This window comes from Legionella worsleiensis, from assembly GCF_001467535.1.
Taxonomy (GTDB): Bacteria; Pseudomonadota; Gammaproteobacteria; order Legionellales; family Legionellaceae; genus Legionella; species Legionella worsleiensis.
In genome coordinates, this window is sequence record NZ_LNZC01000022.1 from 137754 (window position 1) to 228159 (window position 90406).

The window sequence follows — 90406 nt, forward strand, 5'->3', positions numbered from 1 at the left end:
GGAGATGTCTAGGGTATGATCTATTTTTAATCAGAATGCCAGATCAGTATTTCTGGAATCTGTTGCATTTAGTTTTTCTCTTGATATGATGCTAGAGAGTTAACTATAGGGATGTTATTTTATGAAAAAATTGATCAATTTAGCTGTTTTGTCTTTATCTACTTCATTGGCCTTTGCCAGTCAGGTAAATCTAAAGGGTGAAGTGGAAGTCAATATTTCCCCAAAAAATCTTATCGGCCCCGCTAAAACTCTGAAATTTAAACTACCAAAATACGAATTATCTGCAAACGCTAAATCCTATTTGCATGATCAATTATCCCAATACCCTCAAAATTCGGTTGCTAATGCTTCTTTTGCTTCCGAATTACCAAGAAAAGTCGCTCTGGGCATGCAATTAACTCCGGTATTGAACCAGGGATATCATGGCAGCTGTGTGACTTTTGCGGTAACTGCTGCGTTAAATGCTGCACTGGGTGCAGGGGATTACGTCAGTCAGTTATGCAGTCTTGAATTAGGCAGTTATCTGGCTATTCATGATAAAGCTCAGGCAAGTGGATGGAATGGTTCTTTTGGAGCCTGGGTTCTGCAACAAATTACGGACTACGGCATCATAAGTAAAAATTATCAAAAATTAAACGGCTGTGCCGGAGTTAAGGAATATCCATTAACTGATGAAATTAATGAGGGTAATCCAATGTCCGAGACCGAATTTTTGGCCCACAGCATTCCCGTTTCTAAACTGATAAGTTGGGAGGCGCTGTTGCAAGATGAGGGATCATTTTCTGTAAAAACAAACATGAACGATATTGTCTACCAGATTAAAAACGAGCTGGCTAAAGGCAACCGCTTGACTGTAGGCATGTTGCTGGATGTATACGTAGGAGATGCGGGTGCCGTTGGAAGCAATAAGGTTGAAAACGACACCTGGATGCTGACACCTGAAATTATCACGGATGCAATGAATGGCAATATTTATGCCGGACATGAACTTGTTGTTACTGGTTATGATGATGATGTGGAAGTTGCTGATGAGCAAGGCCACGTCAATAAAGGCGTATTTACTCTGCGTAATTCCTGGTCAGCTTTAGCTGGTGATCAAGGTGATTATTATGTGAGTTATGATTACCTTAAGTTCCTGGCTATGGAAGTTATGGCCGTACGTTTAAAAGGTAAAAACGCCTGATATAGTTCCTTTTTTGCATGAACTCTCTCAAGCCCCATTCTCTGAAGCTCAATTAGCTCTGGTGGGGCTTGGTTCTTTTAGTAAATCAATCCAGTTTAAACAGTCAATTAAAATTCCAATGAAGTTTCTGTCCATCCATCTAAGAAAACTGGTGTGAGTCACAAAATAACCCCCCCAGGGCAAACGCATCTAAATTATGAACATAAATCGCCACTCTTTTGCCTACGTCCTGTGCTTTATGCGCAGGATCCATGCGATCTTAGTGCAGGCAAAGATCTGGATTCTGCGCATAAAGCGCAGAACGTAGGCGTCTTGGTCTTAGATAATACGTTTAGATGCGTTTACCCTGATAACCCCCCACCACCATTTTTGTAGCCGTCTGATAGGAAAGGAATCAGGGTAGATAATAATAAGGATTCGGTAATTTAAATCCTTTTTCAGTAAAACCGCCACGGATGTCGCTGTATTGATCCCCTATAGAGGCAATTATCGTGTATCCTTTTTGGGTTATTGATTCCCGTACTTTGGATTTGAAGGGGATGATGGACGGATATGAATATTCCTGGGGGCGCAAATACAGTCCCGCCCAGTTTTTATAGCCTGCTTTAGTCAGGTTAATTTGCGTGGCATTGCGCTCTGATTCGACTCTACCGGTTACAAAAAATACCTTAATTCCATGCTTTAGAGCGGTGTTGTATAAACTCAGCATCGGTTTTATAACGGGGGCATTTGCTGCCATAATTTCCTGATGTATTTCATCCTTGGTGCCAACAAAATCACGTACCACCATTTTATCGTAATTGGATAAGCTGGTTTCGTCTATATCGAGAACCAACGCCAGTTTTTGAGTTGATTGAGTGTTTTTGTGTTTTGCCGCTTGTTCGATAATATACTGTTGCGCTTGTTTTATTTTACGCTCCAGATCTTTGTAATAAAGGCCGGAGTCATGATAGGCAATGACTTCTTTTTTAACCAGGCTGAGATTTGGTGGTTCTGAAAAAAGAGGCGTTGAGCACAACAGGGTCAAACAAAGGGTCAATACAATTCGGGGTAGCGCATTAAACTGTTGTTTCATTATTTATCCATAAGATTTCAGAATCGTGCATTATATAAGGATAAGTATGTTTGTCAATTGTGCACGTTGTCTTGGAATTGCATTAAAAACACGATAGACTTTTTTGCCTCCTGGTCAAATAACAAAGCATTGTTAACCTTAATTTTTCCTTAATATTTTCATGTCATAATGTTCAAAATTAATTCAGGAGATAAAATTAATGATGCCCGTTTATTCGTTATATCAAACCAAAAAAGAATTTTCTTTAGAGCGCATTGAAACTGAGGAATTCTACCATTTCTTTGGTGATGAAAAAGCTGGCCCTCGCTGGTTTGTCAGAGCTGATCAAAATCGCCATATAGTTCACGATGAATCACTGATCACCTACCGCATGGTGTATTTAGCTCTTGATCGTAACCCCGAAAATTTGGCTCGAGCTTTGGAGGCGATAAAAACAAATTTTCAATTTCAAACCTATTTGGCTGAAAATGGTTTGGGGTTACAAGTTCATAAAACAGAAGAAAAAGCGTTTGAGGTAACAAACGGTACTTACAAGGGGCTTCCATGGAATCAGGTTGGTCAGGAAATCAAAATTATTGTGCCGATTTTCAAACAAATCAAGCCCTTAGAACTAAAAGAATGCATGTTAACGTTGTTGAAAATCCTCGTTGATGCTGGTGTAAAAACAGCGCTCCCCCCGGCTACCATAACCTACAAGCCTCAACAAGATGGTCATTTGGATGCACCCAGAAATACGGTGTATGAAATTGAGATGGGGTTAATGGAAGCCAAACAATTGGCTTATTTCAAAGAATCCGGTAGTCACAGAGAAATACGTCATCGGCAGGATGCGTTCTTTCTGGTCTCTGCGAATCAGTTTCTTTCAGAAAAAGAAATTACCCTGCCTTTTAGTTATATGGTTTCTTACATGCAACTAAGACACGAAATGGGAATTTCAAGTGAGGGTATTCCTACTCATGTTATAGAATTGGCGAATCAAAGTGATGATATTTTCAATCTTGGTAAAGAAATCCAGTTCAGTCGAGCAGATTTAAGAAAAGCAAAAATTTCTGACTCCCTGTTTTTGTCAACTGCGCAAATAAATGCGGCTTTGGCGGCATCAAATATAGACTTTGATGACCTCATAAACATGCTCAAAACTGAAATAACCACCACATTGACCGAAGCAGCATCTAGTATCGCAGTAAACTCATCTTTAACGGAAGCTGAGAATCCTGCGCATGATTTGGAACCCATGATCACCGAGTTCTTCACAAAAGGCAGCCTAATCAGTTACGTTGGTAGCAAAGTACCTGTTTCATTATTTGCCCCTTTGCAAGTAACCCATAGGGTAGGATGTTTGAAAGCTGATGTGGCTCAAAATCTGGCAGCTCTGGCGAAATTTGGCAAATCATTTAAAATTTTGCCAGCCGATTATCACAATGAATTGGTGTTTGAAGCAGAATTACGCACACGCTTTGAGCCTTTATTGGCACTAGTCGGGGAGCTGTATAAAATTAATCCTGATAAAGCGGTTGCCTGGTTTAATACGCTAAGCCACATAAAAAATAGATTTCTCAATATCCAGGCACTAAAAATTAGCCAGTTCCAACTTCCAGCACCACAAGAACAAAACAGCTCCATGGCAACAATCACAGCAGATCATGAGGCAGTATCTGTTGCTTCTCCAGCTGAGGCATCTGTGCCAACCGCAGAAAAAAAGCCAGTTTTTCCTGCGAGTTATAAAGGGATTTGGAATGCTGAAGGAAGGCGATCGGATTTGGCTCAGGCAAAAAATCTTCTCCGTGATTATGTCAAAGGAGGTTTTTGGGGGCGATTGTTTACCTGCCATTTAGGAAGGCATCATACTCGTGCCGTTGAACAGGTGTTGCAGCGAAATGATTTACTTAATGTCCAGCAATTAGTTAATGCCGTAATTGCTGAGTTGAAAAAAACGGAAGGTGTAACGTTGAATCCCGAAGGTTCACTGGCACGCAGACTTGATTTTATCGCTCAAGAGGCTAAGGTGATCATTCCACCACTGCAGGCCGCTCCTCAACCTGAGGAAAGCAGCCAAACAGCTCCCCAGGCAAGCATGTAATCATCTCTTGTTGCACGCTTTAGAACTTTTTGACCCAGCACCCCATGCTGGGTTTTTTTATTTATGCTATCGTACGTGTTGAAATTACCTCAGTTGTGAAATGGTCATCACCCTAATCCTCAGTTATAATGCCTTATTAGTTTATTATTTTTCCAATCGCCATGCAGTTGAAGCAACTCAAATTAGCGGGATTTAAATCTTTTGTAGACCCCACTGTGGTTCATTTTCCAAGTCAGCTTGTTGCCGTCGTTGGCCCTAACGGATGTGGCAAATCAAACATTATTGATGCAGTGCGATGGGTTATGGGGGAGAGTTCTGCAAAAAATTTGCGCGGCGACTCCATGACCGATGTCATTTTTAACGGCTCGTCGCAACGCAAATCAGTGGGGCAGGCATCAGTAGAGCTGGTGTTTGATAACAGTTTGGGGCGTTTATCTGGCCCATTTGCCAGCTATGGTGAAATAGCAGTCAAACGGATAGTGACCCGAGATGGTGAATCGTCTTATTTCCTTAATGGCAGTCGATGCCGCAAGAAGGACATCACGGATATTTTTTTGGGAACAGGTGCTGGTGTCAAAGGGTATTCTATTATTGGCCAAGGGACTATTTCTCGATTAATTGAGGCAAAACCAGAAGAGTTAAGAGCTTTTCTTGAAGAAGCAGCAGGGGTATCCAAATACAAAGAAAGACGGCGTGAAACTTTGCAGCGCATAGAACACACCCGTGACAATTTAACTCGGGTTGCCGATATCCGAGAAGAGCTGGACAAACAATTACAACGCCTGGAGCGTCAGGCTAAATCTGCTGAGCGGTATACCGTGCTCAAAGAAGAAGAACGGTTATGCAAAGCGGAAATATTAGCTCTCAGATGGCAAGAGTTTACGCAACAACAGCAGATTAAACAGCGTGAACTGCAGCAGCTAGCGGTTCGCTATGAGGAACAGCAGAGTTTATTAACCGCATCCGGCAAAGAGCGCACGGTATTAAACGAGCAGTTACAGGATGCAACCGAACAATCACAATACATTCAGGAAACATTTTATCAAACCGGTACCGAAATAGCCCGCCTCGAAGAGACCATTCAACAAAAAGAGCGTGATAAAAAACGCCTTGAACACGACAGGCAGCAAATGCAGCAGGATTGGCAAAGCGCTGCAAGCCAATTAAAACGAGACAAGGAAGAATTAGTCAATGCACAGCAACGAGCCCAGAATCTGGCGGGTGATTTAGATGCCCTAAAACGGGATTTTACAGCCAGGGAGTGCGCTCAGGAAGAGGCTCAACAGCAGCAGAAAGAATGGGAACAGCGTTGGCAAGAAGTACAAATTAATACCAATACTGTGCGAAGTGAGTTGAATGTTACCCAAATTAACAGGCAACATCTGGAACAAAGGCGTCAGCAAACGCAGCTCAGACTGGAAAAGCTCGAATCAGAAAAAAATGCCATATCTCTGGAGCAATTAGAGCAAACCAAGCGTGATTTGGAACACCAGCGCACGCAATTATCTGAAACGCAATTATTTGATGAAGAACAGTTACGGTTGGGCAATGAACACATTAACCAACACCGTTTGCAGTTACAGGAAACGGAACAACAGCTGCATCAGTTACAAGATGATTTTCATCGTTTAAATAGTGAACATGCCGCATTAATTGCCATCCAAAAGGCGGCGAGACAGGCCAATAAAACAAGCAAAGAAGGCATTAAAACCTGGGGTGAAAAATCCAGATTAATGGATGTGCTTCAGGTTGCGCCTCAATGGCAATCTGTTTGTGAAATGGTGCTGGGAGACGATTTACATGCTTATGTTTTGGATGATTTTGATGAACTGTGGCCACAGTGGTCTGAGTGCGTTCGCTTGGGGGAAAGTGTTGTTACTTTGAATGATGTGTCTTGCAACAAAAGCAGCCACCCAAGATTGTCTGATCAAATCAGCGGAAGTATTCCCGCCACCTTCAAAAATGTGCATCATATTTACACTGCCGAGCATTTGGATGAGGCACGCAGCTGGTTACCTGAGCTGTCAGATCATGAGTCTGTTGTGACTGTTGATGGCTTTTGGCTTGGAAAAGGCTGGGTAAAACTGGTCAATCGTGGTGCGCACGATGAGATGGGGTTGCTTGCTCGTCAGCAAAGAATTACTGAATTGAACCTAATTGTGGCTGAGTTACAGCAACAGATAGAATCGGTACGCTCACTTCGTGATCAACATCATGCTCAACTGCAACAAAGTATCAAACGTCTTGAAGCGTATCAGCTGAATCTTAATGCCAGTAATGATGCGTTGAGAGCAAACAGTTCTGCATTAGCTGGAAATGAACACGCAATGCAACATGCCCAACGGATTATGGGCACTATTGCCGCTGAAAGTGAAGATTTAGCATTTTTGATTGAAGAATTGGCTACAGAACAATTAAAACTGGATGAGCGATTGCACGACTTAGAGCAACAGTATCAGGAAGCCGAACAACAGCAGTTTAATGCAGCAGCCGAAAAACAAGCCTTCGCTGATGCAGTCACCGCCCAGAATAAACTGGTTGCTGAATTACGCAGCATGGTGCATCAAACCGAGCTGGAATACGATAGAGAAACGATAAAAATTCAGCAAGTGACCGATAGGATCAGCAGAGAACAGGAGCGCTTGAATGTGTTGGAGGAGCGGTTGGAGCATTTGGCCATGCTCTGTATGCAATCTGCTGAACCTGATGCTGAGTTGCAAGAACACTTGGCGGAATTACTGCTGAAACATGGCGAGGTCGAGTCGCAATTGAGTCTGAGTAGGGAACGGTTGGCACAATTTCGTATCGAACTGGAAAAACTGGATAAAGCAACGATTGCTTATGATTTGGAAATGAAGCGAATACAGGATGTTATAGGGCAAACACGGATGGAAGAACATGCCTTATCAGTTCGAGCCAGTTCGGTTCAGGAATCGCTCGATGAACTGGATCTCAAGGCAGATATCCTTTTAGAACTTATTCCTCCCGGAACCACCCAAACGATGCGTGAGGAAGAGCTTATTGCCATTACCGAGCGAATTAAAAGACTGGGAGCTATTAATTTGGCTGCCATTGAGGAATATGCTGCAGAACAGCAGCGAAAAATTTATCTCGATGAACAGCATGAGGATTTAAGCCAGGCATTAGCAACCCTGGAAACCGCAATAGAAAAAATGGATAAAGAAACTCGTTTACGTCTTGAAAATACTTTTGATGAAGTGAATACTTCTTTTAAAGCGCTTTTTCCTCGATTATTTGGTGGAGGAAGAGCTCAGCTTGAATTAACTTGTGATAATCTGTTGGAAGCGGGTATTGTGGTTATGGCTCAGCCACCCGGAAAACGCAACAGTACGATTCATTTATTATCCGGTGGCGAGAAAGCAATGACGGCTGTTGCATTGGTTTTTGCGATTTTTCAGCTTAATCCTTCGCCATTTTGTATGTTGGATGAAGTGGATGCACCCTTAGATGACGTAAACGTAGGGCGATTTTGCGATTTAGTGAGAGAGATGTCACAATTCGTACAATTCTTGTTTATTACTCATAATAAGGTAACAATGGAGTTGGCAGATCATTTAATTGGGGTAACTATGCGTGAGCCTGGAGTGTCACGTTTGGTTGCGGTAGACGTGAAACACGCTTTGACTATGGAGTAAATTATGCAGGCAAATTGGAGTTTAATTCTTAATGTCCTGTTGTTAATCGGCGTTATAGCGGCGATTGGGCGCTTAATGAAAATAAGAAAGCAGAGCTTAAATCCTGAGCACCAAAAACCGTCATTGGGTTCTGTGCCTAATAGTCCTTATGACGAACAGCCATACAACGATGACATCATCGCAGTGCGAAAAATCACTACAGCGGATTCGCTTGATTGCGTAGTAGAGGAAGAACCCATGCCGCAATTAATCAACGATGCAGTATCTCGACCTGCAACGCCTCAGCTCATAGTCCAGGATGAAAACAGTGTAGAATTTGCTGTAAAAGAAACGAACACACAGGCGCCGGCAACCATAATGATGTTTTTACTGGCTAAAGAAAACAGGCAATTTGCCGGGTATGAATTGTTACAAACAGTTCTTGCTGCTGGATTACGTTTTGGTGAAGGGCAGCTATTTCATCGTCACCAATGCATTAACGGTCAAGGACCAGTCATGTGCAGTCTCGCTGCGGCTACCTCAACGGGTGTTTTTGATTTACAAAATATAGGCGCATTCAGTGTACGGGGTTTGTGTTTATTCATGCAAACGTCTAAAAACCCAAGCATAGATGCCGAGCGTTTTGCAATTATGTTGGAAACGGCGCACCAATTGAGTGAAGGAATGGACGCACATTTGCTTGATGATCAACGCAAGCAATTGACTGATGACCGCATTGCCCGTTATCACCGATTATTGAATATAGAACACCTTGAACACGAATGTGCAACAGCCTGAGTTGTATTCAGCCTGTTGCACTCCTAAAGGAGTGTATTTTCTTCGGATTTTTGCCTGATTCAGCATGAATTCATGCTGAAAATTTTATTTTGGCCTTTCTCATGACGATTCATCTTGAACTGTGAGCGTGAGTGTTAGTACACTAGACTTTTAGCCTGGTATTGAGACCATGAATCTGAATCGTATTGCATCACTGCTTTCTCAAACCTGTTCGATAAATTCGGAAGTGACTGGTGTATGTATTGATAGCCGTATTATCAAGCCTGGAGATTTGTTTGTCGCAATACAAGGTGAGCATTTTGATGGTCACGATTTCATCAGAGAGGCGGAGGGAAAGGGCGCTGTTGCTGCGGTAGTTAGCCATCCTGTTTCTAAAGTGAATATTCCTCAGCTGGTTGTAAAGGATCCGGTACTTGCTCTGGCTCAAATTGCAAAAGCGCACAGACAAACTATTAATTGTCCAGTGATTGCCCTAACCGGTTCAAACGGCAAAACTACGGTAAAAGAGATGATTGCATCTATTTTACCTCCTCCCTCTCATGCGACTAAAGGAAATTTAAATAATCATCTGGGTGCTCCTTTAAGTGTATTGCAATTAAGCCATCAACATCGCTACGCAGTTTTTGAACTGGGGGCAAACCATCCCGGAGAAATTGCCCATACCGTTGCAATAGTTCATCCCGATGTAACCTTGATCAATAATATCGGTCCTGCTCATGTAGAGGGCTTTGGTTCTATTGATGGTGTGGCTCGTGCCAAAGGTGAGATTCATCAAGGATTATCTGCTCATGGAACGGTTGTCATCAATGATGATGATGCTTATTCCCATTTTTGGGATGAGTTGATTGCCGATAAAAAAGTGTTGCGATTTTCAGCGGATCATCCTGCTGATGTCTATGCGCAGGATGTGCGTCTTGATACTCAGGGCCGAGGACATTTCTCCTTGGTTTTACCTAACGCCAGAATTGATATCGAATTACAGGTACCTGGCTTGCACAATGTCAGAAATGCACTTGCTGCGGCAACGTGTTGTTATGCGGTGGGTATTGACGTTCACGACATTCAAAACGGTTTAAACCGCTTTTCGGGGGTTAATGGACGAATGACCGTATTATCAGGAATAAATCAATCCACCATAATAGACGATACCTATAATGCTAATTTACGTTCTGTATTAACTGCCCTGGATGTACTGGCAGCACGCCCTGGAAAGCGGCTGTTTGTATTTGGTGACATGGGAGAGTTAGGTGAATGGGCGGAAGAGCATCATAGAGAAGTTGGTTTGGCCGCAAACCGCTTGGGGATTGATGGTCTGTTTACCTGTGGTACTTACAGTAAGTATGCCTCGCAGGCATTTGGCAACAACGGGCAGCATTTTGCAAATCAGGAAGATTTGATTCTAAATTTACTCAAAGAGGTTTCTGATAATACAACTGTGTTGGTAAAGGGGTCTCGCTCCAGCGCTATGGAAAAAATTGTCCATAAACTGCTTAATTGATTCGATTTGAATGTGATATGCTTGATCGCTTTTTTGCTTCACCAAAGATTTTTGTTTAAACGCAGTGCAATAAAACAGCCCTAATTATTAACATGAGGAAACATTATGCTCTATTGGCTAACGCAGCTATTCCAGGGACAGTATCATGCGTTAAGAGTTTTTCAATACCTGACGTTCAGATGCATTTTGGCTTCTTTGACTGGATTAATTGTTGGTTTGTTGTGTGGTCCTTTGATGATTAACTGGCTGCGTGGGCTACAGATTGGTCAGATGGTGCGTAATGATGGCCCGCAAACGCATTTATCCAAGGCAGGCACTCCGACGATGGGAGGGGTATTAATCTTATTGGCTGTGACGGTCAGTTGTTTGCTTTGGTGTGATTTAAAACAATCCAGTTTGTGGCTGGTTCTTTTGGTGACTCTGGGCAATGGGGTGGTCGGTTGGGTTGATGATTATCGCAAACTGGTATTAAAAAACAGCAAAGGGTTGCCTGGTCGTTGGAAATATTTTTGGCAATCGGTTATTGCGGTGATTGCCGTTCTTTATTTATACCTGAATGCCAGCTTGCCGGTAAATACACAATTGATTGTTCCTTTTTTTAAAACAGTGACTTTTGATTTGGGTATTTTATTTCCCGTTCTCGCTTATTTTGTTATTGTGGGTAGTAGTAATGCAGTAAACTTAACCGATGGGCTGGACGGTTTGGCTATCATGCCCATAGTTATGGTTGCTGGGGCCTTAGGTGTCTTTGCCTATGTGTCCAGTAATTCAGTGTATTCTAATTATCTGGGTATGCCCTTTGTACCGAACACTGGAGAGTTAACTATTTTTTGCTCTTCTATTGTTGGCGCAGGTTTGGGTTTTCTCTGGTATAACAGTTATCCTGCACAGGTTTTTATGGGCGATGTAGGATCTTTAGCCCTTGGTGCGGCATTAGGAATAGTTGCTATAGTCGTCAGGCAAGAACTTGTGTTATTAATCATGGGTGGATTGTTTGTCATTGAGACAATTTCGGTTATATTACAAGTAGGCTATTTTAAAATAACTCATGGCAAACGGCTGTTTCGAATGGCTCCTTTGCACCATCATTTCGAATTAAAAGGTTGGTCTGAGCCTAAAGTTATTGTCAGGTTTTGGATCATTACTGTTGTATTTGTGTTATGCGGTTTGGCTACATTAAAACTTCGATAGGCAAGGTGCATTCATGAATCATTCTTCGTATTTAGTAGCAGGGCTAGGCAAAACCGGGTTATCTATAGCCCGCTACCTGCACAGAAAAAATAAATCGTTTATTTTGTTTGATACTCGGGCAGAAGCGCCAGGACTTGCGGAGTTTAGGGCCGAGTTTCCTGAGGTTCCTGTCTATTTGCAATCAGTACCCGAGCCACAGTTAAGTCAAATAACCGATATTATCACCAGTCCAGGGGTTTCTCTTGATACACCTATCATAAAAAAGGCGATTGCTGCAGGCGTTGCTGTCTATGGTGATATTGAATGTTTGGCCAGAGAGATTCATGCACCGGTTGTAGCGATTACCGGAACGAATGGTAAATCTACGGTGACTACTTTGGTGGGGGATATGGCAAAAGCCGCAGGTTTTAGTGTTGCCGTTGCCGGGAATATAGGCACGCCCGTTCTGGATATGCTGGTTGATGATCATCAGTACGACTTATGGGTTTTGGAGTTATCCAGTTTTCAGCTGGATTTGACTTATTCTTTAGCTCCAGTTGCCGCAACCATTCTGAATGTCACTCCGGATCATCTGGACAGGCACCATACTATGGAAGCCTACATACAAGCCAAACAAAGAATATATCATCAGACAAAAGCCGCCGTGGTCAATCGTGATGATGCGGTAACGCTTCCTAATGCAACCACGACTTGTGGGATGCATGTTGTGTCTTTTGGTAGTGATGTCCCGGCAGCGGGTAATTGGGGAATTATCGCCAGGAATGGTGGTCATTATCTGGCAAAAGGCGATGAATGCCTTTTGTCAGTAGATTCCCTGCTCATCAAGGGCGTTCACAACTGGCTCAATGCACTTGCTGCATGTGCTCTTGCGGAAGCTGCTGGAGTACCGCAACATCATATTTTGCATGTATTAAAAACATTTCCGGGATTGCCGCATCGTTGTCAGTGGGTGCGTTCTTTAGACGGTGTCGAATGGATAAACGATTCAAAGGGAACAAATGTAGGTGCAACACTCTCAGCCATTAATGGAATAGGAGGAGCCATGCAAGGAAAAATTGTTCTTATTGCCGGAGGGCAGGGTAAAGGCGCTGATTTTAGCGATTTGACCAAGCCAGTTAGCGATTACGTTCGTTCTTTGGTTCTTATCGGCGAAGATGCAGACAAAATGGAGGCTGCTCTGGCTCACGTGGTTCCTGTAATTCGTGCATCCTCCCTCGATGATGCGGTCATTGAGGCGAAAAAATGTGCAAAACCGGGGGATGTCGTTTTGTTATCGCCGGCGTGCGCCAGTCTTGATATGTTTCGTGATTTTAACCACAGAGGCGATGTGTTTGCTTCCTCTGTTAATGGATTATAGGCGCCATGCGACCCAGACATTTAAATCAAAGAGGTAAGCCCGTAAGCAAGCCCATATCCCTTTATGATAAATGGCTGATAGGTGCCGTTTTTGGTTTATTGATTATTGGGTTAATGATGGTCGCCTCCAGTTCGGTGATGATATCCACCAAATATTTTCATCAACCCTTCCATTTTTTAATCCGTCAGGCGTGTTATTTGTTTTTTGGCTTGCTCTTGGCTTTGATTGTGGTGCGTACCGACAGCAGCTTTTGGGAAAAAATAAGCGTTCCCATGCTGATAGTCTGTTTGATCATGTTGGTTGTTGTTTTGGTTCCTGGAATAGGCCGCTCGGTGAATGGCAGTCGGCGTTGGCTTGCTTTTGGTCCTATAGGTATTCAAGTCTCGGAAATGGCCAAATTAACGATGATTTTTTATTTGGCAGGCTATCTGGTAAGGCAGCAAGAAGCCGTGAGCAGCAGTATTTTAGGATTTATCAGACCCATGGTAATTTTGGGCATTGTTTCGTTTTTATTATTACTTGAACCTGATTTTGGTGCGACTGTCGTTATTTCCGGCACAGTCATGGCCATGTTGTTTCTTGCGGGTGTCAAACTAAGATATTACATTGGCTTAATGTGCGTGGTCATTAGTGCACTTGCTGTTTTGGCTATTTCTTCACCGTATCGAGTTGCTCGCCTAACTGCATTTCTCGATCCCTGGGCCGATCAGTACAACAGTGGTTATCAACTGACTCAGTCATTAATTGCTTTTGGACGTGGTGGCTGGTTTGGTTCTGGCCTGGGAGAGAGCATTCAAAAATTAATGTATTTACCCGAAGCGCATACTGACTTTTTATTTGCTGTTCTTGCAGAAGAGTTGGGTTTGTTTGGAATTTTAGTAGTCATGCTTTTGTATAGTATACTTGTATTTAGAGGACTTAGTATTGCATATACAGCCCATGTGCAAGAGCGTCTTTTTGCTTCTTTTACGGCTTATGGGCTGACTATTTGGTTGGCCTTACAGGCTTCGATCAATATGGGCGTTAATGTGGGGTTGTTACCTACAAAAGGGTTAACTCTGCCATTGTTAAGTTATGGTGGTGCCAGTATGGTTATTAATTGTGTGGTCGTTGCGTTGTTATTACGCATAGACCATGAGAATCGTTGGCAGTCTCTTGGGTTGAGATCGCAAACGGCATAAGGGGGAATTGTGAATAATTCAGGACCATTTTTATCTGCAAGGATGGGGCGTGTAGAACAAATTCATTTTGTTGGTATTGGTGGTGTGGGTATGTGTGGTATTGCAGAAGTATTGCATAACCAAGGTTATCGCATCACAGGTTCTGATATCGGTGAAAGCAGTACGGTACAGCGATTAAAAGCTATGGGAATAAATGTTTTTATTGGTCATAGAGTTGAAAATGTTCAAGGAGCAGATGTTGTAGTGCGCTCTTCGGCGGTTGATATGAATAACCCCGAGATTATCGCTGCACAACAATTAATGATTCCTGTGATTCCAAGAGCGGCAATGCTGGCCGAGTTAATGCGCTTTCGACATGGGATTGCTATTGCAGGCACTCACGGTAAAACCACAACGACCAGTCTGGTCAGTAGCCTTCTTGCAGAAGGCGGTCTTGATCCCAGCTTTGTAATTGGTGGTAAATTAAACAGCAGTGGTAGTAATGCCCAGTTGGGTAAATCTGCTTATTTTGTTGTAGAGGCTGATGAAAGCGACGCTTCGTTCCTATTCTTAAAGCCTATGATGGCCGTAGTGACCAACATAGATGCCGATCATATGGACACTTATCAGGACGATTTTGATAAATTAAGAACGACTTTCGTTGAATTTTTACATCACCTGCCTTTTTATGGTCTTGCGGTGGTGTGCATAGAAGACGATGAGATTCAAAAAATTATTCCTGCGATTCAAAGGCCTACTTTGACCTATGGATTTAAAGAAGAGGCTCATTATCGGGCGGTCGATTGGACGCAAAATGAAATGCTAAGCCAATTCACGGTAATTAGGCCTGCGCCTTATCCGACATTAACGATTGAGTTCCAATACCCAGGGCGTCATAATGTGCTTAATGCTCTTGCCGCTATTGCTATCGCAACAGAGCTTGGGGTGGATGATGATTCTATTGTTCGTGGATTAAAAAAATTCCAAGGCGTCGGTCGACGGTTTCAAATGTTGGGCGAGCGCCAATTTGAGCACGGTTCTGCGCTAGTCGTTGATGATTACGGGCATCACCCGCAAGAAATTTTATCGACTATAGATGCATTCAGACGTGTCTGGCCTGACAGGCGTCTGGTACATGTATTTCAACCACACCGTTACAGCAGAACTCAATCCTTATACAAGCAATTCATCGATGTGTTAAGCCTCTCTGATGAGTTGTTTTTATTTGACATTTACGCCGCAGGAGAACAGGCAATTCCCGGGATTTCCAGTGCGGGATTGGCGCAAGGCATCAGAGACAAAGACCGACGAGTTACTTTGGTTAATGAGCAATCTCTGAAAGAAAAACTTGATGAATCAGTCAAGGATGGCGATGTGATTCTGATGCAGGGGGCTGGAAATATTGGCCAAATGGCTGTTAACCTGATGAAAATACGATAAGGATTAACATGAGCATAGTGGAACAGGATTGTGGTCTTGCAGTAGGGTGTCAGGGTACATTGCTGTTTAACGAGCCATTAGCTGATTACACAACCTGGCGAGTAGGTGGCCCTGCGGCCAGACTTTTTAAGCCAGCGCATTTGGCTGATCTCGCACTTTTTCTGCGCCAGCTTTCCAAGGATGAGCCCTTGTTATGGTTGGGATTAGGCTCTAACTCGTTAATTCGGGATAAAGGATTTGCCGGTACTGTTGTGGTCACCCAGGGATGCTTGAAAGAAATCGCCTTGTTAAGTGAGGGCATAGTGCGCGTTGAAGCGGGTGTGTCTTGTGCCAGTATGGCACGGTTTACTGCACGCAATAATCTTGCCGGTGGTGAATTTTGGGCTGGAATACCCGGAACTATGGGTGGTGCTCTGCGTATGAATGCTGGCTGCCATGGCGGTGAAACATGGCAATCAGTTGTAGAAGTTCAAACGATGAATCGTCATGGCGAAATTAGAGTAAGAACTCCTCAGGAATTTGAGGTGGCTTACCGGCATGTAACTGGATTAAATGACGAGTGGTTTATCTCGGCTACTTTTAAGTTTGCTTTGGGAAATAAAGAAACTTCTTTACAAAAAATTAAAGATTTGTTGGCGCATCGTGCCAATACTCAACCCACTAACGAATACAATTGTGGTTCTGTGTTCCGAAACCCTCCTGGCAATTATGCCGCAAAGCTTATTGAATCATGTGGTTTGAAGGGTTTTCAATTAGGCGGAGCCGTAGTTTCCCCCAAACATGCCAATTTTATCATCAATCATGAAGGAAAGGCTTCAGCAGCAGATATTGAAGCATTGATTCATTTGGTGCAAACTAAAGTTAAAGAGCAAACAACCGTAGAGTTGATGCACGAAGTACATATTATTGGAGACTGTTAATGTCCAGACTTATCAACCTTGTTTTGCTTTATGGTGGAAAATCAGGAGAGCATGAAGTTTCTTTAGCTTCAGCGTCTTCTGTTCTCAGACATTTAAGTCCTGAAAAATACCGCATTATTCCCATAGCAATGGACAAAGAAGGTCAGTTTCATTTGCATGAATACTCAGATTTAATTGAGTATAAAGAGAAGCTTCCTGTCGCTACAGAACGTTCAAAACCCTTAGCAAGTTTACTGAATAACGGCACTATGGCTGTGCCAGCTGATGTTGTTTTTCCTGTTGTTCACGGCCCTTTATATGAAGATGGCTGTTTGCAGGGTCTGCTTGAGTTAGCAGGTGTTGCTTACGTTGGTTGTGATGTTTTGTCTTCCGCTATTGGTATGGATAAGGACATGGCCAGAAGGTTTGCATGCATTAATGGCCTTCAATCTGCGTCATATAAACTTTTGTCATGGCATACTACTGCGACTGAAAGACAGAAATTTTGTAGCGATGTTTCTGCTGAATTTGGATGGCCATTGTTTGTAAAACCCTGTTCATTGGGATCCAGTGTCGGAATTCATAAAGTAAACACTATGGCGGAGTTGATTGCCGCTGTTGATGATGCGTTACGTTTTGATGAGGAAATTCTGGTTGAGCAGTTCATTCAGGGAAGAGAAATTGAATTAGCGGTATTAGAAAATACTAATCCTTCTGCCAAACCCAGAGTCAGTGTGGCAGGTGAAATTCGGGTCAATCACTCTGATGGTTTTTATTCTTATAACGCAAAATATCTTGAAAGCACCAAGACTGATTTAATTATTCCTGCCTTATTAAATAGCCGTTTGACTGAGCGATTAACTCAGGCAGCTGCTGATGTCTTTATGCGATTGAAATGTAAGGGTTTGGCACGAGTTGATTTTTTTGTGAATGATAAAACCGACGAACTTTATTTCAACGAAATTAATACGCTGCCTGGGTTTACTTCAATTAGTATGTACCCAAAACTCTGGGAAGCGAGCGGTTTGGCTTACCCTGATTTACTTGATGAACTGATTCAAATTGCGCTGACTCATCAAAATTGCAGACACCATTTAGTGACCAATTACCTGTGAAAGAGAACATCAAAAAAAAAGATGTTGATTCCGATGGGTCAGGATATACTCTCCTGTTGGGTCTGTTAATTGTGATTGCTATTATATTAGCCGGTCGCTTGGGTTATTTTTACCTTAGCGATGCGGATCGTTTTCCCATTAACACGGTTAAAGTTGCAGCAAGTTATGAACATGTAAGTCATAAAGAATTGGAAGAGGTGTTGACCAATCATTTGAGCACCAGTTTTTTTGCTCTACCAGTCAGGCAATTACAAAATGAATTAAATGCAATAAACTGGATTGAGAGTGCCTATGTAGAAAGAGTTTGGCCAGATACGATAAAAATCAAATTGGTTGAAAAAAATCCCGTTGCGGTTTGGGGAAATGCGTTAATGACCGCAGATGGCAAGATATTTAACGAAGGAAGCATTCCTGCTGATTTGCACATTCCAAAACTAAAAGGCCCAACAGGCCAACAATTAGATGTCTTACAAGTTTATGAAAAATTGAGTAAGATATTATCATCGTATGGTTTAAATGCTGCTGAATTGAGTTTAAGAGACAATCAGGCCTGGGTTTTACACTTGGGTAATGGCATAAAAATATACTTGGGAAAGAAAGAGTTAGAGGCGCGATTGCTGCGTTTTTGTAAAGCATATCCTGCAGTGTTTGCTGAAAAAGCAGATCAGTTGGCAAGCGTGGATTTACGTTATCCGCGCGGTATGGCAGTGCAGTGGAAACAACAAACGGGACGATAATGGCTAAAAAAATAGAAAAAAATATTATCACTGGATTGGATATTGGCACTTCAAAAATCATTGCTTTGATTGGTGAAGTCTCATCCGATGGAGCGATTGAAATTATTGGAATTGGCCGCCATCCTTCTCGCGGTTTAAAACGTGGTGTCGTCGTTGATATAGAAGCCACTGTAAATTCCATACAGCGTGCAGTGCAGGAAGCTGAGCTAATGGCAGGCTGCGAAGTCAGAACCGTTTATGCAGGCATCGCAGGAAGTCATATTCGCAGTTTGAATTCGCATGGAATTGTCGCCATCAAGGATCAGGAAGTCTCTCAGGCTGATGTGGAACGAGTCATAGATGCAGCCAAGGCCGTGGCCATTCCCGCAGATCAAAAAATTCTTCATATATTACCCCAGGAATTCATCATTGATCACCAGGGGAGTATTCGTGAACCCATTGGTATGGCAGGAGTCAGGCTCGAATCTCGGGTACATATAGTAACTGGGTCGGTAAGTGCTGCTCAGAATATAGTCAAGTGCGTTCGTCGATGTGGGTTGGAAGTTAATGACATTATTTTGGAACAATTGGCGTCCAGTCATGCGGTTTTAACCGATGATGAAAAGGATTTAGGGGTATGTTTAATCGATATCGGTGGTGGAACTACTGATATTGCTGTCTTTTGCGAAGGTGCGATACAGCATACTTCGGTCATTCCTATTGCCGGTGATCAGGTGACTAATGATATAGCCATGGCATTAAGAACACCAACCAAGGCTGCTGAGGCAATTAAGCTGACCCACGCTTGCGCCGTTTCAGAGCTGGCTAATCCTAATCAAATGCTGGAAGTTGCCAGCGTAAACGAACGTCCAGGTAGAAAAATTTCTGCAAAAGCATTGGCTGATGTGGTTTCTGCTCGCTATGAAGAGTTATTTTCACTGGTTCGCAATGAGTTAAAACGCAGTGGTTTTGAGGATAGAATGGCTGCAGGGATTGTTTTGACTGGTGGTGCTTCTAACGTCAGAGGTGCTATTGAACTTGCCGAACTTTGTTTTGAAATGCCTGTCCGTAAAGGGTGCGCACATCATGTATCAGGATTGGCAGAAGCTACAGAAAACCCATCATTTGCTACAGGTGTTGGTCTCTTGCTGCATGGTTTTCAACAACAATACGAAGGCGCATACAATGTGCCGGCATTGAGTGATAATACCAAAGGAATTTGGTCACGAATGAAAGAATGGTTTCAAGGTAATTTTTGAAAAATTACCCCAGGATTACAATAACAAATTTGCAGTGTAGCCATGAACAATGGTACATATTTAGGGGTTGCATCGTGATGCAACGTATCAGAACTGTTTTAAGTGATAAGCAGAACAAGCAGCACATTAGGGGAGCGGGTTTATGTTTGAATTAATGGAAAGCGGCCATCATGACAATAATGCGGTAATCAAGGTCGTTGGTGTTGGTGGCGGTGGTGGTAACGCTGTGGAGCACATGGTTGCTGAAAATATAGATGGTGTTGAGTTTATTTGTGCCAATACCGATGCTCAGGCATTAAAAGGCTCTAAAGCCAAAATTCATATTCAATTGGGCGATCAGTTGACCAAAGGGCTGGGCGCTGGAGCCAATCCGCAAATCGGTCGTGAAGCTGCTGAAGAAGACAGAGATCACATCCGTGAAATTTTAAGCGGTGCGGATATGGTTTTTATCACTGCAGGCATGGGTGGAGGTACAGGAACTGGTGCTGCTCCAGTATTTGCCGAGATAGCCAAAGAATTGGGTATTCTGACCGTTGCCGTAGTGACCAAGCCTTTTTCTTTTGAAGGCAAACAGCGGGCGCTGTCTGCTGAAGAGGGAATACGTCGTTTGGCAGAACATGTTGATTCATTAATCACCATTCCCAATAACAAACTGTTAAGTGTGTTAGGTAAAAACATTAGCTTGCTCAACGCTTTTAAAGCCGCAAATAACGTATTGCTTGGCGCAGTAAAAGGAATCTCGGATTTAATTACTCGTCCAGGTTTGATTAACGTGGACTTTGCTGATGTGCGAACGGTAATGTCTGAGATGGGTATGGCTATGATGGGCACAGGAAGTGCGGTAGGTGAACAGCGAGCCAGACAGGCCGCAGAAGCCGCAATTGCATCGCCTCTATTGGAAGATGTTAATTTTTCAGGGGCACGTGGAATCCTGGTTAATATAACTGCTGGCCTGGACATGTCCATAGGCGAATTCGAAGAAGTTGGTGATGTTGTTAAAGAATTTATTTCGGATGACGCCACTGTAGTCGTGGGTACTGTAATTGATCCTGAAATGACTGAAGAAATGAGAGTTACAGTAATTGTTACAGGTTTAGGTGATATGCGTCAGCGTCATCAACAGCCGCAACAACAAGGGCAGCGAGCGCGACTGATGGAGTCTACCCGAAGTGATGGTTCTCTTGACTACCATCAATTGGACAGACCAGCAGTGATTCGTAAACAAGCTCAGACAGCAAACGTATCTACAACTGCGGTGAAACAAAAAACTGTTGTTAATGATCACGTTCCAGATGTTGATTATTTGGATATACCCGCTTTTCTTCGTCGTCAGGAAGAGGAAGCCTAGAGAGTAAAGGATTCAACGTGTTGTAAACCGTAATTATTGGATTAAATAAGCACAGTCAGCAGTTGTTTGTGTTTAAAACGTAACTGATAATTAAAAACACGTTTGCAAACATGCAGCTGATCTAAAATTTGCAGCATTTTTGTAGAATGGCAATGAAACCAGGATTTGTCAGGGTAAACGCATCTAAATTATGAACATAAATCTCCACCCTTTTGCCTACGTCCTGCGCTTTATGCGCAGGATCCATGCGATCTTAGTGCAGGTAAAGATCTGGATTCTGCGCATAAAGCGCAGAACGTAGGCATCTTGGTCTTAGATAATACGTTTAGATGCGTTTGCCCTGCAGGATTTGTCCCTTGAGGGATAAGAGTTCTGGTTTTTTGCTATTTGGTTTGCAATAGTTCTATGGTTCTCTGGACAATATGTCCAGAAAAATTAGACTAAATAATAAATTGTTGATAAAATGAAAAAGTTTTTGCGCGCAAAATAAATAAAGACGAAAGGTGAGCACTGAATGATAAAACAAAGAACTCCTAAAAAGGTAATCCAGGCTACTGGCGTTGGATTGCATTCCGGTGAGAAAGTGCTTTTAACCTTAAGACCTGCTCCTGTAAACACAGGTATTGTCTTTAGACGAGTGGATCTGTCGCCTGTTGTTGAAATTCCAGCATCTTACGAACATGTTGGTGATACCATGCTGTGTACTACACTACATCACGAAGATGTGAAAATTGCAACGGTAGAACATCTTTTATCAGCATTAGCCGGTTTGGGTATTGATAATGCCTACATCGATGTGAATGCTCCTGAATTGCCCATAATGGATGGCAGCGCAGCCCCATTTGTTTTTTTGATTCAATCTGCTGGCATCAAAGAACAGAATGCCGCTAAAAAATTTATTCGTATACTCAAGCCTATTCGTGTTGAAGATAACGGCAAATACGTTCAGTTTCTTCCGCATAAAGGATATAAAGTGTCCTTTACTATAGATTTCGATCACCCTGTCTTTAATGACAAACCGCAAACGGTCAGCTTCGATTTTTCAGGAACCTCTTATGTGAAAGAGGTATGCCGTGCTAGAACTTTCGGTTTTCTTTCTGATTATGAAAAATTACGCGAATGTGATTTAGCTAAAGGCGGTAGTCTGGACAATGCTATAGTTGTTGATAATTACCGAGTTCTGAATGAGGATGGATTACGTTTTGAATCAGAGTTTGTAACGCATAAAGTTCTTGATGCCATTGGTGATTTATATTTACTGGGTTCCAGTTTAATTGGCGCATTTGAAGGATATAAATCAGGTCACGAACTGAATAATCGATTATTACGTGAACTGATGGTCAGGCAGGATGCTTGGGAATATACCTCTTTCGATGAAGAAGACTATTTGCCATTAATGCAATCCGATTTTTATCCTGTCGAAGCTTAATACCTATTACAGTTTATCGCTGGTTTATTAAGCAGTCTTAAGGGTGCTGATAGGCGTAACTGGTGTTTAGCTTATCGTATATTTTGCCTGCTAGACGAATTCATTGCTATTAGATGAATCATCTCGTTTCATATCGACTTTAAATGATCCGTGCAAGCCTGAAAAAGATCAGATGGATTAGTTGTATTCTACTAATTATTAAAATGCTCTGAATGTAAATGCAAAGGGGATATGCAATGAAATTTAAAATGGGAATAATTACATTTTCACTGTTGTGCTGTTCTGCTGGATGTATGGCAGACTCGGATATTGATGCCAAACAACGTGAAGCATTGCGTTTGCATTGGCTCGATTCTACGGTATCCCCAGGTGAGGATTATTATTCTTATGCGAATGGAGCTTGGCAAAAAAATAATCCTATACCCGCAGAATATGCCTCCTGGGACAGCTTTAATATTCTCAATGTAAAAATTCAAGATATTATTCATCAGATGCTAATCAAGGCCTCACAAAATACAGATGCAAAACAAGGCAGTATAGAGCAAAAAGTGGGTGATTTTTATTACAGTGGCATGGATGAAAAAACCATTAATCAATTAGGTGTTGCTCCAATTCAACCCGAGTTTGATCGTATTAATGCGATAAAATCATTGGACGATTTGCAAAAAGAGCTGGTTCATTTACATCTCATTGGTGTTGATGCTTTATTTGGTTTTGGCAGTATGCAGGATTATAAAAACAGTACGTTGATGATAGGAGCTGCCTATCAGGGCGGATTAGGGTTACCTGAACGAGATTATTATTTAAGCGATAATCCCAAATTTAAAAAAATCAGAGAAGCCTACCTTAATCATTTGGAAAAAATGTTTCAATTACTTGGAGACAGCCCGAAAACAGCTGCTCAAGAAGCAAAAAGTGTGATGGAGGTAGAAACGCAACTGGCCAAAATTTCCATGCCTATAATTGAGCGCCGCAATCCTAATGCGATCTACCATATTAAGACCTTGACTGAATTACAACAAATAACCCCGGATTTTTCCTGGGAAAATTATCTTAAGGCCATTGGGCAGGATCAATTGACTCAAATTAATCTGGCTATGCCCGATTACTTTAAAGGATTGAATCATTTATTAAAATCAATCAGTGTGGATGAGTGGAAAATATATCTGCGTTGGCATTTGATAGACGCTTTTGCTTCTTACTTATCCACGCCTTTTGTTGATCAGAATTTCAAGATGCTTAGTGCTTTGACTGGAATTGAAAAATTGTTGCCTCGCTGGAAAAGAGTGGTGAGTACGGAGAATGGCGCTCTTGGTTTCGCAATTGGTAAAATGTATGTAGAACAGCATTTTCCTCCCAAGGCTAAAGCGCAGGTGGAAGAGATTTTGATGAATATTCGCAGTGTTCTGCGTCACGATTTGAGTTCTTTAGCCTGGATGTCACCAGAAACTCGGAAAGAAGCTTTAACCAAACTGGATTTAATGCAGCAACGCATTGGTTACCCAATCCAATGGAGAGATTACTCCAAGCTTAAAGTGGATAGAGGTCCTTACGTTCTAAACGTCATCAGAGCGAATCAATTTTTGGTTAACAGGGATTTGGAAAAAATTGGTAAGCCTATAGACCAAACGGAATGGGAGATGACTCCGCAAACAATAAATGCTTATTATGATGTGTCTATGAATAGCATCAATATGCCAGCAGGAATATTACAAGCTCCTTTTTTTGATCCTGACGCTCCCGCTGCCGTAAATTATGGGGCTATTGGATTTGTCATGGGGCATGAAATTACCCATGGCTTTGATGATCAAGGAGCACAGTTTGATGGTTATGGAAACTTAAATAACTGGTGGAAGCCTGAAGATTTGAGTCAATTTAAAAAAGCAACCCAATGTATTGCAGATCAATTTTCCAACTACGTTGTTGATGGAAATTTGCATGTACAGGGTAAATTAGTTGTTGGAGAAGCAGCTGCAGATTTAGGTGGCCTCACTTTAGCTTATAAGGCATTTTTACAATCCAGAGACTATAAAAATGCCAAAACGATTGATGGAATCACCCCTGAACAGCAATTTTTCCTCGGTGCAGCCCATGTATGGGCCAAAAATATTCGACCACAGCAATTACAAAATCAGATCACAACCGATCCGCACCCACCGGCTCAATATCGAGTCAATGGAAGTTTTGCCAATATGCCCGAATTCCAGAGCGCTTATAAATTGACTAACAGCAGCCCTATGGTCAATAAAAACAGATGTGTCATCTGGTAAATGAGTATTTAATTTTTTCTATATACTCCTTTTGATGACAATCGGCACCATGACATGGATTTTAATAGGGGCATACTTAATTGTATGCAGATGATGAAGACAATTCAGCAAAATATAAAACTGCTTGTTATATCATAGCAGAAATATTTAAACAGTTACCCTGTATCTGGATGGAATTATTGGGTGAGGCATTTGAATAATGATGCTGTATATGAAATAGAAGGTTATGTTAAAATGAAGAGATTCGGTTTGGTTTAAAAGAAATTTTATGTTATCTATTGTTGATTGTAAGTTTAGCTATGATGAGTTAAATTGGGCTGTTACCATTGCTTGGGACCAACATACTAATAGGAAAATGATATTAATTGAGGGTGAAACAGCATTCCAATCATTATTAATAACATTAGAATATGAATATAACTCTTCAAATAAAGAGTCAAGTATCGTGTTTTCAGAGTCTCGCTTGAAAAAAGAAGATGAATCAGGGAGAAAGATGATTTTCTTTGATCAGCAAATTAGTACACTTAAGCCAGCGTGTAAAACCCTTATTGTTGCTAAAGATGACCTAATAAAGATTATTGAACAATATAATCAAGGAACAGAAGTAACAATAGGGCACATAGGTTCATCAACTCATACAGAAAAAATTGAAACAGTTTATATACGCACGAAATTTGATGGCGATGCTGAAACTTGGGTCAGTACCGTATTTTCGGCAATCAATAGTCCATTTCCTTCTAACTACTTGGCCTTTAGGCAGCAAGAAGGTGTTACCATGCATTCGGGAACTCTTGCTTTGGAGTTAGAACATCCTGGTTGTCTAATATTATAATTTTTTTGTAGTACTAGTGAATCAAGAAAGCGGAGGGCTCTCTCAGACATTTTCTTTTGTAACTGGCGGAAAAAGAGCAAAACAGTTGCACGTGCGTTCATATTGAAATGCCTCCGTGTAGGACAAAAAAATTTGTCATGCCCGCATAGGCGGGCAACCATCGATCAAAATAATTCGCTACCCAAATCAAGGCACTGGGTGATTATTTTGATGGATTAAATCTAATTTTCATTGTTGGTTCCACTTTATGAAATCAGCAGTGGTTGCCCGCCTATGCGGGCATGACAGATTTTTTGTTACGGATGGGGATAAGATACACAAACAATCTAAAAAAGCACTTTAGCCGTGTTATTGTTGCGGGAACTGCTTATTTCTGCCCCCTGCAATAACAGATTGATAATTCTTAATAAAAACACCAGAAACAGTCAGGTATTTAAAATTTGAATAATCAGTATTGAAAAATAATCTTGCTGCTTAATAAAAGAGCAAGATCATTATTATATAATCGTCTCTTTAATTATGTTTTGGGTTATATCCTGGTGCAATTTCCCTTAAATGCAGGGCGATAAATCATTGAGATGACCTTTTAAACTCTTTGGGGAGAGGCAATGAAATATTATATTGGTACGGTACATCAAAATTCCGGGGATCGTGAGTACAACAGAAAAAACTTCCAGAATGCATTAACTCATTATGTGAAGGGATTAACTAAATTAGAGTCCATTATGGACAATCAACCGGATGCTATTTTTTCAACAGCATTTTATGACAGTTATGTTTATGCCCTAGCCGATGTTGTGTATATCCAAAGTCGAATAATGAATAAGTATATCGCAGACAGTCAAAATATGACTACTGATCAGTTGCTACAAAGTCTTTCTGATTTTAGTTCATCTTTAACCACGATTAGCAGCAGAATTGCATTAATGAACGAATTCTGGGAAAAGATATGTGATGAGAGTAGGCTCAAAACTAAACCCCAAAGGATCAACTTCACCAATGAATCAATAGCTGAAAGCCTGGAGTTGCTGAGCGATTTATGGTCTGCAACAGCTGAAGAGTTGAACAGCATTCCTTCCGATTATGAGCGATTAATCAATAATTCGCTTACTGCAATGAAGTTAGCAATTGAAACTAAGTCCAGAATACCAAAGGGAGCTGAAATCAATATGCATCTGGGTTATTTAAATCTTCTTGAGCAGCTTTGCTCTGTGACAACGGATGGGACTCACCGTAACGATCTGTTAAACAACATGGAGAAGCATTTGGAATCGTATCAACTTTTGACAGTGCTTCCAAAAAATTCTTTATCGCAACTTGAACTAATCAGTTATGCTCTTTTTGTCGATACTGAATTGCATCAAAGGTCAAATCCTCAGTTGATTAAACAAGGTTATGAGATTATAGCTTCCATTACCAAGCGAACACCTGATAATGAGGGGGCTATTTCAGCTTTTATAAAACTCGCTGATCGTGCAACTCATCTGCCGCAAGAAGGAAGAGCATCTTCTTCCTCTTCGCTTTCATTATCGGATAGCCTGAATCCTGGACACCTGATATATGATGGAATTAAATTTTCATCACCGGCTTCATTTGAACTTGTTCTGGCCAATGGAGAATACCATCCCTTAAAGTATGTTGTTCGCATGTTTGTCGAAAATTCAGAGCGTGTAAACCAGTTAGTGGATAAACTATATACCGTTGGTATTGCTGAGTTCTGTCAATTATGTCCAGATTCGCCGATTTCTCTTCTGGTTAAGATAAAAACACCATCGGAAGTTAAAGATAGTCTTAACGATATAATTAAGCGATCTGATAAGAAGGAGCAATTAGAACTATTGATTCCCGCTTTAGTTTATATTGCCAATGATCATATTAAACAGGCAATAAATCCAGAAAATTCTGTAAGACAATTGTATGAATCTGGACTACCCTGGCAGCATAGAGCCATTTTCTCAAGTTTTAAAATCCAAACTGCGACTCGAACAACCGCTGTGACCAGGAATGCAAAAAGAACCAGTATGAGTTCTGGATTCGATAGTTCCTTGTTTTCTTCATCTGTTGTTTTAAATGAAGCAGGAGACTACCCTGAGGAAACGCCAAAAAAAATGCGAACAATGAGCACTGCGACAATTGCGGATTCTGAATCCAGGGCAGATGATGATGCGCTGGAACAGTGGAACTTAATTAAAGATAGTGATGCTCCAGACCTTAGTGAGCAGTATCCCTCTAGTCCTGGCTTTTCTCCAGCACGGGATGATTATGACGTTTCCCGTCCAAGTGCGCCTACAGATTCAGAACAATGCTTTGCGGATGAAGTTCCTGCTTTGGCTCTGACTTTGGAATGGGTGTTAGATTCAGACTCAGATACCGATTCAGATCACTCTATTTTAGCTGCAGATAATAGTAAACCAGCTGCAGTGTTAACCGGTGCTCATGGTGGTGCATCAAATTACTCATTTTTTTCACCTGCTTCTCAACACAAGCCTGGCCAACAAAGTCATGCGCATCAATCGCACCCTAAAGTTTTGGCGTTTATTCATGCGATGCATCATATCAACAGCAAAGAGCTTGAGCAGAGACTTGAAAAAAAATTGTTTGCCAATCTTTTAACAATTATGGGTGAGTTTCTTGAAGTAGATCCCGGTTCTCCTCTACAAAAATATGCGGCAACTTTACTCACTGTAGAGTCATTATATAAAAGGGCATTAGTGATTGATCCAAATCATAATATGGCAAGAGATAAGCTTAAAAAACTTCAGTTCGAAAATAAAATAATACTGGCAAATCTTCATTACAATGTTTTGGTGTCTGATGATATAAAAGCTCAGTCGGATAAAGAACATTTTTGCGAAGAGGTTGATAATGCCCTAACTGAATTAGAGGCTTTATATTTAACCGAGCCTAAGGAGTGTGGGGATCTAGTCTGTAAATTATTCAGCTTTATCACTGCAAAAATTCTTAAATATAATTTAATGACTGATGATGTTTATCACGAGTTTATGACAGATTTTTATGGATTTCGTGAGCCATCAGCTTCTGAAGGATGTTCTAGCAGTAGCCAATCGTTGTCATTTTAAAAAACGTACCAGGTAGAGGCGTTTCTCACTGTATGCATAAAATAGTGATTCACATTTTATGCATATTCACTCTATAGGTTCAATCAACATACCGGCTCAATTCCTGGTTATTTTTCCTGTTCTTAAGTCATGAACATAATACAAAACGGATTGGATTAGAGAAGAATTGAAGGCACAGCGTATAAAAAACCTTGATTTCGCTTACGCTGCATCAAGGCTACCAGCTGTATGAACAACTCAATCCTGCGCTGATCCCACAGTTCGGGTAGCCTTGATGCAGCGCAAGCGTAATCAAGGACTTACTCGCCAAATCCACCTATAGGATCAATCAACATACCGGCTCAATTCCTGGTTATTTTTCCTGTTCTTAAGTCATGAACATAATACAAAGCGGGTTGGATTAGAGAAGAATGGAAGGTGCAGCATATAAAAACCTTGATTTCGCTAGGGCTGCATCAAGGCTACCAGTTGATTCCTCAGATTAAGTGGCAAGGGCTTTTTCACCGCCGCTTATTACCGGGATGTGCGTTTGAACTGATATCAGGATTACGGGCAGATTCCTTTAATGCATCATTAATAATGCCTGCCAATTCCCAGCTTCTCACGCGAGTTGTTCCTGGGTGAATAGTGTAATTAAAAGCTTCTTCTTTTCGTTTTTTCTCGTAATCTTGAAACACGTCAGCCAGTGAGTTGTTGGGGTTACCAAGGTCTTTCAGAAGTCTCTGGGCGAGTTTGAGATTGGCTTGTCGGTTAATCGTTTGAGCATCTTTAAAAAACACAAACTGGCTTCTGCCGAAATCTTGTTTTCCATTCGTATCTCGATATCCGTTTACTCGGTCAATATACTTTTGTAACCGTTTTTCTAATTCTATTCTCATACTGTCTGGTTGAGCCTGAGGATTAACCACGGGTTTATTCGTAATGAGCTGCTGTTTTAATATTTGTCGTGTCGCTTCCTGGAATACCTCAGAGACATTCACATTATCTTTAGCACTTGTTTCTATATGAGATGTTATTGGGTGGTCTTCGTTATTAAGGTTCCAACTCTCTGCGAATTCACTGCCCATTTTTAAAGTTATTTCTCTTTTTATATAAAGATCGGTCTTTGTAGCAACCAGTATAATCGGGGTATTTTTGCGGGTCTGTTGCTTTATAATTTCAAGCCAAGTTTTCAGGCTTTCTAAAGAATCTTTATTGGTACTGTCATATACAAGCACGACAGCATTAATTCGAGAATTCCCCTTATGAACGTAAGTGCTTTGATTTTGTTCTTGGCTACAGTTTTTCGGAATATCCAGTCGTATCTTTACAACCAGCTCCTCGAGAGTTATATCTTGAAAATCTGTCTTTAAGGCGCCTGTATAGTGTTTGATATATTTATCATCAGTAAATCTATGAATCAGACTACGTTTTCCTGCTCCGGGATAGCCTACAACAGAAATGCGGAATAAACGATCATAATAGGGAAACATTGTGTTATGAAGTTCGCGAGCATATAGAGGTATTGCTGGGTTTAGGATTTCGGTAAGTTTTTCTTTTGGCATGTTATGCTCTCACTCAAAGTGTATCTGTTCATCATATATGCAGAAAAGCTTATTATATCCCATTAACGCCAAAAATTTATAAAAAAATTAACTTATTGCATCGTTATTTCTCAACTTGTTTTGAGATGATGAGTTACTCTATCTCTTGGTGACTAATTTCTGAGTATAAAATTTGCTATAGTTAATTTATGGATCAAAAAAAGGAATAATTATGTGTCGACTCGTTGCCTATTTAGGGCGTCCAACGTTATTAAAAAATGTATTGGTCACACCTAAAAATTCTATAATCATGCAGAGTTTGCATGCGCGTGAAACGGACTTACGTACTAATGGCGATGGTTTTGGTGTTGGGTGGTATGCGCCTGAAATCAGTTCGGATCCTGCTTTGTTTACTTCGGTTTTTCCTGCCTGGAATGATAGAAATTTGTTAAGCTTGACCTCCAAAATTCAGTCGCCTTGCTTTTTTGCTCACGTTCGTTCGGCTAGCGCTGGGGGCGTGACCAATTTTAATTGCCATCCTTTCGTTCACGGCGACTGGATGCTGATGCATAATGGTGAGATTCACGATTTTGTTCAAGTAAAACGCCATATACGCCATTTATTGGATGATGATATTTACCACTGGATTAAGGGTGAAACAGATTCAGAGCATTTGTTTGGACTGTTTTTACAACTTGCCAAAGGACGGGATTTAAGCCAGTTTATGGTGGTAGCTGATGTGCTGCAACAAACGATATTTAAAATAGAAGAGGTCATCGCTGAATACGGTAAACCAGGTACTTCTTATTATAATGTTTGTCTAACAGATGGAAAAAGAATCATTGCAACACGATATACCAGCAATAATAAGAAGAAACCTCTTACCCTGCATTATCTGGCAGGGTATATGTTAGCCACTAATGGTCTTTGGGTAAAAGAAGAGGGAAAACCGGCTTATGTTGTTGTCTCTTCAGAAAAACTCAATGATATAGCTGAAGGATGGGAAAACGTTCCTGAGCAACATATGCTGTTAATTGATGAAAATAGAAACATTCAATTGCGTCCTTTTAAGGCAGTAGGATAAACTAGCGCCCGTTGATTCTGTTTCGTTTTGGTTTATCCATTTGCAAGAAAGCGAGTACTCATTTCATGATTCATATTGCTCTTTATCAGCCTGAAATTCCTCCCAATACAGGTAATATTATTCGATTGTGTGCCAATAGCGGTGCCCAGCTTCATTTGATTCATCCTTTGGGCTTTGATTTGGATGATAAAAAAATGCGCCGTGCAGGTTTGGATTATCATGAATGGGCTACCGTTCAGCATTATGCGGATTGGAATGATTTTCAAAACCAGCATTCAGGGCGAAGGATCTTCTGTTGCACAACAAAAACTGATCAGGTGTACACCGAGATAGAGTATCAACCGGAAGATATATTGTTGTTTGGGCCGGAAACACGTGGTTTGCCTGCAGAAATCAGAGCACAATACAGTAGCATCAAAATTCCCATGGTTGAGAACAGCCGTAGCCTGAATTTATCCAATGCGGTAGCTATTATTTTATTTGAAGCATGGAGGCAGCTGGGATTTGCCTAGTTAAAACTCCTGGTCGCCATGGGCAAGATGAAGCAAGGCTTTGCGTAAGGGTTGATAGGTGCATTGTTCGCTTTCACTGATGATGGACGCTTTGGCTTTTTCGGTAAGTGCGTGAGAGGGATTGTCTTGCTTGGTATATTGGGTAACCGGTTCAACTAATTGAATTTTTATGGATGAGAGTTGGTACATTCCCGCCTCTTTTCGTAACCTGTCACGCAGATCGGGTAGGGCATAGCGCAATTGCGAGGCCCAGGCTGGATTTGCAGTGGTCAGTACCAGACATCCCTTTGAAAAGCTGCCAACCTGACAGGCTGAAGCTAAATTTTCAGGAAGAATTTGTGCTACTTTTCTGGACAGCTCTTCAAGCTGCAGTGACCGCTGGCAAATGTCTGCAAGTTGTTTATTCAGGCATCTACTGATAGAACGCATTTTTTTCTTCTTTAGTTGATGGAGGGTATTACTGTATTCTCATTATGATTGATAGTAACATAAAGAAGAGAACTATCGCTAAATAAACTGTTTTATGTTTAGAATAACAGAGGGATATTTATTGTGTCGTTTATTTTAAAAGCATTTACGAAGGTGAGTCATGGCTGAGACAAATACAGACAGTAGTGTGATTTACTTTACCCGCTTGCACTGGGTTATATTTTTTGGTCCTATTTTGGGTTTGGGAATTGCTATTGCGCTTTATGTTTATATAGTTCAATTGCGTCAGGTTAGTCTCATCTTGATAGTGTTTGCCTTGCTTTGGATTTTGATGACCTGGGTTACTTATTATTTTTCGTCAATAACCATCAAAAGAAAACAGGTTATTTTACGTACTGGAATCATTATTAGACAGACTGTAGATATTCCTTTAAGTAAAATTGAAACCATAGACATTCGTCAATCCATTCTGGGAAGCATATTAAGATACGGTTCTCTGGTCATTACCGGAACTGGCGGTACTCGCCATTTAATTAATTTTTTACATCATCCATTGACTTGCCGACGATATATTGAGCAATTGATGAATGAGCCTCAATAATTTATCGTTCACTACAGTTCAGGAAAAAATAGACCTGAACTGTTGATGATTTTTTAGAGGCGTGAAGAGGGTTATTCTTCTTTGTGCGAATAACCACATCCTTCATGCGGGCACAGAATTTGCCGGCCAAACTTCTTGCTTTCTTTAACCGTTAGAATAGGCCATGCACATTGGGGGCACGGTTTATCCATGGGTTCATTCCACAACGCATAATCACATTTGGGGTAGTCTCCACAGGAGTAGAAAATTTTACCCTTCCTCGATTTACGTTGCAGAATTTTAGCATGAGTACATTTAGGACAAACAACGCCCGTATCTGCCGGTTTTTCCAGAGGTTCCATATGTCGGCATTGCGGGTAATTGCTGCAGCCAATAAAACGACCGTATTTGCCGGTTTTAATATGCAAGGCGTTAGAGCAAAGAGGACAGTTTCGTCCCTCGACAACTTCAGGTTCTGTTTTTTCGTTATCCTGGCCTCCCATATCCTGGGTATAGTCGCACTCAGGGTAGCCTGTGCACCCAATAAAACGACCCCGTTTACCCAGTCTTATTGACAGTGGCTTTTGGCATTTAGGACATTGTTCTTCTAACAGTTCGGTGGTAACGTCTTTACGTTGAACCTGTTCATCGGTATTGTGAATTTGGTGTACAAAAGGCTGCCAAAATTCTTCCAATACAGGTATCCAATCTTTTTCACCTCGTGCTACTGCATCAAGAGTGTCTTCCAGTCCTGCTGTAAATTTATAATCAACGTAACGTGTGAAATAACTGGTTAAAAAACGATTAACTATGCGACCAACATCCGTAGGAAGAAAGCGTTTTTTATCAACGACCACATATTCACGCTGTTGCAAGGTATGAATAATTGCAGCGTAGGTAGAGGGTCTTCCTATATCATACTCTTCCAGTGCTTTGACAAGAGTCGCTTCGGAATAGCGTGGCGGTGGTTCGGTAAAATGCTGATTGGCTTCAAGTTGATTGATCTTGATCTGTTCTCCTACGGTAAAGGCTGGTAACAGGCTTCCCTCCTGATCATCCTCTTTTGAATCATCCCGGCCTTCTTCATATACGGTCAGAAAACCCGGAAAAGTAACCGTCGATCCATTGGCTCGAAACAGATTGCCAGCACCACAGCTAAAATCTACCGCAACCGTATCCATCACAGCATCTTCCATCTGGCTGGCTATGGTTCGTTTCCATATCAGGCTGTAGAGTTTGAGCTGATCAGCGGTTAATGCATCCTGAACCATTTCAGGAGAGCGTTTGACCGATGTGGGTCTGATTGCTTCATGCGCCTCCTGGGCGTTTTTAGATTTGGTTTTGTATACTCGAGGTGTTTTGGGGCAATTGGCTTCGCCATAGCGTTGGGTGATATATTCTCGTATTTCATCCACTGCTTCAGCGGCCAAGTTCACCGAGTCGGTACGCATATAAGTAATAAGACCTACAGTGCCTGTTCCAATGTCTATACCTTCATACAACTGTTGCGCCACCATCATTGATTTTCGGGCGGTAAATCCTAATTTTCTTGCAGCTTCCTGTTGCAAGGTTGAGGTAATGAATGGGGGAGAAGGTTTACGTTTGCGTTGCTTCTTTTCTATCTGGGTAACCGATAAATATCCCTTAGCCTGTTCGATTAGCTCGTCTTTTATGCGGTGCGCCTGTTCTGCATTGGTGACCGTAAATTGCTGTACCTTTTCATTTTTATATTGAGTCAGCCTGGCTTCAAAACCAGTATTAGCGTGTTGGCATTGCGCAAGAATTTTCCAATATTCCTGGGCTACGAACCGCTCAATTTCTTCTTCTCGCTCTACTATGAGACGAAGAGCAGGGCTTTGAACTCGTCCGGCAGAAAGCCCTCTGCGGATTTTTTTCCAAAGCAAGGGTGATAAATTAAAACCAACCAAATAATCCAGAGCACGTCTCGCCTGTTGGGCGTTGACTAAATCCATAGAAATAGTACGAGGATTATTTATGGCATCCTGAATGGCTGATTTGGTAATTTCATTAAAGAAAATGCGGTGCACCGGTTTGTCTTTAATCAGGTTTCGCTCTTTCATTAATTCGAATATATGCCAGGATATGGCTTCACCTTCTCTATCAGGGTCAGTCGCCAGCATTAAAGAATCGGATTTTTTCAGTGCCTTGGCTATGGTTTCAATATGTCTTGCGTTTTTTTCTATAGGTGCGTAAGTCATATTGAAGTGATTGTCTGGATTTACTGAGCCCTTACGAGCGGGTAAATCACGAACGTGACCGTAAGATGCCAGGACATCGTAATCATTACCTAAATATTTTTGTATGGTTTTGGCTTTAGCAGGTGATTCAACGATCACCAAGTGTTTACTCATATGAAATAAACCTTTCCTTAAATTGGGTACAGTGTATTCACCAAGTGCAGAATATTGATGACTTGGTCCTAGAGATGACTAGTTTAAAACAAGTTCATCTTCTTTTTGGTATAGCACAAGATCAAGAAATGTGAGTTGTTCTTCATTCATGTGTTCTTCCAGAATGTTTCTGATAGTCCATTTTGTTTCTTGTAACGTGACGATACGAGATTCGGAACACTGTAATTGGTTCATTACTGTTTCGAATAAATGCGCATCCAGTATACCCCATAGTTTCAAACGCATTAGAAACTGATAACTGGCTTTGGTCAATTTCATTTGCTCATCGTAGGTTACAATTCGTGTTGAGTGTTCCTGAGCGTTTTTGATGAGTAAAGTATGATCTTCTTCATGAAGCAGCTCATCGCCAGCGGTGAGTTCGTCTATACCTTGCTCATCTGATTTATGGCTTTTTTGGATTTGAGTCAGGCTTTTTTCAAATAAATTCAATAACATTTCAAATAAGTTATCTTTCATATTAACACCTTATATAACCACCAGGTACGGCTTGTACCGCACCTTGTAATTCCAGTTCTGCCAGTTCGCTGGTTACTTGTTCGAGAGTATACCCGCTACGAATAATGATTTGATCGATACTCGTCATTTCAAAGCCAATGAACTTTACTAGGTTTTCATTCCCGCTGGCAAGGGAAAAAAATGATTTATCATCAGTTCTTTGGACTGGTTCTATTCTCAGCTCCTCAAGGACATCGGATACAGACGTCACGAGCTTGGCTCCTTGTTGCAGCAGATAATGACATCCTCTGGCGAGCGGATTATGGATGGAGCCTGGAATAGCCAATACATCTCTATTTTGTTCCAGCGCCATTTTTGCTGTGATCAACGATCCACTCTTGATTGCTGCCTCAATAACCAAAATGCATAATGATAGACCGCTTATTATACGATTTCTGCGTGGAAAATGTCCAGCGATTGGTGGACTATTTAATGGAAACTCACTAAGTAGCAGTCCATTTTGGCTAATTTGCTCTGCCAGTTTGCTGTGTCTTCTTGGATAGATGCAATCAATGCCTGTGCCTAATACAGCAATTGTTTTGCCATGCGCTTCAAGACATCCGGCATGTGCCTGGCCATCGATTCCCAATGCCAGTCCGCTGATTATGGTTATTCCATGTTCAGCAAGTGCTTTAGCAAAATTTCTGGCATTTTCACTACCGGTTACAGACGGGTTGCGGCTGCCTACAACAGCTAATTGAGGATGATCAAACGAAGACAGTTGGCCTTTTGCATATAAAACAATCGGAGGATCGCTAATTTCTTTTAATAGCTGAGGATAATCGGGCGAGTCCCAGGTTAAAAGATGATGATTGGATGCAGCGTTGAGCCAGTTAAAATCGTTTTGCACCTCATTTTGATCAAACTCAGTAATGGTTTGTGCCAATATTGCGGGTAAGCCTGCCTTTTCGAGTTCGGATTTTGATAGACGAAACAGTTCTTGCAAATCAGGCCACCGTTTCAGTAGTTTCTTTACTGTACGTGGGCCAACTCTGTTCATCCGGTTTAATGCAAGTAAAAAAGGTAAATTATTCATGGGTTCGTTACAGTATCCATTAAGTAAACAGCTCGGGTAGACCGAACAATTAAAGCAAAACTGGTTTTGGTAAAGGGACGAAAAACCAAGGCTTCGCCTATACGCTCAGGGGGTAAATTAACAGGGATTAGTGGGTTTTGGGGATCACGAATTATTCGCTTTTTACCGTAAATTCCTAATACATCCCCAGCTTCTATCCCCGAGTTTGCTCCCAGGTTTATGACAATCACGCTGCCTACCGCAACTTGACTGTTACCTGTGGGCATATCGCCGGGTATTTCGATGATGTAGCCTGAAACCTTGCGTACAGGAGATTTAGGCTCAAAATATAAATCAAATTCAGGACTGTTGTTGATTAATACTCTATCCAGCTTTTTGATGCCTACTTTGATGCTGGTCAGTAGTAATGTTGCAGGATCGCCACCAGCGACCAGTTCCCCATAGCCAACCAGATTGGCCTTAAATCCCAAAAATTCATTGGTAATTGGGTCAATATAGTTTTTTCCACCCCTGAAAATTGAGTAGGCAATAGTGCCTCCCTGTGGCATCTCAGTGGAAGGATGTAAGCCTTTGACATAGACTTGATTGCCCTGACCTCCTAACATGTGCTCGCCCATGAGGGCAACAACATAAGGAGCTCGGGTAAGCACGTCATCATCAAGGACAAGCGATTCATCCAAAAAAGGTTTTATATCGACTAATGGAACCGGTGGTATGGCCTCATCAGCAGGGCGGGGGCGCACTCTGGGAGAAAGTTTGATAGTGCCGTTGGATAATACCCTGATGTAGGGTTGATTTTGCTGGTAGTCCAATATTAATACGGCACCAGGATATAATCGATTGGGATTTTTAATGGCGGGATTTGCACGCCATAATTGCTTCCATTCCCAGGGTTTTTTTAGATATTTGCTTGCAATACTCCACAAACTGTCCCCGTGTTGCACAACATACTGATGGGGCGGATCTTCTTGAAGGCTAAGCGCATGAATCGCAGGAGGCAATAAAAAATAAATTAAAATGAGCAGGTATCTCATGAAACAATCCTTTGTCAGGCCTTGGCGTTTTTGAATTCTCTGCACACCCGTGCAAAAAGTCAGAATCGATTTTATGGTGTATCACGATCTGACTGCATTATCGAATGGGGGACTTGGCAAGGAAAATGCGATCAGTCCATAAGACCCAAGCCACAATGCAATTTAGAAACAGGGTATCTTGCAGCATAAACGTATATGAAGGATAATATCACGACTTTGATGTGGAGAACCAGATAAGCAATGGCTATTAGAAAGATTCTTTATTTACCTGACGAGCGTTTGCGAAAAGTGGCGCAACCTGTTGTTCATTTTGATGAGGGTTTACAAACCCTGATTGATGACATGTTCGATACCATGTATCACGCAAGGGGAGTAGGTCTTGCTGCTCCGCAAATAGGGGTAAGCTTGCGTTTATCGGTGATTGATATTATCGGAGACAAGAGTCAACAGTTAGTAATCATTAACCCCGAAATTGTTTCAGCTCAAGGTGAAAAAGAATTTGAAGAAGGGTGTTTGTCTGTTCCAGGAGCTTATGACACCGTAATACGCGCTGAAAAAGTTACTGTAAAAGCGTTGGATAGATTCGGTAATCCCTTCGAAATAAGCGGCGAAGGTTTGCTTGGTGAATGTTTGCAACATGAAATTGATCATTTAAACGGTAAATTATTTGTTGATTTGTTGTCGCCTTTAAAAAGAATGATGGCTCGCCGAAAACTGGAAAAATTCAAACGCCAACAAGCACGTCAATCATGAGTGGATTAAGCGTTGTTTTTGCTGGAACTCCTGAGTTTGGAATTCCATGCCTGGAGGCTTTGCATCAGTCGCAGCATCATATTAAAGCGGTATACACCCAGCCTGACAGACCCGCAGGGCGTGGTCGAAAATTACAGGCTTCTGCAGTAAAGTCCTGGGCTTTAGCACAGCAGATCCCTGTTTATCAACCACTTAATTTCAAAAACCCTGAGGCAATTGCTGAACTGGCTGCGTTAAAACCGGATGTGATGGTCGTTATTGCTTATGGGCTTATTCTACCCAAGGCTGTTCTTGATATTCCTCGCCTGGGCTGCATCAATGTCCATGCTTCTTTGTTGCCGCGTTGGAGAGGGGCATCCCCTATTCAGCATGCAGTTTTATACGGTGATGAGTATTCAGGTGTCACCATTATGCAAATGGATGCAGGAATGGATACCGGAGATATGTTGGCTAAAGCCCAATGCCCAATTACTCCGTCTGATACTGCCAGTAGTCTGCATGATAAGCTTTCGGCATTGTCGGCTCAACCGTTGCTGTCTACATTGGCTGCGTTGGCGGAATGCAGAACAAAGCCTGAAAAACAAAATAATGATTTGGCAACCTATGCGGGTAAAATCAACAAAGAAGATGCACGCATTAACTGGCATGATTCAGCCTGGCAAATTGATTGCCGGATTCGAGCGTTTAATCCCTGGCCTATAGCTTATACTGTTGCTGGAGATGAAATACTGCGCCTTCATAAGGCACAGCCATCCCAAACCCCTGGTGCTCATCCTCCTGGAACTGTCGTCCATATTGACAAGAAAGGGATGTTAGTTGCTACAGGCAAAAATTCCCTTTTAGTTGAGGTCATTCAATTTCCCGGAGGAAAAGCCATTTCTATAGCGGATTGGTTGAATTCTGGAAAAACACAATTGCATGCGGGTTTAGTTCTTGAATGAAAAATAACGAACGGTTGCAGGCGTTAAAGATCTTAACCGCCTTGATGGAGGAACGTTCCTCTTTATCACAATTAATGCCTGTATCAGCAGAAATCTCACCAATGACTAAAGAATTGTGCTTTGGATTTTGTCGTCATTATTTTCGCCTTGAAGCGATAGCTGATTTTCTGGTGGATAAAAGACCTAAATCCCCTGAAGTATGGGTTGCATTATTAATGGGGCTTTATCAACTGCACTATATGAATAAACCCGATTATGCCGTAGTCAAGGAAACCGTTGCTTTGCTTGATAAAGTAAAAAAAATCTGGGCTAAGGGGTTGGTCAATGCTGTTTTGCGTCATTTTTGTCGTAAGCAAAATGAAATTTTAGCCCAACTTGAATCAGACCCGGGTTTTATGTACGGTCAGCCCTCCTGGCTGTTGCACCGCCTGAAAGAAGACTGGCCGGATGAATGGCAATTTATTGCTCAATCTAATGACGCCCATCCTCCTATGACCTTAAGAGTCAATGTCGGACTTATTTCGGTTGACGAATATTTAATTAAACTGGCAAAGGCTGGTATAGAAGCCCATGCTCATCCTGTTGCTGCTCAAGGTATTACCTTGGTTTCTCCCTGTGATGTGCGAGAATTACCTGGTTTTGCTGATGGGTTGGTGTCGGTTCAGGACGGTGCTGCACAGTTGGCGGTATCCTTGTTGGATTTACAACCTAATCAGCGAGTTTTGGATGCTTGCTGTGCCCCAGGCGGTAAAACATGCCATATTTTAGAAACAGAGCCAAAACTCAGTCAATGTGTTGCTCTTGATGTTGATGCAAAACGCCTTAAGAGAGTGCAGGACAATTTGAATCGCTTAAAGCTCAATGCCACAGTGCTTCAGGGTGATGCGTCTACACCGCAGCTTTGGTGGGATGGACCGCTTTTTGATCGCATTCTTTTGGATGCACCTTGCTCCGCAACAGGAGTTATTCGCCGACATTCTGATATTAAGTTATTACGAACTGAAGACGAAGTACGTGCTATTTCGCAAATTCAGCAATCGGTACTGAATGCGCTTTGGCCTTTGCTTGCTTCTGGTGGAAGAATGGTTTACGCCACGTGCTCTGTTCTCGCTGCGGAAAACGAACACAATATTGCTGCATTTGTGGCAAGTCATCCTGATTGTCAGGTGGAACACATCAATGTGTCCTGGGGGCGAAACACCGGCCATGGTCGGCAGATTTTACCCGGAGAGCAGGGAATGGATGGTTTTTTTTACAGCGTATTCATTAAATCCTGATGAGAACGTTGCGGTACATAGGAGCCTTAATCAGTCTCTTATCTTGAAATTTAAGGATAATAAATGATAATCAATTGGCCACTTATTAGTGTTTTATTTTGTGTCTGCATTCCAGGTGTTTGCATTGCAATGTCTCGCCTGATTGGTTTTTTATTGCCGCAAAACAGTGATGTGATAAAGAAACGATTCAGTCGTGTGGCAATAGTACAAACCTTGATTATGGTTTTTGTAATGAGCTTTGCTGGAGCAGTGCTCTCTGGGCAAACGGGTTTGAATGCGCCCTTGCTGGAAGGCCTTTTAACGGGTAAAGCGTCATTGGATGCATTGCAATCCATTCTATTTCCTGTAGTGTTATTTACTGTTATTGGTACGGTTATATTTTTAGTGTTTTACTACGGTATTGTTGGCTCTATTCTTGATGAACACAGCATTCAGGCCATGGCGAGATTACGTGCAGCTTTAGGACTTGATGGATGCGTGCTTTATGGTGGGGTAGTTGAAGAAGTTATTGTCCGCTGGGGGTTAATGAATGTAGTTGCCTATTTTGGCTTGATGTTTACTCAGCACAATACAAATACTGTTATTGTTATTTCCATGATTCTGAGTGGTTTTCTTTTTGCGGTGGGACAAATTCCTGCTTATGTTGCCGCAGGGTGTATCGCAAGCAGACGTTTTCTGTATTCTTTAATGATGCTAAGTCTTTGGCAGTCATTGGTGTTTGGCCTACTGTTTTGGCAATACGGTCTAATTGCTGCAGTTCTGAGCCACATGTTGTTCCACCTTGCCTGGGGCTATTACGACAAGTATTCCGCTTGATATTTTGCCGGTGCAGCACTATAAGTGTAAAAAAACAGTAAAGTACTTCTTGCTTAATGCAGCCTTAATTTTGAGCATATAATCTGAGACTAACTTTTTAAATTAAAGGTTAAGTTATGGTTGCTTTATCAAATGTGAGCAGTGAATTTTCACTCCTTGTAAAGGAATTACATAAAAAACCTGATAATCCGGCTCTAAAGCAGGAATTAGTCAGTCGCATGGCTGAAATGAAGGCTTTGGCGAGGAAAAATCCTCTTGATTTGTATCGATTGGCGCAGGTGTATGCTCCCACATCGCCACAATATAAAAATATGATGAGGCAGTCTGCCGCCAGTGGATGTACTAATGCCATGCTGTCGCTTACTGAGTTGTTGCTGAAATCAGGTTCATCCAATGATCTGAAAACAGCGGCTTATTATATGAGAATGATTGAGGCGTCCAAGGATACTCATATCATCAAACAAAGCAGGGCGTTTCTTTCTTTATATCCCGAGCTTGCGCAGGAATTACGCACTACAGTTAAAGCAGAACAGTACCACTCTAAAATCAGATTTTTTTCTGCGGCTCCAGAACACGCCCATCAGCAGCAGGACGAATTACACAACGATTTTGCTTTATAATACTAAAAGTAACTCCTCACGTACTTAATTGAACTTACCGAGTTTTCTCCTCTCCACCGCACCTAGCGTGAGGTAGAGGGGGATTAAATCGTGTTGCGAAGCGACCTCATTACCGGAAAAAAATCACGTTTTAATCCAGTAGTTTTTATCCAGTATGGAGGCAAAATCCTTGCCCTGGTATTCTTTTTGATGGGTTTATGAAACAATGGCGTTTTTAATTTTCTTGAATTTTTAGCTGCCATGCATACTGAATTTATTTATATTCCCATAGAACAATTGCATGCGGGTCAATACCAACCCAGACGAGATTTTAATCCAGAATCTTTACATGAATTAGCTCAGTCTATAGCCTCACAAGGTTTAATCGAGCCATTGGTAGTCAGGGCTATTGCCAGGCAGCGATATGAGATAATTGCTGGCGAAAGGCGATGGCGTGCTGCCAAAATAGCAGGATTGGTGGAAGTTCCCTGTTTATTGGGCGAGTACACGGATAAACAGGCCTGTGCGCTCACGCTCATTGAAAATATTCAGCGTCAGGATTTAAATTTAATCGAAGAGGCAACAGGATACCGTCGCTTGATGGATGAGTTTCATTATCATCAGGATGAGATAGCGGTTTTGGTTGGTAAGTCTCGTAGTCATATTGCCAATATTTTACGTTTGCTGACTTTGGCTGAATCGGTTAAGGATTTGATTAGACAAAGTAAGCTTTCTTTAGGACATGCTCGAGTTCTTGTGGGGTTGAGCCGTAATCAGCAAGAACTTTTTGCCCAGCAGACCATGGAAGAACAATGGTCGGTCAGGCAGTTGGAGCAGGCGGTAAAGGAATACAAAAATAATGATTTGGAACCCCCAAAAAATGCCAAAAAAGACCGGGATATAGAGCGTTTACAGTCTATTTTAGCAGAGCAGGTGGGCGCACCTGTGCAAATAGTAAACGATATTGGCGAAGGCGGTTGGTTAAAGGTTAAATTTTTTGATAATGACACGCTTGCGGGGCTTTTGGAGCGTCTGGGCTTAAGATATGATTAACTATACGCATTGTTTTCTACTCTTAATTTTTAAGGAACACAAGTAATGAAAAGGACGTTAATTGGCGTTTGTTTGTGGGCCTTATGGTCTGTATCTTCCGGGACCAGTTTGCAGGCAGGGGTTGACCAGCTAATCAAGCGTTTTAATCCCGACATTAATATTGGCATAGACGTTTTGGATTTAACTTCTGGAGCGACATTATACAAGCGTAATGCAAGCCGTTTGTTTATTCCTGCCAGCAACATGAAACTCTTTTCCGAAGCCGCTACTTTGATGGCGTTGGGCCCCGACTACAGGTTTAAAAATCAGCTGAGTATCGGCGCCGGACAATTGAGTAATGGGGTTCTTAATGGGACTCTTTACCTGCATCTAAGCGGTGATCCTTCGTTTAATCGAGATAATTTAAATTCTCTTTTGGCCACGCTTAAAGAGTGGAATATTCATTCCATTCAGGGTGATGTTGTTATTGACAGTAGTCTTGCGTCTGTTACCGCATATCCACCCGGTTGGTTAAAATCGGATCTTTCCTACAGTTATGGTGCGCCAGTTGCTCCTTTGATGATTGATTCCAATCGCCTCACTATTACTGTTAATCCTGGAGCGCAGGTTGGTTCTCCTGCAATTATTGAAGTGCATGACGGGGGCGGTGCCATAGAATTGGATAGTCAGGTAACAACCAAAGCCAGCGAAAAGGAGTGTGGTGTTGGCTTTACATTAGATAAGAACAATCACTTGACGGTGCGTGGATGTGTTGGTCTGGGTCAATGGGCTTTACAGCAGCGTCTGGCCATTATAAACCCACTAATGTATGCCCAGGGAATGATAAAAAGTCAGTTGGCCAAAGCGGATATTGAACTAAGAGGTCAGGTTCGCTTGGGTAAAGCTCCCGCTGGAACTCTACTCGTTGCAACTCATTATTCTGAGCCTATAAAGTATCTGATGGCCGATACGCTCAAGCCTTCAGATAATCTTTACGCCGATAGTCTGTATCTACATACTGCTGCTAAAATTAGTGGAAAACCGCTGAACTGGGATGATGCCCAGCCAGTTATTAAAAACTTTTTACAGCAACAGACTGGAATAGATTTGACCAATGCCATCTTTACAGATGGCTCTGGTTTGTCTCGATATAATCTGGTGACGCCTGAGCAAACAATTGCTTTGTTGAAATTTTTATATCAGCGTTTTCCTTTGTCCTATGAATACATCGCTGCTTTGCCTATTTCAGGCAGAGACGGTACCTTGAAAAAGCGCTTTAAAGAACCTGGCCAGCAGGGATTTATTCGCGCCAAAACAGGCACCATGACTGGAATGAACAGTTTGTCTGGGTATTTATACACGGTCAATGGCCACGTTTTAGCTTTTGCTATGTACATTAATAAGTTGCCTGGAAAATCTTCGGGACCAGGACGACCGATTCTTGATGCTTTGACGACCTATTTTTTACAACAAAGTCCAGGAACTAACCGATTGGCCAGCGTTTTTGCGCCCCATCAACGAGTAAATTTTCAGATTAACCCTCCGCAAGTGGTCGTTGAGCACAGCCATCAAGCCAGTTGGCGTCGTCTTGAATCTGCAGTTAGACTGGTGCTTAAAGGTCAGGCCGTTAATGTGGTTTACAGAGGACATGAATTAATTGTTAGCGATAATCAAGCGGATGCCAACAAGGTTTGGTCTGCATTACAGGCCTTGACAAAGAAATATTCATTTTCAGTGGCACTGAAATCGGATTCTTGCAACTTGCCATCCAATGGTAAACCGACAATGCTTTGCATCCAAAGTTCCTCTAGTAACGGAGAGCAACAGGGAAGAACATGGATTCTTCGTGAAGCGGTCTAAGCGGCATAACCCTGCGCTAAAGTTGAGGACTATCTTTAGATTTGATGAATTAGACGATTTAGATGTTACTGAGATCATGCCTTGGAATTAATGACATACTTACCCAAGGATGACCTTTTTTAGGAGAAAGTGAATTGCGTTTGCTAATGAAACTGTTTTTTTTAAGCGTTTGCGTGATGAATTGTGTCATTGCATCCCCCAGTTTTTTAACGGTATCTGATATTCATTATGGGAGTCATCTTCAATTAAAGGATGGTGAGGATACGGGTAATGAATTTTTGAACATTACTCTGAACCGTTTCAAAGAGTTAAGCCAAAATGTCGATTTTATTTTGTATTTGGGCGATCTGCCTGTTCATGCTTTATTGGTTACCGCCAAAAAAGAGGCCTATGAAAAAACGTTATTCGCCGGTTTATTGCAAGCGGATACGTCCAAAAAACCCATGTTTTATATTACAGGCAATAATGATTCTTTGGGTGGAAATTATCAACCCTTTGAACAGGGGGGGAAATCTCCTTTGAATTTTGCTACTAATTGGACGGGCGCATGTGTGTATTGTGAAGGATTGCTAATTGATGACCGTTATATGGCAACGCAGGGGTACTACTCCAGTTATGTTATTCCTGATAATAAAGACATTATACTTTTGGCTTTGAACAGTGTTCAGTTTACCCAAACTCCTTTTTATGCCGCTCAATACCCCAATCAACAACACGATGCTAAAAACCAGCTTCTTTGGCTTGAGCAGCAGTTAAAAACCCATAAATCCAGGCAGCTGCTTCTTGCCATGCATGTACCTCCAGGAACATCCTACAAAGGAACAGCATTTTGGCATAAGGCCTATCTCGATCAGTTTATCCAGCTGTTGGATAAATATCATCATCGTTTTGGCCAAATTACCTTACTGACTTCTCATACGCATATGGATGAGTTCAGAGCAATTCGCTTGAGTGACGGTAGCACTATTTATAATTATTCAACACCCAGTATAAGTCGAATTCACCACAATAATCCGGGCATGAAAGTCTTCTATTTAAATCAACAGGACAAGATTCGAGATTTTATTACTTACTACACTACCAAGTTACATCAGTGGGGTAAGGAGCAATATCATGCATTAGGTACTGCGGACGCAGTGTTTCCTAAGTGTACCAATACAGATTTGGCGCAATGCCTGAATGCAATGAGTAAAGAACAGGTTTGCGACAGCATGGGGACTGGTTTGTTTTATGGAGTCAAAAGTCCACGTATTAAAAATCAGTCATGCCTTAAGACTTATTGGATCAATTGATTGATTTGTGCTGTTGTTTGAGCATGCCAGGAACTACTAAAAAATGACTCGGGATGCCACATGTCCGAGTCATTTTTTTGATGATTTATGCAGTAGCAGTATCTAAATTATCAATTTCACTGGGCAGGGTGCGTATTCTTTGTGCTTCAATGACTAAAACTTTGAAGTAATCGTAGGACATATAGAAATCGCCTTTGTCGCCATACTGATCTCCCCAGGAATTACGCAGAGTAAATAGCCCCTTATGCGGGTTACCCTTGTCGTCCAGAGCAACGGCATTATCATCATATCCTGTAATGACCATTTCATGACCGCCAAAATTAGGGTTTAAATAGATGTCTCGGGCAATTTCAGGAGTTAAAACCCAGGTATCAAATTGAGCATGATGTGTGCCCACAGCCCCCATTGTTCCTTGATCAAAATCCAGAAGAAGAACAGCAAAAGTTACTCTATCTCCCTCGTTTAAAGCCGTTTTGATTTGATTTATTGTTTTATTCGTATCCGTTCGTTCAAGTATCGCTTGAAAGAGATCAAGAATTGGTGAAAAAAAGACAGGTTTTTCGTAGAGATCTTCGCTGAGTTTATGGAACTCTTCCAGCGGCATTGCCTGCTCTGCTGTTGGTTGTTCTCTGCTTGGGTACTCTGTCAATCCACCACATCCTGAAGTTCTTTGTTTGTCCTTGCTGACTATGCCAAACTGCACCATTTGGTTGAGTACTGTTTCACCAATAGAGCCATCCCAACCGCTGGGTGAATAGCCATGTTTTTCAAGATATAGCCCCAATTGTAATTGACACAGTTGACTTACATAGTCTCCCTTGTTCAATGCTGCATCTACTGCTGCCGTGGTTGCAAAGGTAACGCAGGTACCATAACTTCCCTGATTTAAAACGGGTACATCATTCATGCCTAACTCAATTTTTGGTGGTAGATAAGATGGAGAATTTAGGGGATTTAATTTGTTAATTGCAGCAATACTGCGTTTATTGAAGGTCTGCACGGCATTGGGCGACAGTTGCATTTTTAGCAGTTTAATGTCGTGTTGTGTTGCGCTTGAATTAAGTGCTTTATATGCAGGGGCTTTTAATGTTTGGGTTATGGTGCCGACCACTTCAAGGCCTTGAGCATACAGATTGGTACTTAGTGACATAGCTAAAAAAAACAACTTGGCGGTGCGCATTGATAAAATCTCCGAGGTGGTACACATTCAATTAGCGGAAGAGCATCATACTCTATGGATTAAAAATAATCAATATAGACTTATAATAATCATTAAGTTAGCTCTCATGGGTATAATAAACTGATTTGTAGACTGGTATAAGCGAGATAACCGCATAGTGCTTCGTCAGTCAAAGACAGAAAGTTCTTCTTGTTTTAGGCAAAGCGATGGCGAAGTAATGATTCTTTTTTTGCCTGGAAAAGGTTTACTTAATATTTGTGGAGTATAGTTAAACTATAAACTCTACATAGGTTAGGCGAGGTTTAAGGGTATGGAGCATTCACAAATGTATCGGGATATGGTAAAGCCATATTCCTGCATCTATCCACGAATTAATGAGTCCGTAACGGAACAGCGCCTCGATATTGAGGCAGTGATTGCTCTGATCAAAAACACGCCCAAAGAAGCGTTGCAAAACAGGTACCGTGATTTATGCGATTTACTGCGTGAAACCAACGATGCACAATGGGGTATAGTGTCCGGGCTTCTTGAGGAGAAAGGTGAGCCTCATTGGGTACGAGATGCAACAGCAGCCCTGCCTCTTGAGCAACGCATACCCCCTAATGCGCCGATTATTGAAGCGAATAATACCTTGCTTCGCTGCCTTTCCCGTTTGCGTCCGGTAGATTATGCAATAAACCAAAAATTCGGTGCGCAAGAGCCGGGAAACACATGTCGTGAGTGTCTGAAAAATCGTTTTACAGAGCTCACTCGTGCTGCCTTGGAAACCGCTCAGAGTGATAAAACACCTGCTGAAAAGCTTAACGAATTACTTCAATTAGAAACCAATTTCAATACCTGCTTGATTGCCGAGCTTCATCAAGCCAATTTAACCCAAGGATGCGAAACCGCAGCACAAGCAGAAGAACTTTTGTTTCATTACCGTAACTTATCCAGTCTTCTTGAAAATCCGGCGAGAATCATGGTGACCCTGACTTATGATGCACAGGCTCAGGTTTTTCAGCGAGAAACGCAATACCCCGTTACCGAAAAAACCTCAAAACAACATGAGTTAATAAAAGAACTATCCCAAATTCAACCTTATCCTTTGGATGAAGAAAAAAATGCGCATAACGTCAAAAATATTGCTGCCCAGCAAGCCGATTCTTTTTTTGCAGGACTAATGAATGAGGACACAACCGCACTTTCTGCACAAGCACGTAAGACTCATCCAATAGGCGCAAAAAATGCGTTTTTAGTTAAAAATGAGTTGTTTAATATTACTGCAGAAGACCTAAAGCAATTTAACCCGGTCAGTGGTGCTGCAGAAAAAGACCATACGCTTTGGTTGGTGCGAATGGGGGTACCAGTTTATGTAGGAAAAGGTGAGAGCGCCAGTGCTGTTGCAGCATATACTGTAGAAAATTTGGAACAGATACGAAAGGCTGCGCTACAGCGAATGGGGATTGATCACCCCAGATTACACGTGACCTGTTTGAATACCTACAGTCCTTTAGAGCATCAGACAATCATGATAGATCACTTATACAAAGCAACACGTCAAAAAGGCAAAGGCGATGATATAACGTATGCTCCCACTAACCCTGACGGCACATTCCGGGCTTTGGATATAGCACCAGGTTTACAATTTGACCCAGAAGACGCACCTGTAAGTACTTTCCCTCTCCAAAAGGCAAACAGATTGGAGCAGGTGGCTAAAATAGTACTCGCCGCCGCAAATCAAGACAATACTTTAAGCATTGTCCAATGTGCCAGCGGACAGGACAGAACAGGAACCGCAGTAGAAAAAGCAACGCAAAGCTGGATGCAAAAACAATACAGCAAAATGGGGAAAGATTCAGCGAATATAGAAACCATGCGTGCGCAAGGCGGAAATGCTGCTGAAATAACGACTCATCATATTCACGGTTCTCCGGGAATGAAAACAGATTCCATGGCGTATAATTTTTTTGGCAGAGGCACAGCTTTTTCCAGGATGGCTTCTCAGCAGTTTTATCGTTCCAGTGCAAAGACCAATAAACAAAACAGGGTTGGGGCTGTTGGTTTTCTCAAACATCCTTCTCCTGAAGCCTGGAGGCAGTATTATGAAAATGTAAGGGCTTATGAGCAAAGCCTTGCCGATTTGGCACAAAGCATTTCTGGTGACACCAAAAAACAACAGCTTTATGACAGTGGAATGCAGCTTTTAGCTCATGTAAAAAAAATTGCGGCAAAACAGCCTGATGCGCACGCATTGGTTGATCTGAACGCAACACTACCGCATTGTACCCTAGTGGTAACAAATCATGATCGATTGAGTAATCCTGAATTCCAGGACAGTATCAGGCGGCTGGCCAGTGTATCCCAGCATGTATCCGGCTCCTCATCTCCTTTATGGAAGGCTTTTGGGGTGGGCTTGCTGACTTTTACCTGTCTGGCATTAGTTGTCGCAGGCGTTGTGGCGGCCATTCCTTCAGGTGGAACCAGTCTTTTATTGACGGTAGTCGGTGCGGTTGCAGTAACCGGAGCCACTGGACTTGGGGCATACGCAACAGGTAGCGAAAAAGGTTTGGCAAAAGCCGTAACGGAATTTAAATCCTCATTACACCATATCAGGCAAGATGAGGAGACAAATCAACACCTTTCTGCATCCGAAGAACAGCCAACAACTCATTAGAGTTTAATAAAAATCAATAGTTGTTGTCGTGACATCAATTGGGCCTGGTTGATTGTAATCAAACATGACTGTTTCAACCACTGGTGCAACAGTAACTTGTCTGTACGCAATCACTTCGGTTGATGTACATACGCAGCCGGAAGATAATATGGCAATTGTTACTAAAAATATCCATTTCATAGTGCGACCCCTTGATTTTGTTATAATCAAATTGTAGCTTAAATAGTCAATCAAGGCCAGTTTTGTCTCTTTCTCGAACTGAGCCCGGTGTTTTTCCATCGACGTAATATAAAAAAGCCAATATTTGAGCGACGGCAACGTACAGCGAGCGAGGGATTTCTTGATTTAGTTTAAGCTTGGATAACAAAGTGGTCAGCTCTTCATTCTGTTGTAAGGGTATGCCATGTTCTTTTGCTGTGGCAATAATTTTTTGCGCAATATAGCCCTCTCCTTTGGCAACTACTCTGGGTGCAGAGGTGCCATCATATCTTAGCGCTACAGCTCTGGTTTTGGTTTTTTTCATATGCGTAAGTCCAGTAGTCGTAAATTTGCTACGTCAATTTGATTGTCCTCTAAGCCTGTTTTTAAATTCCAGTTACGCAGCTGCAGGCCTAAATCTTCAATAATCTGCCGCATATCAGGCTGATATTCTTCAAGCGTTTCCAGCGCTTCGGCATGTTCTGTATTAATTTTTATATCGATTTGCTGTGCCTGTAGCGTAATTGTACTTTGCAAGGCGCCAAGATGGGGCAAATTCAACGCAAACGAGAAAGACCATTGTGATTGTTGCATGGGCTTGGCTTTTTGTTCTTTGATCATAATCGGTATTACATCAACATCCTGATCATTTTTTATAGGCAGATCGAGCATTAACAAGTATCCTTCTTGAGGATCTTGGGATACATGATTGATTTGATGTGCCGTGATTCGAGCCAGAACCTGGTGAATTTGATCGCGTAATACATGTTGCAAAGCCTCCATGGAGAGATTTTGCAGGTTAGGTATTCCATCTTTTGATAAGGGTTGCGGAATGGCGCCTGGTAAAGGTAGAGGATCCCGCCCTAATTGTTTGATTTCAGTATCGGCAACCCGGTAGGAATTAACCCGTCTGTCCACAGGAAGTGTGTTCAACAGTTGTAATAATTGTCCTTTAAAATCAACTTGAGGATTGTATTGGGTAACTCCCTTACCCCAGTTAAGTAGGGTTGACTCGAGAAATATACCGCTATTATTTACTGCCTGGGTAAATTGTTGGGGCAATTGATTCAGGTTGGTGATGCTGTTAAACAAGGATTTGATGTGTTGGCTGACCGTAGAAGGGATTTGGTCTGATTTCATTAGTTGCGTGAGTGTAAGCAGCATAGCACTGGGGGGCGCTTGTTTGGGCAGGGCAGTTCGTAATGCATTTTGCAGCACCGAAACGACCGGATTTTTTTGCTGTACTTCAAGCACTGCTTCTTGAGAAGTTGCGGCAACGACCTTAACTTCTAACAGTTCTCCGGGGGTAAAATGATGTGAACTTTTGGCATTAAGATTTTGACCGTTAATGTTAATCAATACTTGGTCATTGGTTAATGCGGTGAGAACCACTGTTTTAAGCACCTGTCCTACATAAAGATCAGTCGCTGGTTTTGCTACTTTTATCTCCTGGATAGGAGTCAACCTGACATTTACAGGTTTATTCATTTCGACAGCCATGGGCATCCTTTCGGTTCAATTTGAATCAGTATATACTCTTCCACAGTGTTGTCGGCAGATTTAAGAATTGCTTTAAAATTTATCATAAACAGATACCAGCATTAGAATCAGGATACTCATAGCTCTTAAGGATCAGAATGATGTCTTGAACTAATCTGGTCATTATGCAATCAGAACAGGATGTGATGATGTTAGATAGAGCCAGTGTAGTTGATGAGCAGTTTATCAGGCGTGTGGCGGTAGGTGATTTTCCCAAACCACAAAGTACCATGACTCCAGAAATGGCGGAGTTGGATAAAAAAACAGCCATAGAGCTGTTTGATTCACAGATTAAATCCCGTTTACTTGACTTAATTGCCAGGCAGTTAAAAGAAAAGGGATTATCTTTTTATACCATAGGCAGTAGCGGCCATGAGGGCAACGCTGTAATGGGACAGGTTTTTAAATGCACTGATATGGCTTTTTTGCATTATCGCAGTGGCGCATTTTATTTACAAAGGGCAAAACAACTTCAGGGTACGGATGGAGTCAAGGATGTACTCTTGTCTTTAGTTGCTGCCGCCTCAGATCCTGTTTCTGGCGGTAGACACAAAGTATTTGGCAGTGTTTCATTGAATATACCGCCGCAAACCTCCACTATAGCCTCTCATTTACCTAAAGCATTAGGGGCAGCCTTATCCATAACTCGGGCCAAAGAATTAGGCATAAATGCTAATCTGGCCGCTGATTCAGTCATCGTTTGTTCTTTTGGTGATGCGTCGACCAATCATGCGTCCACGCAAACAACATTAAATGCATGCTCCTGGTTGGCGACACAAAATTATCCATTACCTATAGTCTTTATATGTGAAGATAATGGGATTGGTATTTCCGTGCCTACCCCTTCTGATTGGATAGCAACCTCCATCCGTTCTCGCCCTGGTTTGCATTATATCGCCTGTGACGGATTAAATATTGCCGATACCTATGCCAAAGCTCAGGAAGCTGAGTATTTGGCTCGAACCCGCAAACAACCCGTATTTTTGCATATGCGCTGCGTGCGTTTGTTGGGACATGCGGGCTCTGATATTGAATCTCAATACAACAGTCACAGTGAAATAGAACGTAGAGAGGCGCAAGATCCCTTATTGCATACGGCAGGTATACTCCATAAAGAGGGTTGGATGTCCCTGCAATCCATGGTTAATCTCTATGAGGATAACAAAGCTTTAATCGAGGCTAAAGCGGTTGAAGTGATTAGAGAGCCGCGCATGAGTAGTGCTGAAGAAGTGATGGCATCCATCATCCCCAGAACAGGGCATAACACAGAGTACAAGCTTCCCGACGAAGCGACTCGAGCCAAAGTATTTTTGGGAGCTTATAACCAGTTATCGTTAAAACGCAACATGTGCCAACACATTAATTTTGCATTAACCGATTTGATGCTGCAGTATCCTAATATGTTGATTTTTGGTGAGGACGTAGGTAAAAAGGGCGGGGTTTATCGAGTGACGGCTGATTTGCAGGCTCGCTTCGGCCAGCGGAGAGTTTTTGACACCATACTTGATGAAACGACTATTTTAGGAACAGCAATTGGTTTGGCCCATAATGGGTTTATTCCAGTACCTGAAATTCAATTTTTAGCTTATCTACATAATGCCGAAGATCAATTGCGTGGTGAAGCCTCCACTCTTTCTTTTTTTTCCAGTGGTCAATACACGAATCCTATGGTAGTCAGGATTGCTTCATTGGCTTATCAGAAAGGATTTGGCGGGCATTTTCATAATGATAATTCCATTGCCGTATTACGTGATTTACCTGGAGTCATTGTTGCCTGTCCCTCTAATGGCCCCGATGCCGCACGAATGTTGCGTTCTTGCATGCGTTTAGCGCACCAGGAAGGGCGGGTGGTTGTTTTTTTAGAGCCTATTGCTTTGTATATGACCAAAGACTTGCATACTCCGGGCGATAATGGTTGGCTTTTCGATTATCCTGCACCTTATGAGCACATTAATCCGGGTAGTGTTGGGGTTTTTGGTGCCGGTGAAACCGTTATTTTAACCTATGCCAATGGCTACTATCTGTCACGGCAGGCAGAAAAAGTGTTACGTGAGCATCATGGAATTCAAGTAAAAGTGGTTGATTTGCGCTGGCTTAGTCCTTTGCCCAAACACGCCATATTAGAAGAAGTCGCTCAGGCAAAACGCATTTTAATTGTCGACGAAGGTAGACAAAGCGGCTCAATTAGTGAAGGATTGGTAACATTATTAGTAGAGGAAGCAGCAGCAGGAATGAAAATAAAACGCCTCACTGGAAAAGATTGTTTTATTCCATTGGGAACCGCCTGGCAGTATCTATTACCCAGTCAGGAAAGTATAGTCGATGCGGTCATCGCATTACAGTCAGATAAAAGGGAGAAGGAAAGTGGACGATTTGTTATTTCTTGATGAACAATTGCATGATGATGAGCGCATGATAAGGGACAGTGTTGCCCGTTTTGTCAGCAATGATGTGATTCCATTAATGGCTGAGTCTTTTGAAAAGGCTCATTTTCCTCGTGAGCTCATGAAAAAATCTGCAGAGCTTGGTTTATTGGGTTTGACTTTGCCGGCACAATACGGGGGTGCAGAGGCATCTTATGTTGCCTACGGTCTGGTTTGTCAGGAGTTGGAGCGAGGGGATAGCGGTTTACGCAGCTTTGTCTCTGTGCAAAGTTCTTTATGTATGTATCCTATTTTTAAATACGGTAATGAAGAACAAAGAATGCGCTATTTGCCCTCTATGGCCGCAGGAAAAATCATAGGTTGCTTTGGTTTAACCGAACCTGATTCCGGTTCAGATCCTGCCAGTATGCGTACTAATGCTAAAAAAGTAGATGGCGGCTGGATTTTAAATGGAGCAAAAATGTGGATCACCAATGCTCCTATTGCAGATATTGCCATAGTCTGGGCAAAAACTGATTCAGGCATTAGAGGATTTATTGTCGATACTCACGCCAAGGGCATGAGTTGTCCCGAAATTAAAATGAAAATGTCTTTACGTGCTTCCATAACCGGTGAGTTAGTTTTTGATAACGTTTTTGTTCCCGATGAAAACCTTCTCCCTGGCACGGAAAAAGGATTAGGAGCGGCTCTGAGTTGCTTAAGTCAGGCTCGATATGGAATTGCCTGGGGAGCAATGGGCGCTGCTATGGCGTGTTTTGACATGGCGCAAGACTACGTGATGGAGCGCAAGCAATTTGATAAGCCATTGGCCTCTTATCAATTAATCCAAAAAGATTTGGCAGATATGTACACCGAAATAATCAAGGCGCAATGTCTTAATTTACAAATAGGCCGTTTGAAAGACCAGCACAAAGAAACACCCACTATGATTTCACTGGCAAAAGGGAACGCATGTCGCGAGGCATTGAAAATTGCACGAAAATGTAGGAATCTAATGGGTGGAAATGGAATTAGTCTTGAGTATCATGTGATCAGACATATGCTTAATCTGGAATCAGTCTTCACATATGAGGGTACTGATAATGTTCATACCTTGGTCTTGGGAAGGCATATAACGGGTATTAATGCTTTTGGTTAAATGGCTGCTGTTGTTCCAGTGGCAGTTCCAGGCGCCATAAGCTGATTGCTTGATATTGTTCGATTCTGGTTCTTCCGTCCATGGAGGGAAGAACTTTCAGAGTGTTTTTTTTATAAACTCTGGTGTTAAGTGTAGGATTTCTGAGACTTGATACAGGATTATCTTCTGGATTTACCATTAGTTGTTTAGGGAAATGCGGTGTTATCAACGGTTTTATTCAGAACATTACAGGAGTTTATATGATTAAGAAATTAAAAGGAGTTATCGTTCTAGGTTTGTCTGTTTTGGCCTTTAATGCACAGGCAAATCATTCCTTGGAAGGTAAAGATGCATTGACGCAAAAATGCCGGGATTTGGCCCAAACGGTTGCGTCTTTGGTATCCAGCCAGCAAAAAAGAGCATGCGCTGAAAAGCTGATGACTGCTTCGACTCAAATTGATATCGCAGGGGATTGGATTGCAGATGATTTTTATACAGCTGCAAAAAAAGAGCTTGATAATGCGGTCTTTAGTTTGCAATATGCCGAGTTGAATAATTGCAACAGATACATCCAAATATCGCACTCCAAATTTGAGGCACAAAGAATAAAAAATTCCCTATAACAAAAAGTGAGTAACTTCCCATCTACTCAACTGACTTTAATCCGTTTTCTTCCCTTCGCTTAGCGTTGTGGAGAGGAGGAGTGCATAGGAAGTTACACTGTTATTAATTTAATAGTTGGTTATAAGGAGGATGTTGGAGTAAAAGTATGTGAATGATGCTGATGGATTTGAATTTAATCCCCTTATTTATTAACACGGTATTTTACTTGTACCAGATTGTTACCAAAAGTTTTCGTTTCAAGCAATTGCAAATTAATGTCCTCTTTAATCGAACCAAATAAAGAACGGCCTGAACCTAGCAGCACGGGGATATAAGTTATGGTTATTTCATCAACCAGTTTTTGCGCCAAAAATCCTTGTATGGTTACACCCCCATCAATATAAACATGTTTCACCCCTTGATTACTGAGTTGTTCTATCAATTCCTGGGGATTTTTTCTGGTAACGGAGACATGAGAACTTAAATCGTCAGGAATATGAACCGCCTGACTGCTCATTACTATGACAGGCAGTATGCCATAAGGCCATTCTGCAAAGGTCCTGATTTTTTCATAAGAAGAACGCCCCATAATCAAAGTATCAACGGTAGCAATAAACTGCTTATAACCACAATCCTCTCCTTCTGGGACCAATTCATGCGATTTCATCAACCAATCAATAGCCCCATCATCCCTGGCAATATAACCATCAAGACTTGTAGCAATAAAAACAGAACATTTAGGATGTTGCATAGAAAAGCCTCGGAATATTTCATAATCTTTGCAGTGTAATCCAGAGAAGGACAGAACAATACTTTTTTTTTACAACACCAGATTTTAGGAACATAAGACCAACGAATTCCAGCGAATCATCACCTCGAATGCCAAAACAATAAACAAAATCCTCTTGTTATTTTAACCCAACTTAGATATGATTGCCTGCAAATCGGGGCGTAGCGCAGCCTGGTAGCGTACTAGCATGGGGTGCTAGTGGTCGAAGGTTCAAATCCTTCCGTCCCGACCATAGTCCAGTAAAGTTTTTGATAAAATCCATTTTTCTGGAATCCTGATTCAATCCAAATAACGATTCAAAATTGTTTTAGCACCCACTTATTTCAGTAGTTCTTTCGTTAACAGCCATAGGATTTATTAAATTTGATGATATTTGGCAGACCTTTTATAAGCCATCTGATTTAATTCAAGGCAGAAACTATATGGACAGATTAATTGCTTTAAAAAATAGAAGATGATGGTTCTTGTACTGAAAAAGCTCAAAAAGCAAGAAGAGAAAGCTATGGGATTAAAGACGCACTGTATGGCATTATTAGTGCTCATAAACAAGATAAAGCTTATCTGTCATTAGACCTAGCCTATAATATGTTTGCATTTAACTCAATACGATATTGTTATCGCACTGAGCCTGAAAAAAGGCATTAGAGTTGGTTACAGAATCTTACTTTAAATCATATAGTTAAAAATTAAATATAAATCTTACCTTAACTTGAAATTTAATCTTGGTATCAATTTGAAAAATTGCATCCCTTTCATATTCAAAACATAATATCTTCTTGTGAGATTGGATGAACTAATATTTAATGAATTTAATTGGTTAATCCGACATTCCGCACCTAATTTCCAGAATAAATATTCCTGTATCTCTGCCTAATGTGCTGCGAACGAACCTCAATGCAAACTTTGACTGATGAAAAACAACTCTGGATGGAACAATTTATAAACTAAATTTGACCTGACAGACACTTCTTAAAAACCGGCAACTGTCAGACCAAATTTGAACTACTAAAACTAAAAAAAATCCTGATGGGGATATCATACCTGATTGGTAACCATGTTATTTCAGGTCAGCGGTTTACTGCTGGCCTTTATCTCTATCAGTCTCTTATGTCGTATTTATCATATATCAAAAAATTTTAGAGTTTTGATTTAAGTGTTGGTGAATGTCCTTCACTATGAGGTAGATTTTTATTTTCACTAGCAAAGAAAAGTTCATAGAATACTCGTTCCATCCTGTAATTCATTGTTTGCTTTTTTTTTAAATAGATACTCGCTTGAATCAATAATCCGGATAAAGTTTCATTCGTCATTTTCGGTAGGACTTCAGCTAACTCTTTAGAGTCTAATTTTACTGATCCGCAAGCACTTACTTTAACACTAAAATGAAATGGAGGAATGGAAATTTCTGGAACTTCTGCATAGCTTTCATTTTGTCGACGTTGAATTTCAAGATACATCATTTCTTTAAATTCAATCAGATCTTCTATAGCTAATGAATCAAAAGTTACATCCATATATGTTTTTCCATCAATAATATGGGTTAACTCATGCCATAAAACTACCGCATCCACACCAGTTAAGGTTACTTCTTTGACACGCAATGCATCTAAGGGATCCTTGTACGTTACACTCATTTCGATAGGGCTTATTACGGTACAACGATTAGGGCAAGGAACACTCAAGCATGCATGATTAAATTTTTGGGTTTCTTTACTTACCGCTGTAATGATTGGATTAACCATAACCATGGCTTGTGGAAATTTTGTGCCAGGATAACGCTGCGCTACCCCTGAAGTATGTTCTGGGATGTCGTGAAACACACCTACGATTGTAAAACGGTAAGGATTTTGAATTGCGGCGCATTGATTCGCTGCAATTCCTGCACCACCAGTCTGAATTAGTACTGATTTTGCGTGTTCTATTTGTTTGGTTAATTCTTCCTGTTGTTCTAAGGTGGCATGATCAGGAAAATAAATTCCAGGCTTTTGCAAAATTGGATCACCTGTAACTCGAATAAGAGGAGTTGTTTGGGAAACAAAGCAGCATATTTTATCTAGTGTTTTGTATTGTGCGTGGAAATGTAATTCTTGTTTATATTCTTCTGTTGTAACTAACAGTTTATATTCTAAAAATATCCCTTGGGTATTTGTATAAGTACTGCATATTTGTAGCTCATCCCAACTTTGTACTTGTGATGCAAGTTGTTCTAAGCGTAATAAATCGTCTTCTTTAAATAAGGAAGTTTTAAGAATAAATGTTTTTGCTTGTCTGACAGTCTCGAAATCAGAACTTTGTAATAACCAAGCTGCTGTTAAACGTGCTTTTAACGTTTCTAATGGGTGAATTGGATAATACGAGGTATCGAGTACTTTGTTTTTAAATTCAGAAAAAATAGTTAAAGGTAAAAGCTTCATTATAATCCTAAAGTGATTCAGTGACAAAAAATTCTTCTAATTGGGTTGTTTTATTAGAGGATAAAAATTGAAGTCCAATAAAACCCAGAATACAACATCTGTTGATGAGGGTACAATTTCAGCAGTGTCAAGTATCGATGCAATTATAACATTAAGAATAACAACAGAAATATGAGAAATCCATTTTGTATGTTCCTCTAAACAGTAACTAAGAGCTATGGTCGAAGACATAATGTCATAGCTTAATTTCTATAATTTCATTTGGCCATTCATTATCACCAAAAAGAGGTCCAAAACAAGCTGGTTTCTGAACATTACGGCTCCAAAATATATTACCCATATCAAAATGCCACCACTCATATTGGTAAATAGTAAAGCCAACTTTTTTCATTGCAGTTCGTAATATCGTTCTGGATTTTTTGATATTTATCTCTTCAGGCAATAGATTTTCTTTAATATCATAGTAGTTGCTATGCGCTTTAGTTGAGCAATCATCAAATGCAGTTCCCATTTCTAATTCATTACCATTAGTAATGTCGTATAAAGTGAGGTCAATTGCACCTCCACTAAGATGCGGAGGGCAATATTCATCTCCAATTTTGGAAGGAGCAGACATATACTTTTGGGTTTGGGTATAATTTTCTTCATTAGTAAGATCCGGGTATTTACTTCGGATTTCCTCCCTCATCCAATTAAAAAGTTTCTCCTGAACTTCTCTTGGTCTATATACGTCCCAAACAACAAATCCGTATTGTTCTGGTAAGAATTCTAATGCTTGAATAAGTTTGGTTAGAATGGCATTTCTTCCAAAAATCTGAGAAAAAGGACTAAAGCCTAATTTAAAATACATAGGGTCAATTTTAATACGAGGGTGTTTATTATTTTGAAATTCCACCGCTTCGAAATCATTGTCGGAAAATTCTGTTATGATCATTGCAATGAACATCTTTAATATATTACAAATAATAGACAGATAATATAATAAAATAGTGCATTAATATAAGTGCGTTAGCGTGATCAATTAATCCTCTTGGCCTTCTTTTCAGTCTTCTTCATGTACAGTACTATAGAATATTAAAGGGGTGGGAATTAGTATTTCCTGTATTTTGGAAGTGCCAGGTCTAAGAGAAAGCTTAAGATCAGGGTTTGCTTTTTGCTTCCTGGCAATACCCCCAGCGAAGGGCAAGGCCTGCCCAACTAAGTGTGCTACTCAATCACCTCTACACCCATGGGGTATTATTTTACCTCATCTATATTGCATAAGGACATAAAGAATGAATGCACGTCGTTTAAGAAATTCACTGATTACGATGACTGGCGGATTGGTGTTAATGAATACGGCCTGGGCGGGGGCATCTGTATGGACTTTTGCACCCGTATCAGAATACCCGCCTTCGGTGAGTGTGAGTTCTTCAGGGATAGCAACCGTCAAATACACGGTCACCAATCAATCGCATAAATCCCATACACTAACGATTAGGCCTATTCAGGGTATTACATCTTCAGGGTGCACGTCATCCTTAGGATATCATCAATCGTGTACCTTGACCCTGACCGTGGCTGGCAGTGGTTTAAAGGGCGATGTGTTTGGAGGCCCTATACTTTGCGACCAGAACAATTCCAGTCAATGCTATCAACCAAGTCAGGCGAATAGTCTGGCCATTCGCCTGACGCAAACACCTCCCGTGCAACAGTATACGATTATCTCTTCTGCGGGCAGCAATGGATCGGTTAGCCCCAGCGGTTCTCAAACGGTGAACTCCGGAACCTCACTAATCTTTACTGCAACACCCGATACTAATTTTGGAGTGAGTCAGTGGCTGGTTGACGGTACTCCGGCTCAACAGGGTGGCACCACCTATCAACTGACCAATATCACCGCCAATCACACGGTTAATGTGACCTTCGGTACAGTGACACTGACACCAAGCGTGTCCACGCTAGGGCTTTCGGTGAATTGCCCTGCCGCATCAATGTCTCCTGATTGTGCACAAAAAAATAACGCATTAACCGGAAATCCACGCCAAATTACGATAACCAACACCGGTTCTGGTGATGCCACTAATGTATTAGTTAGCTCTTCTGGGTTGCCCTCTGATGCCTCCGTGTCGCCCTCCAGTTGCGCTACTATTGCTGCTAATGGCGGACAATGTGTGATTACTGTCACCCCTGGTGCCATAGCAAGTGCTAATGCAAGCAGTGCTCTGTGCACTACAGGAGTGCGGCCCGAAGGAAGTATCAGTGTGACTGCAGATGGCGGATTGTCTGCGTCAGTAAATGTCTATGTCCTGAGTTATGGTTGCATTTATCAAGGTGGCTTCATTTATTCCATAGATGATACAACTACAAATACAGGCAGTATCGGTGGAAAGACGGCAGCAGTCGGGGATACTTATCCAGGACCAACATCGGTTACTTTAGGAACTCCTAATTGGGGTGGATCTGGAACAAATATTGGTTCTGCTTTATACGAAACCAACCCTCAAGGTGCGAATAATGGCAGTGCCAATAGTGCAGCCATCGTCAGCGCATTAACTACAAATTTCAGCAGCCCGCCTTACAACGGCGCATCCCCCGTACCTTTAGTTAATTACGCTGCAGGATTATGCAGTTTGTTGTCTGTTAATGCAGCAGGGACTGCATCCTGCACCGCCCCTGATACCTGTTACACCAATTGGTATTTGCCAGCCATTTGTGAGTGGGGTCCATATGGCGCTATCTGTACTTCCGGGAGTACCAATATTCAACAGCAACTCTTTGAAAATCTATTGATTCCAGGCGCTACTCTTGGGCTGGTAAATGGGGGCTTCTACTGGAGTTCTACCGGGAACTCGTTCAATCCACTGAACACTGCGTGGTACCAGCGCATAGGTGGCGGTGGTGGCAGCTTTCGCAGCACCAGCAATAAGGGCGTTCGGATTGGTGCTCGGTGTTCTCGGGCTTTAACCCTTTAACCATTTATCCCTTTTTCTTTTGACCTTGCTTTGCAAAACGTGCAAAGCGGGTCATTGATATAAAAGAGAAATAAAACACATCTTTTAGGGTTGTTCTCAACTATGAGCACTGGATACGCTGCTGCGGTTTTTGGTCTTTTTTAGATCAAAATAAAAATCGAAGATCGCAACGATAAGGATTTCTTAATAAATATCTATACCGACGAAAAATTTTTTTCTAAAGCGAGATTGCCTGTAGATGTCTTACGAAATACAAAAATTCCTATAGCCAGAAAAGTATCTCTTAATGACGATTGCTACTGTTGTATTCCAGGGCTTGCCACTCTGTTTGGCCGGGGTAGGTAATCCTTTAACTTGGCAATAATGCAGTTCCATATTTTTGTCTTTAAGTTCACCTGGCATCAGTGTATCGTATTTCATTCATATTGTGCCGGTTTAGCCCTTGTGTTATAAAATCTATCACATGAAGTGCTGTATTTTGACAGGGAGAAAATCAGTGTATGAATCTGGATTTTATAAGAGCAACACTTTGCAAAAGCCGCCATTAGAGCTTATTTACGAATATCCTGATGAGAATAAAAACATCCATATATTCCAAAGTGGAGCTCATTGTATCAGGGGTTTGATCGTAGACAGACAGAGTGAATATAATGTTAGCTTGACGGCATCTTGTTTAATGAAAGGCAGCGTATATATTTTTTCGTTCACCAATTATGATGGCGTTGAGAAAGCGATAATATACCATGCAACCTCTACTGGACCGAGATATGCTGAGTGGATTGCATCGCAAATCGCTGGTGAAACCGATTTATCGAAAGTATCTATCATCATTGCAACACCTGCAGATGACAAAAATTGTATTGATAGCGGTGAAGATTTGATGGATATTACCACAAATTACTCAGAATATTTACTGCGCATGGGTTTTGAGGGTAAAATTAAAGTTCTTTTTGGCAATGATGCTTATTCAATCAACAGCCAGGGAAAACATGGCCTTCCTCATCATTTTGATGATTTAGCTTTTATTAAAACTACAAAGCCCGATGTGTCTTTTCCTGTTCATGACCAGGAACAACGTGATAACAACTCCAAGAGCAGTTGCCTACTCCTTTGAGGATTCTATTATTGGCTTTATTTCATAACTTTTTATATTCTCTCTCTTTTATATGGAGAGAGGGTTAAAAATACCTATACGTGGGGCAACACCTGGTTATTCTGCAAAATCGAATACGTTGCTGAGGTCAGTGGTGTGTTAACCGGCATTATTTATGCCAGCGAGCTTGCCGGCACCAACCCATTTGACTATCTGGTGACAATAAGTGCATAAGACAATATGATCCAATTTGTTTGTTGAGAACAAATAACCCAGAGGTCTTATGCACATCCAAGAATTATTACACGGAATACTCTCTAAAGCACTTTCTCATATTCATATTAAACGCATAAAAGCGTTAGTTAACGCAGTCCAGTCTCTTCTTCATGGAAAAAAACTGTCATTAACCCGGTTAGACCGAACAATGCGTGGTTCAGCAAAAGAGCGTCATCGTATTCGAAAAATGGATAGACTTTTAAGGCTCTGGTGTATTGCTCATATCATAACTGCATCTGGTTCTGGATGCTTTAATAATGTATTTGGTCTTTGATTTTATAGCGGTGTAGGTATGTTTTAGTTCTTTGTATATTTGCATAAAAGAACCGATTATTATTATTTAATAAATTCAGCTATTCTTACCTATCTTAAGTTTCAGAATCAGCGGTAATCATTAATGAGCAAGATGAATAAAACCAAAGTTTATGAAGTATACGATGAAATCATCAATTGGTTTGATGATGCTCGCAATAAAAGTCTCATGGAGTCTGAATATCTTCATTTAATTGTGAATACAATTCCTCCTAAAGGCAATATTTTAGATTTAGGTTGTGGAACTGGGGAGCCGATTGCACAGTTCTTTATTGAAAAGGGATTTAAAGTTACTGGCATAGACGGTAGTCAAAAAATGATTGAGCGGTGTAAAAAGCGTTTTCCAAGTGAACGTTGGATACGTTCTGATATGCGTAATATCAATTTACATCAACAATTCGATGCCATATTAGCGTGGCATAGTTTTTTTCATCTTGACCATGACAGCCAACGTAACATGTTCAAAATATTTTCCTCACACATCAAGCCCGGTGGCGTACTTGCTTTTACTTCTGGAGACGAGGAAGGCGAAGTCTGGAGTGATAATGGGGGGCATCAACTTTATCATGCATCGTTGGCAACAAAGGAATATAACCGTCTTCTCGAAAGCTTTTCTTTTAAAGTATTAATTCATAAAGTACGTGACCCTGAATGTGGTGAGGCTACAATTTGGGTAGCGCAAAAGATGTAAATTTTTTTGTATGCTTTACAAAGACATGGTTTCTGTAAACTTAGTTTACAATGTTCGATTTACAATTTATCAAGATTTGTTCTATTTTTGTTCACCCGATGTGGATAGCCAATAGATGCTTGTTGTAATGAATTCGCTGCGCTCATTAGTTCCTGGATTTCACGTTGTTTCATCCAGGCTACATTTAAATTGTCTTGAGATAGGGATTACCGGCTCACAGCAAAACCAATTCTAGTTAAAATAACGTAATCCAATAGCATCCCTAACTTCTTCCAGTGTATTTTCGGCTATTTTTTTTGCTCTGGCTGTTCCAGAAATTAAAATATCCATGACCTCATCACGTGTAAACGTGTTTCTTTTATCTCTTATTGGTTCGAGCATTGTCTGTAACGAGTTATTTAATAGGTTTTTAATTGTGGAATCCCCAAGCCCTCCATTTCTATATTGTGCCTTTAGTGAAGCGACTTCCTCTGGGTCCGGGTGGAACGCATCAAGATAATTAAATACAACATTGCCTTCAACTTTACCCGGGTCACTTATTTTTAAATGAGTTGGGTCAGTGAACATTAAAAATACTTTACGTTTTATTTCTTCGGGTGTGTCAGAAAGAAAAATCGCATTACCCAAAGATTTGCTTGCTTTAGATTGACCATCAATGCCAATAAGACGAGGTGTTTTACTTAAAACAGGTTTTGCCTCTTTTAAGCAATTGGTATTATAAATTCTGTTAAAACGTCGTACGATTTCATTGGTCTGTTCAATCATAGGAACCTGATCTTCGCCTACAGGAACAGCCTCTGCTTTGAATGCGGTAATATCTGCTGCCTGGCTCACTGGATAACAGAAAAAACCAGCAGGTATGGACGAATCATATCCTTTTTGGTGTATTTCGGTTTTTACCGTTGGGTTTCTTTCAAGTCGTCCTAAAGTAACCAGGTTCAAATAATAAACTGTAAGCTCCGCAAGCTCAGGAATATGCGATTGGATGAATATGGTGCTTTTTTGAGGTTCAATACCAATGGATAAGTAATCTAAAGCCACCTCATAAAGATTGTCTATTATTTTGGTCGGATTTTCAAAATTATCAGTTAGGGCTTGAATATCAGCAATCATAATATACTGTTCGTATTCATCTTGAAGTCTGATTCTATTTGCTAAAGAACCGACATAATGGCCCAGGTGCAATTTACCCGTGGGTCTGTCGCCAGTTAATATTATTTTTTTCATTTAAAACTCTGGTGCAACTCTGAATAATTGGAGGCTATAATAGCAAACGAGAAGTTTTTTTATAAGCTTGCTGCTAATTATTTCAGAATCTTTTGCGAGCAGAATGAGTGTTGATTTTCGGTTAATTTGAATAAATACCTGCTTGTATGAATTTGCTTCGCTCATGGATTCCTGGATTTCACTTTGTTTCATCCAGGCTACGATTACTAATGCAGGAATTTAGTCTTTCACGTACCATAGCATCATGTGTACTGGCGGGAATACTATGAAAACTGTTTGTGTTTATCTGGGTGCTCAATTGGGGAATGAGCCTGAATATCGTGAGGCGGCAATTTTATTGGGTAAAAAAATAGCCGCTTGTGGTTTTACTTTGGTTTATGGGGGTTCAAGTTTCGGGATGATGGGGCTTCTTGCCAATACGGTAAAAGAATACGGTGGACGAGTCGTAGGAATAATCACGAAGCATCTTATCGAACAAGAAAAGCCCTTGGACATATTAGACGAATTACATGTTGTAGAATCCATGCAGCAACGTAAGGCTATGATGCAAAAAATTTCTGATATGTTTGTTGTGATGCCTGGGGGTCTTGGAACTTTGGAAGAAGCAATTGAAACATGGAATGCTATAAAAATTGGAGAGTTTATAAAACCTATAGGCTTTTTGAACAGTAAAGGATATTTTGATGGATTATTTTCATTTATAAACTCATGTGGTCGTGCTGGTTTTCTATCCAGTAGGGTCATTCACATCCCCGTCTCACATTCGAGCATCGAATTGCTCTGGAATGAAATGTTAAATCTCCACACAGCAGCTCACTCGGTTTTTGTAAGCGAGGTGGATTAAAAAATTATTAAGCATGGAGTCTGGCATGTGCGGTGTAGTGAACATCTTATTGTCATGTTTGCTCCCAACTCATAGAATTCTAAGAGTCATGAGGACGATCTTTATTCTGCTTTAGTTTATATTTTGATGGCACAAAACATTTAGAAGCAGTTGTTCCTATCAGAGCATAATGATCAGCGAAATGGTATCATTTAATTTAATTTAGGGATGGTTGAATTTTTAACTGCATGATCCTCTTCAGCTCTTGTAACAAACTCTCTAAAAAGTTGATTGCCGTTTTCTTGAAATCGGTTTCGTAAAAATCCCGGTCTTTCGGTATGTCCATCATCAGATTCGCAGTCGGTTGTCACTTTTCTGCGTCCTTTGATTTTTAATTTGGTGTTTTCTAACTCTTCTTTGGCTTTCGCCCGTTCCGACTCGGAACTTTGAGGGGATTTTTGTAGCTTTTCAATGTCTTTATCTATTGCTGCTTTTTGCTTACGCCGCTCTTCTTTAAGTGCTTTATGTATGGATGAAAAATGAGGAATCACACCATCATCAATACGGTTTTTTCTGTTGTTTTTTTCACTTCGGACCACTACGTAGTCTCTATATGCTTGGGGAATACTTTTAAAAGCTTTGCCCGCATTTATTTCCCAATTAACCAAAGCAACGCCAAATTTAATGAATGGCTAAGCAAGCCATCCCAGAATGATTCCTTTTTGACTGTCTTTATGGCCTGGTGCGTCACCGTATTCATCACGTTCTAATCGAATAATACCCACTACAAAGTCAGTGATGCTTGAGAAAGAGCGGTCATTAAACAGGTTAACAGGTTGGCCAGTTTGATGGAAATGATGTGCTACTAAACTCGCAATTCCTGCTCCAAGAGAGAGACCCTTTAAGGTGATATTTTGGGGCGAGACTCCTTTGTCTAATAATCGTTGAACCTGGGCTATACCATCCGTAACCAGATCATCTTTGGATGTGGCGTAGACTTTACTTTGACCAACACCGCGAAAGTTAAAACCCACAACGTTAGCGTTCAGTGTTTTAGCATCTTGCTTCATGTCATAAAGGATGTCTTCATAACGCATTGAATTACCAACAAAATTAATGATGTATTTTTGATAATGAGGTTCAGTGTTATTTTGTGATGGGTGCTGAAATTCCAGAGTATCTAAATGAGCTCCATCGTGGGTGATTATTTTATATTTAACGGGGCAACTCGTGTCATCGTTCCATAAGGAATAATTAGACTCGTCATCAGTGAACATATACTGAGCCGGAAGAACAAACCTGCCTACAAACGCACCAAGTAATTTATTGGCACCAGTTTTTAAGAGATCCCATAATAAAACAGGAGGGAATACTATTCTAAGAGCAATAAATTTAAATTGTTGCCAAGCACTGAACTTCGGCTTTGGAGCCTGGTAAGATTCAATTTCCATTGTTTGCCTTTTTAATTTAGTATTTGATTATATTATGACCATAAAGAGCACGCTAATCCAATAATTTATCAATTTATTAGTTAATACCTTGTTTTTTAAGGTAAACCATTCAATACGGTTACTAAGAGAATGTTATTATTTCGTTATCAACATCTCTTCGACAAATAAGACCTTGTTTGATTACTCCTGTAGCGCCATGTACCTTGCTGAGTGCCCAAGCAGGTGCCAAATGTTGGTTTTCACGAAAATATCTTAAAGTTAACATGATTTATTTTCCTAAATTTAAAAAATAAGAATGAAGTATTGATGTTATTTTACAAAGTATAAATTGCCTTTTTACTCAGTTCTTGCGTATTTTTATTGATTAATCCTTGCTCTTCCCAGATTTTTTTCAATCATCCGTGCAAAGTGAATGAGAAACAACCGGACACACTACGGTTGACAGTAGTAAAGTCAGGCTGTAATGGCGTTAAAAGATGAAATTGCAGAATTAAAAATTAAGACGTAATGACATCATCAATGACAAAAAGTATGGAAGCTATTTCTTGTGTTCTCCTGATGAGTTCCAGGCGTGTCTGACAATTTAGTTTAGCTTTGATGGTACCAACGTGATCTTCTACAGTTCTTGGCGACAACCTGAGCTGCTGGGCTATATATTTTGCGGAAAAACCATGAGCCAGATAATTTAAAGTTTCTAATTCACGGGAGGTTAGTGATAAAACTGCAGAGAAACCAAGGTGTTCGAGCAGTTTTTTTTTGTTTTTTACAGCAACTTTATAAGTATCGTGGAGCTCGGTATCCAGAAAAGAAGATACATCTACTTGATACTCATGAGCCAAGCGAATCAATTTTTGATTGTGCTCATAAAAATAGTGAATGAATTGGTTTAATAAAGGAAGATCGTTTAATTGACGCTCTTCAGCTCTTGGATCGTTAAAATCTGTTCCCCAACCAAATGCTTCTATTCCCTCAGGAATTTTTTTCATAATATTCAGGGTAAAATTGATACCGTACTCATGCCAGGCCGTATGTAAGGTTTTTTTTAACAGAGGATCATCTGTATTTTTTAATAAGTTAATACCCGGTTTAACCAGGTCTGGATGTTTTAAAAAAGGGCTTTTACCAATGGTTGCAATATTCGCACAAAAATACTCATGCCAAGAGTCATGAGAACTTAATCCCGAATAATGACCAGACGATGTCACTCTAACATAGTAGAAATTATTAACCCCAAAACAGGAATACAATGGAGCAACAGAGCGAAGCATCAAGCCATGTTCTGGAACTGATGTTACTTTACGATATAAGTCGGATAATGCAGTCATCAAATATTTATGGGGCTTCAAATTTATCGTTTAAAAATAGCGGAGATACAGTCCTGTACAGTCTTCATAGTGTAAAGTAAATTTATTGGGTGCGCAACAAATGGCCAGTTGATTGGACTATGCGTTCATGATGCAGGATATCAAGCCGAGCAACACAGGTTTTGCTGAGCGTATTTCTGCAATTAATCGGGCAATACTTAAAGTAAATTAGCACGTTACAGCATACTTATCGTTTTTAGTGGGTCAATTGCAACTAATGACTCCACTTTTATTACTTCTGATTTCCATGCTTCCATTCCTTTTTTGAGATAACTCACCCAGTGATCCAAAGGCTCAAAAGAGGAGAAATAGGGTTGATAAAGGATGGGCGGGTTGAATCCATTTTCGGTCAACAGTTTGGATAAAAGAACCAGATCGGTTCTGCCTTGCCCGTCATAAAAGGGGTGTAACCATTCCAGGTTTTGGAATAATTCGGCAATCGCCCTAAGAGCCTGTTCGTTATGGGTGGCATGTCTTAAATGAATGTCTTTAGGGAGTGATTGAATGACTGTATTATATTGAGCAATAATTTTATCCAGGGTTTCTTCAATTTCAACAGGATTTGTCATTGTGTAATTCACTCTAATGAATGGCGTGTCTACAGATGCATGCAGTCTAAGGGTTGCAAAGGGTTTGGACAGTTGCAGTTTCTTCTGTAAATTGACCAGTTCCACATTAACCCGCTCCATGGAATGGAATGCGTTTTCGTAGATGGCATAGCCCTTATGCACAATTGCATTGGTATCGACTTTTTTAGAAGCATAAAAACCATTTTCGCTCAATTTTTTGCATACCCCGTCTCTGATGCTGGGGGATATTCGCTCCAAATCCTTTTTTAAACCGGTTTCAGCGCTAATCGCATGATCAGAAAATAGTGTAAAGAGCAGATTATGGAGGAATGTAAAACTGTATTTTTTTATTTTCGCTTGATCTTTACTTTCTGCATGATGGGCTTGTTTGACAAGATTGAAGGAACAGTCGCAGTTTGTCGCTCTAAAGTCATTTATAGCGTCTTTTTCAACGTTTATAACTTTGCTGTCCACATGCGCAAAATGCTCACAGGCCAGAGTGTGTATTTGGACGTACATTTCTTTGGTTAGCGGTTTTCCCAGTTCCATTGAGGCAAATTCTGCTGCTTTTTTTACACTGGCGTAATAACCGGGTTCGGCACAGGCATGGTTTTTTCTGTTTTTATGCAGGCCACGATCAAACACATCTGGGCCCAATGAGTGATACTTGCCGTCATAAATTTGTTTCCACCAGTCTGTGCCTAATTTCCAAAACATGCGGTACATATCTGATTTGGTGAAGCTCATGTTGGATCCTTGTGTAAAAATACATCATTATTAAAGTACGATTATGGTACCAGATTGTTTTATTTTTTTACATATTATATTCCCTTTGACGTTACTTTTTTCCGTTAATGTGATAAAATAGTGATCAATTTGTTTATTCTAAGGGGTTTTTGATGAGTTTAGACAGTGTTCGTTCACTAATTCAGAACAATAACGGAGATCTCTCTCGTTTTACTGTAACGATTACAGAAATCAAAACGAAACAAAGTCTTAATGAAGCAATCGAATTATTATCAACTCCTTCATTGCAAATCGATTATTTAACTATTTATGTTGATAAGACGCTTGCAGAAGACTTCATTTCTCGATTCACTAACATTAATCCCAAGCCTCAGTTAAATAAATTAAGATTACCTGATCTTGAATTATCTGATGAAGGGTGGCAAAACTTCTTTGCGAAATTGCCCGATTTCGCAAGTTTGGAACATCTTGATTTGGATTATAGCAATTTAGATTACAAAAAGCATCTTCGCTATTTCGGTGGGTATCTAGCCGGTAATCCAGCGTTATTAGCTATGAGTTTATGCAAAAAAGGAGTTGCCGAGATCAATAATTCAATGTTTAAACAGGATCCATGGGCTACTGAATTGTTTGGTTTTTTGCAAAATAACACTAACCTTAGTAGATTTAGATACGGTAATCGGTTTGACTATGCCTTTAAGGAACAGAAACTAGCTTTTAACGTACAAAAAATTTTGGATAAAAATTATTCAAAAATAAGCAATAGAGTGAATATTGCTAATGCGGTTGCTGAATTCAGGGAAGAACGATATTTGCAATCAGCAAGGTCAGCGCTTGATGGTTTTTTTTCGGAATGTTTTGCTGAGTTGCTATTGCCTGCCCATCAGCAAATATTCTCAGAAGATGCTGATGGACTGTCACGTAATTCTCAGACGATATTGTTCATGCTTCTTCGTATTAACGGGCTTTTAGAATGGGCGGGTCAAGATGAGAGTTTTAACCAAAGCTCTTTGCACGATGAACTGAAAAATGAGTTAGCTTACTATAATCTTCAATACACTTTGCTTATGCAACTTTATGAAATCAATAATCACTGCACAACAGCAAGTGAAAACGATCGTAATTCACTTCGTGCTCTGAATGAATCTATTCTTAACCCCTGGAAAGAGGCTTTAAACATTGAAAACATACAGGAACGAAATAGAAAAATGGAGGAATTAATCCGCAGTGCGATGAGTGAGTGCACAACAGCGAAATCACGGGTCAGAGACAAAACATCCACTGCCTTGATTAAAAATATGTTGTTGATACTTAGTTCCATACTAACCTTAGGGATAGCCTTGGGGATTTACGCTGCGGTAACCACCGAAGCACGTAAGGAGCGAGGCAGCTTTTTCTTCAAGGATGCTGAAACAAGTAAACCTAAAATTGAAAAATTAGAGAGTTCTTTGCATTCATTGGAAACGCACATAAATCCGGGGCAAAATAAACACTAATATTTTTATTACTGAAGCACTATGGGATGAAAAAGAGTTTATTTTCATCCCATGCTGGTATAAATCCCACCAGGAAAATCATTAGTTCATAAACGCCAAACACAACAGCCTGATGGCGTTAATTCACAATGCATGAATTACCTTACAAATCTGTTTGTAGTCTGGTCATTAAATAAACCTGCTCTGTTGCTTTTGTCAGTCCTTTCTCTTGCAAATGGTCAGGTATGGTAAAGGACTTGCAGTATAACTGGTGCACATTAAAATGGGTGCCGTACAGGGTAATGATTTCTTCTTTACCTACGGCAAAAGGCGGGCCTTGCATTTCATCTTGATTGTATTCGGTTGTCAGCAGGAGGATAGGTGTTGATGCTGTTGTTAATCGGGTTATCTGTTCGGAGTATTTTATACGCATCTCTTTGGGCAGGGCAATCAAGGCGGCACGGTCGTAAACCGCATGGATTTTGCCAAGAATAGAGCGGTTCATGTTAAAGAAATCACCACAAAAAATGCGGATATTTGCACTCTCGTAGACGATAAAATCATTCATGGGCGTAACTTGTACGGGTATTTGGTTTTCTGTAAAGAAATCGGAACAGGCGTTGTTATCCAGCTCATTACCAATAATCTGGTAACCTTGAGCTGCAAGCCAAATCATGTCTATGCTTTTTCCGCATAAGGGAACAAAAACACAGGCACCTGGTGCAAGCTGTAATGATGAAATGTAACGCTGCATTAGTTTATTGGGTTGCGCCTGATGAAAGCCAATGCTTTTGGATTGCCATTTTTGGTGCCAATAGTCCTTATCCATGATATCCAGTCACTTTATTTTGGTATGTATGACCTTATTATGGCGCTACCCTTGTTGATCTGGCAATGTCTTTAATCGTCTTTGTTTTGCGCCTCTTGAGTCTTTCTCGTACTTCATAGTTCATTCCCGCATTTTTAGTTCAACCTCAAGCCATTTCAAAACATCAGAATCCCTGTTATAGTTTTTCTTTTTTTAAAGAGATGAAAATTCTTGATTTTATTAAGGAAGATAAATGAGATTTATGGCTTTAAAATGGACGCATCTGTTGATTGCATCCTCTTTGTGTGTCGCACACAATGCGAATGCACTAATGATTTACGGATTAGATAAGGCAAAAGATTTTCACTCAGGAACTAATGGCCCTTTTACTGTTCAGGCAGGTTCGTTTAAATCGCTCCATAATGCTAATCAGTTCAAAAACCGCATAAGTAGTCAAACTAAATACCCGGTTGTAATTCAATCCAAAGGTGCGATGCATGTGGTGTTTATTGGACCGTTACAAACAGCAAAAGAAGTTCGCAATGTAGGTCGTATGCAAACACCAATAACACCCTCTGGAGCAGCTCGGGTTCACGCTTCGGTTGTAAAATCCACCATTCATCCTGATATCATTCATCAAGAAAAGCCGTTGTTAGATTCTAATTCAAAGACTATAAGTCATCAGAAAAAACGATCGACCTATCTGGGTATTGATGCAGGATTGGTTTCTACTAATTCCCCAGATTTTATGACAGTTAATAACGGCTCAAACTACCCGCCACCAGAACATGTAGACAGTTATTCAGTAGATTTGAATCGGATGACGCAAATAGGCTTGCAAATAGGTTCTCGCTGGAAAACAGACAATCAATGGATTCCCGTCTATGCCCTGGCTTTGAGATACCAACACCTTTTCAGAAAAAATATAGATGGCAGTATTACTCAGTATTCATTGCCTGAGTTTACTAATTATTCATACCGTTGGGGGATTAATTCTAACGTAGTGTCCTTGTATTCTAAAATGAACGTAGTTTCCTGGGGGCGTTTTATGCCTTATGTGGATGCCGGGATAGGGGTCGCACTCAATCGTGGAATGTACTACAGTGAGGCGGCTTATTCAGAGATTACTCCACGGGTTAGTCCAGCGTTTAGATCAGGCACCATAGGTCAGTTGTCCTATAACTTGGGATTAGGTTTGGATATTGCCCTGACAGAACAGTTGTTGATGTCTATTGGTTATGATTTTCAATCTTTTGGCAAGATGCAATCACAAAATGGCATGACCACATGGAGCGGTGAGCGTTTAAGTTTGGGTACCTTTAAGACCAATACGGGCCTGGTTGGATTAACTTATGTATTGGGTGATTCTTTTTCATAATCCTGATTACATGTATGAATTTTGAAAAACGGAGATTTTTTTATGGATTTTGTAAAAGCCGCTTTGGCTTTAGTGTTATCGTTATTTTTAGCATCTGCTGATGCGGCTATTGATCCGGTAAGTTGGTCGGTTAGTCCCGCAGGTTTTCCTCCGAGTACCGTTGTGGGTAACAGTTATTCTCTAACGTTTACTTTTACTAATAATCTTCCTCGACCAGTTCCTTTTGATGTGAGTTCTGCATTTGATGGCGGCTCTTTTGCTATTACTCACGGATGCAACAAGACATTAGCGGGAAGAAATCAACCAGACAGCAGTTGTCTTGTCCATTTACAATTTCAACCCAGCTCACCAGGCCGCAATACGGCTCGGTTAAGCATGCGTTATCACAATAACGTCGTTCCTCTTCCTACTTTGTTTTCAACTTCTGCAGAAACGTCCGGAGCGATTAAGGGGTTTGTGAACATACCTCTTCCCGCAGTTACCTATACAGGGGTTACTTATCCGGTGGAGTTTACTTATGTGAATCATGGTACGGTACCTGTAACCGCCACAGCAGTTGTTCCCAGTGGATTTACCCCAAATCCGGCAGGAGGATGTACAGCGGCAATACCTGTGGGTGGGCAATGTACTGTATCGGGTACCTTTTCTCCGGTAAGTCTCGGACAAACCTCGTTAGGTGTTACTTATACCTACACTCAGGGCGGTTCGAGTATTTCAGTTCCTTTAGTCACTCAAACTATAGTGAAAAACGGAGCCGGGTGTCATCAGATCAACGGAATGGCTGTTTTACCTTTGCCGGATAAAACCTATATATACGCCGACAATGTGGTGAAATATGAGTTTACTAACCATTGTCCCTCCACTGAAACTTTGGGGCAAGTGGCTCTGGCTTCAGACGGTACCGCAACGTTGACTAAAGGAACAGACACCTGTTCTGGTGCTAGTTTAGCACAATCACAAAGTTGTTCTGTTTTTGTTTCTGTAGTGCCTACTGTAACCACAGCCGACTTGACCGTCAGTGCGACTCTGCCGTATTTGGGTGGCTCTTTAAGTGCTTCGGCTCATACCAGTGAAGAGGTGCAGGCTTTAACTCAAACAAATTCCAGGCATACGGTCATGTTTGTGAATCAGTGCGACTTTCCAGTTTGGTATGAATTTTCTAATGGCACTGGAACCAGTGCAGATCCAACCCCCGCAGGTTCCCGTAGCTTTGCTGATTATCAAATCAATCAGCAAGTTCGTGGCAATTCGCCTTACACCAAAGTGTTATCAGTAGATCAATATCTCAATGGTGCCATTTATGTGCGTACCGGTTGTGATGCAACCACAGGAGTATGCGAGACGGCAAATTGCCCTGTAATTCCTGGAACTGCAACCTGTCAGGTTGGTGTTCAACCCGTACCGCCTCAAACCAAATTTGAATTGAATATGGGAACTGCAGGTAACGATGGAATTTACGATGTCTCGGTGATTAACGGCTTTAATGTTCCGGGACAAGTTCGATCCTTGGCTCCAATAAACCTTGGGCCAACTCCAGTAAATAATATACCCTTTCCGTTTAATTGTGGCCAATCAGCTGGAGCATTGATTCAATCAACAAACAGCTTTCTTGGCTCTTGCCCCTGGACTTTTACACCGCCATCAACACCACCGGATAGCCCAGCCAACTATATATGGGTTTCCGGGGGTAGTGCGGGAGTGAATTGTACCCAAAATTCCGATTGTTCTATGTCGCCTTTGGGTCCTTATTGTGGTATGACTTCGCCTGATCCCGTTGATGGCCGAATTTACAGGCGTTGCGGTAACTTCTTAGGTTACTACACCTTGGCTGATTATATTGGGCTGACTGCTCCTTCACAATGGGATCCGGTTTATGATCTTTATACCTTGTACGGAATGGGCGACCTGCTACAGCCCGCCGGAACCGGGTCGACTCAATACGGTAATTTCGGTGGTGCTCCAGCAACTTATGCTGCTTTATATGGTTGTCAAACCACTACAACCAATGCTTTGAACACTGGTTATGCATTACAGAGTCAAAATAACGATAAAGTATGTGGTTGTTATAACTGGAATGACATTGGCAGTCTTGTTTTTACACCACAGGTTACTGATTGTACTGGTCAGAATCTCACATGGTTGGGTACGGTTTTTCCACGCATATTGTGGTTGAAGCAAGCTTGTCCCACCGCATATTCCTACCAGTTTGATGATAAGTCAGCTCAATTTCAGTGTAATGAAACGAGCAAAAAAACCAGTTATCAAATCACCTTTTGTCCTGGTGGAAAAAGTGGCAAACCTGCCGTTTGATTATACTGCTGCAAAGCAAGCCTTTTATTCTGCTTGCTTTGTAGTTTCTTAATGTACTGCCTTTAATCGTTTGTTGTACAATTAGCGTATTTCGGATAAAGTATTTTTTTGCGTATTACAAGGATTAGTGATGAGCGTGATTCAACAAAAATTATCTTTCATATCATTGGCTTGCGCCTTGATGCTCTTTCCCGTAGTTTCTAGTGTTGCTCAGGATATTGACCCTTGTGACAATATTTCTGGCAAATGGGCTGGGATCACCACGGGTTATAAATGCACCTGGGATGCAACAGCTGAATTTATAAAATACAAATCCACAATTCGCATGAACTATCACTTAAAACCCAGATCACGATGCGGCGATGAGCTGGATATAATCTATAGCGGAACATGCAGGCATGCTTATCTTAAACTGGAAGCGAATGTGATAGGTACCATATTTGGTGATTCAATTTTTTTACGTGATGCGGACGGCACCGAAGTCAATCTTAAGAAGCAATAAAAAAGAAATTTGCAACACAGCCTCTTTGGACTACAATTTTTCAGCCACGTAGCCTGTATTAGGCGGAATCGTAATACAGGTAGTTCAGCTTATCTGTCTCATCAAGTCACCAAAAAAATACACGCACTAGAGGCACCCTGCCATGAAAAAACGTTTCCAGATTGAATACCCTGTAATACGATTTCATCTATTACAGGCTACGCATATAGATTTGTGACTAATTTATCCATGTAGCCTGTATTAGACGGAGTCGTAATACAGGTTATTTATAGCTCTTATTATGAAAAACAATCAAATCAATAGTGATTTTTGTACGGTATGAAAAACTTATCGCCTCACTCATCTTAAGTATCTCTTACTCTTTAAAAAAACTGTCGCCTGTGCAGACATGACAGTTTATTGTCATGTACTGATTTTTTAAAAAAAGTAGCTTGGTTGCTCGCAATCGGGATTTGTATATCCCTGCAGAGGACGGTTAATAGGGTCTCGTGCATAAGGTGCGCAATTAATGCAGATTTTGGGTCAATAAATCAAGTAACGAAAATAATTTAGACTATATTTAAGTTATATTGATTATGATTTGTTCTCTCGTCTTCTTATGATATACTTTGTGTTATAATAATGAACAGGTGCGGGTATGGCATTCCATAACAATCAATTTGTTAAAGATTTTAAGGATAAACCAGATGACATTGAATTTACTCAGGATTTATCTTTGAGTGATACAGGTGCCCAAAGCAGTAAAAATCAGCTTTTTGAAATATCAGAAACGGATGATGTTACCAAGTTGCCAATAATAAAATCATTTGCAAAAGGTGCGTTACCCAAGGACAAGATGAAAAAATTCCAAAAAGCGGTAAACAAACTCATCACCCAGTTTAATGCCAGTGAACAATTAGCCGAAAAAGAACATATTCTGAGGCAAATTCAGGAAATCATAAAAGAAGTAGATTGCAAATATCCGCCAAATTTAATTGCTCGATCTAAAGGGTATTATGCTGTACAGCGCTGGTTGTTTGAAGAAATTAAAAAGCAGTTTAAACGTTTGGGAGTAGAGTCCCTACTGCCAACACACTCCATCTCTTCACCGCTTACTCATATAGTGGCTAATATGTCGCCATCCAAGGCTGAAGATTTGCTTGCTATTTTAGCAGTAGGTAATCAACAACAGTTACTCACTAAGCTCAACTCATTGTATCGTTCAAATGATTCAAGCGATGAAGCGGTATTATTTCGTGAGTTCTTAAGTAGTCATGCGATAACGTTTTTAGGTGGCGGCAATTCAAAGAATTTTTTAGTCACCCGAATGGCAGATCAAAGCACTTGGGTATTAAAAGTAGATAATAGATTGAATTTGCCAAAAAATATCGAAGTTCATCTTAGGCAGCGATTAAGTAAACACTTTGCTCCAGTCCACGTAGAAAGGCAATTAACGTATACTGATCCTGATGAGGGAAGGCAATCACGTACTTTGCTGGTAACCGAATATTATCGTAATAGTGATCTTTCTTCTTATCGAAAAAAACTAAGTAGTGATGTGGATATTGTTGATAGTGCATGCGAACTGTTTAGTCAAATGGCGCACGTGATGCAACGGATTCAAGAGCAACGCTGCTTTTTTTCGGATGCAAAATACACTAACTGGTTACTTGGTGATGATGGAACCTTACTGATTGCGGATACTAAAAGTTTTCTATTTGCCAATAGCGCCGGGTTTTATGATAGGTTGCTGAAAGAGAATGAATATTCGCAAAAGGTTTTGTTATCCCCTTTTTTTACTCCTCCAGAGTATGACAGAAATGATATAGATAAAGAAAAAATCGAGGTGGAAAAGGCTCATGCTTATCTGTTGGGAAAGAATTTATATGCATTTCTAACTGGTGTATCTGATGGTACTGTCAAGGACAGTCAGTTAAATTTTAATTATGAAGTTTTTACAACTGAAAAAGGGAAAAAGCTCAAACAGTTGATAAAAAATCTAATCCAGCAATTCCCTGCGCAACGAACCTCACTTGCACAAGCCGGTTCTATGTTGCTTGATATGACCAGAGATGAGGTTTTTGAGGAATTAGAATCTTTGAAATTTGGTGCAAAAGATGAAAAAATGGACGAATATATCCTGGCGGAAAAAGCCCGGCTTTTTACTTTGCAGAATGATCCGCAACAACAATTTTTGATTCTTAATGAGTTAAAAAAAACCATCAAAGCGTTAAAAGAAGATGAAGCAGCTAATGAAATAAGAACCATAGTTGCTAATTTTCGGAGTCAAGCGGGTGTGTTTACGGTAGGAATGAATGCTAAAGCGAATAAGATAGAGTCAGCCATGGCAAACATACCAATAAAAGACAGAATTAATTTAAACGCTTCTTTGCGCTCTTTACTGCTAAAGACACCTCAATCATCACCTCATTCGACACCTTTTTTTAAGGATTTATTACAAGCCCTGGCTACTCATCGTCATTTTGGCAAACGGGGTACAGTCTATTTTAAGCCCGGAACAGAAGAGATTAATGCGGAAAAAGCTGCGGCCAGTTATAAAAATTTTCAATTGAAATTTTTTGATAAATCCCCAGTAGTAGGTAACAATGATGCAGAACCAGTAAACACGCGTGAAGACAGTTCCACTCCTAAAAATAAATAGCGTGCTGAATAAAGGAACATTTAAAATGAATTTTGACACTTTATGCGAGCAGTTAGGGATTAATGCAACACACTCTCCAGAACATAAACTTGAGTTATTGAAACGATGGTTTATGACACATGTTTCCACTGATGTTGTTATCAGTAATGATTCTATTGATACGTGTTATAGTCAATACGCTGAATTTCTGGGATATTATCTCGACCGATTTGCACCCTATATTCCTCAGGATGTGACAAAACCTGTACCCGAGTTTGATGGTAAAACTACTCTTGAAGCCGCAGCATATTATGGGTTTGATAAACTTCTTGCCACTTTGGCTCCTGCAGTCAGTGAAATTAATAAGCCTAATTCATCGGGATTGACTCCCTTACATATTGCTGCACTTGCAGGTAATCTGCACACAATCGAAGTTCTGTTGGATTTGGGGGCTGATCTTGCGCAAAAAAATCATCAGCTGCAAATGGCTGTCTTTTGCGCTTTGCAATTACCCGCCCTTTACGAAGAGCGATTGAAAGAAAACAAGATTAAAATTTATCAGTTGCTCAAACAACAAGGCCTTGAGACTTTGGTCAATCAGGATAGCAATGGTGATACGATAATGCATCAAATGGCGATGCATAATTATTTTTCATTGATGGCTGATTTGCTCAATTCTCATCATCAACTTGCTTTTATTCAGAATAATCAATCCCATTATCCAATACACACTGCCATATTAAATAATGCTCTTGCTTGTGCCCATATTCTTTTCAACGATAAAGAGGTGGCTCATGTTGCTGACAGTAAAGGACGAGTAGCGCTTCATTATGCCGCACGATACAGTGGAGCTGATATGGTTACTTTATGTTCCAATGCCTCTGTAAATAAAGACCCATTAGATTCAGAGGGTAAAACTCCTTTTATGCTGGCAGCCGAGGTGGCAAACTTTGAAGCCATGAAGATGCTTCTTGACCTGGGGGCGAATGCAGCGTGTACTGATTATCAAGGACAAACCGCATTACACCTTGCCGTGTGTCAAGGGGAAAAAGCTGTCGCCTTGTGGTTGTTGGAACATACTAATATTGATGTCAATGCCCTCGATACTCATCAGCAATCTGCACTCGCAATAAGTCAAAGAGCAGGTACTGATAATTTAAGCGAACTGCTCATAGGTCATGGTGCGATTTAAACAGAATTTAAGTGCTGAGGTAGAGTGCACCAGCTATGCTACAATACATTAATTTGCTCGAATTAGACTTACAGAGTAATCGTTTACTGGCGCAATTACTTGCCCATCATCCTGATAAAGTCGATTGGCCATCCGGTTCGTATTTTATTGATACACAAGAAATCGTCCTCAGCCACAGGATAATCCGGCATGCCAATTCAACCGAAAAAAAGCAGGTTTATGAGGTATTGGCAGATAGTTTCCTGGATCAGGGTGCATTTGGCACTTTATTTCTGAGTCAGCTTACTTTGGTTCCGGTTCAGCACCAGATTGAATTGCTTGTTAAGGTGAAGCACGAATCCAAAAAGCGTTTGATTAAAATTCAGCAACACGAGTACGTATCTCTGGAACGGGCTGAGCGAGAAGTAACTAATTTGCGTAAAATGGGTTTTTTTCATTGTAAGCCTTTGAGTTATCATGACACAGAAAGTTTTATTACCATGCGCAAATTACCTGGGCAGCCATTACACACGCTAATCAAGGCAAATCAATTAACTCTTGTGGAACGATTGACTTTATCCAAAGCACTGGTTTTGGCTTTGCAGCAACAGGTTCATGATGTAAATTTTATTCACAGAGACATTAAACCACAAAATATATTGGTAGATGACAATTTGCGTGTCTCTTTTATTGATTACGCCTTAGCAATTGATAAACACTATGATGACAGAATGGATGCGTTGCGTGGTTCCATACCTTATGTGGCTCCTGAGGGATTTTCCTTACATGATTGTACAACCGTTAAAAGTGATGTTTATTCACTTGGACGAGTTTTTATGATGTTATGGGGCGATGATTATCAGAATAACCCTGACTTTAATCCATTGGATTGCATCTATTCGGCAAAACATGTTTCTTTTGTAAGGTTATTTGATCGTTTGGCCGAGATTCCAGAGGGGCATAGAGAATTGCGAGCACTGATTCAATCGATGATGCATGAAGAGCCTGGCTCAAGGCCTGGGTTGGATAGGCTCATAGATGTGCTCAATGTACTTGATGAACGCATGCAGCCTATCCCTAATCCTAAATGGAATAGGCAAGAAAATAAAACCGTCACTGCCAGCAGCTCGTCACCTTTGTCTGTGATGTGTGAGGCGGAACACTTTATCGAAAAATTAAGCCTTTATAACGATGATTTTGATGATGGATATAATCGTTATTATGGTTTTTGAATCAGTAGGGCTTTATGGAAATGGAATAGTCGCCTTATACGCTGTATCGTAACTTAGGCCTAGCGTTTTTGCATAAGCATTATCATAATTCAATTTTTTATCAACACTCATATGCGAAAAGAAATCAGGGCTGATGACTTTGGTGTAGTGCATTTGGGTGCACGGTTCAACATGATGATAGTAATAAATGTACTGCGAAATACGTGATAAACCGCTAATGACTTCTGCCAAGTTGAATGTTGGGTGTTTTTGGAGATCAGCAATTGAATCAATATCGAATGTTCTATTAACTATCTCGTTGAAAAAGGGGATGTCATTTTTGGTATCCAGACGATTACATTGCTGAAAATTAAGATGGTATTCTGAACCCGCTTTATCTTCAAGCGACACGGTATGCTCGGAGCTGTATTGAAAGGTATAACATTGCCACAGTTCTTCAAAAGCCGAATTTAAGGCGGATTGTAAAGAAAATCCAGCCCCTGCACCAACAGAATATTGAACGATGTCTTTTGCGGACTTGGAAAAATAAAAAATGATGATGCTATAACCTGGCAGATTCAGACCGTTTTCCAAAACATATAATTCACCCTGTTCTGTTAAGGTTTTTGCCAATCCTGTATAGGGAGTGATTTCTTGCAGCAGTTGAGGATTAATAAGGTATCTAAAGCGTTTTGAAGTCCAGCTGCCCACCAGCGCTTGCCGTTCAAGAAATTCGTTTAATGAACTGAGTAATGACTGTTCTTTGGATGAGTGAGTGGCGCAAGAACAACTGTCGTTAAATGCAACAAAAGGCATATCTTCTTTTTTACCGTTGAGGCTGATTAAATTATATAAATAAAGATCGGGTTTTTCTGTAATTAAATTGGTTACCTGGGTTAAATGAAATAAATGCTCTTCAATTGGGGGGGTATTTTTGAACTTCAACTGCGTGCATAGTGAGTGCAATTTTTGTGCTAAAATAGGGTTAAGACTGGATAATGCAGCACAAGAAGAGACACCAACCCCGGTAAAAAAATGATTGCGTTCTAAAAATTCACCATAGGATTTTTTGAGCAGATTTAACCCGGTACCTGTTGCTCCTCCGTAGCCAATAACGCCGTCAACTCCCACTGAACGTGGTGTATTTACCAGATGATTGGAAAACAGTTTCATTTGAACAGGGTAGTTGAGTGCAGCATGGGAATGGCGGCATATTGGGAAGTAATCTAATCTATCGAAATTTAACTGATTCATTATTCACTCACTATAACCAAAAAGTTGCATGGTGATGGGCATAAACATGCCTGGATCCAAATCAAGTGCGGCAAGAAGCTCATATTCGGAAAAAGACGACCATACCGTATTGCTTAATCCTGCATTTTGCGAGGACATGGCAGCCAATTGATACATAGAGCCTGCTTCCATTACTGCATGTCGGTATCCTCTGTATCGGTATTTAAAAATCGCTTTGCCAACATGAGCCGTATAGAGGATACAAAATGCAGGAGGAGCCTTTTCATCCAATAATGAATGGAGTAGCTGAGAGTAAAATACTGAGTAGCTCAGCGGCTTAATCAGTTGTAAGGTTTTACTCACCGGCCTGAAGTGATAGCATCCCGAGGTAAATGGCGAATCAGATTCTACGGTTTCGTTAAAAAGAAAAATCAGAGGCTCTACAGGGTAAAGTCCGCCCGCAGAAGGATATGGCCTTCTGCCCTCATCATCAGGAGAAAAGGTGTTGATTAACCATGATTGCAGCTCGGTGCATTTTATTTTTTTCTGAGTAAACACAAAAGAACTTTTTGCTCTTTTGAAGCTGGGCTCTGAGGTGGAATCACAGGGAATATCATGCAAATGAAAAGGAGAGATTTCGCATTCTGTAAATTGAACGGGTTCAATAATACTGTTTTCAAGGGAACTGATGGCAACAAAACCGTAGTCAAGCAGAGTGATACACTCTTTGGCGTAGGTTTTGAGTACGTCATTATAAACTGTTGAATCAAGATAACTGTCTACATTACAGCTAATGAATGATTTATTTTTCTCTTTAGTCTGCACTGCAAAGCTCCTGTTCGGTGTGGCGTGAACAAGAAGTCTCGGTGTTGCGGGATTCAGCAAAAGCCGCCAGATTGAGGTTCATGTCGTACTGAGAGTAGGGAGAATGAATGGCTATTTCTTTGAAAACATTGAGGCCATTTAAATCAACATGCCAAAACCAGTTAACACTGTCCAAAGTGGTTGGCAAACTCCAAAAATTAGTAAATTGCGAAGTAAATTTATAAAGACAATAGGAAACAAATCCCTTTTGACACAGGTTGATTTCAGGATCGGGTAAGGATTCTGAGCCATCACGCATCAAAGAACGATAAAAAAGCAACCAATTGTTTTTGGTCACTGACAAACTGCTGTGAATACCGGCAAGCAGGTTATTAAAATTCGAAAAATGAGTTGGCAAGCCACTGCCACGATAGTAAAGATTGTCAATAATAAGAATTTTATGAACTATTCCTGCGGTAATGATGCATACTTTTTCAGGAAGATTTTGATATAAATGTTTAAACTCTTCATGAGAGTAATTGGCACGATAAAAAAGAACCAGTGAGGCAGGCTCATAGGCTGTAAACTGCGGGTCAACGAGTTTGACGTTGTATTCTTTAGCAAAAGCATCACTTAAAAAGTCAGCGAGAATGGGGTCGTCTACGTTAAGATAAACGGTGCCAAATTTGCGGTCAGGAACCGGTTTAATCAAATGCAGCTGATTCATCAATGCGTTAATTAAAGCCTGAGAGTCTATTTTGAATGATTCAGCAATCTGAGTTAATTCCTCAACAGATATTTCAAGTTTTTTGCGTTCTTTGAGTTTGATTAGTATCCCTGCCAAGGCAGCGCTGGAAATTTTAACGCCTTTATTAAAATTATTTAAATATAACTCGTTTTCAACCGGAACCAATTGAAATTCATTGATCATGTACATAGAAACTCTCAGTAAAAAATAACTGAAGTATTAACAAGAATACTTCAGAGTTAATTCATTTGTTTTTATAGCTGTATGAAAATAAAGACGATTAATCTTCTAAAGATTCTTCAATACACTGGGCAGTAGCAGCAGAACAACAGCAAGAAGCAGAACAACTGCAGCAGCAAGAGCTCAAGGATGAATCAACTGCGATTCCTGTATCAAATAAAATTTCAAAATTAAGGCTTTGATCGTGTGTGCTTGGATTAGACATGGTTATCTCCTTATAATGTCAATATGATTATCTAAAATACGGTGCATTTTAATTCTGAGAATTAATGATGCCACAAAAAAACCGCTTACAAATCCTGACTGTAAACCAATAGCGCCCCAGTGTAACCCAAAAGCAAAAAAACAAGCGCAGGGCAGGGATATACACCACAGGCTCAGTAAGCCAATCTTCATAGGGCTTTGGGAATCATGCACCCCTCTCAGGATAGCGCTAAAGGAATTTCTAACGGCATCAAAGTACATTGTAACAAAAGAAATAGCAAAAAAAACCAGTGCATAATATTTTAATTGTTGATTGTGTTCATCTGCAGGATTCATAAATAAACTTAAAAAAAGATTATGAAACATTAAAAAGATGAGCGCTAAAAATACAAAGAAAATCTGAATAATGGTTTGAATTGCTTGGGCGTATTCTTTGATAAGATAAAGATTCTTTTTGGCAAATTCACCACTGATTAATATGGATGTCGCCTGGGTTAAGCCTAAAACCAACATGATGGCAAGCAAGCTAAACTGAGATACAATTTGTGAGGCTGCCAGCGGAATTACTCCCATAAAGCCAAGCAGGAAGGTCATTACCGCCATAACCAGCAGTTCCGCCCCAAATTGAACGCCTATGGGAATACCTAATTTTAAAATGCGCTGGCATAAAATCCAGCGAAACAATGGTCTTTGTCTAAAAAGAAGATAGGGTTTGAGTTTTTTATTAAAAAAAAGATACATCAAGATGATGATGCAATAAAGACTGTTGACAATAAAATTGGCACAAGTTACACCGGTTAAACCCATTTTAGGGAAATCCAGCCTGCCCAGCACAAGAACATAAGAAAAAAACAGGACAAAAGGAAGGCGAATGAGGGCATTAATCAAACCAAAATGGGAATTACCAATACCCAGGTAAAATTGTCCTACCGACATGGCAACAAGATTAGGGAAAAGAGAGCAGGCTGCATAATGAAAATAGTGCGTTGTGAAGCTGACCAGGTGTTCGTCCTGTCCAAATAGAGTCAAGATTTTATCGCCATGCCATAAAAGCACTCCAGCTGCGCCACTCAACAAAGCCGAGACGAGGATACTGCTCTGGAACAATGCGCCTATATTTTTTTGCGGGTGCTCTTGAGTTGATGAACTGGAGTATTCATGGCTAATTAATATGCTTACGGCATATAACACCGCAGTCACGGTAACCAGAACGGTAATGTGGGTTGATGACGCCAGGGTTGCCGCTGCCAGTTCATCTATACCCAGTTGGGCGACAAAAAAAACAGCAAAAAAATTGGCCAATATGTTGACAAGACTCGTCATGCTGATGGGAAGTGCAAAAAGAGAAATGGTTTTAATTCTTGGGGCCAGTTGTGTCAATGAATTCATGCTAGTATGCCCCTGTTGTTGAATCAGTAGAGCCTAAGGATGAAGCATATTAAGTTATTCTTCAATTGGAGATCAACTACTCCTGTCGTTAAGCAAGATAACCGCATGTGAATATTGAACCATAACAGAACCCGGGCAGTGCCACTCCCGCCACCCTCATCCCCAACCCTTCTCCCTCAAGGGAGAAGGGAGCAGTAACGGATTGGCTGCAAATCATTTTTGATGGTGTAGACAATTTACTTTTACAATGTCTGCTTAAAAGTATTTTCCTTGCAGCGATACTGAAATCAATTCCAACCCTTCTCCCTCAAGGGAGAAGGGAGCAGTAACGGATTGGCTGCAAATCATTTTTGATGGTGTAGACGATTTACTTTTATAATGCCTGCTTACTTAAAAGTATTTTCCTTGCAGCGATACTGAAATCAATTCCAACCCTTCTCCCTCAAGGGAGAAGGGAGCAGTAGGTCCGACCCGGATACATCGGTAACAAAAATGACCGGACACATGGGTAACAGTTAACATTCATACAGACGAGAAGAAGGAGTGTCTGTAATGAGTTGGTTAGAGACTGAACCTATGAATGAAAAAATAAAGTTTATATCTGCATTTTTAGAGTTGGAATGCAAATGTACATTTAAAGACCTCTGCTCCCGATTTAATATAAGTTGTAAGACGGGCTATAAGTACATCCTTAAAAATGTTTCCCATGCAGCGATACTGAAATCAATAGTTGCATCAAAAGGAAAAAGAAATATAAAATGTCGTGAGATTTCAGATGGCTTTCCAAATACAAGCCTTTTTGTAACTTGAATGAATAAGGATTTTCGCATTTAATGCTGAAGAATTCTTTAGAGATTAAATTGATATAAAAACTATAAAAGGGACTAATCTAATGAAAAAAAATCAATTAGCAACACTTGTTTTGTTGGGCAGCAGTTTTGCGGCATCTGCCGGTACTATGGGGCCTGTGGCAACAGATTCCAATCAGCTGATGTTTGAGGCTGGTTTTAATTACATGCACACTTATTTAAAAGATTCATTTACTCCTACTGAATCGGTAACTAATCAGTTTCCAAATGGTTTTGCTATAAGCCCAGCCGATTATTATCCAACTAATTTCTATGGTGGGTATATCGGTCTTTCTTATTACACACATCAGTGGCTTTTAAACGCTCGTTACAACATGTATGCCACTGAATCCAAAAGAAACGCAATGAACGGCGTATTTCATTCTGTTTCTCCAGTGCGTCTGGTATTTACTGCAGACCGAGTCTGGGGGGATGTGAATTACCTTTCTTACGGCTTGGGAGCTGGAGCTGCGATAAGCAACATTAATGACGGCAGATACATTAATGGGCCATTAGCTGAACCGGGTAATGAAGGTTCTCAATCTTTAGGCGGAGAAGGATCACGAATCGACCCCGTGATTGAAGCGTTTGTGATGAAGCGTATCGCTACTAATTTTAATATGAAATTTAACGCAGAGTATCAGATTCCTGTTCATGATATTCGTGGAAATGGCGATTTGGTTTTGTCCCTGGGACTTAATTACGCAGCGAATGTATAAGATTTACAAGATTTGAACCCATTTAACCAATACTGTTTATGGAGTGTGACTGGTCATACTCCATAATTTACAGTTGTTATATGGTGCATGTTATTTCTTCTAATCACTTTTCGGTGCGTCTATGCATTTAAAAACTAATTTACGTCATGTTTTATCTTGTCCTTTTCAGTTAGTGCTTGATATTTCCAGCCAATTACCGGAAGTTGATCACCCAACAATGGAGCAACAGGCATTTCGCCCTTTAGGGGCGCTTAATTCGGCAAATGATTGGATAAATTTGGAATCTTTGGGTAATGTTGTACCCATAAAAGCTCAGGCGATGTTGGACAAAATACTTCCTTATTTATCTGCAGAGTGTTCTTTGGATGTCTATCTTAAAGACAAGAGATTGACATCAGATAACCTCTATACGTTGCTTTTGCTGGCCGACAATACAAAACACTTAAGTCTTAATTTATATGATGAAGAGGAATGGAGTGAAGAGGCCCAAAGTGAATTGTCAGCTTTGTTTGCTTCCAAGAACACTGCATTACGTTTTTTGGTTTGTACAGAAGATCCGGTATCTCAGCCCATTTTGCACCAGTTAAATACAAACCGTCAGAACATGATGAGCAACCAGGGATTTGATTTTTCATCAGATTGGCATATCAATTTGTTGATAGGTTACGCCTGGACGCTTTTAAAATCGGGTGCGCCAGAAGTGGCGACTTACTTACTGGAACATAGGTTATCTCAACCGGCTCAGGCTGTTGAGCATGCCTCCATGCTGTTGCTTCATTTACAAATAATTCGTTTTCACTCGCACCAGTACAAAGCACTTGCATTACATGAATACCCATCTCAAATTGAGGGTATTGATGAGGTATCTGTCAGGTATTTGCATTATCTCAAGGCATATGCTGCAACATTAATTCGTTATTTAGAGATTGCTGAACGCCATTTCAGGCTGGCGGGCATAGATGAGCATTTACACTTGGTAGATGAATTTTCATTGTATCAGTTAAATATCTTTGCGCTGTTTAATGTGCATATGCAAAAAACGGATAATGCTTTTTCCTTTGAAAAAAAGATTGAACAATTTATCGTTGATCACGCAATTAATTCTATAGGTCTCAAGTACGTTAATTTTATAAACATTGCACGGCTTTATAAAAAAGAAAAAATGTACAGCAAGTCCCTTGAGTATTATAACAAGGCGTATCAGGAAATATCCCAGGGTGGTTATACAACTTCTGATCATATTTACTACCATATGAATTATGGGGGTGTTTATGAAGCTACTGGCGATATCAGGCGTGCTTTGTACTGTTGGGTTAATGCCGCCTTGCATTGGTTAGTAGCTGATAATCCTTATGCTCTGGCTTGGCGCCCTAAGTTAATTTTGTGCAGAGAAAAAACCGAAGATTTGAATAAACCGTTAATACTGAATGATGTGGTTTCTTTTTTTTGCAGCAAAATTTCTTCTTTGGCAAAAGAGTTATCTACTCAATCTTCCGAGTATCAGTCCCTAATTTTAGATGAACACAATACTGTAAATACAGCAGAAAGAGCGATTAATTTTTGTTTGAATAATCCTGGGCTTAAAAAAATGCGCTGTTATGCGAGCCAAGGAATTTTAGTTTACAGTGCTCAAGAGTCGTGTAAACCGATTCATCCTCAGCTTATGCCGCTGGCTCATTATCTGTCTGTATTTTTTAGGACTATGGTATTAAAAAATCCCAATGAACAAACAATCGTAGTCGATGATTTATGTGATGCACCTTATGCCGCTGATGTAACTCAAGTGCGCTTGCTTGCTTTGCTTAACGGTTGTGAAGAGTACTGTTTCAATGAGAAGCAATTCAATGTAACACCTGATGAACTCAAGTTAATGCAATCGCAAATCACTCCTTCTTTATCCGCCATGATTGCATCTATAAACGAATCTGATGGACACCTCGAATTAGTTTATAAACGTGATTTTTTAAATAAACGAATTGTTGATCAGCAAGAAATCGAGATTTGTAAGGCATTGCAACACAACGATCGCACTTTTATTCAAGAACGTTTAATGTCTGATTTGCCCTTACTGCAAGGCTTGATTTATAAAAGAGTAGTTAGTATCCATAAAAAATAGTAAGTAGCCTGGTTGCTACTTGCTGGCCTTATTCAAGTTTTTATAATTATGTTAGGCAAGAAATTTTACCGAAAAATTGGGGCGGCAAGTCCTTGCAAGGTGAGTTTGGAGAATGAAGTCCTGGTTGCAAGCAACCAGGCTACATGCTAAAGGGATTAATCTTCAAAGAATTCGTCACAGGG

At 40.7% G+C, this 90406-nt stretch carries 74 protein-coding genes and 1 tRNA gene; 49 read left to right on the forward strand and 26 right to left on the reverse strand.

The genetic code is table 11. The annotated features are described in order from the left end of the window. Positions 1-121 precede the first annotated feature (121 nt). The gene (locus Lwor_RS09210) at positions 122-1183 is read left to right on the forward strand and encodes a C1 family peptidase (RefSeq protein WP_058493596.1); all 1062 of its coding nucleotides are present in this window, start codon (positions 122-124) and stop codon (positions 1181-1183) included. Between the two features lie 394 nt (positions 1184-1577). Here the strand turns inward: Lwor_RS09210 and Lwor_RS09215 are convergent, their stop codons facing one another. Further along, entirely contained in the window at positions 1578-2258 is a 681-nt protein-coding gene (locus Lwor_RS09215; RefSeq protein WP_058493597.1) for an HAD family acid phosphatase, read from the reverse strand. Between the two features lie 199 nt (positions 2259-2457). Between Lwor_RS09215 and Lwor_RS09220 the strand changes: the two genes are divergently transcribed. From Lwor_RS09220 to Lwor_RS09300, 17 genes are all read left to right on the forward strand, one after another. Beyond that, entirely contained in the window at positions 2458-4338 is a 1881-nt protein-coding gene (locus Lwor_RS09220; RefSeq protein ID WP_058493598.1) for a DUF5617 domain-containing protein, read from the forward strand. 161 nt (positions 4339-4499) lie between these two features. Further along, positions 4500-7994 (forward strand): chromosome segregation protein SMC, encoded by a 3495-nt coding sequence (gene smc, locus Lwor_RS09225; protein WP_058493599.1) that lies wholly within the window; start codon positions 4500-4502, stop codon positions 7992-7994. A 3-nt stretch (positions 7995-7997) separates the two neighbouring features. Continuing rightward, a complete protein-coding gene (locus Lwor_RS09230) occupies positions 7998-8771 on the forward strand; it encodes a cell division protein ZipA C-terminal FtsZ-binding domain-containing protein (protein WP_058493600.1) in 774 nt (257 codons plus the stop codon). 169 nt (positions 8772-8940) lie between these two features. Next, entirely contained in the window at positions 8941-10269 is a 1329-nt protein-coding gene (locus tag Lwor_RS09235; protein WP_058493601.1) for a UDP-N-acetylmuramoyl-tripeptide--D-alanyl-D-alanine ligase, read from the forward strand. Between the two features lie 105 nt (positions 10270-10374). Further along, entirely contained in the window at positions 10375-11460 is a 1086-nt protein-coding gene (mraY, locus tag Lwor_RS09240; protein WP_058493602.1) for a phospho-N-acetylmuramoyl-pentapeptide-transferase, read from the forward strand. A gap of 13 nt (positions 11461-11473) precedes the next feature. Continuing rightward, positions 11474-12817 (forward strand): UDP-N-acetylmuramoyl-L-alanine--D-glutamate ligase, encoded by a 1344-nt coding sequence (gene murD / locus Lwor_RS09245; protein ID WP_058493603.1) that lies wholly within the window; start codon positions 11474-11476, stop codon positions 12815-12817. A gap of 5 nt (positions 12818-12822) precedes the next feature. Further along, positions 12823-13998 (forward strand): putative lipid II flippase FtsW, encoded by a 1176-nt coding sequence (gene ftsW / locus Lwor_RS09250; RefSeq protein WP_058493604.1) that lies wholly within the window; start codon positions 12823-12825, stop codon positions 13996-13998. Positions 13999-14007: 9 nt separating this feature from the next. Beyond that, the gene (gene murC / locus Lwor_RS09255; protein WP_058493605.1) at positions 14008-15417 is read left to right on the forward strand and encodes a UDP-N-acetylmuramate--L-alanine ligase; all 1410 of its coding nucleotides are present in this window, start codon (positions 14008-14010) and stop codon (positions 15415-15417) included. Between the two features lie 8 nt (positions 15418-15425). Then, positions 15426-16337 (forward strand): UDP-N-acetylmuramate dehydrogenase, encoded by a 912-nt coding sequence (gene murB / locus Lwor_RS09260; RefSeq protein WP_058493606.1) that lies wholly within the window; start codon positions 15426-15428, stop codon positions 16335-16337. After that, positions 16337-17431, forward strand: coding sequence for a D-alanine--D-alanine ligase family protein (locus Lwor_RS09265; protein WP_058493607.1), 1095 nt, complete (start codon positions 16337-16339; stop codon positions 17429-17431). The genes murB and Lwor_RS09265 overlap by 1 nt, the downstream gene beginning before the upstream one ends. Further along, on the forward strand, positions 17428-18168 hold the full coding sequence (locus Lwor_RS09270) for a cell division protein FtsQ/DivIB (RefSeq protein ID WP_083501608.1): 741 nt from the start codon (positions 17428-17430) through the stop codon (positions 18166-18168). Before Lwor_RS09265 ends, Lwor_RS09270 begins: the two co-directional genes overlap by 4 nt. Beyond that, a complete protein-coding gene (ftsA, locus tag Lwor_RS09275; RefSeq protein WP_058493608.1) occupies positions 18168-19406 on the forward strand; it encodes a cell division protein FtsA in 1239 nt (412 codons plus the stop codon). Before Lwor_RS09270 ends, ftsA begins: the two co-directional genes overlap by 1 nt. Positions 19407-19548: 142 nt before the next feature. Then, complete coding sequence (ftsZ, locus tag Lwor_RS09280) at positions 19549-20754, forward strand: cell division protein FtsZ (RefSeq protein WP_058493609.1); 1206 nt, start codon at positions 19549-19551, stop codon at positions 20752-20754. A gap of 514 nt (positions 20755-21268) precedes the next feature. Further along, on the forward strand, positions 21269-22183 hold the full coding sequence (lpxC, locus tag Lwor_RS09285; RefSeq protein ID WP_058493610.1) for a UDP-3-O-acyl-N-acetylglucosamine deacetylase: 915 nt from the start codon (positions 21269-21271) through the stop codon (positions 22181-22183). Positions 22184-22419: 236 nt separating this feature from the next. Further along, a complete protein-coding gene (locus Lwor_RS09290) occupies positions 22420-24453 on the forward strand; it encodes a M13 family metallopeptidase (protein ID WP_058493611.1) in 2034 nt (677 codons plus the stop codon). A gap of 268 nt (positions 24454-24721) precedes the next feature. Beyond that, the gene (locus Lwor_RS09295; RefSeq protein WP_058493612.1) at positions 24722-25285 is read left to right on the forward strand and encodes a hypothetical protein; all 564 of its coding nucleotides are present in this window, start codon (positions 24722-24724) and stop codon (positions 25283-25285) included. Positions 25286-25893: 608 nt separating this feature from the next. Beyond that, a complete protein-coding gene (locus Lwor_RS09300; RefSeq protein ID WP_058493613.1) occupies positions 25894-28365 on the forward strand; it encodes a hypothetical protein in 2472 nt (823 codons plus the stop codon). Between the two features lie 500 nt (positions 28366-28865). On the opposite strand, the gene Lwor_RS09305 is transcribed toward Lwor_RS09300, so the two are convergent. Next, the gene (locus Lwor_RS09305; protein WP_058493614.1) at positions 28866-29909 is read right to left on the reverse strand and encodes an ADP-ribosylation factor-like protein; all 1044 of its coding nucleotides are present in this window, start codon (positions 29907-29909) and stop codon (positions 28866-28868) included. A 211-nt stretch (positions 29910-30120) separates the two neighbouring features. Here Lwor_RS09305 and Lwor_RS09310 point away from each other — a divergent pair, with 211 nt between their 5' ends. Together Lwor_RS09310 and Lwor_RS09315 are read left to right on the forward strand one after the other, a co-directional pair. Then, positions 30121-30972 (forward strand): class II glutamine amidotransferase, encoded by an 852-nt coding sequence (locus Lwor_RS09310; protein ID WP_058493615.1) that lies wholly within the window; start codon positions 30121-30123, stop codon positions 30970-30972. A gap of 65 nt (positions 30973-31037) precedes the next feature. Further along, positions 31038-31484 (forward strand): tRNA (cytidine(34)-2'-O)-methyltransferase, encoded by a 447-nt coding sequence (locus Lwor_RS09315; RefSeq protein ID WP_058493616.1) that lies wholly within the window; start codon positions 31038-31040, stop codon positions 31482-31484. Here the strand turns inward: Lwor_RS09315 and Lwor_RS09320 are convergent, their stop codons facing one another. Beyond that, the gene (locus Lwor_RS09320) at positions 31485-31913 is read right to left on the reverse strand and encodes a DciA family protein (RefSeq protein ID WP_058493617.1); all 429 of its coding nucleotides are present in this window, start codon (positions 31911-31913) and stop codon (positions 31485-31487) included. 160 nt (positions 31914-32073) lie between these two features. Here Lwor_RS09320 and Lwor_RS09325 point away from each other — a divergent pair, with 160 nt between their 5' ends. Further along, on the forward strand, positions 32074-32514 hold the full coding sequence (locus Lwor_RS09325) for a PH domain-containing protein (protein WP_058493618.1): 441 nt from the start codon (positions 32074-32076) through the stop codon (positions 32512-32514). A gap of 71 nt (positions 32515-32585) precedes the next feature. Here the strand turns inward: Lwor_RS09325 and topA are convergent, their stop codons facing one another. From topA to Lwor_RS09345, 4 genes are all read right to left on the reverse strand, one after another. Next, complete coding sequence (gene topA / locus Lwor_RS09330) at positions 32586-34865, reverse strand: type I DNA topoisomerase (RefSeq protein ID WP_058493619.1); 2280 nt, start codon at positions 34863-34865, stop codon at positions 32586-32588. Between the two features lie 78 nt (positions 34866-34943). Then, positions 34944-35381, reverse strand: coding sequence for a DUF494 family protein (locus tag Lwor_RS09335; protein ID WP_058493620.1), 438 nt, complete (start codon positions 35379-35381; stop codon positions 34944-34946). Position 35382: 1 nt separating this feature from the next. Then, positions 35383-36456 carry a DNA-processing protein DprA gene (gene dprA, locus Lwor_RS09340; protein WP_058493621.1) on the reverse strand — a complete coding sequence of 358 codons (1074 nt, stop codon included), beginning with the start codon at positions 36454-36456 and terminating at the stop codon, positions 35383-35385. Beyond that, positions 36453-37490: a LysM peptidoglycan-binding domain-containing protein gene (locus Lwor_RS09345; RefSeq protein ID WP_058493622.1), complete on the reverse strand. Its 1038-nt coding sequence runs from the start codon at positions 37488-37490 to the stop codon at positions 36453-36455. Before Lwor_RS09345 ends, dprA begins: the two co-directional genes overlap by 4 nt. A gap of 240 nt (positions 37491-37730) precedes the next feature. On the opposite strand from Lwor_RS09345, the gene def reads away from it, so the two are divergent. The 8 genes from def to Lwor_RS09385 all read left to right on the forward strand — a co-directional run bounded on the left by def (position 37731) and on the right by Lwor_RS09385 (position 46060). After that, complete coding sequence (gene def, locus Lwor_RS09350; RefSeq protein WP_058493623.1) at positions 37731-38243, forward strand: peptide deformylase; 513 nt, start codon at positions 37731-37733, stop codon at positions 38241-38243. Then, positions 38240-39184, forward strand: a complete 945-nt coding sequence (gene fmt, locus Lwor_RS09355) for a methionyl-tRNA formyltransferase (RefSeq protein WP_058493624.1) — start codon at positions 38240-38242, stop codon at positions 39182-39184. Before def ends, fmt begins: the two co-directional genes overlap by 4 nt. Continuing rightward, the gene (rsmB, locus tag Lwor_RS09360; protein WP_058493625.1) at positions 39181-40461 is read left to right on the forward strand and encodes a 16S rRNA (cytosine(967)-C(5))-methyltransferase RsmB; all 1281 of its coding nucleotides are present in this window, start codon (positions 39181-39183) and stop codon (positions 40459-40461) included. Before fmt ends, rsmB begins: the two co-directional genes overlap by 4 nt. 63 nt (positions 40462-40524) lie before the next feature. Further along, complete coding sequence (locus Lwor_RS09365) at positions 40525-41277, forward strand: CPBP family glutamic-type intramembrane protease (protein ID WP_058493626.1); 753 nt, start codon at positions 40525-40527, stop codon at positions 41275-41277. A gap of 116 nt (positions 41278-41393) precedes the next feature. Next, the gene (locus tag Lwor_RS09370) at positions 41394-41897 is read left to right on the forward strand and encodes a hypothetical protein (RefSeq protein ID WP_058493627.1); all 504 of its coding nucleotides are present in this window, start codon (positions 41394-41396) and stop codon (positions 41895-41897) included. Between the two features lie 240 nt (positions 41898-42137). Next, complete coding sequence (locus Lwor_RS09375; protein ID WP_058493628.1) at positions 42138-42929, forward strand: ParB/RepB/Spo0J family partition protein; 792 nt, start codon at positions 42138-42140, stop codon at positions 42927-42929. Between the two features lie 45 nt (positions 42930-42974). Further along, the gene (dacB, locus tag Lwor_RS09380) at positions 42975-44768 is read left to right on the forward strand and encodes a D-alanyl-D-alanine carboxypeptidase/D-alanyl-D-alanine endopeptidase (RefSeq protein ID WP_058493629.1); all 1794 of its coding nucleotides are present in this window, start codon (positions 42975-42977) and stop codon (positions 44766-44768) included. Between the two features lie 146 nt (positions 44769-44914). Beyond that, positions 44915-46060: a metallophosphoesterase gene (locus Lwor_RS09385; RefSeq protein ID WP_058493630.1), complete on the forward strand. Its 1146-nt coding sequence runs from the start codon at positions 44915-44917 to the stop codon at positions 46058-46060. Between the two features lie 85 nt (positions 46061-46145). Here the strand turns inward: Lwor_RS09385 and Lwor_RS09390 are convergent, their stop codons facing one another. Continuing rightward, on the reverse strand, positions 46146-47240 hold the full coding sequence (locus tag Lwor_RS09390) for a C1 family peptidase (RefSeq protein WP_058493631.1): 1095 nt from the start codon (positions 47238-47240) through the stop codon (positions 46146-46148). A gap of 310 nt (positions 47241-47550) precedes the next feature. On the opposite strand from Lwor_RS09390, the gene Lwor_RS09395 reads away from it, so the two are divergent. Then, entirely contained in the window at positions 47551-49896 is a 2346-nt protein-coding gene (locus Lwor_RS09395; protein ID WP_147279851.1) for a hypothetical protein, read from the forward strand. Positions 49897-49899: 3 nt separating this feature from the next. Here Lwor_RS09395 and Lwor_RS13915 read toward each other — a convergent pair whose 3' ends face one another. From Lwor_RS13915 to fliK, 3 genes are read right to left on the reverse strand one after another with little or no spacing between them, the layout of a single operon-like run. Then, positions 49900-50076: a hypothetical protein gene (locus Lwor_RS13915; protein WP_169792193.1), complete on the reverse strand. Its 177-nt coding sequence runs from the start codon at positions 50074-50076 to the stop codon at positions 49900-49902. Positions 50077-50122: 46 nt separating this feature from the next. Next, entirely contained in the window at positions 50123-50419 is a 297-nt protein-coding gene (locus Lwor_RS09400) for an EscU/YscU/HrcU family type III secretion system export apparatus switch protein (RefSeq protein WP_058493633.1), read from the reverse strand. Continuing rightward, entirely contained in the window at positions 50416-51594 is a 1179-nt protein-coding gene (gene fliK, locus Lwor_RS09405; protein ID WP_058493634.1) for a flagellar hook-length control protein FliK, read from the reverse strand. The genes Lwor_RS09400 and fliK overlap by 4 nt, the downstream gene beginning before the upstream one ends. A 188-nt stretch (positions 51595-51782) precedes the next feature. Between fliK and Lwor_RS09410 the strand changes: the two genes are divergently transcribed. The 3 genes from Lwor_RS09410 (at position 51783) to Lwor_RS09425 (ending at position 55757) form a co-directional block, all read left to right on the forward strand. Next, the gene (locus Lwor_RS09410; RefSeq protein WP_058493671.1) at positions 51783-54020 is read left to right on the forward strand and encodes a dehydrogenase E1 component subunit alpha/beta; all 2238 of its coding nucleotides are present in this window, start codon (positions 51783-51785) and stop codon (positions 54018-54020) included. After that, positions 53998-55155: an acyl-CoA dehydrogenase family protein gene (locus tag Lwor_RS09415; RefSeq protein WP_058493635.1), complete on the forward strand. Its 1158-nt coding sequence runs from the start codon at positions 53998-54000 to the stop codon at positions 55153-55155. The genes Lwor_RS09410 and Lwor_RS09415 overlap by 23 nt, the downstream gene beginning before the upstream one ends. A 239-nt stretch (positions 55156-55394) precedes the next feature. Beyond that, complete coding sequence (locus tag Lwor_RS09425; protein ID WP_058493637.1) at positions 55395-55757, forward strand: hypothetical protein; 363 nt, start codon at positions 55395-55397, stop codon at positions 55755-55757. Positions 55758-55939: 182 nt separating this feature from the next. On the opposite strand, the gene Lwor_RS09430 is transcribed toward Lwor_RS09425, so the two are convergent. After that, positions 55940-56488 carry a dihydrofolate reductase family protein gene (locus Lwor_RS09430; RefSeq protein ID WP_058493638.1) on the reverse strand — a complete coding sequence of 183 codons (549 nt, stop codon included), beginning with the start codon at positions 56486-56488 and terminating at the stop codon, positions 55940-55942. 194 nt (positions 56489-56682) lie between these two features. Here Lwor_RS09430 and Lwor_RS09435 point away from each other — a divergent pair. Then, a tRNA-Pro gene (locus Lwor_RS09435) sits at positions 56683-56759 on the forward strand. Between the two features lie 904 nt (positions 56760-57663). Here Lwor_RS09435 and Lwor_RS09440 read toward each other — a convergent pair. Together Lwor_RS09440 and Lwor_RS09445 are read right to left on the reverse strand one after the other, a co-directional pair. Beyond that, positions 57664-58941, reverse strand: a complete 1278-nt coding sequence (locus Lwor_RS09440; RefSeq protein WP_058493639.1) for a peptide deformylase — start codon at positions 58939-58941, stop codon at positions 57664-57666. A 235-nt stretch (positions 58942-59176) separates the two neighbouring features. After that, positions 59177-59875, reverse strand: coding sequence for a M15 family metallopeptidase (locus Lwor_RS09445; RefSeq protein ID WP_058493640.1), 699 nt, complete (start codon positions 59873-59875; stop codon positions 59177-59179). Between the two features lie 340 nt (positions 59876-60215). On the opposite strand from Lwor_RS09445, the gene Lwor_RS09450 reads away from it, so the two are divergent. The 4 genes from Lwor_RS09450 (at position 60216) to Lwor_RS09465 (ending at position 64267) form a co-directional block, all read left to right on the forward strand. Continuing rightward, on the forward strand, positions 60216-61895 hold the full coding sequence (locus Lwor_RS09450; RefSeq protein ID WP_058493641.1) for an InlB B-repeat-containing protein: 1680 nt from the start codon (positions 60216-60218) through the stop codon (positions 61893-61895). 496 nt (positions 61896-62391) lie between these two features. Further along, positions 62392-63009, forward strand: a complete 618-nt coding sequence (locus Lwor_RS09455) for a hypothetical protein (protein WP_058493642.1) — start codon at positions 62392-62394, stop codon at positions 63007-63009. A 262-nt stretch (positions 63010-63271) separates the two neighbouring features. Beyond that, positions 63272-63538, forward strand: a complete 267-nt coding sequence (locus Lwor_RS09460; protein WP_058493643.1) for a hypothetical protein — start codon at positions 63272-63274, stop codon at positions 63536-63538. Between the two features lie 123 nt (positions 63539-63661). Further along, positions 63662-64267 (forward strand): class I SAM-dependent DNA methyltransferase, encoded by a 606-nt coding sequence (locus Lwor_RS09465; RefSeq protein ID WP_058493644.1) that lies wholly within the window; start codon positions 63662-63664, stop codon positions 64265-64267. A 231-nt stretch (positions 64268-64498) separates the two neighbouring features. On the opposite strand, the gene trpS is transcribed toward Lwor_RS09465, so the two are convergent. Further along, the gene (gene trpS, locus Lwor_RS09470; RefSeq protein ID WP_058493645.1) at positions 64499-65494 is read right to left on the reverse strand and encodes a tryptophan--tRNA ligase; all 996 of its coding nucleotides are present in this window, start codon (positions 65492-65494) and stop codon (positions 64499-64501) included. Between the two features lie 265 nt (positions 65495-65759). Between trpS and Lwor_RS09480 the strand changes: the two genes are divergently transcribed. Beyond that, positions 65760-66338 (forward strand): LOG family protein, encoded by a 579-nt coding sequence (locus tag Lwor_RS09480; protein WP_083501610.1) that lies wholly within the window; start codon positions 65760-65762, stop codon positions 66336-66338. 191 nt (positions 66339-66529) lie between these two features. Here the strand turns inward: Lwor_RS09480 and Lwor_RS14215 are convergent, their stop codons facing one another. The 5 genes from Lwor_RS14215 to Lwor_RS09495 all read right to left on the reverse strand — a co-directional run bounded on the left by Lwor_RS14215 (position 66530) and on the right by Lwor_RS09495 (position 70448). Continuing rightward, entirely contained in the window at positions 66530-66916 is a 387-nt protein-coding gene (locus tag Lwor_RS14215; protein ID WP_274519230.1) for a hypothetical protein, read from the reverse strand. 93 nt (positions 66917-67009) lie between these two features. Continuing rightward, on the reverse strand, positions 67010-67768 hold the full coding sequence (locus tag Lwor_RS14220; protein WP_274519231.1) for an alpha/beta hydrolase family protein: 759 nt from the start codon (positions 67766-67768) through the stop codon (positions 67010-67012). Between the two features lie 121 nt (positions 67769-67889). Continuing rightward, entirely contained in the window at positions 67890-68033 is a 144-nt protein-coding gene (locus Lwor_RS13785; RefSeq protein WP_157063141.1) for a hypothetical protein, read from the reverse strand. Between the two features lie 232 nt (positions 68034-68265). After that, entirely contained in the window at positions 68266-69093 is an 828-nt protein-coding gene (locus tag Lwor_RS09490; RefSeq protein WP_058493648.1) for a response regulator transcription factor, read from the reverse strand. Between the two features lie 215 nt (positions 69094-69308). Beyond that, positions 69309-70448 (reverse strand): Fic family protein, encoded by a 1140-nt coding sequence (locus Lwor_RS09495; protein ID WP_058493649.1) that lies wholly within the window; start codon positions 70446-70448, stop codon positions 69309-69311. A 152-nt stretch (positions 70449-70600) separates the two neighbouring features. On the opposite strand from Lwor_RS09495, the gene Lwor_RS09500 reads away from it, so the two are divergent. Continuing rightward, positions 70601-71944: a hypothetical protein gene (locus Lwor_RS09500; protein ID WP_058493650.1), complete on the forward strand. Its 1344-nt coding sequence runs from the start codon at positions 70601-70603 to the stop codon at positions 71942-71944. Between the two features lie 142 nt (positions 71945-72086). On the opposite strand, the gene tmpT is transcribed toward Lwor_RS09500, so the two are convergent. Beyond that, positions 72087-72752 carry a thiopurine S-methyltransferase gene (gene tmpT / locus Lwor_RS09505; protein ID WP_058493651.1) on the reverse strand — a complete coding sequence of 222 codons (666 nt, stop codon included), beginning with the start codon at positions 72750-72752 and terminating at the stop codon, positions 72087-72089. A gap of 232 nt (positions 72753-72984) precedes the next feature. Between tmpT and Lwor_RS09510 the strand changes: the two genes are divergently transcribed. The 6 genes from Lwor_RS09510 to Lwor_RS09535 all read left to right on the forward strand — a co-directional run bounded on the left by Lwor_RS09510 (position 72985) and on the right by Lwor_RS09535 (position 81944). Further along, a complete protein-coding gene (locus Lwor_RS09510; RefSeq protein ID WP_058493652.1) occupies positions 72985-74109 on the forward strand; it encodes an SPOR domain-containing protein in 1125 nt (374 codons plus the stop codon). 42 nt (positions 74110-74151) lie between these two features. Beyond that, positions 74152-76419, forward strand: a complete 2268-nt coding sequence (locus tag Lwor_RS09515) for a thaumatin family protein (RefSeq protein ID WP_058493653.1) — start codon at positions 74152-74154, stop codon at positions 76417-76419. 130 nt (positions 76420-76549) lie between these two features. Then, positions 76550-76921, forward strand: a complete 372-nt coding sequence (locus Lwor_RS09520) for a hypothetical protein (protein WP_058493654.1) — start codon at positions 76550-76552, stop codon at positions 76919-76921. 637 nt (positions 76922-77558) lie between these two features. Next, positions 77559-79562: a hypothetical protein gene (locus Lwor_RS09525; RefSeq protein ID WP_058493655.1), complete on the forward strand. Its 2004-nt coding sequence runs from the start codon at positions 77559-77561 to the stop codon at positions 79560-79562. 25 nt (positions 79563-79587) lie between these two features. After that, positions 79588-80733 (forward strand): ankyrin repeat domain-containing protein, encoded by a 1146-nt coding sequence (locus Lwor_RS09530; protein WP_058493656.1) that lies wholly within the window; start codon positions 79588-79590, stop codon positions 80731-80733. Positions 80734-80768: 35 nt separating this feature from the next. After that, on the forward strand, positions 80769-81944 hold the full coding sequence (locus Lwor_RS09535; RefSeq protein ID WP_058493657.1) for a protein kinase domain-containing protein: 1176 nt from the start codon (positions 80769-80771) through the stop codon (positions 81942-81944). A gap of 12 nt (positions 81945-81956) precedes the next feature. On the opposite strand, the gene Lwor_RS09540 is transcribed toward Lwor_RS09535, so the two are convergent. From Lwor_RS09540 to Lwor_RS09555, 5 genes are all read right to left on the reverse strand, one after another. Next, positions 81957-83177, reverse strand: a complete 1221-nt coding sequence (locus tag Lwor_RS09540) for a YcaO-like family protein (protein ID WP_058493658.1) — start codon at positions 83175-83177, stop codon at positions 81957-81959. A 3-nt stretch (positions 83178-83180) separates the two neighbouring features. Then, positions 83181-83981, reverse strand: a complete 801-nt coding sequence (locus Lwor_RS09545) for a SagB/ThcOx family dehydrogenase (protein WP_058493659.1) — start codon at positions 83979-83981, stop codon at positions 83181-83183. After that, positions 83971-84897, reverse strand: a complete 927-nt coding sequence (locus Lwor_RS09550) for a hypothetical protein (protein ID WP_058493660.1) — start codon at positions 84895-84897, stop codon at positions 83971-83973. Before Lwor_RS09550 ends, Lwor_RS09545 begins: the two co-directional genes overlap by 11 nt. A gap of 91 nt (positions 84898-84988) precedes the next feature. Continuing rightward, positions 84989-85153 (reverse strand): hypothetical protein, encoded by a 165-nt coding sequence (locus Lwor_RS13790; RefSeq protein WP_157063142.1) that lies wholly within the window; start codon positions 85151-85153, stop codon positions 84989-84991. 2 nt (positions 85154-85155) lie between these two features. Further along, the gene (locus tag Lwor_RS09555; protein ID WP_058493661.1) at positions 85156-86541 is read right to left on the reverse strand and encodes an MATE family efflux transporter; all 1386 of its coding nucleotides are present in this window, start codon (positions 86539-86541) and stop codon (positions 85156-85158) included. Between the two features lie 552 nt (positions 86542-87093). On the opposite strand from Lwor_RS09555, the gene Lwor_RS09560 reads away from it, so the two are divergent. From Lwor_RS09560 to Lwor_RS09570, 3 genes are all read left to right on the forward strand, one after another. Further along, entirely contained in the window at positions 87094-87351 is a 258-nt protein-coding gene (locus tag Lwor_RS09560) for a hypothetical protein (RefSeq protein WP_058493662.1), read from the forward strand. 82 nt (positions 87352-87433) lie between these two features. Beyond that, positions 87434-88108, forward strand: coding sequence for a hypothetical protein (locus Lwor_RS09565; protein WP_058493663.1), 675 nt, complete (start codon positions 87434-87436; stop codon positions 88106-88108). A 121-nt stretch (positions 88109-88229) separates the two neighbouring features. Continuing rightward, a complete protein-coding gene (locus Lwor_RS09570) occupies positions 88230-90224 on the forward strand; it encodes a hypothetical protein (protein WP_058493664.1) in 1995 nt (664 codons plus the stop codon). The last annotated feature ends 182 nt before the right edge of the window (positions 90225-90406 follow it).

Coding starts and splice junctions, on each gene's coding strand:
- Lwor_RS09425 (WP_058493637.1), top strand. CDS start 55,395: ATGATTAAGAAATTAAAAGGAGTTATCGTTCTAGGTTTGTCTGTTTTG.
- Lwor_RS13785 (WP_157063141.1), bottom strand. CDS start 68,033: ATGTTAACTTTAAGATATTTTCGTGAAAACCAACATTTGGCACCTGCT.
- Lwor_RS09310 (WP_058493615.1), top strand. CDS start 30,121: ATGTGTCGACTCGTTGCCTATTTAGGGCGTCCAACGTTATTAAAAAAT.
- Lwor_RS09515 (WP_058493653.1), top strand. CDS start 74,152: ATGGATTTTGTAAAAGCCGCTTTGGCTTTAGTGTTATCGTTATTTTTA.
- Lwor_RS09490 (WP_058493648.1), bottom strand. CDS start 69,093: ATGACTGCATTATCCGACTTATATCGTAAAGTAACATCAGTTCCAGAA.
- Lwor_RS09315 (WP_058493616.1), top strand. CDS start 31,038: ATGATTCATATTGCTCTTTATCAGCCTGAAATTCCTCCCAATACAGGT.
- Lwor_RS09480 (WP_083501610.1), top strand. CDS start 65,760: ATGAAAACTGTTTGTGTTTATCTGGGTGCTCAATTGGGGAATGAGCCT.
- fliK (WP_058493634.1), bottom strand. CDS start 51,594: ATGGCTGTCGAAATGAATAAACCTGTAAATGTCAGGTTGACTCCTATC.
- def (WP_058493623.1), top strand. CDS start 37,731: ATGGCTATTAGAAAGATTCTTTATTTACCTGACGAGCGTTTGCGAAAA.
- Lwor_RS09210 (WP_058493596.1), top strand. CDS start 122: ATGAAAAAATTGATCAATTTAGCTGTTTTGTCTTTATCTACTTCATTG.
- Lwor_RS09365 (WP_058493626.1), top strand. CDS start 40,525: ATGATAATCAATTGGCCACTTATTAGTGTTTTATTTTGTGTCTGCATT.
- Lwor_RS09440 (WP_058493639.1), bottom strand. CDS start 58,941: ATGAAGCTTTTACCTTTAACTATTTTTTCTGAATTTAAAAACAAAGTA.
- Lwor_RS09325 (WP_058493618.1), top strand. CDS start 32,074: ATGGCTGAGACAAATACAGACAGTAGTGTGATTTACTTTACCCGCTTG.
- Lwor_RS09295 (WP_058493612.1), top strand. CDS start 24,722: ATGTTATCTATTGTTGATTGTAAGTTTAGCTATGATGAGTTAAATTGG.
- Lwor_RS09570 (WP_058493664.1), top strand. CDS start 88,230: ATGCATTTAAAAACTAATTTACGTCATGTTTTATCTTGTCCTTTTCAG.
- trpS (WP_058493645.1), bottom strand. CDS start 65,494: ATGAAAAAAATAATATTAACTGGCGACAGACCCACGGGTAAATTGCAC.
- Lwor_RS09495 (WP_058493649.1), bottom strand. CDS start 70,448: ATGAGCTTCACCAAATCAGATATGTACCGCATGTTTTGGAAATTAGGC.
- Lwor_RS09410 (WP_058493671.1), top strand. CDS start 51,783: ATGTTAGATAGAGCCAGTGTAGTTGATGAGCAGTTTATCAGGCGTGTG.
- smc (WP_058493599.1), top strand. CDS start 4,500: ATGCAGTTGAAGCAACTCAAATTAGCGGGATTTAAATCTTTTGTAGAC.
- Lwor_RS09265 (WP_058493607.1), top strand. CDS start 16,337: ATGTCCAGACTTATCAACCTTGTTTTGCTTTATGGTGGAAAATCAGGA.
- Lwor_RS09305 (WP_058493614.1), bottom strand. CDS start 29,909: ATGCCAAAAGAAAAACTTACCGAAATCCTAAACCCAGCAATACCTCTA.
- Lwor_RS09230 (WP_058493600.1), top strand. CDS start 7,998: ATGCAGGCAAATTGGAGTTTAATTCTTAATGTCCTGTTGTTAATCGGC.
- Lwor_RS09540 (WP_058493658.1), bottom strand. CDS start 83,177: ATGAATCAGTTAAATTTCGATAGATTAGATTACTTCCCAATATGCCGC.
- Lwor_RS09220 (WP_058493598.1), top strand. CDS start 2,458: ATGATGCCCGTTTATTCGTTATATCAAACCAAAAAAGAATTTTCTTTA.
- ftsW (WP_058493604.1), top strand. CDS start 12,823: ATGCGACCCAGACATTTAAATCAAAGAGGTAAGCCCGTAAGCAAGCCC.
- dacB (WP_058493629.1), top strand. CDS start 42,975: ATGAAAAGGACGTTAATTGGCGTTTGTTTGTGGGCCTTATGGTCTGTA.
- ftsA (WP_058493608.1), top strand. CDS start 18,168: ATGGCTAAAAAAATAGAAAAAAATATTATCACTGGATTGGATATTGGC.
- Lwor_RS09560 (WP_058493662.1), top strand. CDS start 87,094: ATGAGTTGGTTAGAGACTGAACCTATGAATGAAAAAATAAAGTTTATA.
- ftsZ (WP_058493609.1), top strand. CDS start 19,549: ATGTTTGAATTAATGGAAAGCGGCCATCATGACAATAATGCGGTAATC.
- Lwor_RS09520 (WP_058493654.1), top strand. CDS start 76,550: ATGAGCGTGATTCAACAAAAATTATCTTTCATATCATTGGCTTGCGCC.
- Lwor_RS09215 (WP_058493597.1), bottom strand. CDS start 2,258: ATGAAACAACAGTTTAATGCGCTACCCCGAATTGTATTGACCCTTTGT.
- Lwor_RS09445 (WP_058493640.1), bottom strand. CDS start 59,875: ATGATCATAACAGAATTTTCCGACAATGATTTCGAAGCGGTGGAATTT.
- dprA (WP_058493621.1), bottom strand. CDS start 36,456: ATGAATAATTTACCTTTTTTACTTGCATTAAACCGGATGAACAGAGTT.
- murD (WP_058493603.1), top strand. CDS start 11,474: ATGAATCATTCTTCGTATTTAGTAGCAGGGCTAGGCAAAACCGGGTTA.
- Lwor_RS09290 (WP_058493611.1), top strand. CDS start 22,420: ATGAAATTTAAAATGGGAATAATTACATTTTCACTGTTGTGCTGTTCT.
- Lwor_RS09535 (WP_058493657.1), top strand. CDS start 80,769: ATGCTACAATACATTAATTTGCTCGAATTAGACTTACAGAGTAATCGT.
- Lwor_RS09300 (WP_058493613.1), top strand. CDS start 25,894: ATGAAATATTATATTGGTACGGTACATCAAAATTCCGGGGATCGTGAG.
- Lwor_RS09235 (WP_058493601.1), top strand. CDS start 8,941: ATGAATCTGAATCGTATTGCATCACTGCTTTCTCAAACCTGTTCGATA.
- Lwor_RS09335 (WP_058493620.1), bottom strand. CDS start 35,381: ATGAAAGATAACTTATTTGAAATGTTATTGAATTTATTTGAAAAAAGC.
- Lwor_RS09465 (WP_058493644.1), top strand. CDS start 63,662: ATGAGCAAGATGAATAAAACCAAAGTTTATGAAGTATACGATGAAATC.
- lpxC (WP_058493610.1), top strand. CDS start 21,269: ATGATAAAACAAAGAACTCCTAAAAAGGTAATCCAGGCTACTGGCGTT.
- topA (WP_058493619.1), bottom strand. CDS start 34,865: ATGAGTAAACACTTGGTGATCGTTGAATCACCTGCTAAAGCCAAAACC.
- Lwor_RS09370 (WP_058493627.1), top strand. CDS start 41,394: ATGGTTGCTTTATCAAATGTGAGCAGTGAATTTTCACTCCTTGTAAAG.
- Lwor_RS09550 (WP_058493660.1), bottom strand. CDS start 84,897: ATGTACATGATCAATGAATTTCAATTGGTTCCGGTTGAAAACGAGTTA.
- Lwor_RS09565 (WP_058493663.1), top strand. CDS start 87,434: ATGAAAAAAAATCAATTAGCAACACTTGTTTTGTTGGGCAGCAGTTTT.
- Lwor_RS09525 (WP_058493655.1), top strand. CDS start 77,559: ATGGCATTCCATAACAATCAATTTGTTAAAGATTTTAAGGATAAACCA.
- fmt (WP_058493624.1), top strand. CDS start 38,240: ATGAGTGGATTAAGCGTTGTTTTTGCTGGAACTCCTGAGTTTGGAATT.
- Lwor_RS13790 (WP_157063142.1), bottom strand. CDS start 85,153: ATGTCTAATCCAAGCACACACGATCAAAGCCTTAATTTTGAAATTTTA.
- Lwor_RS09510 (WP_058493652.1), top strand. CDS start 72,985: ATGAGATTTATGGCTTTAAAATGGACGCATCTGTTGATTGCATCCTCT.
- Lwor_RS13915 (WP_169792193.1), bottom strand. CDS start 50,076: ATGAAATGGATATTTTTAGTAACAATTGCCATATTATCTTCCGGCTGC.
- Lwor_RS09345 (WP_058493622.1), bottom strand. CDS start 37,490: ATGAGATACCTGCTCATTTTAATTTATTTTTTATTGCCTCCTGCGATT.
- Lwor_RS09430 (WP_058493638.1), bottom strand. CDS start 56,488: ATGCAACATCCTAAATGTTCTGTTTTTATTGCTACAAGTCTTGATGGT.
- Lwor_RS09385 (WP_058493630.1), top strand. CDS start 44,915: ATGAAACTGTTTTTTTTAAGCGTTTGCGTGATGAATTGTGTCATTGCA.
- Lwor_RS09400 (WP_058493633.1), bottom strand. CDS start 50,419: ATGAAAAAAACCAAAACCAGAGCTGTAGCGCTAAGATATGATGGCACC.
- Lwor_RS09395 (WP_147279851.1), top strand. CDS start 47,551: ATGGAGCATTCACAAATGTATCGGGATATGGTAAAGCCATATTCCTGC.
- Lwor_RS09530 (WP_058493656.1), top strand. CDS start 79,588: ATGAATTTTGACACTTTATGCGAGCAGTTAGGGATTAATGCAACACAC.
- Lwor_RS09460 (WP_058493643.1), top strand. CDS start 63,272: ATGCACATCCAAGAATTATTACACGGAATACTCTCTAAAGCACTTTCT.
- mraY (WP_058493602.1), top strand. CDS start 10,375: ATGCTCTATTGGCTAACGCAGCTATTCCAGGGACAGTATCATGCGTTA.
- rsmB (WP_058493625.1), top strand. CDS start 39,181: ATGAAAAATAACGAACGGTTGCAGGCGTTAAAGATCTTAACCGCCTTG.
- Lwor_RS14220 (WP_274519231.1), bottom strand. CDS start 67,768: ATGGAAATTGAATCTTACCAGGCTCCAAAGCCGAAGTTCAGTGCTTGG.
- Lwor_RS09390 (WP_058493631.1), bottom strand. CDS start 47,240: ATGCGCACCGCCAAGTTGTTTTTTTTAGCTATGTCACTAAGTACCAAT.
- murB (WP_058493606.1), top strand. CDS start 15,426: ATGAGCATAGTGGAACAGGATTGTGGTCTTGCAGTAGGGTGTCAGGGT.
- Lwor_RS09320 (WP_058493617.1), bottom strand. CDS start 31,913: ATGCGTTCTATCAGTAGATGCCTGAATAAACAACTTGCAGACATTTGC.
- Lwor_RS09375 (WP_058493628.1), top strand. CDS start 42,138: ATGCATACTGAATTTATTTATATTCCCATAGAACAATTGCATGCGGGT.
- tmpT (WP_058493651.1), bottom strand. CDS start 72,752: ATGGATAAGGACTATTGGCACCAAAAATGGCAATCCAAAAGCATTGGC.
- Lwor_RS09500 (WP_058493650.1), top strand. CDS start 70,601: ATGAGTTTAGACAGTGTTCGTTCACTAATTCAGAACAATAACGGAGAT.
- Lwor_RS09450 (WP_058493641.1), top strand. CDS start 60,216: ATGAATGCACGTCGTTTAAGAAATTCACTGATTACGATGACTGGCGGA.
- Lwor_RS09555 (WP_058493661.1), bottom strand. CDS start 86,541: ATGAATTCATTGACACAACTGGCCCCAAGAATTAAAACCATTTCTCTT.